This window comes from Janthinobacterium sp. 344, from assembly GCF_900112025.1.
GTDB lineage: Bacteria > Pseudomonadota > Gammaproteobacteria > Burkholderiales > Burkholderiaceae_D > Janthinobacterium.
In genome coordinates this window covers 57,672-170,108 of sequence record NZ_FOKL01000009.1, presented here as the reverse complement: position 1 = coordinate 170,108, position 112,437 = coordinate 57,672, and the positions used below count along the sequence as shown (strand labels likewise).

At 64.1% G+C, this 112,437-nt stretch carries 111 protein-coding genes (2 of these 111 running past the window's edge); 64 read left to right on the top strand and 47 right to left on the bottom strand.

The annotated features are described in order from the left end of the window. A protein-coding gene (locus tag BM193_RS22455; RefSeq protein ID WP_092801165.1) for a site-specific recombinase crosses the window boundary here: on the bottom strand, window positions 1–973 show its 5' end (the start). Its footprint begins 1,139 nt before the window's first position; the window shows 973 of its 2,112 coding nt (coding positions 1–973); it begins with the start codon at window positions 971–973; its stop codon lies beyond the left edge, outside the window. 368 nt (window positions 974–1,341) lie between these two features. Between BM193_RS22455 and BM193_RS22450 the strand changes: the two genes are divergently transcribed. Next, window positions 1,342–2,403 (top strand): porin, encoded by a 1,062-nt coding sequence (locus BM193_RS22450; protein WP_254786375.1) that lies wholly within the window; start codon window positions 1,342–1,344, stop codon window positions 2,401–2,403. On the opposite strand, the gene BM193_RS22445 is transcribed toward BM193_RS22450, so the two are convergent. The 3 genes from BM193_RS22445 to BM193_RS22435 all read right to left on the bottom strand — a co-directional run bounded on the left by BM193_RS22445 (window position 2,391) and on the right by BM193_RS22435 (window position 4,940). Next, the gene (locus BM193_RS22445; RefSeq protein ID WP_092800773.1) at window positions 2,391–2,966 is read right to left on the bottom strand and encodes a DUF3617 domain-containing protein; all 576 of its coding nucleotides are present in this window, start codon (window positions 2,964–2,966) and stop codon (window positions 2,391–2,393) included. The genes BM193_RS22450 and BM193_RS22445 overlap by 13 nt on opposite strands. Before the next feature lie 67 nt (window positions 2,967–3,033). After that, window positions 3,034–4,581: a TerC family protein gene (locus BM193_RS22440; protein ID WP_092800775.1), complete on the bottom strand. Its 1,548-nt coding sequence runs from the start codon at window positions 4,579–4,581 to the stop codon at window positions 3,034–3,036. An 83-nt stretch (window positions 4,582–4,664) separates the two neighbouring features. Beyond that, the gene (locus BM193_RS22435; protein WP_092800777.1) at window positions 4,665–4,940 is read right to left on the bottom strand and encodes a hypothetical protein; all 276 of its coding nucleotides are present in this window, start codon (window positions 4,938–4,940) and stop codon (window positions 4,665–4,667) included. Between the two features lie 291 nt (window positions 4,941–5,231). On the opposite strand from BM193_RS22435, the gene BM193_RS22430 reads away from it, so the two are divergent. Next, the gene (locus BM193_RS22430; RefSeq protein ID WP_092800779.1) at window positions 5,232–8,075 is read left to right on the top strand and encodes a M16 family metallopeptidase; all 2,844 of its coding nucleotides are present in this window, start codon (window positions 5,232–5,234) and stop codon (window positions 8,073–8,075) included. Window positions 8,076–8,282: 207 nt separating this feature from the next. Here the strand turns inward: BM193_RS22430 and BM193_RS22425 are convergent, their stop codons facing one another. The 4 genes from BM193_RS22425 to BM193_RS22415 all read right to left on the bottom strand — a co-directional run bounded on the left by BM193_RS22425 (window position 8,283) and on the right by BM193_RS22415 (window position 10,573). Then, a complete protein-coding gene (locus tag BM193_RS22425; RefSeq protein WP_092800781.1) occupies window positions 8,283–8,966 on the bottom strand; it encodes a YiaD family glycine zipper/OmpA-like lipoprotein in 684 nt (227 codons plus the stop codon). 167 nt (window positions 8,967–9,133) lie between these two features. After that, window positions 9,134–9,280 (bottom strand): lmo0937 family membrane protein, encoded by a 147-nt coding sequence (locus BM193_RS28550; protein WP_121670992.1) that lies wholly within the window; start codon window positions 9,278–9,280, stop codon window positions 9,134–9,136. A 186-nt stretch (window positions 9,281–9,466) separates the two neighbouring features. Further along, the gene (locus tag BM193_RS22420; RefSeq protein WP_092800783.1) at window positions 9,467–9,748 is read right to left on the bottom strand and encodes a hypothetical protein; all 282 of its coding nucleotides are present in this window, start codon (window positions 9,746–9,748) and stop codon (window positions 9,467–9,469) included. Between the two features lie 162 nt (window positions 9,749–9,910). Continuing rightward, window positions 9,911–10,573 carry an outer membrane lipoprotein gene (locus BM193_RS22415; protein ID WP_092800785.1) on the bottom strand — a complete coding sequence of 221 codons (663 nt, stop codon included), beginning with the start codon at window positions 10,571–10,573 and terminating at the stop codon, window positions 9,911–9,913. Between the two features lie 225 nt (window positions 10,574–10,798). Here BM193_RS22415 and BM193_RS22410 point away from each other — a divergent pair, with 225 nt between their 5' ends. After that, window positions 10,799–11,587 (top strand): Crp/Fnr family transcriptional regulator, encoded by a 789-nt coding sequence (locus BM193_RS22410; RefSeq protein WP_092800787.1) that lies wholly within the window; start codon window positions 10,799–10,801, stop codon window positions 11,585–11,587. A gap of 98 nt (window positions 11,588–11,685) precedes the next feature. On the opposite strand, the gene BM193_RS22405 is transcribed toward BM193_RS22410, so the two are convergent. Further along, entirely contained in the window at window positions 11,686–11,904 is a 219-nt protein-coding gene (locus tag BM193_RS22405) for a glycine zipper 2TM domain-containing protein (protein WP_092800789.1), read from the bottom strand. A gap of 189 nt (window positions 11,905–12,093) precedes the next feature. Continuing rightward, window positions 12,094–14,160 carry an AsmA family protein gene (locus BM193_RS22400; RefSeq protein ID WP_254786374.1) on the bottom strand — a complete coding sequence of 689 codons (2,067 nt, stop codon included), beginning with the start codon at window positions 14,158–14,160 and terminating at the stop codon, window positions 12,094–12,096. 255 nt (window positions 14,161–14,415) lie between these two features. Here BM193_RS22400 and BM193_RS22395 point away from each other — a divergent pair, with 255 nt between their 5' ends. The 7 genes from BM193_RS22395 (at window position 14,416) to BM193_RS22365 (ending at window position 18,871) form a co-directional block, all read left to right on the top strand. Further along, window positions 14,416–14,820, top strand: a complete 405-nt coding sequence (locus BM193_RS22395) for a DUF4398 domain-containing protein (RefSeq protein WP_092800793.1) — start codon at window positions 14,416–14,418, stop codon at window positions 14,818–14,820. Window positions 14,821–14,846: 26 nt separating this feature from the next. Next, complete coding sequence (locus BM193_RS22390) at window positions 14,847–15,746, top strand: OmpA family protein (RefSeq protein ID WP_092800795.1); 900 nt, start codon at window positions 14,847–14,849, stop codon at window positions 15,744–15,746. A 143-nt stretch (window positions 15,747–15,889) separates the two neighbouring features. Continuing rightward, window positions 15,890–16,426, top strand: coding sequence for a ferritin-like domain-containing protein (locus BM193_RS22385; protein WP_092800797.1), 537 nt, complete (start codon window positions 15,890–15,892; stop codon window positions 16,424–16,426). Between the two features lie 59 nt (window positions 16,427–16,485). Further along, window positions 16,486–16,788 carry an ElaB/YgaM/YqjD family protein gene (locus tag BM193_RS22380; RefSeq protein WP_035826246.1) on the top strand — a complete coding sequence of 101 codons (303 nt, stop codon included), beginning with the start codon at window positions 16,486–16,488 and terminating at the stop codon, window positions 16,786–16,788. A 16-nt stretch (window positions 16,789–16,804) separates the two neighbouring features. After that, on the top strand, window positions 16,805–17,191 hold the full coding sequence (locus BM193_RS22375; RefSeq protein WP_092800799.1) for a phage holin family protein: 387 nt from the start codon (window positions 16,805–16,807) through the stop codon (window positions 17,189–17,191). A gap of 52 nt (window positions 17,192–17,243) precedes the next feature. Continuing rightward, window positions 17,244–17,582, top strand: coding sequence for a hypothetical protein (locus BM193_RS22370; RefSeq protein ID WP_092800811.1), 339 nt, complete (start codon window positions 17,244–17,246; stop codon window positions 17,580–17,582). A gap of 131 nt (window positions 17,583–17,713) precedes the next feature. Beyond that, on the top strand, window positions 17,714–18,871 hold the full coding sequence (locus tag BM193_RS22365) for a patatin-like phospholipase family protein (protein ID WP_254786373.1): 1,158 nt from the start codon (window positions 17,714–17,716) through the stop codon (window positions 18,869–18,871). Between the two features lie 150 nt (window positions 18,872–19,021). Here BM193_RS22365 and BM193_RS22360 read toward each other — a convergent pair whose 3' ends face one another. From BM193_RS22360 to BM193_RS22350, 3 genes are all read right to left on the bottom strand, one after another. Continuing rightward, window positions 19,022–19,327 (bottom strand): hypothetical protein, encoded by a 306-nt coding sequence (locus BM193_RS22360; RefSeq protein ID WP_092800817.1) that lies wholly within the window; start codon window positions 19,325–19,327, stop codon window positions 19,022–19,024. Between the two features lie 44 nt (window positions 19,328–19,371). After that, on the bottom strand, window positions 19,372–19,524 hold the full coding sequence (locus BM193_RS22355) for a DUF3309 family protein (protein ID WP_092800820.1): 153 nt from the start codon (window positions 19,522–19,524) through the stop codon (window positions 19,372–19,374). A gap of 69 nt (window positions 19,525–19,593) precedes the next feature. Further along, window positions 19,594–20,040, bottom strand: a complete 447-nt coding sequence (locus tag BM193_RS22350) for an outer membrane lipoprotein (RefSeq protein ID WP_092800823.1) — start codon at window positions 20,038–20,040, stop codon at window positions 19,594–19,596. A 265-nt stretch (window positions 20,041–20,305) separates the two neighbouring features. Between BM193_RS22350 and BM193_RS22345 the strand changes: the two genes are divergently transcribed. The 3 genes from BM193_RS22345 (at window position 20,306) to BM193_RS22335 (ending at window position 22,535) form a co-directional block, all read left to right on the top strand. Next, window positions 20,306–20,872, top strand: a complete 567-nt coding sequence (locus BM193_RS22345; protein ID WP_254786372.1) for a hypothetical protein — start codon at window positions 20,306–20,308, stop codon at window positions 20,870–20,872. 82 nt (window positions 20,873–20,954) lie between these two features. Next, window positions 20,955–21,266: a BON domain-containing protein gene (locus BM193_RS22340; protein WP_092800826.1), complete on the top strand. Its 312-nt coding sequence runs from the start codon at window positions 20,955–20,957 to the stop codon at window positions 21,264–21,266. A gap of 177 nt (window positions 21,267–21,443) precedes the next feature. Continuing rightward, a complete protein-coding gene (locus tag BM193_RS22335) occupies window positions 21,444–22,535 on the top strand; it encodes an AI-2E family transporter (protein WP_092801170.1) in 1,092 nt (363 codons plus the stop codon). A gap of 60 nt (window positions 22,536–22,595) precedes the next feature. Here the strand turns inward: BM193_RS22335 and BM193_RS22330 are convergent, their stop codons facing one another. Next, window positions 22,596–23,543, bottom strand: a complete 948-nt coding sequence (locus BM193_RS22330; RefSeq protein WP_092800829.1) for a YihY/virulence factor BrkB family protein — start codon at window positions 23,541–23,543, stop codon at window positions 22,596–22,598. 77 nt (window positions 23,544–23,620) lie between these two features. After that, complete coding sequence (locus BM193_RS22325) at window positions 23,621–24,649, bottom strand: OmpA family protein (protein ID WP_092800832.1); 1,029 nt, start codon at window positions 24,647–24,649, stop codon at window positions 23,621–23,623. Between the two features lie 478 nt (window positions 24,650–25,127). On the opposite strand from BM193_RS22325, the gene BM193_RS22320 reads away from it, so the two are divergent. Together BM193_RS22320 and pbpC are read left to right on the top strand one after the other, a co-directional pair. Next, window positions 25,128–30,869: an alpha-2-macroglobulin family protein gene (locus tag BM193_RS22320; RefSeq protein ID WP_254786371.1), complete on the top strand. Its 5,742-nt coding sequence runs from the start codon at window positions 25,128–25,130 to the stop codon at window positions 30,867–30,869. A gap of 17 nt (window positions 30,870–30,886) precedes the next feature. Further along, a complete protein-coding gene (gene pbpC / locus BM193_RS22315) occupies window positions 30,887–32,983 on the top strand; it encodes a penicillin-binding protein 1C (protein WP_092801176.1) in 2,097 nt (698 codons plus the stop codon). Here pbpC and BM193_RS22310 read toward each other — a convergent pair whose 3' ends face one another. From BM193_RS22310 to BM193_RS22260, 11 genes are all read right to left on the bottom strand, one after another. After that, window positions 32,984–34,606 carry a type VI lipase adapter Tla3 domain-containing protein gene (locus tag BM193_RS22310; RefSeq protein ID WP_175533389.1) on the bottom strand — a complete coding sequence of 541 codons (1,623 nt, stop codon included), beginning with the start codon at window positions 34,604–34,606 and terminating at the stop codon, window positions 32,984–32,986. 110 nt (window positions 34,607–34,716) lie between these two features. Next, entirely contained in the window at window positions 34,717–37,035 is a 2,319-nt protein-coding gene (locus BM193_RS22305; protein ID WP_092800838.1) for a T6SS effector phospholipase Tle3 domain-containing protein, read from the bottom strand. A 109-nt stretch (window positions 37,036–37,144) separates the two neighbouring features. Further along, window positions 37,145–37,393 carry a hypothetical protein gene (locus BM193_RS22300; protein ID WP_070224926.1) on the bottom strand — a complete coding sequence of 83 codons (249 nt, stop codon included), beginning with the start codon at window positions 37,391–37,393 and terminating at the stop codon, window positions 37,145–37,147. 44 nt (window positions 37,394–37,437) lie between these two features. Continuing rightward, a complete protein-coding gene (locus tag BM193_RS22295) occupies window positions 37,438–38,124 on the bottom strand; it encodes a hypothetical protein (protein WP_139176279.1) in 687 nt (228 codons plus the stop codon). A 78-nt stretch (window positions 38,125–38,202) separates the two neighbouring features. Further along, complete coding sequence (locus tag BM193_RS22290) at window positions 38,203–38,532, bottom strand: hypothetical protein (protein WP_139176281.1); 330 nt, start codon at window positions 38,530–38,532, stop codon at window positions 38,203–38,205. Between the two features lie 105 nt (window positions 38,533–38,637). Further along, complete coding sequence (locus BM193_RS22285; protein WP_092800847.1) at window positions 38,638–39,984, bottom strand: sigma-54-dependent transcriptional regulator; 1,347 nt, start codon at window positions 39,982–39,984, stop codon at window positions 38,638–38,640. 19 nt (window positions 39,985–40,003) lie between these two features. After that, window positions 40,004–41,872 (bottom strand): sensor histidine kinase, encoded by a 1,869-nt coding sequence (locus BM193_RS22280; RefSeq protein WP_092800850.1) that lies wholly within the window; start codon window positions 41,870–41,872, stop codon window positions 40,004–40,006. A gap of 122 nt (window positions 41,873–41,994) precedes the next feature. Beyond that, window positions 41,995–42,786 (bottom strand): ABC transporter ATP-binding protein, encoded by a 792-nt coding sequence (locus tag BM193_RS22275; RefSeq protein WP_092800853.1) that lies wholly within the window; start codon window positions 42,784–42,786, stop codon window positions 41,995–41,997. 11 nt (window positions 42,787–42,797) lie between these two features. Further along, entirely contained in the window at window positions 42,798–43,619 is an 822-nt protein-coding gene (locus tag BM193_RS22270; RefSeq protein ID WP_092800856.1) for an ABC transporter permease, read from the bottom strand. Between the two features lie 15 nt (window positions 43,620–43,634). Beyond that, window positions 43,635–44,636 carry an ABC transporter substrate-binding protein gene (locus BM193_RS22265; RefSeq protein WP_092800859.1) on the bottom strand — a complete coding sequence of 334 codons (1,002 nt, stop codon included), beginning with the start codon at window positions 44,634–44,636 and terminating at the stop codon, window positions 43,635–43,637. Between the two features lie 401 nt (window positions 44,637–45,037). Continuing rightward, window positions 45,038–45,277 (bottom strand): hypothetical protein, encoded by a 240-nt coding sequence (locus tag BM193_RS22260; RefSeq protein ID WP_092800862.1) that lies wholly within the window; start codon window positions 45,275–45,277, stop codon window positions 45,038–45,040. Window positions 45,278–45,755: 478 nt separating this feature from the next. Between BM193_RS22260 and BM193_RS22255 the strand changes: the two genes are divergently transcribed. Both BM193_RS22255 and BM193_RS22250 read left to right on the top strand, forming a co-directional pair. Next, complete coding sequence (locus BM193_RS22255; protein WP_226938940.1) at window positions 45,756–46,256, top strand: winged helix-turn-helix domain-containing protein; 501 nt, start codon at window positions 45,756–45,758, stop codon at window positions 46,254–46,256. 263 nt (window positions 46,257–46,519) lie between these two features. Next, window positions 46,520–47,392 carry a M90 family metallopeptidase gene (locus BM193_RS22250; protein WP_092800868.1) on the top strand — a complete coding sequence of 291 codons (873 nt, stop codon included), beginning with the start codon at window positions 46,520–46,522 and terminating at the stop codon, window positions 47,390–47,392. A gap of 7 nt (window positions 47,393–47,399) precedes the next feature. Here BM193_RS22250 and BM193_RS22245 read toward each other — a convergent pair whose 3' ends face one another. After that, entirely contained in the window at window positions 47,400–48,089 is a 690-nt protein-coding gene (locus tag BM193_RS22245; RefSeq protein WP_092800871.1) for a LytR/AlgR family response regulator transcription factor, read from the bottom strand. Further along, a complete protein-coding gene (locus BM193_RS22240; RefSeq protein ID WP_175533388.1) occupies window positions 48,086–49,726 on the bottom strand; it encodes a histidine kinase in 1,641 nt (546 codons plus the stop codon). The genes BM193_RS22245 and BM193_RS22240 overlap by 4 nt, the downstream gene beginning before the upstream one ends. A 180-nt stretch (window positions 49,727–49,906) precedes the next feature. Between BM193_RS22240 and BM193_RS22235 the strand changes: the two genes are divergently transcribed. From BM193_RS22235 to BM193_RS22205, 7 genes are all read left to right on the top strand, one after another. Further along, window positions 49,907–52,012 carry a serine hydrolase domain-containing protein gene (locus BM193_RS22235; protein WP_175533387.1) on the top strand — a complete coding sequence of 702 codons (2,106 nt, stop codon included), beginning with the start codon at window positions 49,907–49,909 and terminating at the stop codon, window positions 52,010–52,012. A 96-nt stretch (window positions 52,013–52,108) separates the two neighbouring features. After that, window positions 52,109–52,939 carry a transporter substrate-binding domain-containing protein gene (locus BM193_RS22230; protein ID WP_092800881.1) on the top strand — a complete coding sequence of 277 codons (831 nt, stop codon included), beginning with the start codon at window positions 52,109–52,111 and terminating at the stop codon, window positions 52,937–52,939. A 153-nt stretch (window positions 52,940–53,092) separates the two neighbouring features. Further along, on the top strand, window positions 53,093–53,776 hold the full coding sequence (locus BM193_RS22225) for an amino acid ABC transporter permease (protein ID WP_092801179.1): 684 nt from the start codon (window positions 53,093–53,095) through the stop codon (window positions 53,774–53,776). Beyond that, window positions 53,776–54,468 carry an amino acid ABC transporter permease gene (locus tag BM193_RS22220; protein ID WP_092800884.1) on the top strand — a complete coding sequence of 231 codons (693 nt, stop codon included), beginning with the start codon at window positions 53,776–53,778 and terminating at the stop codon, window positions 54,466–54,468. The genes BM193_RS22225 and BM193_RS22220 overlap by 1 nt, the downstream gene beginning before the upstream one ends. Next, on the top strand, window positions 54,465–55,208 hold the full coding sequence (locus tag BM193_RS22215; protein ID WP_092800887.1) for an amino acid ABC transporter ATP-binding protein: 744 nt from the start codon (window positions 54,465–54,467) through the stop codon (window positions 55,206–55,208). The genes BM193_RS22220 and BM193_RS22215 overlap by 4 nt, the downstream gene beginning before the upstream one ends. A 106-nt stretch (window positions 55,209–55,314) precedes the next feature. After that, on the top strand, window positions 55,315–55,881 hold the full coding sequence (locus BM193_RS22210; RefSeq protein WP_092800890.1) for a glycine zipper domain-containing protein: 567 nt from the start codon (window positions 55,315–55,317) through the stop codon (window positions 55,879–55,881). Window positions 55,882–56,067: 186 nt separating this feature from the next. Then, window positions 56,068–56,427 carry a hypothetical protein gene (locus BM193_RS22205; protein ID WP_092800893.1) on the top strand — a complete coding sequence of 120 codons (360 nt, stop codon included), beginning with the start codon at window positions 56,068–56,070 and terminating at the stop codon, window positions 56,425–56,427. 20 nt (window positions 56,428–56,447) lie between these two features. Here BM193_RS22205 and BM193_RS22200 read toward each other — a convergent pair whose 3' ends face one another. Both BM193_RS22200 and BM193_RS22195 read right to left on the bottom strand, forming a co-directional pair. Next, complete coding sequence (locus BM193_RS22200; protein ID WP_092800896.1) at window positions 56,448–57,314, bottom strand: universal stress protein; 867 nt, start codon at window positions 57,312–57,314, stop codon at window positions 56,448–56,450. An 86-nt stretch (window positions 57,315–57,400) separates the two neighbouring features. Beyond that, window positions 57,401–57,721 (bottom strand): hypothetical protein, encoded by a 321-nt coding sequence (locus BM193_RS22195; RefSeq protein ID WP_092800898.1) that lies wholly within the window; start codon window positions 57,719–57,721, stop codon window positions 57,401–57,403. Window positions 57,722–57,953: 232 nt separating this feature from the next. Here BM193_RS22195 and phbB point away from each other — a divergent pair, with 232 nt between their 5' ends. Beyond that, the gene (gene phbB, locus BM193_RS22190; protein WP_254786370.1) at window positions 57,954–58,724 is read left to right on the top strand and encodes an acetoacetyl-CoA reductase; all 771 of its coding nucleotides are present in this window, start codon (window positions 57,954–57,956) and stop codon (window positions 58,722–58,724) included. Here the strand turns inward: phbB and BM193_RS22185 are convergent. From BM193_RS22185 to BM193_RS22155, 7 genes are all read right to left on the bottom strand, one after another. Further along, window positions 58,649–59,053: a hypothetical protein gene (locus tag BM193_RS22185; RefSeq protein WP_175533386.1), complete on the bottom strand. Its 405-nt coding sequence runs from the start codon at window positions 59,051–59,053 to the stop codon at window positions 58,649–58,651. The genes phbB and BM193_RS22185 overlap by 76 nt on opposite strands. Before the next feature lie 30 nt (window positions 59,054–59,083). Further along, entirely contained in the window at window positions 59,084–59,464 is a 381-nt protein-coding gene (locus BM193_RS22180) for a TraR/DksA family transcriptional regulator (RefSeq protein ID WP_092800904.1), read from the bottom strand. Between the two features lie 110 nt (window positions 59,465–59,574). Continuing rightward, the gene (locus BM193_RS22175; protein WP_092800908.1) at window positions 59,575–59,994 is read right to left on the bottom strand and encodes a VOC family protein; all 420 of its coding nucleotides are present in this window, start codon (window positions 59,992–59,994) and stop codon (window positions 59,575–59,577) included. 80 nt (window positions 59,995–60,074) lie between these two features. Continuing rightward, window positions 60,075–60,536 carry a hypothetical protein gene (locus BM193_RS22170; protein WP_092800911.1) on the bottom strand — a complete coding sequence of 154 codons (462 nt, stop codon included), beginning with the start codon at window positions 60,534–60,536 and terminating at the stop codon, window positions 60,075–60,077. Further along, complete coding sequence (locus BM193_RS22165; protein WP_092800914.1) at window positions 60,494–61,309, bottom strand: hypothetical protein; 816 nt, start codon at window positions 61,307–61,309, stop codon at window positions 60,494–60,496. Before BM193_RS22165 ends, BM193_RS22170 begins: the two co-directional genes overlap by 43 nt. Window positions 61,310–61,411: 102 nt before the next feature. Further along, entirely contained in the window at window positions 61,412–62,191 is a 780-nt protein-coding gene (gene otnI, locus BM193_RS22160; protein WP_092800917.1) for a 2-oxo-tetronate isomerase, read from the bottom strand. Window positions 62,192–62,434: 243 nt separating this feature from the next. Next, a complete protein-coding gene (locus BM193_RS22155) occupies window positions 62,435–63,808 on the bottom strand; it encodes a DEAD/DEAH box helicase (protein WP_092800920.1) in 1,374 nt (457 codons plus the stop codon). 290 nt (window positions 63,809–64,098) lie between these two features. Between BM193_RS22155 and BM193_RS22150 the strand changes: the two genes are divergently transcribed. The 4 genes from BM193_RS22150 (at window position 64,099) to BM193_RS22135 (ending at window position 69,935) form a co-directional block, all read left to right on the top strand. Beyond that, window positions 64,099–65,823 carry a methyl-accepting chemotaxis protein gene (locus BM193_RS22150; protein WP_092800923.1) on the top strand — a complete coding sequence of 575 codons (1,725 nt, stop codon included), beginning with the start codon at window positions 64,099–64,101 and terminating at the stop codon, window positions 65,821–65,823. Window positions 65,824–65,917: 94 nt separating this feature from the next. Next, complete coding sequence (locus BM193_RS22145; protein WP_092800926.1) at window positions 65,918–66,289, top strand: BlaI/MecI/CopY family transcriptional regulator; 372 nt, start codon at window positions 65,918–65,920, stop codon at window positions 66,287–66,289. Between the two features lie 9 nt (window positions 66,290–66,298). Continuing rightward, on the top strand, window positions 66,299–67,726 hold the full coding sequence (locus tag BM193_RS22140; RefSeq protein WP_092800929.1) for a M23/M56 family metallopeptidase: 1,428 nt from the start codon (window positions 66,299–66,301) through the stop codon (window positions 67,724–67,726). Between the two features lie 73 nt (window positions 67,727–67,799). After that, window positions 67,800–69,935 carry a TonB-dependent receptor plug domain-containing protein gene (locus BM193_RS22135; RefSeq protein ID WP_092800932.1) on the top strand — a complete coding sequence of 712 codons (2,136 nt, stop codon included), beginning with the start codon at window positions 67,800–67,802 and terminating at the stop codon, window positions 69,933–69,935. 7 nt (window positions 69,936–69,942) lie between these two features. Here the strand turns inward: BM193_RS22135 and BM193_RS22130 are convergent, their stop codons facing one another. Further along, window positions 69,943–70,191 (bottom strand): hypothetical protein, encoded by a 249-nt coding sequence (locus tag BM193_RS22130; RefSeq protein ID WP_139176285.1) that lies wholly within the window; start codon window positions 70,189–70,191, stop codon window positions 69,943–69,945. A gap of 219 nt (window positions 70,192–70,410) precedes the next feature. Between BM193_RS22130 and BM193_RS22125 the strand changes: the two genes are divergently transcribed. The 4 genes from BM193_RS22125 (at window position 70,411) to BM193_RS22110 (ending at window position 73,349) form a co-directional block, all read left to right on the top strand. Next, a complete protein-coding gene (locus BM193_RS22125) occupies window positions 70,411–71,064 on the top strand; it encodes a hydrolase (protein WP_092800938.1) in 654 nt (217 codons plus the stop codon). 69 nt (window positions 71,065–71,133) lie between these two features. After that, window positions 71,134–72,984, top strand: a complete 1,851-nt coding sequence (locus tag BM193_RS22120) for an amidohydrolase (protein ID WP_092800941.1) — start codon at window positions 71,134–71,136, stop codon at window positions 72,982–72,984. 9 nt (window positions 72,985–72,993) lie between these two features. Then, window positions 72,994–73,194 carry a DUF1427 family protein gene (locus BM193_RS22115; RefSeq protein WP_092801182.1) on the top strand — a complete coding sequence of 67 codons (201 nt, stop codon included), beginning with the start codon at window positions 72,994–72,996 and terminating at the stop codon, window positions 73,192–73,194. Next, the gene (locus tag BM193_RS22110; RefSeq protein WP_092800944.1) at window positions 73,191–73,349 is read left to right on the top strand and encodes a XapX domain-containing protein; all 159 of its coding nucleotides are present in this window, start codon (window positions 73,191–73,193) and stop codon (window positions 73,347–73,349) included. The genes BM193_RS22115 and BM193_RS22110 overlap by 4 nt, the downstream gene beginning before the upstream one ends. Before the next feature lie 3 nt (window positions 73,350–73,352). Here BM193_RS22110 and BM193_RS22105 read toward each other — a convergent pair whose 3' ends face one another. The 3 genes from BM193_RS22105 to BM193_RS22095 are packed head-to-tail and all read right to left on the bottom strand — an operon-like array spanning window position 73,353 to window position 75,834. After that, window positions 73,353–74,726 (bottom strand): TadE/TadG family type IV pilus assembly protein, encoded by a 1,374-nt coding sequence (locus tag BM193_RS22105; RefSeq protein WP_092832503.1) that lies wholly within the window; start codon window positions 74,724–74,726, stop codon window positions 73,353–73,355. Then, window positions 74,726–75,343 carry a TadE/TadG family type IV pilus assembly protein gene (locus tag BM193_RS22100; protein WP_254786369.1) on the bottom strand — a complete coding sequence of 206 codons (618 nt, stop codon included), beginning with the start codon at window positions 75,341–75,343 and terminating at the stop codon, window positions 74,726–74,728. Before BM193_RS22100 ends, BM193_RS22105 begins: the two co-directional genes overlap by 1 nt. Beyond that, window positions 75,340–75,834 (bottom strand): TadE/TadG family type IV pilus assembly protein, encoded by a 495-nt coding sequence (locus BM193_RS22095; RefSeq protein ID WP_092800950.1) that lies wholly within the window; start codon window positions 75,832–75,834, stop codon window positions 75,340–75,342. Before BM193_RS22095 ends, BM193_RS22100 begins: the two co-directional genes overlap by 4 nt. Here BM193_RS22095 and BM193_RS28545 point away from each other — a divergent pair. From BM193_RS28545 to BM193_RS22025, 15 genes are all read left to right on the top strand, one after another. Then, window positions 75,821–76,003 (top strand): hypothetical protein, encoded by a 183-nt coding sequence (locus tag BM193_RS28545; RefSeq protein ID WP_139176287.1) that lies wholly within the window; start codon window positions 75,821–75,823, stop codon window positions 76,001–76,003. The two genes, BM193_RS22095 and BM193_RS28545, sit on opposite strands and share 14 nt — an antisense overlap. A 116-nt stretch (window positions 76,004–76,119) precedes the next feature. Continuing rightward, window positions 76,120–77,829 carry a sensor histidine kinase gene (locus BM193_RS22090; protein ID WP_175533385.1) on the top strand — a complete coding sequence of 570 codons (1,710 nt, stop codon included), beginning with the start codon at window positions 76,120–76,122 and terminating at the stop codon, window positions 77,827–77,829. Window positions 77,830–77,870: 41 nt separating this feature from the next. Further along, entirely contained in the window at window positions 77,871–78,566 is a 696-nt protein-coding gene (locus tag BM193_RS22085) for a response regulator (RefSeq protein WP_254786368.1), read from the top strand. A 385-nt stretch (window positions 78,567–78,951) separates the two neighbouring features. Further along, window positions 78,952–79,119: a Flp family type IVb pilin gene (locus BM193_RS22080; RefSeq protein WP_092800960.1), complete on the top strand. Its 168-nt coding sequence runs from the start codon at window positions 78,952–78,954 to the stop codon at window positions 79,117–79,119. Between the two features lie 127 nt (window positions 79,120–79,246). Continuing rightward, a complete protein-coding gene (locus BM193_RS22075; protein ID WP_254786367.1) occupies window positions 79,247–79,840 on the top strand; it encodes an A24 family peptidase in 594 nt (197 codons plus the stop codon). 27 nt (window positions 79,841–79,867) lie between these two features. Continuing rightward, complete coding sequence (locus tag BM193_RS22070) at window positions 79,868–81,223, top strand: ATPase (protein ID WP_092800963.1); 1,356 nt, start codon at window positions 79,868–79,870, stop codon at window positions 81,221–81,223. Window positions 81,224–81,239: 16 nt separating this feature from the next. Next, complete coding sequence (cpaB, locus tag BM193_RS22065; protein WP_092800966.1) at window positions 81,240–82,079, top strand: Flp pilus assembly protein CpaB; 840 nt, start codon at window positions 81,240–81,242, stop codon at window positions 82,077–82,079. A gap of 24 nt (window positions 82,080–82,103) precedes the next feature. Then, entirely contained in the window at window positions 82,104–83,660 is a 1,557-nt protein-coding gene (locus tag BM193_RS22060; RefSeq protein ID WP_092800969.1) for a type II and III secretion system protein family protein, read from the top strand. Between the two features lie 10 nt (window positions 83,661–83,670). Beyond that, complete coding sequence (locus tag BM193_RS22055; protein WP_092800972.1) at window positions 83,671–83,949, top strand: hypothetical protein; 279 nt, start codon at window positions 83,671–83,673, stop codon at window positions 83,947–83,949. A 37-nt stretch (window positions 83,950–83,986) separates the two neighbouring features. Next, the gene (locus BM193_RS22050; protein WP_092800975.1) at window positions 83,987–85,147 is read left to right on the top strand and encodes a CpaE/TadZ family protein; all 1,161 of its coding nucleotides are present in this window, start codon (window positions 83,987–83,989) and stop codon (window positions 85,145–85,147) included. A 24-nt stretch (window positions 85,148–85,171) separates the two neighbouring features. Further along, window positions 85,172–86,542: a TadA family conjugal transfer-associated ATPase gene (locus BM193_RS22045; protein ID WP_092800979.1), complete on the top strand. Its 1,371-nt coding sequence runs from the start codon at window positions 85,172–85,174 to the stop codon at window positions 86,540–86,542. Between the two features lie 6 nt (window positions 86,543–86,548). Next, a complete protein-coding gene (locus BM193_RS22040) occupies window positions 86,549–87,523 on the top strand; it encodes a type II secretion system F family protein (RefSeq protein WP_092800982.1) in 975 nt (324 codons plus the stop codon). A 41-nt stretch (window positions 87,524–87,564) separates the two neighbouring features. Continuing rightward, window positions 87,565–88,497, top strand: coding sequence for a type II secretion system F family protein (locus BM193_RS22035; RefSeq protein ID WP_092800985.1), 933 nt, complete (start codon window positions 87,565–87,567; stop codon window positions 88,495–88,497). Then, window positions 88,494–89,342 (top strand): LytR C-terminal domain-containing protein, encoded by an 849-nt coding sequence (locus BM193_RS22030; RefSeq protein ID WP_092800988.1) that lies wholly within the window; start codon window positions 88,494–88,496, stop codon window positions 89,340–89,342. Before BM193_RS22035 ends, BM193_RS22030 begins: the two co-directional genes overlap by 4 nt. A 54-nt stretch (window positions 89,343–89,396) precedes the next feature. Further along, window positions 89,397–91,631 (top strand): Ig-like domain-containing protein, encoded by a 2,235-nt coding sequence (locus BM193_RS22025; RefSeq protein WP_092800991.1) that lies wholly within the window; start codon window positions 89,397–89,399, stop codon window positions 91,629–91,631. Window positions 91,632–91,706: 75 nt separating this feature from the next. On the opposite strand, the gene BM193_RS22020 is transcribed toward BM193_RS22025, so the two are convergent. Beyond that, entirely contained in the window at window positions 91,707–92,486 is a 780-nt protein-coding gene (locus BM193_RS22020) for an inositol monophosphatase family protein (RefSeq protein ID WP_092800994.1), read from the bottom strand. Window positions 92,487–92,681: 195 nt separating this feature from the next. Here BM193_RS22020 and BM193_RS22015 point away from each other — a divergent pair, with 195 nt between their 5' ends. From BM193_RS22015 to BM193_RS28540, 13 genes are all read left to right on the top strand, one after another. Further along, window positions 92,682–93,455, top strand: coding sequence for an RNA methyltransferase (locus tag BM193_RS22015; protein ID WP_092800997.1), 774 nt, complete (start codon window positions 92,682–92,684; stop codon window positions 93,453–93,455). Further along, complete coding sequence (locus BM193_RS22010; RefSeq protein ID WP_092801000.1) at window positions 93,452–94,354, top strand: LysR substrate-binding domain-containing protein; 903 nt, start codon at window positions 93,452–93,454, stop codon at window positions 94,352–94,354. The genes BM193_RS22015 and BM193_RS22010 overlap by 4 nt, the downstream gene beginning before the upstream one ends. 89 nt (window positions 94,355–94,443) lie before the next feature. After that, the gene (locus BM193_RS22005) at window positions 94,444–95,649 is read left to right on the top strand and encodes an MFS transporter (protein ID WP_254786366.1); all 1,206 of its coding nucleotides are present in this window, start codon (window positions 94,444–94,446) and stop codon (window positions 95,647–95,649) included. Between the two features lie 71 nt (window positions 95,650–95,720). Beyond that, window positions 95,721–96,248, top strand: coding sequence for a hypothetical protein (locus BM193_RS22000; RefSeq protein ID WP_092801002.1), 528 nt, complete (start codon window positions 95,721–95,723; stop codon window positions 96,246–96,248). Between the two features lie 7 nt (window positions 96,249–96,255). Continuing rightward, complete coding sequence (locus tag BM193_RS21995) at window positions 96,256–97,896, top strand: GMC family oxidoreductase (protein ID WP_092801005.1); 1,641 nt, start codon at window positions 96,256–96,258, stop codon at window positions 97,894–97,896. Continuing rightward, window positions 97,893–98,849: an esterase/lipase family protein gene (locus BM193_RS21990; RefSeq protein WP_092801008.1), complete on the top strand. Its 957-nt coding sequence runs from the start codon at window positions 97,893–97,895 to the stop codon at window positions 98,847–98,849. The genes BM193_RS21995 and BM193_RS21990 overlap by 4 nt, the downstream gene beginning before the upstream one ends. 303 nt (window positions 98,850–99,152) lie before the next feature. Beyond that, window positions 99,153–102,785 carry an EAL domain-containing protein gene (locus tag BM193_RS21985; protein ID WP_092801011.1) on the top strand — a complete coding sequence of 1,211 codons (3,633 nt, stop codon included), beginning with the start codon at window positions 99,153–99,155 and terminating at the stop codon, window positions 102,783–102,785. A 132-nt stretch (window positions 102,786–102,917) separates the two neighbouring features. After that, complete coding sequence (locus tag BM193_RS21980; RefSeq protein WP_092801014.1) at window positions 102,918–103,574, top strand: phasin family protein; 657 nt, start codon at window positions 102,918–102,920, stop codon at window positions 103,572–103,574. 140 nt (window positions 103,575–103,714) lie between these two features. Beyond that, window positions 103,715–104,386, top strand: coding sequence for a TetR/AcrR family transcriptional regulator (locus tag BM193_RS21975; protein WP_092801194.1), 672 nt, complete (start codon window positions 103,715–103,717; stop codon window positions 104,384–104,386). Between the two features lie 65 nt (window positions 104,387–104,451). Then, window positions 104,452–105,225, top strand: a complete 774-nt coding sequence (locus BM193_RS21970) for a tetratricopeptide repeat protein (protein ID WP_092801017.1) — start codon at window positions 104,452–104,454, stop codon at window positions 105,223–105,225. An 11-nt stretch (window positions 105,226–105,236) separates the two neighbouring features. Next, on the top strand, window positions 105,237–105,782 hold the full coding sequence (locus tag BM193_RS21965) for an LOG family protein (RefSeq protein ID WP_092801197.1): 546 nt from the start codon (window positions 105,237–105,239) through the stop codon (window positions 105,780–105,782). Window positions 105,783–106,095: 313 nt separating this feature from the next. Further along, window positions 106,096–106,692, top strand: coding sequence for a PEP-CTERM sorting domain-containing protein (locus BM193_RS21960; RefSeq protein WP_254786365.1), 597 nt, complete (start codon window positions 106,096–106,098; stop codon window positions 106,690–106,692). A 75-nt stretch (window positions 106,693–106,767) separates the two neighbouring features. Next, window positions 106,768–106,953: a hypothetical protein gene (locus BM193_RS28540; protein ID WP_139176289.1), complete on the top strand. Its 186-nt coding sequence runs from the start codon at window positions 106,768–106,770 to the stop codon at window positions 106,951–106,953. Window positions 106,954–107,048: 95 nt separating this feature from the next. On the opposite strand, the gene BM193_RS21955 is transcribed toward BM193_RS28540, so the two are convergent. From BM193_RS21955 to BM193_RS21945, 3 genes are all read right to left on the bottom strand, one after another. Continuing rightward, entirely contained in the window at window positions 107,049–107,561 is a 513-nt protein-coding gene (locus BM193_RS21955; RefSeq protein WP_092801023.1) for a YgjP-like metallopeptidase domain-containing protein, read from the bottom strand. Window positions 107,562–107,702: 141 nt separating this feature from the next. Next, complete coding sequence (locus BM193_RS21950; protein ID WP_092801026.1) at window positions 107,703–108,104, bottom strand: KGG domain-containing protein; 402 nt, start codon at window positions 108,102–108,104, stop codon at window positions 107,703–107,705. Between the two features lie 47 nt (window positions 108,105–108,151). Continuing rightward, entirely contained in the window at window positions 108,152–108,664 is a 513-nt protein-coding gene (locus BM193_RS21945) for a phasin family protein (protein ID WP_092801029.1), read from the bottom strand. A gap of 346 nt (window positions 108,665–109,010) precedes the next feature. On the opposite strand from BM193_RS21945, the gene purU reads away from it, so the two are divergent. Then, on the top strand, window positions 109,011–109,892 hold the full coding sequence (gene purU, locus BM193_RS21940) for a formyltetrahydrofolate deformylase (RefSeq protein WP_092801032.1): 882 nt from the start codon (window positions 109,011–109,013) through the stop codon (window positions 109,890–109,892). Between the two features lie 40 nt (window positions 109,893–109,932). Next, window positions 109,933–110,475, top strand: a complete 543-nt coding sequence (locus BM193_RS21935; RefSeq protein ID WP_092801035.1) for a YaeQ family protein — start codon at window positions 109,933–109,935, stop codon at window positions 110,473–110,475. Between the two features lie 198 nt (window positions 110,476–110,673). Here BM193_RS21935 and BM193_RS21930 read toward each other — a convergent pair whose 3' ends face one another. Continuing rightward, on the bottom strand, window positions 110,674–111,459 hold the full coding sequence (locus tag BM193_RS21930; RefSeq protein WP_092801038.1) for a head GIN domain-containing protein: 786 nt from the start codon (window positions 111,457–111,459) through the stop codon (window positions 110,674–110,676). Window positions 111,460–111,647: 188 nt separating this feature from the next. On the opposite strand from BM193_RS21930, the gene BM193_RS21925 reads away from it, so the two are divergent. Beyond that, window positions 111,648–112,283, top strand: coding sequence for a class I SAM-dependent rRNA methyltransferase (locus tag BM193_RS21925; RefSeq protein WP_092801041.1), 636 nt, complete (start codon window positions 111,648–111,650; stop codon window positions 112,281–112,283). A gap of 126 nt (window positions 112,284–112,409) precedes the next feature. On the opposite strand, the gene BM193_RS21920 is transcribed toward BM193_RS21925, so the two are convergent. Further along, window positions 112,410–112,437, bottom strand: partial view of a cytochrome c gene (locus tag BM193_RS21920; protein ID WP_092801044.1) — the end only. 1,247 nt of this gene lie beyond the right edge of the window; only the last 28 of its 1,275 coding nucleotides appear in the window; the start codon falls outside the window, past its right edge; its stop codon occupies window positions 112,410–112,412.

Below are 112,437 nucleotides of genomic sequence, written 5' to 3'. Positions count from 1 at the left end.
TGTACTTGTTGTTGTGTGCCTGGATCAGTTCCAGCGCCAGTCCCACGGCGCCAGCGCGGCGGCGGCTGACGGGCTGCGGATGCAGCAGGTCCTGCGTGGCATCGACCGTGATGGCGGCGATGTCCACGTTGTTCGAGGCGGGCAGCTCGCCGCTGGTGTCGACGAGGAACAGCAGCTTGCGCAGGCGCTCGATGCTTTGCGCCAGCGCCACCAGCAGATAGGTGAGGGGAATGCTGGTGCCCTGGTACAGCGCCTTCTTGCGGATCTTGGCGATGACGGCGTCGCACTGGTCGAGCATCACCAGCAGGTGGCGCGCATCTTCGATATGTTCGATATTGCCGTGCAGCAGTTGCGTGTAGGCATCCAGGTAGGCGTTCACTTCCGTGTTCTGCACCATGAACGGCGACTGGAAGACTTCGATTTCATTGTGGAAACGCGTCAGTTCCGGTTCCAGTCCCATGGCGCAGACGCGGTAGGACAGGGTGCGGATGGCGTCGAGCATGCCTGGCAGCATGATGTTGCCGTCGCCGACGGCCAGCTCGATGTCATCGCTGGTGAGTACGTCGAACAGTTCCAGCCAGTCCGTGGCGGGCACGTTGCTGATCCACAGGTAATCGGTATTCAGGTACAGCACCTGGTCGAGCGCGTCGTTCAGGTACTCGTCGCCCAGGGCGGGCGGCAGCATGCGGTAGGCGATGCGGCGTTTCAATTCGGTGAAAAAGCCACTGTTCGACAGCACGCCGATGTCCGTGTACAGGCTGGCGTGGCGGCGCGCGGCCAGCACGCGCAGCACGTATTCGTGCAAGGCGCGCGCTTGCGCGGGATTACCTTTGAGAAGCTGGCGCAGGGTGCGCACGTTGGCGATCGCGGTAGCGCTGTCGTGGGGGCGCTTGGGACGCAGTGAGTTAAACAATTCCACCAGCAAGTCAATATTGCTGGAGTTGGGATCAATGCGTTCGAGGATAGCTAGCATGCAGAAAAAACGGGCGAGCCGCTGTCGGTAAAACCAGTAGTGTACCGCCTGCGACAAATCGCGCAACGTTCGCCACCGAACATTGCTTCACTGCAGGGCCTGCTTCTGCCGCCATTGTGCGGCAAAAAGCTTGATTCGTGGTCACTATTGCGTGTTGTCAGTGCGCGACGCCCGCTGCGGGGCTAAGCTGGGGTTTCTGTTGTACACCGCACAGATTGCTTGCCAAAAAACGAGGATAAGGTAACACTTAGGTCAGACACACAGCGCATGTCCTGATCAATACCGGGTAGTTTACTTTTCACGTTACCGAGATATTTATCATGAAGACCTCGTATTTTGCGCTTGCTGTGATAGGGATGGGGCCATGGATGCTGTCCGCACCGGCCCAGGCTGCCGATGGCGCTGGCAGCGCGGCATCCAGTCATGTCGCCGTGTACGGCGTGCTTGACGCGGGCATCGTGGCCGAGCGCGGCTGTACAAGCAATTGCGCCAGCACCAAGGTGTCGGGCGGGGTGGCTTCCGGCTCGCGCCTGGGCGTGCAGGGGCGCGAAGCGCTGGGCGACGACGTCGCCGCCGTCTTCACCCTGGAAGCGGGCATCCAGAACGATACGGGCCAGTCCGAGGATGGCCGCCTGTTCGGCCGCCAGGCGTATGTGGGCCTCGACAGCCGCCTCGGCGCGCTGACCCTGGGCCGCCAGTATAATCCGCAGTACCTGACCCTGACCGACGTGGCCGATCCGTTCAAGGGCGGCATGGCGGGCAGCGCCAGCAACCTGGCCGGCTACAGCGTCAAGCGCTATGACAACACCATCAAATATGAAACCCCCGCCTTGCGCGGCGTGACGGCCAGCGCCATCTACAGCTTCGGCGAATCGCCGTACAGCAGCGCCAACAACCGCGCGTATGGCGCCACCCTGGGTTATTCGGCCGGCGCCGTGAATGTCAGCATTTCGCACCAGCGCAAGAATAGCCTGATCCTCGCTTCCGGCACCGTGCCCGCCATCGACATGTCGGCCCGCAACACCCTGGTGGCGGCGAATATCGACCTGAAAGTGGCGACCGCCTTCGCCGCCATCGGCATCAACAAGGGCTATGGCAGCTCGCCGTGGGACCCCAGTAATGACTACAGCTCGCTGGCCCTGTCGATGTCGTCCTCGGACAGCCGCGACACCTTGCTCGGCGTCTCTGTGCCCGTGGGCGGCTTCAAGCTGCTGGCGTCCTGGGTGCACAAGGATGACCGCGACCTGGCCAACCGCGATGCCAGCCAGGTGGCCCTCGGCCTCACGTATTCCTTGTCAAAACGCAGCGATTTCTATGCGTCCTACGCGAAAATCCACAACAAGAACGGCGCCCGCTACACGGTGGGCAACGCCAGCGACAGCGGCCGCGGAGACGCTGCCTTCAACCTCGGCTTTCGTCACGGTTTCTGAGCGGCAGCGGATGGCGCCGGGCACGTGGCTCCCAGCCATGTGCCATTGCTCGCCACATGCACCTGTTCCGGCGCGCCGCGCGCGCTGGTCGTCACCGCCAGCTGCATATTGAATGCCTGGTCGCCGCTGAACAGTACCTTGCCTTCGCCGCTCGATTTCGGATTCGCGCACGTGAACGACACCTTCATGCCGCCCGCGATGGGCGTGTTGTTCGACTTGCAATCTCCGGGCTGGCCCGTGGGAATCTGCCTGCGCGCCGCCATGTCCGGCGTCACGCAGGCCGTCACGCGCACGGCGCCGTCGGCCGCGACGGTGGGCATGGCCATGCCGCGGCTGGCCGCCATGGCTTCGAGCTGCTTGCGTTGATCGGGGGGAAGATTGCCCAGCTGTTGCAGCACCATCGACATGGCGTTGTCGGTGGCCGCGTCGGGCGAGGCCATCTTGCTGTCGACTTGCCACAGGCCGGGCTTGATGGCGGGGGATGGCGCGGCGGCCTGGGCGCCGGCCTGGCTGCCGAGGGCGGCGCAGGCGAGCAGAGATAGGCGTAGCAGGGATCGTTTCATCGCGGGGTCTCCGAAAAAGGCAGACCCCAGCATACGGCATGGCAAGCGGGGCACGCTTGCCATTGTGTTACAAACTGTGATCCGGCTCGATGCGGCGCACGTCCACGCAGGCGATGCGGCGCTCGTCGGCCTCGAGGATTTCATAGCGCAAGCCATCGAGTTCCAGCACTTCGCCCACGGCCGGCATGTTCTCGAAATGCGCCAGCAGGAAGCCGGCCAGCGAGTTGTACTCGCCGTCTTCGCTGACCAGCGATTCCGTCTCGAACACTTGCTCCAGGTAGTGCAAGTCCGTCGCGCCATCGATGCGCCAGTGGCCGGGCCCCAGCACTTCCACGTCCGGCTGCTCGTCCTCGTCGGGGAATTCGCCGGCGATGGCTTCCAGGATGTCGATCGGCGTCAGCACGCCTTGCACCGTGCCGAACTCGTCGACCACCAGCACCAGCTGGCCGCGCGAGCGCTTCAGGGTTTCCATGGCTTTCAGCACGCCGGCCGCTTCCGGCACGACGACGGCTTCGCGCATGCTGGCCGGGTCGATCTTGCCGTGCGAAACGAGGTCCTCGATCAAGTCCTTGCTGCGCGCGATGCCGACGACATTGTCGAGGTCATCATTACAGACAGGAATCATGCTGTGCGGCGTGTCGCGCAGCAAGGTGAGCATCTTTTCGCTGCTGTCGTTCAGATTCACCCATGACACGTCGCCGCGCGGCGTCATCACGGAACGGATCGAGCGTTCCGCCAGGGTCAGCACGCCGCTGACCATGTTGCGCTCTTCCACGCCGAAGGCGGAAACGTCGGGCAGTTCCTTGACTTCATGCTCTTCCACGGCTTCGCGGCCCTTGCGTCCGCCCAGCAGGCTCAGCACGGCCTGCGCCGTACGGTCGCGCAGCGGCGCGTTCGACTGCAGCTTGAGGAAGTTGCGGCGCGCCAATTGATTGAAGAATTCGATGACGATGGAGAAGCCGATGGCCGCATACAGATAGCCTTTCGGGATGTGGAAGCCCAGGCCTTCAGCCACCAGCGACAGGCCGATCATCAGCAAAAAGCTCAGGCACAGCACGACGACGGTGGGGTGGGCGTTGACGAAGCGCGTCAGCACTTTTGACGCCAGCATCATGACGACGATGGAAATGACCACGGCGGCCATCATCACGTACAGGTTTTCCACCATGCCGACGGCCGTGATGACGGCGTCGAGCGAGAAGACGGCGTCGAGCACGACGATCTGCGCCACCACCAGGCCGAAGCCCGCATACACCTTCGGCCCCGTCTGCGCATGCGTCACGCCTTCGAGGCGCTCGTGCAGCTCGGTGGTGGCCTTGAACAGCAGGAACAAGCCACCCACGAGCAAAATCAGGTCGCGCCCCGAGAAGGAAAACTGCCAGACAAAAAACAGCGGCGTGGTCAGTGTCACCAGCCAGGAAATCAGCGAAAGCAGGCCCAGGCGCATGACGAGGGCCAGGGTCAGGCCCAGCACCCTGGCCTTGTCGCGTTGGTGCGGCGGCAATTTTTCGGCCAGGATGGCGATGAAGATCAGGTTGTCGATGCCCAGTACGATTTCCAGTACGACCAGCGTCAGCAGGCCGACCCAGATTGTCGGGTCAAATAACCATTCCATGTGTGTAACCTTGTAAAGTCAGTAAGTATCAAGCTTGCCCGGCGGCGGCATGCCCCGGGCGTGTGCGTGTTGCTGGTGTCGCATCAGCGGCGGACGCGCGGCGGGCGTGTAGCCAGCCGCACGTCCGCTTCGGCAAGTGCGCCCGGTCCCGCTTGCCAAATGATGGCGTAAAACGGCACGGCCTGGCGCGAGGTCGGGTAGAGCGTGATGGGATCGTTGTCGCCTTCTTCGGTGCCGCAGCTGTCGCCGGGCGCGCCCGCATGCGTGCTGGCATCGTGGCAGTCCGCGACAAGGGCAGGCGTGGCGGTAGCGCCGGCCGCGACTGCATGCTGGAATGGGGAAGGGCTGGCGTAAGCCATGCTGGCGAACGCCTGGGGCAAAGCGATGAAAACAAAAAGGCAGAGCAGGACGAGAGCTCGTCTCATATACAGGCAGATAGTTCTGGAACGGTCGAGTATAACACGGCCGGATAACAGCTTGATGACAGGGACTTGCGTTACTGATAAGCATGCCGTAAATTGCGAGAGCAATAATTTCACGTGGCGGCGAAGACGCAGCGCAGGCCCCGTGAGCATTCTTGCGCTCAGTCCTTACTCGTTGGCGCCGCTGTTGCGCCGTGCCATATCATGTAGTGTTACCAGGATCCTGCCTTGAAACCAATTACCGCTCTTTTGCTCGCCGCCGGCATCCTGTCGCCGTCACTGGCCTTTGCCGCGACCCCGGTGCAAGCCACACCGACCCAGAAAACCGGCAAGGCTGCCGCCAGCCGCGCCGCCGTGAAAGTCACGTCCGTCGAAGGCATCACCGAATACCGCCTGGCCAATGGCTTGCGCGTGCTGCTGTTCCCCGATGCCAGCAAGCCTACGCTCACCACCAACATCGTCTACCTCGTCGGTTCGCGCCATGAAAACTATGGCGAGACGGGCATGGCCCACTTGCTCGAACACCTGCTGTTCAAGCCCAGCGCCAACTTCGGCATCAAGAAGGGCACGAAAACCCCCGTCGAGATCCTCAATTCGACGGGCGCCGATTTCAACGGCACCACCTGGTACGACCGCACCAATTACTATGCCACCTTCCCCGCCAACGACGACAACCTGCGCCAGATGCTGGCCATGGAAGCGGACCGCATGGTCAACGCGGCCATCGACCAGAACGACCTGTGGAACCCCGTCACGAAAAAAGGCGAGATGACGGTGGTGCGCAACGAGTTCGAGATGGGCGAGAGCGACCCGATCGGCGTGACCAGCGAACGCATCCAGGCCATCGCCTACGATTGGCACAACTATGGCAAGTCGACCATCGGCGCCCGCTCCGATATCGAACAGGTCAACATTCCCCGCCTGCGCGCGTTTTATCATAAATATTATCAGCCGGACAATGCCGTGCTGATGGTGGCGGGCCGCTTCGATGAAGCCAAGGTCCTGGCACAGATCAATGCGCTGTTCGGCAAGATCCCGAAACCCACGCGCGTGATCGAGCCCACCTACACGGCCGAACCGGTGCAGGATGGCGAGCGTGCCGTCACGGTGCGCCGCAGCGGCGGCACGCAGTTCGTCGGCGCCGGCTACCACGTGGCGCCGTCGGGCAACCCGGAATCGGTGGCCATCGAAGTGCTCGGCCACGTGCTGACCGATGCGCCGGCCGGCCGCCTGCACAAGGCGCTGGTGGAAACCAAGCTGGCCAGCAAGATCGAATACAACGCCGTGAGCAACCTGGAGCCTGGCTACAACCTGTTCGGCGCGCTGGTGCCCGTCGACGGCAACCTTGATGCGGCGCAAACGGCCATGCTGACAGTGCTGGAAGACTTGAAATCGCAGCCCATCACGGATGCGGAAGTGGCGCGCGTCAAGCAGCAGCTGAACAAGCAGGTGGAACTGATCACGGCGAACACGGCGCGCATGACGATCGCCCTGACGGAATCGCTGGCGGCCGGCGACTGGCGTTTGTTCTTCCTGCAGCGCGACCAGCTCGACAAGCTGACGACGGCGCAGGTGCAGGCGGCGGCCGAGAAGTACCTGAAGACGTCGAACCGCACCCTGGGCCGCTTCATTCCCACCGATGCGCCGGACCGCACCGTCGTGCCGGCCTACGCGGACGTGGCGCCGCAACTGGCCGGCTACACGGGCCGCGCCGTGGTGGCGCAAGGCGAAGCGTTCGACCCCAGCCCCGACAATATCGAGGCGCGCACCACGCGTTTCACCTTGCCAAGCGGCCTGAAGGGCGCCTTGCTGCCGAAGAAAACCAAGGGCGGTACCGTCAGCGTCGTGTTGAAGTTGCAGCTCGGCAGCGAAGAGAGTCTGCGCGGCAAGGCGCAGGTGGGCAGCTACACGGCCAACTTGCTGTCGCGCGGCACGGATAGCCTGTCGCGCCAGGAAGTGAAGGACAAGTTCGACCAGCTGGGCATGCAAGTGGCCATCTCGGGCGGCGCCGAGGGCGTGCGGGCCATGTTGGTGGGCAAGCGCGAGAACTTGCCGGCGGCCATGGACCTGCTGGCGCAAGTGCTGCAAAAGCCGGCCTTGAGCGAAACGGAATTCCTCGAATTGCAGCGCGAGCGCGTGGGCCGCGCCGAGCAGGAATTGCCTGAGCCGCAGCCGCTGGCCGTGAACGCCTTCCGCCGCCTGCTCGACGCCACGCCGGACGGCCACGTGCGCCACGTGGCCACCTTGCCGGCAGAGCTGGCGCAATGGAAAGCCATCAAGGTGGCCGATGTGAAAGCCTTCCACGGCGCCTATTATGGCGCCGCGAACGCCACCTTTGCCGCCGTCGGCGATTTCGATGCGGCTGCGCTGAAGGCGCAAGTGGCCAGCCTGTACGGCAACTGGAAGGCGCCGCAGCCGTACGTGCGCATTCCCGACGCCGTCAAGCCCGTCAGCGGCGAAAAAGTCACGCTGGAAACGCCGGACAAGGCCAACAGCGTGCTGTTCGCCATCCAGCCGCTGTCGCTGAAGGATGACGCCGCCGGCTATCCGGCGCTGCTGATCGCCAACCACATGCTCGGTGGCGGCGCCTTGCGCAGCCGCCTGGCCGACCGCATCCGCCAGCAGGAAGGCCTGTCGTATGGCGTCGGTTCGCAAGTGAGCGTGCCATCGCGCGAACCGGCCGGCTACTGGATGGCCTACGCCATCAGCGCGCCGCAGAACACCGTCAAGGTGGAAGCGGCCCTGCGCGAGGAAATCGCCAAGGTGCTGGCCGACGGCTTCACGGAGGCGGAACTGGTGGAAGCGAAAAAGGGCTGGCTGCAATCGGAAGAAGTGGGGCGCACGCAGGACAGCGGCCTGGCCAACAACCTGGCCGAATACCTGGCGCAGGAGCGCACCATGGCCTACGACAAGGACCTGGAAGCCAAGGTCGCCGCCCTGACCCTGGCGCAGGTGAACCAGGGCCTGCGCGACTACCTGAAGCCGGCCGCCGTCTCGATCGTGACGGCAGGCGACTTCGCCAAGGTGGCGAAGGAGGGCGACAGCGGCGCCAAGGCAACGACGTCGAAGTAAGGTGCTGTCAATAAAATAAGCCCGCTGCAAGCTAACTTGCCAGCGGGCTTATTTTTATTCTGCGACGTTGATTCTGACCTCAACGCCACGACACCGGACAAAACCTCGCGAGCGTCTGCGCATGGTGGCCGAGAAGCGCAACCGTACCAAAGGCGCGGTGAGCATCGCGGGCCGCCAGTCGCGCCGCGCGGCAGGGTTTGTCAGCTGTTATCCACGCGGCGCCATTTCGGCGACATAGATTTCCACGCGGCGATTGCGTGCGCGTCCGGCGGCATCGGCATTCGAGGCGATCGGCTCGCGCGCGCCACGGCCTTCGGTGACGATGCGGGTCGGCGAGACGCCGCGCATGGCCAGGTAGTCGCGCGTATGGGCCGCGCGTTCCACCGACAGCGGCTCGTTGATCGAATCGCTGCCCGTGCTGTCCGTATGGCCGATGATGCTGACCGTGGTGTTCGGGTTTTCATTCAGGGTGGCGGCGAAGCGGTCGAGAATCGGACGGAAGTTGCCCTTGATGTCGGCGCGGTTGGTGTCGAAGGAAATATCGCTCGGGATTTCCATTTTCAGGCGGTTATCGGCCGTCTGCGTCACTTGCACTCCGGTACCCTGGGTGGCTTGTTCCATGGCGCGCTTCTGGTTTTCCATGCGGTTCGACCAGATATTGCCCACCACGGCGCCCGCCGCCGCGCCCAGCAGGGCACCGCCCGCCGTGCGGCCGCTGCTGCCGCCGCCGGTGGTGCCGCCGATCAGCGCGCCCAGGCCCGCACCGACGCCGGCGCCCGTGGCCGTGCCGCGTTGCGTGGCGGACATATCTGCACAGCCGGTAGCGGCCATGGCGAGGACCAGCATGCCGATCAGGGATTTGGCGCCAGCGCCGTTTTTGTATGCTTTCATGGATTTTCTCCTAGTTTTGTTATTGGGACCTACCCAGAACTACCCGTACACGTTACTGCAAAATGCACCGGCTTGCCAATGGGCGCGCCCGGTGCATGAAAGGCGGTAAAAAAGCGGCGCCCGTTTGCACGTGCGCCGCTCCTGTCAGCCTGCGCTAACGACCGGGTCTAAAGCCCGCGTCCGCTAATCAGGCGCAGCAGGATCATGATGACCGCCACCACCAGCAGGATGTGAATGAAGCCGCCGATGGTATAGGAAGTGACCAGGCCCAGCAGCCAGAGAATGATGAGTACTACTGCGATTGTATAGAGCATGATATGTCCTCCGAGAGTAGTGTGTGGATGACGGCTGCCTGTCTTGCAAGGGACATCGTCATCGGTTTTTTGTCATTGCGTGGCGACCGGGTCGCTGAACGCTGATGCCATGACTTATTGTCTACTTTGTTTCTGAAATTCTCTGTACGCTGCCGTACACAACCCTTATTTAGCCTGTTGATTCGCTTATTTCGCCAGATTGCGCTCGCGCAGACGCCGTTCTTGCTGCCGCATTTTCTCGTGTCCGCCATCCATGCCCGGTATCCAGGCCAGCATGCCGGCCATGCCGACGGCGCCTGTCAGGCAGCTGAACATGCCGCCCGTCAATAACAGCATCACGCCGAACACGGGCGCGCTGGCTTGCGCCGGCGCCAGGTCCAGGGCGCAAAAGCCCAGCGCCGTGGCCAGCATGCCGCCGCCGATGAAGCCCAGCCAGATCCTGTTGCCGCCTGCCTTGTCGCTATCCATAGCATCTCCTCGAAGACTATCGTTGAACTTTCCTGAGTGCATCATCTCGCGCCATGGCGAGCGCATCTGTACGCCAACGAACATGATCAAAAAGAAAACGCCCGGACGAGCCGGGCGTGTGTTGAATCTGCAACTCATTGCGGCGGCATCGCCGCGCTACGCTTAGCCGATGGCGCGCAAGCCGCCGTTGACGACGCGCACGCGGTCGCCCTGGCGCCAGTTCGGCGCGGCGCTCTGGTGCACGGTGCGCGTCTTGCCATTGTCCAGGCGCACGACGATGTTATAGCTGCGCGTCGAGCGCACGCTGCCTTCGATCTGGTTGCCCGCCACGGCGCCGCCTACGGCACCGAGCACGGTGGCCAGCTGCTTGCCATGGCCGCCGCCTACCTGGTTGCCCAGCAAGCCGCCGACGACGGCGCCGCCGGCCGCACCCACGCCGCTGCCTTCGGCGCGCGTATTGACTTCATGGATGGCTTCGACGACGCCGCAATTGCTGCAGACCTGGGGCGCAGGGGCCGCGGCCACGTATTGGGGCTGCGGCTGGCGCACGGGTTGTGGCTGTGGTTGTTGCTGCACGGGCTGCTGCACGGGCTGCTGCACTGGCGGCGGGGGCAGCGCCACCAGCGGCTGTGCGCCGGCGGGCGGCTGGTTCGCCTGCAGGCTGGCCAGCTGCTCGGCCGAGGCGTTGGCCGACAGCGGCGGCGCTTCGCTTTGCGAGGAGGGCAGCCAGCCCATCAGGGCGGCCGTGCCGACGCCGCAGAACAGCAGGACGGCGACAGCGGCGGCAAGCACCAGCGGATGGAGGGATTTGGTGGTGGTAGTCATGGAAGGCTCCTTGGTTTTTAAAATAATGAAATCGGGATGATGCGTCTTGCGGTCTTCAGCTTCTTGATGTCTTCAGGTATTGCTTGAGCGCAGTGTGCTGCGCCGTGTCCTTCGCTTCCGTGCGTCACCGTACATACAGGACCGGTGCCGCACCGTAGGCTAAGTAAAAATTATGTCGAGTTGTAACCACGACCAGGAATGACCAGGAATGACCAGGAAAAGGCAATGCCCACAATGACCGCCAGCTTGAATTTGCCCCGCGAGGTATCCCGCGACACAGGCCGAACCGGCCTGGGTTCGCCCGTGGGCGCCTCCGCCACCGGCAACCGCTTGCTGGCCAGCCTGCCCGAATCGGACCTGCGCCACCTGGCGGCGCTGTTCCACAGCGTCACGGTCGAGGTGGGCGAGGTGCTGTACGAACCCGGCCAGCCGATCGCGCATATCTATTTCCCTGACGACTGCCTGATCTCGCTGCTGGCCGTGGCGGAAGGCCGCATGACGCTGGAAGTGGGCGCCGTCGGCCGCGAAGGCGTGCTGGGCGCCTCCGTTGCGCTGGGGCATGACCTGGCGCAAGTGCGGGCGGTGGTGCAACGTTCCGGTACGGCCAGCCGTATCGCGCGGGCCGACTTCTGCGCCGAATTCGTCCAGCTCGACTCCCTGCAGCGCCTGCTGTACCGCTACACCGACACCTTGCTGGCGCAAGCCATCCAGATCGCCGTGTGCAGCCGTTTTCACGTGCTCGAGGCGCGCCTGGCGCGTTCGCTATTGATCACGCGCGACCGCCTGCAATCGGAAAAATTCCACCTCACGCATGAATTCCTCGCCCACACCCTGGGCGTGCGCCGGGTCGGCGTGACTAAGGCGGCGAGCGCGCTGCAACAGCAAAAGCTCATCAGCTACAGCCGCGGCAATATCGAGATACTCGATTCGGCCGGCCTGGAAGCCGTTTCCTGCCGCTGCTACGAGCTGGTCAAGGATGCCGGCCCCATCGGCATGGCCAACGTCTTCGTTTAATTCCCTCGACAAAATTTTCTGGGTCCGCCGACATCAAAAAGCGGACGAAAAAAAGCGGGACGGGCGCCTGGGCACCCGTCCCGCTCTTTCGTGCATGCTTACTTGGGCTTGACCTGATTGCCGATCACGCCGCCGACAGCCGCGCCGCCGACGGCACCGACGGCGCTGCCACCCGTCAGGACGGAACCGGCAACGGCGCCGACGCCGGCGCCGATGGCCGTGTTTTTATCCTGGCCGGACATGTTGGCGCAAGCGGTCAGGCTCAGCAGAAGGGCGGCAACGGAAGTGGTAGCGGCGAGTTTTTTGATGATTTGCATGATAGTTCTCCTATGAATTCGGACCTCGTGGCGCCGGCATGGTATGGGCCGGTGGGACTTCGTGTCGCCACGTCTTGTTGTTTCAGGCACGGTTACAGAATAGGATTCTGGCAAGGCAGGGTCTGTTCGGCAACGCACATAGGTGTGTAACAATTGTAAAAGCACACTATCGCGTGCTTCCGGCCGATGTCAGCGCCGCTGGCGCACGCTCTTTCCCGGCTTCGGTGCCACCGGCTTGACCCGCGCATTGGCCAGCAGGGTGGCGCATTCGTTCTCTTCGCCGGGGCCGGCGTTGACCAGCGGCAGCAGGGCTGCCACGGGCGCCACCACGGCCAGGGCCAGGGCGCCGCCGGCGCGCAGGGCCAGCACGCCCTTGTCGACGCTCACATCGGGCTTGCTGAAGGTGCCCTTCACATACAGCGGTGAGCGCAGCGAAAAGATGCGCAAGCCCTTGCTGTCGGGCTGCAAGGTCAGGTCCAGCTGTTCGTTGCCCAGGTTCACCGTGCCGTCGATATGCAGCACGGCATCTTCCGTGTCGACGATGAACTGGCGCGTGCGCATCAAACCCTTGTTGACGACGAAATCGGCCGCCATGCAATTGAGCTTGACCTGTTTGTCGCCCACCAGCTTGGTGACGACGATGCTGCCGATATTCAAGCCCATTTCTTCCAGCAACAGTTTGCTGATGCTGCCCCGGTTGATCAGCGCCCGCACTTCGCCGTTCGAGCTGCCCAGCAAGGTGGCGACGGAGTTGCCCGTGGCCGACAGCGAGGCGTCGCCATTGATTTCGCCCACGCTGGCCTGCAGGGCGGGCAGGCGGGGAAACAGCTGCTTGATGCGCAGATGGCGGGCGCTGGCCTTGAGTTCGGCGGCGATGCCGTTGGGAATGACCTTGCCGCTGCCGTCGAGCTTGATCTGCGACGTCAGGGTGCCGCCCGCCACATTGAAATTCAGGGGCGTGAGCGACAGCACGCCGTCCGTCAGCAGCACGTGGGTGTCGAGCTTGCTGATCGGCAATTCCGCGTCGCGCGTGATCTTGTCGGCCGTGTAGCGCACGTCCGCATCCAGGCTGGTCCAGCGCTCCGTCTTGAAGGTTTCCACCGGCAGCACCCGGCCGGCCGGCTGTGTCGACGTCACGCCCCGCTCCTTCTTGCTGGCGCTGGAGTCGGCGCCCACCAGCGGCCCCAGATCGACAAATTGCAGCAGGCGCGAGTGCACTTCGCCCGTCAGGCGCTTGCGCGGCTTGCTGGCGGAAAAGGCCAGCTTGCCTTCCACGTCGCTCGATCCCACCTTGCCGCTGAACTGGTCATACACCCACTCGCCGCCGCCGGGCGCCAGGGTGCCCGTCAAATGCCCTTCCGTGCTGAAGTGCGGCGTCTCCGGCAGCAGCACGCCCGTCAATGGATACAGGCGCGCCATGCTGGGGCCCGCTATTTTCAGGCGCACGTCGAGGGCGGCCAGGTCCGTGGGACGCGTCAGCGTGCCTTCGATGGCCATGCTGCTGCCGCTGGCGCGCATCTCGGCCTGGATGGGGAAGGGCGTGCCCTGGCGCTGCAGCGACAGCACGCTGCCCGCCTTGCCGCCGCCCTGCACGGTTTCACCGCGGTATTTGCCGGACAGCGTCCAGGCGATGCCATAGCGCTTGTCGTCCGCCAGCGTATCGACGTCCGCGCGCATCGCCGTCTGCGTCACGCCATCGGTCAGGTACACGGTGCCCTTGCTGAAGACCACGCTTTGCAGCTCCAGCTGCCATGGCGACGCTTGATCCTGCTTCTCGAAGGTCCAGTTGTTGCGGCCATCCTTGCTGCGCAGCAAGCGGATCTGTGGCGTATCGAAACGCAATTCCGGGATGATGATTTTCTTCTCCAGCAGGGCCAGCGGATTGAGCGAGAACGCCAGCTGGCTGACAGTGGCCAGCTGGGCCGGCTCGCCATCCGTCTGCGCCATGGCGTCCGGATTGCCCAAGCGCACGTCCTGCGCCTGCAAATGGGGCCACGGCAGAGAGTCGCGCCAGGTCTTGCTTCCTGCGGCAGTGGCAGGCTGCTGCCACGTCAGCGACAGGTCGCCCGCGATGGCGAAGGGCCGCCCCAATGCTTCGCTGGCGCGCCCGTTGAGCCAGGGCTTGGCGCGGTTCCAGTCCATGTTCAGCAAGGTGATGGCGGCCGCGACGGGGACGGCGACCAGCACGGCGGCGCCGGCGAGGACGATTTTCTGGCGGCGGGACAGGGGCTTCAGGCGGGACATAAGGCGGGGCATGGGGAAATTCTTTCTGGACAAGTATTAGCGATGCTACAGGAATCGCCCCAAAGCCGGGTTCGTTTCTGATTTTGCAAGCGGACACGTGCGCTAGCGCACCTTGCCGGCGATAGTATTGTCGATTTCCTACCCTATGTGCGGCACCGAACGGATATGCGGGGAGCCGGGGCCTATAACGTCATACATCAAACGCAGTTCCTGATTTGTTTCACGTATCACTGACATCACTACCCTACATTCTCCAGGAGAAGAAAAATGACAAACCGAGATTCCCTCAACACCCCCTTGACCGCTTTGGCCGCCTGCATCACCGCTGTTGTCCTGATGACGGGCTGCTCCAGCCTGAAAACGCCGGCAACGGCCGACGTGGCCGTTTCGCGCGCCGCCGTCGATAACGCCGCCAGCGCCGGCGCCGCCGACCTGGCCCCCGATGAAATGCGTTCGGCCCGCGAAAAAATGCGCATGGCCAACCAGGCCTTGAAAGACCGCGACTACAAGACGGCACGCGACCTGGCCGACCAGGCGCAAGCCGATGCCAAGCTGGCGCAAAGCAAGGCCAACTCGGCCAAGGCCACCAGCGCGGCCGATGAAATCAACGAGAACATCCGCGTCATGCGCGAAGAACTCGACCGTGCCAACCAGCAAGCCCCGAAACAATAAACCAACAATAAGAACAGGATTCCATCATGAAAAAAGCCACTTACACCACCATTCCCGGCCTGCTGGCCATGGCCGCCCTCGTTGCCGCCTGCAGCTCCGCACCCACCACCACCAGCCTGCTCGACCAGACGCGCGGCGACTATATGGCGGCGCAATCGAATCCCATCGTGTCTACCTATGCGCCGCGTGAGTTCCGCGAAGCGAGCGCTGCACTGGAAGCGGCCAACGCCGCCGCCGTGCGCCAGGAAGACAGCGAAAAAGTCGACAAGCTGGCCTACCTGGCCAAGCAAAAGATAGCCACCGCGCAAGAAGTCGCCAAGCAGAAGGCGGCTGAAGCCGATATCGCCAATGCCGGCAAGCAGCGCGACCAGTTGCGCCTCGATGCGCGCACGCAGCAGGCTGACCAGGCCACGGCTCGCGCCCAGGCGGCGCAGGCGGATGCCGAAGCGGCCAAGGCCCAGGCACAAGCGGCCGAAGCATCGGCGCGCGATGCGCAAGCCCGCGCCGCCGGCCTGGAAGCGCAGCTGGCCGACCTGGCCGCCAAGAAAACCGAGCGCGGCATGGTCATCACCTTGGGCGACGTGTTGTTCGGCACGGACAAGGCAAACCTGACGGCCGATGGCATGAATACGGCGCGCAAGCTGGCCGATGTGCTGAAAAACAATCCGCAGCGCACCGTGCTGATCGAAGGCTTTACCGATAGCACGGGCGGTTCCGCGCATAACCTGGAATTGTCGCAGCGCCGCGCCGAAGCCGTGCGCAATGCACTGCTGGAACAAGGCATCAGCCGCGACCGCATCGCCACGAAAGGCTATGGCGCCGCCTATCCGGCCGCCGGCAATGACAGCGCGGCGAACCGCCAGCTGAATCGCCGGGTGGAAATCGTCTTGTCGGAAGATAACACGGCCATTCCCGCCCGCCGTTAAGTGGCCGCAACGTTGGCCCGAACGTTGGTCCAGGCGTTGACCCGAGCGCAGCCTGGCGTGCGCCGGGTTGACGTGTTGTACCAAGGCAGCACCGGCCGTTGTCTGGCCGGTGGATACCCACGCAAGTATTGAAAGGAAGCATCATGACCCAAACATCTGTTGAGACTCCCGCTGGCATCGATACGGCCGCCATCCGCGCCGCCGCCAAAAACCTCGATGACGGCGCCGTCACGGAAGGCTATCAGGGCAATCGCGAGGAATTGATTACCCTGCTGAATGGCGCGCTGGCCACGGAGCTGGTGTGCATCGCGCGCTACAAGCGCCATTACTACACCGTGAGCGGACGCGACAACGGCACCATCAAGGCGGAATTCCTGGAACATGCGCAGCAGGAACAGGAACACGCCGACTGGCTGGCCGAGCGTATCGTGCAATTGAATGGCAAGCCCGATTTTAATCCGGCAACATTGCTTGCGCGCAGCCATGCCGAGTATGATGACTCCGAGGACGTGCAAAGCATGGTGCGTGCCAACCTCATCGCCGAGCGCGTGGCGATCGAATCGTACCGCCAGATGATCGTCAAAGTGGGCGACACCGACCCGACGACTCGCCATTTGTTGATCAAGATCATGGCTGTCGAGGAAGAGCACGCCGATGATATGCGCGATCTAATGGAATAGTGTTTTTGAGTAAAGTAGGTATAGTAACTACATTCATCCACAGCTAAGGAGCTAAAACCATGTTGGAAAACAATATCACCACCGTCAATAACGATGTCAAAACCTTGGTCAAGGATGCGCAAGCCCTGTTCAGCGCCGCTGCCGCCCTGACCGGCGAAAAAGCCGACGAAGTGCGCGTCAAGGGCATGAAAACCCTGGATGCCGCCCTGGCCAAGGCGCATGAAGCGCAGGCGTCGGCCATCGTCGCCACCAAGCAGATGGCTGCTCAGGCTGACGGCTATGTGAAAGAAAACCCATGGCGCACGGTGGCGGTCGCCGCTGGCGTTGGCGTGCTGGTCGGTTTTATCCTGGGCCGCAAGTAATCCATTCAGGAGCGATATGGACAAGTCTGCTTCGTCTCACCAGGGGCCGGGATTGATCGGCTCGGTTGCCGGCCTGGCCAAAAACGCCGTCGGACTGATGTTGTCGCGGCTGGAACTGGCCACCATCGAACTGTCGGAAGTGCGCAATCACATGTTGCAGCTGATTGTCATTTTCGCGCTGGCCACCGTGGCAGGCTTGTTTGCCATCGCTTACGGCAGCGTGCTGGTGGTTTTCCTGGCCTGGGATAGCCTGGGCTGGAAAATCCTGGCGATCATGACGGTCGTGTTCGTACTACTGGCCATCGGCCTGGTCCTGTACGCGCGCGCCATGCTGCGTCAAGGCAAGCTTTCCATGCCGGCCACCATGGCCGAGTTGAAAGCCGACCGCGACATGTTGATGTAGCCGGCTGGCGGGGATTCCCCGCCATGCCCGGACTGCCTTTCGAGGAGAATTCATGTCGGATAACGACAAACAGGCGGAGCAAGCGGCCCGCAAGCGCCTGCTCATTGCCCAGGGTGAAATGTACCGCGTGGGCATCGTGCATGCGCGCGCCAACGTGGGGTATGCCTTGCGTCCCGACTCGCTGCTGCAGGGCGTGGTGGAAACGGCGGTCGGCTTTGCCGGCCATCGCGTCGAATCCCTGCTGGCACCGGGGGGCATGCGCCTGCAAGGCGCCATGCCCTACGTGCTGACGGCGCTGTCCTTTATCGGACGCAAGAAGCTCGTCAAGCCGGCCCTGGTCCTCGTGGCCGTGGCCGCCGTTGCCGCCAGCTGGCTGCGACGCAAGCGCTAAGCCCGACACCCGCCGAAACGCCGTCATCGACGGCGTTTTTTTTGTCCGCACCCTACATCCGGCGCGCGCGGGCACAATCCCTTACAATGATCCGGACGGTGCATCCACGCACGGCAGACATTGGGGCTATCTTGGCGACGAATTCCACGACACCGATCAATCAATTGAATCCATCGCGCCTGCGCATCGTGCTGGTGCTGCAGGGCGGCGGCGCGCTGGGCGCCTACCAGGCCGGCGTCTACCATGCCTTGCACGAGCATGGCCTGGCGCCCGACTGGGTGGTGGGCACCTCGATTGGCGCCATCAATGCGGCCATCCTGGCCGGCAACAAGCACGAAGACCGGCTGGTGCGCCTGAAGCAGTTCTGGCAGCGCGTCGCGCACCGCGACAGCGTCGACATGACCATGATTTCCGATCAGCAGCGGCGCTCCAATATCTGGCTGGCCACGCTCGACACGGTGCTGCGCGGCGTGCCCGGCTTCTTCAAGCCCCGTTCCTTCAGCCTGTTCCCTGCCGGCATAGCCGTGAAGCCGGAAGAAGCCAGCTTCTACGATACGAGCGAACTGGCCAGCACGCTGGAAGAACTGGTCGATTTTGATTACCTGAACCAGCCCGGCGGCATGCGCCTGACGGTCAACGCGCTGCGCGTGAAATGCGGCAGCCTCACCAGTTTTGATAGCCAGGACCAGGCGCTCACCGCCGACCACATCCGCGCCAGCGGCGCCTTGCCGCCCGGCTTCGCAGGGGTGCGCGTCGATGGCGACTTGTATTGGGATGGCGGCCTGTATTCGAATACGCCGCTGGAGACCGTGCTCGACGACACGCCCCACGTCGATACCCTGGTCTTCATGGTGGACTTATGGAGCTCGGAAGGGCCGGAACCGACCACCCTGGATGAAGTGCAGACGCGGCAAAAGGATGTCACCTTCGCCTCGCGCTCGAAGCGGCATATCGAAGACTATGTCAACACGCATACCTTGCAGCACAAATTGCGCGAGCTGTACGCCAAGCTGCCCGACAGCGCGCACAACCGCCAGCAGACGGAAGAGCTGGTGGCGCTGGGCTGCGACAGCACCATGCACATCGTGCGCCTGCCGTATGCGGGGCGCGACTGGCACATGGCGGCCAAGGACATCAATTTCTCCAAGGGCTCCATCGAGTGGCGCTGGGAGCAGGGCTACCAGGACGCCTTGCGCGCCATCAAGGCCGCCGGCTGGCTGGCCTTCGTCACGGAAGACACGCCGCTGGTGGTGCACGAATTGCCGCCCTACGAACGCGACGCGGCGTAGCGACGCCGGTCACAACCGGCTGCGCGTCGGTACCGGCGGCCTGCGATGCTCACCTGCTCGGCGCCCCCGTACCAGAATACGGTTGCGCTTCCTGGCCACCTCTCCCTGCCGCTCGCGGCGGTGTTATCCGGCGTTGCCGGAAACGGCCTATCACTGCGGATGCGCCGCTTCGCGCAGTTTTTCCGCATTCGCCATGTCTTGCCGGTAGGTGTCCTGCGCGTCCTTCAGGCAGGTGGCGCGCGTGGCGGACGGTTCCAGGCGACACGCTTTTTTGGCCTCGGCCAGGGCGGCGGCGATTTCCTTGCGCAAGGTGCGCAGCTGGGCCTGCGCCGTAGTGTCTTCCTGGTACCAGCGTTGCGGGTCGCCCGGCTGCGGCGTGGCCGTCTGGGCCATGCTCGGCGGCGCCAGGTTGCAGGCGAGCAGGGCGGCGAATGCGATGTGGCGGATGGATGTCATGATATTTCCTCCTAGAAATGAAAAAGGCGCCGTAGCGCCTCTTTTTATAACCTGCCCGTCAGTAGCAGCAGAATCAGTATCACTACGACCAGGCCGGCGACCCCGCTGGGACCGTAGCCCCAGTTACGGCTGTGCGGCCAGGTGGGCAGGACGCCGACCAGGGCCAGGATCAAGATGATCAGAATGATGGTGCCCATGGTATCTCCTTGTTTTCGTGCAGCTGATGCAATGTGCCGGCAGCCTGCTGGGAGGCGCCGTGAATGGAATTAATAACGGTAGACGCGGCCGTCAACGACGCGCACGCGGTTGCCAGGGCGCAGGTCAACGGCGCTGTCCTGTACCACGGTGCGGTATTCGCCGTTGTCCAGGCGCACGCTAATCTGGTAGTTCTGCGCCTGCTGCCTGCGGCCTTCCACCTGGTTGCCGACCACGCCGCCAGCGACGGCGCCGGCCACGGTGGCTGCCGTGCGGCCGCCGCCCGAACCGATGGTGTTGCCCAGCAATGCACCGGCGATGCCGCCGACCACGGCGCCGGCGCCGCTGGTCTGGCCGCCGCCTTGCACCATCTGGATGGAATCGATGGTGCCGTACATGGCGGATTCAGGCTGGTTGGCCGGATAGTACTGTTGTGACTGGGATGGACCGGTGGCGCAACCGCTCAGAACGGCGGTGGCGGCGAGCATCAGTGCAGCCAAGGTGGCATTGGTTTTCATTTTATTCTCCTGACGAGGTGAGGGTGTGATTCCATCTTAGTCACGCCCATGGTCCCGGTCTGTACGCTGCCGCACGTACTTATTTTCTGCCGGACCGGTCACGGCAGTGCGGGATTTTCGCCAAAACGTTGTTATTTCTCCCGTTCTGTCTCCTGGATTCAAAAATAATGGCTTGTGTACGGCAGCGTACAGAAGGGGGCCGACTATCCACGTAAAACGGTAGTCATGCCAAGCAGACATGCTTGACACCACCAGGGAGCAGCAAATGAATAAGAATATCCAGAAGAACAAGTTGTACGCCGCCATCCTCGTCAGCCTGGCATGCGCCGCATGGGGCGGCTCAGCCTTTGCGGCCACGCCGGAAGCGAAAGCGGCCTACAAGGCAGCCAATGAACAAGCGGCACTGAATTACAAGCTGGCGCACGCCGAATGCGAAAAAATCACGGGCAACCCGAAGGATGTCTGCATCGCCGAAGCGAAGGCCGTGCGCACCTACGATGAAGCCGTGGCGCAAGCGCAGTACACGAATACCCTGCGGGCCTACACCAAGGCGCGCATCAAGATTGCCGATGCCAACTACGACGTCGACCTGGCGCGCTGCAATGCGCTGACGGGCAACGACAAGGATGTCTGCGTCAAGCTGGCCAAGTCCACCAAGGTGGCGGCCCTGGCCGACGCCAAGGCGGACAAGAAAGTCATCGAAGCGCGCAGCGATGCGCGTGAAGCAAAAAGAAAAGCCGAGTACAAGGTCGCAACAGAAAAATGCGATGCATTAGCCGGCGCAGCCAAGGATGACTGCATCAAGGCTGCAAAAACCCAGTTTGGCTACTGACCGCCTCGCGGCGCGCTGTAATCAAATTGGTATAAGAAGCTCATTGTGAGCACATTGATTGACCACTCCTAAGGAAAAAACCATGAAATTCACTAAATCGATCGCTACCGGCCTCTTCGTTGCTTCCCTGTTCGCTGTTGCAGGTTGCGCCTCCACCCCGACCAAGGAAGGCACGGGCGAATACATCGACGACGCGGCCATCACGACGAAAGTCAAAGCCAGCATCTTCAACGAGCCAACCCTGAAATCGACGGAAATCAACGTTGAAACCTTCAAGGGCGTGGTTCAGCTGAGCGGCTTCGTTGCCCAGCCAGCGGACGCAGCCAAAGCAGGCGAAATCGCCCGCGGCGTCAAGGGCGTGAAATCGGTGAAAAACGATATCCGCGTCAAGTAATGGCAAGGCCTGCCGCAGCGTCCGGCCTTCGGGCCGGCGCTGTGGCCCTTCATCGAGCGTAGCGGGAATCTCATGCATATCCAGCCTTCAGATGCCCCGCCCGATCCGGCTGTGGCTGTTCCTTTCGAGCCTGTCACCCCGCCTTCGGGTACGCCGGCGGAGCCGTTGGACCCCGCCTTGCGCCTGCCGCTGCATGTCAATGCACGTGGCCTGGCGCTCGGCATCATCGCCACTGTCAGTTTCATCTATGCCTTGCAGTGGGCGCAGAAATTCCTCATTCCCGTCATCTTTGGCATCTTCATTGCCTATACCCTCAATCCCGTCGTCGCCTGGCTGGAAAAGATCCGCGTGCCGCGCGCCATCGGCGCCACCGCCGTCACGGCACTGATACTGTTCGGTTCCATCGTCATGGTCGAGCGCGTGCAGGGCGAATTTGAATCCATCGTCGAAGAATTGCCGGCCGCCACGCATAAACTGTCGCGGCTGATCGCCGCCAACACGGGCGGCAAGAACAGCACCTTCCAGAAAATGCAGGCGGTGGCCAATGAAATCGAGCAGGTGGCCGCCGGCGCCGAAGCGCGCCGCAACAACCGCCGCGCCACCGCCTCCGACGCACCCAACTTCAAGATCATGGATTGGGTCTGGGCCGGTTCGCTGGGCCTGATGGGCTTCATCAGCCAGGCCACCATGGTCATCTTCCTGGTGTTTTTCCTGCTGCTCTCGGGCGACACCTTCAAGCGCAAGCTCGTCAAGCTGACGGGGCCGTCGCTGAGCCGCAAGAAGGTCACCGTGCATATCCTGGAAGACATCAATACCTCGATCCAGAACTATATGTTCATGCTGCTCGTCACGAATGGCTTGCTGGCGCTGCTGATGTGGATCGCTCTGCGCATCATTGGCCTGGAAAACGCGGGCGCCTGGGCCATCGTGGCCGGCTTGCTGCACATCATGCCGTACTTCGGTCCGCTATTGATCACCATCGCCACGGGGCTGGTGGCCTTCCTGCAGTTCGAATCGCTGGAAATGGTCTTGCTAGTGACGGGCACGTCGATGGCCATCGCCACGCTGGTGGGCACGTTCGTGACCACCTGGATGACGGGCCGCATCGCCCGCATGAATCCCACGGCTGTCTTCATCAGCCTGCTGTTCTGGGGCTGGCTGTGGGGCGTCTGGGGCTTGCTGCTGGGCGTGCCCATCATCGTCATCGTGAAAGTCGTCGCCGAAAGAGTGCAGGGCATGGAAGTGGTGGCCGAACTGCTGGGCGAATAATGGGCGTCGCGCAAAGAAAACGGCGCCCGCGGGCGCCGTTGTTGCGTGCGGAGAATGCTGTTACGACTGGTGGCGCTTGAGGATCTTGACCTGCACGTCGCCATCTTCCGTCTTCGGCATGTCCTTCATGCTGCCCAGCTGCAAGGCGAACTGGCGCGTGAATTCCGCGCCCAGGAAGAAGATCTGCGCCGAGTAATACACCCACAGCAGCAGTGCCACCAGCGAGCCGGCCGCGCCATAGCTGCTGGCCACGCCACTATTGCCGATATACACGCCAATCGCGTATTTACCCAGTGAAAACATGAACGCCGTGCCCAGGGCGCCGATCAGCACGTCGCGCCACGACAGGCGCACGCGCGGCAGCATTTTATAGATGACGGCGAACAGGCTGGCGATGACGGCAAAGCCGATCAGGTTCGACAGGATGGTAAACAGCACGGCCGTATCTTTCCACACCCCTTCCCAGAAGTTGGCAAGGATGGCCATGGCCGCGTTGACCACCAGCGACACCATCAGCAGGAACGCCAGCACCAGCACCAGCCCGAACGAGAGCAAGCGCGTGCGGACCATGTCCCAGGCGCCCGCTTCCTTCAGCGGTGGCACTTGCCAGATTTCATCGAGGCTGGCCTTGAGTTCGGCAAACACGCTGGTGGCGCCAAACAGCAGCAGGGCGCTGGCGATGAGCGTGGCGATACGGCCCTGTTCATGATTCTTGGCGCCGGCCAGCACCAGCTGGATGGCCTCGGCGCCCTGCGTGCCCAGCAGGCCTTGCAGTTGGCCCATCAGCTCGCCGCGCGCGGCGGCCGGGCCATAGAAAAAGCCGGCGATGGCGATCACCAGCACGAGGATGGGGGCGATGGAAAACAGCGTGTAGTAGGCGAGGGCCGCGCCCTTGCTCGAGGCCCGGTGTTCCAGCCACTCGGTGACGGAGCAGACGATGACGCTGCGCATCTGTTTGCTGAACGGGGCGAGGCCAGCCAGTTTGGGGTAGCGGGTAGAGAAATTCATGGTGGCTTTCAATGAAAAAAAGGGGCCGCAGCCCCTTTTTTAACGCGTATTACCTAGTGGCGTACCACTGGTGCAGCTTACTGTACGCGGCGTTCGATGGTGATTTGCTCGACTTCAACGCGACGGTTAGGTTCCAGGCACTTGATCAGGTCAGCACGTTTCTTGTTATCGCAAGTGACGACTGGATTGGTGGAGCCCTTGCCTTCGGCCGTCAGACGGTTCGCGGCCACGCCCTTGGATACCAGGTACTCCTTGACTGCATCAGCGCGCTGCTGCGACAGTTTCAGGTTGTACTTCGGCGAACCGATTCGGTCGGCATAACCACTGATGACGACGTTGTTGACGTCCGGCGCCGCATTCAGCACGCGGGCGATTTCGTCGAGCTTGGTCTGTGTCGGGCCCAGCTTGGCACTGTCGAACGCGAACAGTTCCGTCGCCGACATCGTCACTTTTTCAAAGCGTGGTGGCGGTGGTGGCGGTGGTGGTGGCGGCACGACCACGACGACTTCTTCACGCACTGGCGGCGGTGGCGGCGGTGGAGCTGCCGGTGTTGGCGGTTTGTCGAAGGCGTAGTTCAGGCCCACGTTGACATACCAGTTGCTGGACTTGCTTTGGTCAAACGTGTTGCCACGCAGGAAACCGTGCACGTTGCGCACATCGACCTGGGTCGACCATTGATCGCTGAGCTTGCTCTGGAAGCCCAGGCCCAGGTTCACGTACGGCGAGCTCTTGCTGCGTTCGCCCAGGGGGCCGGTGTCCTTGTCGCGCTGCATGCCCGCGCCAACCACCACGAAGGGGCTGAACGAAGGATCGCGGTTGAACATGTACAAGCCATCGATGCCCAGCGTATTTTGCTGGTAGCGGCGACCGCCATCTTTGGAACGGGCATACGTGGTACCCAGTTGTACGTCCCAGTCTTGCGAAACTGGCTTACCAAAACGCAAGCCAGCGCCATAGCCCGTTTTATCGGTGGAGAAATCCGAATCCGGTTTCATAGCATTGATGCTAGGTTGAATATACCAGGATGGGTTGATTTCCTGGGCCTGTGCGCCGAGGGCGGAGCACAGGACTGCGGCGGCAACGGCGATTTTTTTTAGATTATTCACAAGTAACTCCCAACGTTGATAAGAGATTTTCTCTACTGCATCAATGCCACATCTTGCTGCGCGTGCTATTGCTAAGAAGATGGACAACAATTCCAGGTGCGTTCTTTTGTCATAAATGCACTGCTGTTGGACTAGAGAATACGGTTCCAGGTTCCAGTGGTCGGTGCGCTGGCGCACAAAGCATTGTTGTATATCAATAGTGTTGCAGATTCACGACAAATACTGCGATGTTGAAAAAAACTAATTGGCCCGAAGCTCATTTTTTGCCATCCCTTCCCGATTTCATGGAGTGGCGGCACGGGCAATCGTACGACTTGTTACCAGCTTGCCACTGTATATTAGCAACAATGATGAGCTTGATAACTAATATTACATTGATGTTGTAATCCTGCCGCGTTCTGTTGAATTGCCGGGCTTCTCCTGGGCAACTTTTACACGCCGCAGCCAGCTCCGCCACTTTTCATCAAGGAGTCACTTCGTGCCCACGACTTTCCGCCTGTTCCCTTTCACGTTCCCAACGCTGGCACTGTCGGGCGCCTGTGCGCTGCTGCTGTCGCTGGCGACGGCATTGCCCGCTTCGGCCGACAGCGGCGTCGCCCTGTTTTCGCCCAGCGGCACGGTCAAGGCCGTGCGCCAGGTGCGCGCCCAGTTCGCCACGCCGATGGTGCCCTTCGGCGACATGGCGCTGGCCGCGCCGTTCGCCATCGATTGCGGCAAGGCCGAGCCGGCCGTGGTGGCGGGCGCGGGGCGCTGGGCCGACGAGCGCAACTGGAACTACGATTTCGAGCGCGACTTGCCGGCCGGCGTGGCCTGCAGCTTCAGCTTGAAACCAGGCCTGAAGGACCTGGCGGGCCAGCCGCTGCAGGGCACGGCGGCCTACCGCTTTTCCACGGGCGGACCGGCCATCGTCGAGTCCATGCCGTATGACGGCCAGCCGTATATCGATGAGAACCAGATCTTCGTGCTGGGCCTCGATGCCGCGCCGAACGAGGCCAGCGTGGCCGCGCATGCCTATTGCCGCGCCGATGGCATCAATGAAAAAATTCCCGTGCGGCAGCTTGTGGGCAAGGAGCTGGAACAAGTCCTGGCTCTGCGCAAGAATTTTGTCGACCGCTACCTGACCGTGTATTTCAAGAAGCGTGGCGTGGTGTGGAAAGTGGGCATGCCCGTGGCCAGCAAGGGCGCGCCGCCGCTGCCTGTGACCGTGCTGCAATGCAAGCGCAGCTTTCCCGCCAACGCCAAGGTGTCGCTCGTGTGGGGCGAGGGCATCGCCAGCGCCAGCGGCATCGCCACGGACAAGGCGCAGAGCCTGCATTTCAAGACGCGGCCCGATTTCACGGCCAGGTTCAGCTGCGAGCGCAGCAATCCGAAGGAGCAGTGCATCCCGTTCCTGCCCATGCGCGTGCAGTTTTCCGCGCCCGTGAAAGCATCGCTGGTGCGCGCCATGACCCTGACGGGGGGCGGCAAGACATATGCGCCGACGATTGCGAAGGAGGAGGAAAAGGCCGAATTTTTGAACGATGCCACCTTCCATGGCCCCTTCCCCGTGCAAGCCAGTTTCGTGCTGGCGCTGCCGCCGAAGCTGACCGATGATGCGGGCCGCATCCTGCTCAACCGCGCCCGCTTTCCCATGACGGTGCGCACGGGCGAACAGCCGCCGCTGCTGAAGTTTCCGGCCCCGTTCGGCATCATCGAAGCCAAGGGCGACGGCTTGCTGCCCGTTACCGTGCGCAATATCGAGCCTGTGCTGTCGGGCAAGGAAGTGTCCCGGCCATCCGCCGCCGCCACGGGCGCCACCTTGCGCGTAGCCGACAATGACGACAAGTTCGTCATCGAGTGGATGCAGCGCCTGGCCGGCCATGGCGACGGAGGAGAGTATTGGCAGCCGTATGCCCAGTATGCGGGCAACATGAGCAAATCCGTGCTGGCCGACGCCGCCGGCACCCGCCCGATCAGCCTGCCGCGTCCCGAGGGCAGCAAGACCTTTGAAGTGATCGGCATTCCGCTGCAAAAGCCGGGCTTTTATGTGGTCGAGCTGGCCAGCCCCATCCTCGGCAAGGTGCTGCTGGGCAAGCCGACCACCGCGTATATCCGCACGGCCGCGCTGGTGACGAACCTGGCGGCCCACTTCAAGCACGGCGCGCAATCGTCGCTCGTGTGGGTGACGACGCTGGACAAGGGCGCGCCTGTCGCCAAGGCGCAGGTGGCCGTGCGCGACTGCGCCGGCAAGCTGCTGTGGCAAGGCGCCACGGGCGGCGACGGCGTGGCGCGCATTCCCGGCGAGCTGGCCGCTTCCAGCTGCAAGAACAACAACCGCTACTTCATCAGTGCGCGCAGCGGCGGCGACATGACGTTTACCCTGTCGGACTGGGTGGGCGGCATCGAAGCGTGGCGCTTCAACTTGCCCACGGACGACACGCGGGCCGACAACACCTTGCTGGCCACCGTATTCGACCGCACCTTGCTGCGCGCCGGCGAAACCGTGCACATGAAGCACTTTATTCGCAAGCACACGGCCGAAGGCTTGAGCCTGGTCGACAAGAATAACGGCCCCGGCAGCGCCACCTCCGTCGTCATCACGCACCAGGGCAGCGACCAGAATTACCAGTTGCCGCTGCGCTGGTCGGCCGGCGGCACGGCGGAAAGCGACTGGCTCATTCCCGCCGACGCCAAGCAGGGCGAATACAGCGTGACGATGGCGGGCCGGCCGTCCGGCAGTTTCCGTGTCGAAGCGTTCCGCGTGCCGACCATGAAAGCCGTGCTGCAGGGACCGAAAGCGCCCGCCGTGCAGGCGAAACAGCTGGCCCTCGACGCGCAGATCACCTACCTGGCCGGCGGCGCGGCCACGAATGCGCCTGTCAAGCTGCGCACCGTGCTGCAAGACAAGAGCGTGACGTTTGCCGATTATCCCGACTATAGCTTCAGCAATGGCGACGTGAAGGAAGGACTCGTCAAACAGGGCACGGGCTACGACGACGAGGAGGGCGAGTGGCAGGATGAAGGCAGTGGCGGTGCCGGCGCCACGGCGGCGCGCACGCAGAACCTGAATCTGGACAAGGCAGGCGGCGCGCGCATCGTCATCGACCAGTTGCCGCAGCTGTCCACGCCGCGCGACCTGGTGGCGGAAATGGCTTTCCAGGATGCAAATGGCGAGACGGCCTCGGTCGCCACGCGCGTGCCGCTGTGGCCATCGAATGTTGTGATCGGCATCAAGCCCGACGCCTGGGCCTTGAGCAAGGACGCCTTCAAGTTCACGGTGGTCGTGCTGGGCACGGATGGCAAGCCGGTGGCGAATGCGCCGGTGGCCGTGGATTTCTTCCAGCGCAACAGCTACTCGCACCGCCGGCGCCTGATCGGCGGCTTTTATGCGTATGAAAACAGCAGCGAAGTCGTCAAGCTGGGGCCGGCCTGCAATGGCAAGACGGACAACAAGGGCCTCCTGATCTGCGATGTGAAGGCGCCCGCCAGCGGCAATTTGATTTTGCGCGCGCGCACGCAGGACGGGGCCGGCAATGCGGCCGTCGCCAACCGCGAAACCTGGGTGGCCGGCAGCGGTGACTGGTGGTTCAACGTCAGCGACAACGACCGCATCGACGTGCTGCCGGAAAAGAAACGCTATGAACCGGGCCAGGAAGCGAGCTTGCAAGTGCGCATGCCGTTCCGTTCGGGCACGGCGCTGATCACGGTCGAGCGCGAAGGCATCCTTGATACCTATGTGCGCCAGCTCGATGGCCGGGAACCCGTGGTGAAAATCCCTGTCAAACCGAATTACGCGCCCAACGTGTATGTCTCCGTGTTTGTCGTGCGGGGCCGGGTGGACGGCGTGCAGCCCACGGCCCTGGTGGACCTGGGCAAGCCGGCCTACAAGATGGGCATCGCCCCGCTGAACGTGGGGTGGCAGGCGCATGAACTGAACGTGCTGGTCGTGTCCGACAAGGAAGTATATAAAACGCGTGACAGGGCGGAGGTGTCCGTGCGCGTGCGCCGCGCCGATGGCAAACCGTTGCCGGCCGGCGCCGAGGTGGCGCTGGCGGCCGTCGATACGGGGCTGCTGGAACTGATGCCCAACGAGAGCTGGAAATTGCTCGATACCATGATGGCGCAGCGCAGCCTGCAGGTGGAAACGGCGACGGCGCAAATGCAGGTGATCGGCAAGCGCCACTTCGGCCGCAAGGCCTTCCCGGCCGGCGGTGGCGGCGGCAAGGGGGCCAGCCGCGAACTGTTCGATACCTTGCTGTTCTGGAAGGCCACCGTCAAGCTCGACGCCAAGGGTGAAGCGAGCGTGCAAGTGCCGCTGAACGATTCCTTGACCGGGTTCCGCATCGTCGCCATCGCCAGCGCGGGCAAGGAATTGTTCGGCACGGGCAGCACGGATATCCGCAGCTCGCAAGACCTGATCCTGATGTCGGGCTTGCCGACTCTCGTGCGCGAAGGCGACCAGTTGCGCGCAGGATTTACTGTGCGCAACACTTCGGCGGCGGCGCTGAACGTGGAACTCAATGCCACGGCGGCGGGCAAGGCGCTGCCGCGCCAGAGCCTGACCCTGGCGGCCGGCGAAGCGCGCGAAACGGGCTGGGATTACCAGGTGCCGCTCGGCGCGGCAAGTCTTGTGTGGGAGATCGGCGCGAAGGCGGGCAGCCATACGGACAAACTGAAAATCACGCAAAAGGTGGGCCAGGCCACGCCCGTGCGCACCTATCAAGCCACCTTGCTGCAGATCGAGAAGCCGACGAACATGTCCGTGCAGATGCCGGCCGGCGCCTTGCCGGGCCGCGGCGGCATCCAGACCAGCTTTGTCGCCAAGCTGGGCGGCGAGCTGCCCGGCGTGCGTGAGTACATGGCCGCCTACCCCTACACCTGCTTCGAGCAAAACACGTCGAAAGCCATCGCCCTGCAAGACCAGGAGGCGTGGAACAAGCTGGCCGCCAGCCTGCCCGCCTACCTCGATGGCGATGGCATGCTGAAATATTTCCCCATCATGGAGCAGGGCAGCGACAGCCTGACGGCGTACGTGCTGTCGGCTACGAAGGAAGCGGGCTATGCGATTCCCGAACAGACGAAGAACCGCATGGAAGAAGCCTTGACGGCCTTCGTGCAGGGCCGCATCGTGCGCCATTCGGCCTTGCCCACGACCGACCTGGCCGTGCGCAAGCTGGCGGCGCTGGAAGCGCTGTCGCGCTCGAACAAGGTCCCGCCCGATGCGCTGGAAAGCATCAGCATCAACCCGAACCTGTGGCCCACGTCCGCCGTCATCGACTGGAGCCTGCTGCTGCAGCGCACGCCAAGCCTGGCGCGCCGCGATGCGCTGCTGGCCGAGGCGCAGCAGATCCTGCGTTCGCGCCTGAACTTCCAGGGCACGACCATGGGCTTTTCCACCGAGCGCAAGGATAACTGGTGGTGGCTGATGGTCTCGGGCGACGTCAACGCCAACCGTTTATTACTGGCCGTGATGGACGATCCGGCGTGGAAGGACGACATCGGCCGCCTGGTGCGCGGCAGCATGGGCCGGCAGAAAAAGGGCCGCTGGGATACCACGGTGGCCAACGCCTGGGGCACGCTGGCCATCGCCAAATTCTCGGCCAAATTCGAGTCGACACCCGTGACGGGCGCCAGCGCCGTCAAGCTGGGCGGCGATACGCAAGCGCTCGTGTGGAATGGCGCGGCGAAGGTGGGCCCCGTGCTGCAGGCGTGGCCGAAAGGGATCGATACCCTGGGCCTGGCGCACAGCGGCACGGGCAAGCCGTGGGCCACCGTGCAAAGCCTGGCGGCCATCCCGCTCAAAGCGCCCGTCTCCAGCGGCTACACGATCAGGAAAACCATCACGCCCGTGGAACAGAAGACGGCGGGCGCGTGGTCGCGCGGCGATGTCTATCGCGTGCGCCTGGACTTGTCGGCGCAGGCGGATATGAGCTGGGTGGTGGTCGACGACCCGATCCCCGCCAGCGCCACGGTGCTGGGCAATGGCCTGGGGCGCGATTCGCAGCTGCTGACGGCCGGCGAGAAATCCACGGGCTGGGTCTGGCCCACGTTCGAGGAGCGCGCGTTTGACGCCTTCCGCGCCTACTACGCCTTCGTGCCGAAAGGTAACTGGAGCGTGGAATACACGGTACGGCTGAACAATGCTGGGGAGTTCAGCCTGCCGGCCACGCGCATCGAGGCCATGTATTCGCCGGAAATGTTTGGCGAGTCGCCGAATGCGACTGTGAAGGTGGGGCGGTGAAGCGTGTCATCTTTGCCATGGGCTGCCTGCTGGCTGGCCACGTCCTCGCCGAGGCCGTGCTGACGCCGGCCCAGGTGCAGGCCGCCTACCGCAGTTCGGAAGCGCAATTGCTGGACCGCGGCGGCGCGCCCCTGCAATCGTTACGCGTGGACATGAAGGTGCGGCGGCTGCCGTGGGTGCCGCTGGCCGACATCTCTCCCGCCGTGCAGCAGGCCGTGCTACTGGCGGAAGACCAGCGTTTCATGCGGCACGGCGGCGTGGATGTGTCCGCGCTGGCCACGGCCGCCTGGGACAATCTGTTTGCCAAGAAACCGCGCGGCGCCTCCACCATCACCATGCAGCTGGCGGGCCAGCTGGACGCGGACTTGCAGGCGCAAGCGGGCGGGCGCAGCCTGCGCCAGAAATGGGACCAGATGCGCGCCGCGCAAGCCATCGAGGACAGCTGGAGCAAGGCGCAGATTTTCGAGGCCTATCTGAACCTGGTGTCATTCCGGGGAGAACTGCAGGGCATCGCCTCCGCCTCCTACAGCCTGTTCGGCAAGGCGCCGTCCGGCCTGAACCAGACGGACGCCATCATCCTGGCCAGCCTGGTGCGCGCGCCGAATGCACCACCGGCCGCCGTGACGCGGCGCGCCTGCGCGCTGGCCAAGGAGTGGCGCATGGACAGCAGCTGCCAGCTGATCGGCCAGCGCGTGCAGACAGCCCTGCAGAAGACCGGTGTGTATCCGGAGCTGGCGCCCGCGCCGCAGGTGGCGCAGCAACTGCTCAAGCAGCCCGGGCTGTCCGTGCGCAGCACCCTGGACGGCCCCTTGCAGCGTTTCGCGCAGGACAACCTGCGCCAGCAGCTGGCGTCCTTGCGCGAGCGCAATGTCAACGACGGCGCCATCGTCGTCTTGGATAACCGCAGCGGCGAGATCCTCGCCTATGTGGGCAATGCGGGCGGCAGCCACGTCGATGGCGTGACGGCCTTGCGCCAGGCCGGTTCCACCTTGAAACCGTTCCTGTATGAACTGGCCATCGAGCGGCGCCTGATGACGGCCGCCTCCGTCATGGACGACTCGCCGCTGGACATCGCCACGGCGTCCGGCATGTATGCGCCGCAAAACTACGACCGCAACTTCAAGGGCCATGTCAGCGCCCGCACCAGCCTGGCCAGTTCCCTCAACATTCCCGCCGTGCGCACGGTGCTGCTGACGGGGCAGGACGGTTTTTACAATCGCCTCAAGGACGTCGGCCTGTCGAGCCTGACGGAGCCGGCCGAATACTATGGCCCCTCGCTGGCCTTGGGCTCGTCGGAAGTAACCCTGCTGGAACTGGCCAACGCCTACCGCGCGCTGGCCAATGGCGGGCTGTACAGCACGGCCAGCCTGCAGCCGGGCCAGGCGGGCAAGGACAGGCGCAAGGTCATGGAGCCGGGCGCCGCCTTCATCGTCAGCGATATCCTGGCCGACCGCGCCGCGCGCAGCATGACCTTTGGCTTGCGCAACGAACTGGGGACGAATTTCTGGAGCGCCGTCAAGACGGGCACGAGCAAGGACATGCGCGACAACTGGTGCATGGGCTACTCGGAACGCTACACGGTGGGCGTGTGGGTGGGCAATTTCGATGGCAAGCCCATGTGGGACGTGTCGGGCGTGACGGGCGCCGCGCCCGTGTGGCGCGACGTCATGGATTACCTGCACAAGAACGTGCCCAGCCATGCGCCGAAGGCGCCGCCCGGCGTGCTGCAGCAGATGGTGGCGTACCAGCCTGCGCTGGAAGCGCCGCGCCGCGAATGGTTTATCGTTGGCACGGAAAGCGCCGTCATCGCCGTGGTGGGCGACACGGTACGGCCACCGGCCATCGTCTACCCGGCCGAAGACAGCATCCTCGCCATCGACCCCGACATTCCGCCCGCCTTGCAGCGCGTGTTCTTCCAGGCGCAAGGCAGCCGTGATTTGCGCTGGGTGCTCGACGGCAAGGATCTGGGCGGCGCAGCGGAGAGTATCAGCTGGCGCCCCGTGCCGGGCAAGCACGCGCTGGCCCTCGTCGATGACGCCGGAAAAACGGTGGCGCGGGTGGGGTTCCAGGTGCGGGGGAATGCCTTGGCGCAGCTGGCCGCACAGGGAAAATAATCAGTTCGATGGGTAATTTGCCGGGTCGATGGCCGGCGTGACGTAGTGCCGCAAGACGTCGCCGCCATGCGGATGTCTTTGCGTGCGGCGTTTTTCCTCGGACGGCGGGCTGACCAGCACGATGCTCGCCTCGTCAGGGTTGCGCCAATTCACCACGGCGCTGATCCCGCCATCGCGGTAGCTGCCCATCACGCCGATGGCCATCTGCACGAACAGGGTGGCCGCGCCCGTGTTGCCCAAGCGCCGGTCCGTATCGATCCACTGCGCCGTGTTGCCGCTGTCGAGCTCCGTGCCGCCATCCTCCGCATGCTTGAGCAAGGTCTTGTGCAGCGCCACCAGTTGCGCCTGGCTGCCGCCTGTGGCCGCGACCAGGCGTGCCGGCGCGGCGGGCCGTTCGGCCTCCGGCAGGCTGAGCAAGGCTTGCCGCCATCCCGTTTGCAAGGCGCGTTCGCGCTGGTCGCGCCGCGTAAGCGGCTTGCCTTGCTCATCCGTCATCTTGACGTAAGTGGGCCGGTGGATGAAGCCGAAGGTCGGCAGGCGGTCCAGCTGGGCCAGCTGTTCCTTGTTGAACGGCAGGGGAAACCATGGCGTGGGTTGCCAGTCTTTCGGCGGGTGATAGGTCTTGTGCTGGAGCCTGTCGAGCATGCTGAACGTGCCCGTGCCACGGATATCGGCGCGCCGGGCGAATTGCGCGGCGACGGGCAGCCATTCGGCGATGGTGGGCTGGCGCCGGGTGATGGCTGTGGGATCAGTTTCCAGGCGTGCCTGCGGCACTGTACCCATCAAATCATAGTAGGCCAGATACAAGCGCCGCGCCACGCCGTAGGTATTCAAATCATCGACGCTGTCCTCGGGCGGCGCATCGTCGTACGCAAACTTCCGTACGGCATCGATGCGCTCGCGCCGGGCCAGCACGAACAGGGCGGAGGCGTCGGGCATTTCGGGGATGTAGCGGCCGTCTCTTGTGAGCGGTGGCGAGTTGTCCGGGCTGTACAGGTCGCGCGTGGGCATGCTGTCTTCGGAATTGAGCACGATGTACGGTACGTCAGGGTTGGCGTCAAAAAAGGCGAACACATCTTCCAGGATGCGGTCCGGATGTTCACTGAGGCGGCGCGGACCACTGGCGAACAGATGCCAGTGCAGGCCGGATGACGCGGCGCCACCGGCCAGGCCTATGGCTGGCGAGTCGGGGCTGTCCAGCATGTGCGAATTAAAGATCGGCGGTTCGGCATTGAACACGGGGACGCCAAAATACATGGGAATGTCCCTTGCCCCATTTTCCAGCGTGTCGCCGCCGCGGCCGCCTGCTATCCCAGCTCTCTGCATGGCATCCCAGGTATATTTTTCCTTGTCCTGTTCACGGATGCTGGCATAGGCATTACCCTGTTGCAACGCTTCCCACAGTTTGCCCTGCCGGTATTTGTCCAGGGTGACGCCCAAACCGATCACTTCCAGCACATATTCACGCTTGTCCTGCTCGGTGGGCGCCGCCTGCTGTACTTGCGGCGTTGCGACGGCCACAGGCCTGGACGAATGCAGCCAGCGAGAACCGAACAATGTGGCAGCTACAATGGGTGGGATCAGCAATAGCCATTGCAGGTGGCGCCATATTTTGCTGCTCATCGTGGACTCCAGTAAATAAGAAGGACTGATTAATACAGACCCAAGCAATAACAGAGTCATCAATGCGAGGGCTACGCTGAAGGGGTAGAGCAAGTTTGGGAAAAAATTTTTCATCTTGGAATGTCATCGCTGGCTTTATGTACGAAAGGAGTGACGACCGATTCGGTACGCCTGCCATTGACTGTTTCACAAACGACGGTAGACGGCAGGCCTGCTTGCAATGCGGGCACAAAGGCCGGTAATTCTCCGGAACTGTAATAATGGGCATTACCTTCAATGATTTGCTTGCGTTGTAGAGGTTCTGCAGCCCAATAGATTTCAAATTTTTTCATGAAATCCTCCCATCTGAGGATGGATTTTCTTATAGGATTTTTTTTGTCGTTTTGCAGCCGCCAATCTGCCACCGCACACAAATACCGATAAAACTTCGGATCGCTGCTCGCCTTGCCCCCGCCAATGGCCACGTCATACGCCGTCACGTTGCGGTGGTTTTCCGCGTTGCCGATAATGGCGCCGTGGAAGGATTTGGGGCTGACCTCGTTCTGCCAGCGCTTGCGTGCCTGGTTCGGGGTTTCCAGCGGATCGATGTATAGCAGGTCACCGCCGCGCGGGTAGCGGGCCACGCGTTCCAGCTTGCGCCAGTCTCCCGGTTCTTTGCCCAGATTGAGAGCTTGCTCAACCTGTTTGAGTGCGGACGGACTGAAGGGGCCATAGTTGTATTCCGATTTCCGGTCGTGCAGGGGGCGAGGATCGTCGACGACTTCCCTCGGGAGTTTTCGCACGCCTTTTTTACTGGTAATGGCAATGGCCGCATCGATCGGATCGACCTCTTCGCACGGTCCTTGCTGGTCGCGCGGCAGCTTGGCCTGGTCGGAATCCTTGGGGAATTGCGCCGGCTTGACTTCGCCGCCGTCGAGCACGGCCGCCCTGGGCACGCGCAGCGCTTCGCCATTGATCGTGCGCAAGCCTTCGCGTCGGCCCGCTTCCGTGGAAAAGACATTCCATTTGCTGGCCTTGACGGGCGGCCACTGCGCCTCGTCGTGGTTGCCGCGATGGCCACGGTTGGCGCCGGCCACGTGGGCGTGGTCGTCCTCGCCTTCCAGGCGCAGGGCGAAGTCGTGCGGCGGCAAGCCGACCAGCACCGGCCCGCTATTCTTGCCAGCCGCATCGGGGCGTTTCTTGTTGGTAAAGACCCGCTGGTAAAATCCCGCCCCCAGTTCCGCCAGCGGCTTGCGCATTTGATACTCCTTTTCCCAAGTAGTGGGACCGGCGCCCCAGATGCCTCCCTCCTTCTTGCCCTTGCTTGTCGACAGGCCATGGCCGTTCTGATGATCGGGCACGCCCTGCCAGCCGACGCCCTGCATATTGTCCAGCGCCACCGTCATGTCTTCGGGACAAAAGTACAGGTAGACCTTGCCCCGGTTGTCGCGATCCGTTTCCGCGCGCCATGCCGCGCCGGCCATGCCGTGACACACGGCGTGATCCTTGATCTGCGCAAAAGCGGGCGTGGCGTGTTTTTTTGCCACCACGCCCTGCACGATCTGCACCAGCGTTTGCAGGCGCGCATGGAAGGTCTGGCGGTCGTTGATGGCCATGTACTGCTTGCGCATGACCGCATCCTGGCCACCGCCGAAGATGCGGCTCGATTCCGCCGCGCCGAAAAACATGGTCGTGTCTTCCACCAGGCTGTAGGGTGGGTGCGTGAGGATCAAGGTGTCGGCGGGCCGCTTGCCCTCGTCGAGCAGGAAGGCCTGCGCCAGCAGCGAGATCAAACAGCCCTGGCTGTGCGCGACGATGGAGACCACGTCGTTGCTGTCGTAATCGCGGATCATGGCGATGAGGGCCGCCAGGCGCTTGGCGGCCAGCACCATATACATGCGCCCGGGTGCCGTCATCAGGGGCCGCACGGGGTCGCCGCCCACGTCGTACGGAGAGAACAGCCCCTTGTTCCACATGTCGGGCAGGGTATTGGTGGCGTTGCCGAACGGGCCGCCGTTCTTCGACATGTCCTTGTCCAGACGGTTGCCGTAGCGGTCCGTGTTCTGGCCATTGACCATTTTGCTGGCGTTGCCTTGTTCGCGAAAGCCCCAGTAGAACGGTATCACGGGGCTGTACGTCGTATCGTCAGGCCGGCGCTTGAAAAAGATGGCGTCCGGATCGGCCAGGGCTTCCTTCTTGTCGGATGCCTGCGGCATGCGGTAGGCGGCGGGGGTGAACACGTGGCCGCCGCCATACATGCGCGCGTCGAGTCCCTGGCAGAGTCCTTTTTCCACGGCGCCGAAACTGGTGCCCACGTCGTTGACGCCATGGATGACGATCACATTGCCGGGCAGTTCGGGGCGGATGCGCACGATGGCGTCGCTGCTGCGGCCGCAATGCAGCAGGGCACTGTTGCTGCCGCTGACATAGGGAAGTTTCGGATACGCCATCGCCGCTCCTTGCTGACCAGACAGGACAGTGTAGGACGGGCGATGGGGAATTAGTTGCGCTTACGCAAACTTTGCGGGAAAGAAGGCAGCGATGCCGTAGGTGCAGGCGCTAGCGGCTGGCCGGCTTGCCCTCGGTCAGCTTGCTGTCCGCCAGCCCCGGCGCGCCCCACAACAGGCCCATCCAGATGCAGAACGACAGGCCGCGGTGCAGCGATGCGAAGCACAGGCCGAAAATCAGGCTGCGCGCGAACAGGTTCGTGTTTGGCACGTTGGCACTGTCGAGCAGAAACAGGGTGGCGACGGCGGCGACCGTCATGACGGGCAGCATGAACCACCATTTGCGTTCGATCGGCGACATGATTTCCTAGTAAGAAGTGTGTCACCGATTCTAGCGCAATGTTGTCAAGGTGAGGGCGCGCTGAGGATCTTCGTCAATGCGATGCGGTAGGCCGGCTGCACGTCGCCATCCTTGTCCAGCTTGTCCGTCATGATCACGCCGAAACCCTGCGCATACCACACGTATTCGCCGCTCTTGCCCTTGCTCTTGCCGCCCACGTCGCGCAGTTCGAATTTGCAGGCGTCGGGGAAGCGGCGGCCGCCCAGTTCCAGGCGTTCCCAGCCCAGGAAGGTGATGGAAAAATCGCGTTGATCCGTGCGCGTGGAGGTGGTGATCTTGTCGGACAGGCCCGCCAGCGGGTAGTGCGCGTCCGTTCGCGTGTCCGTGAATTGCACGCGCACTTCCTGGCCCGGGCGCATGTTGGCGGGGATGGCGGACTGCGGCGTGTAGACGTTCTTGCTGCGCACGCTGCCGTCTTCGTTGTAGTGGATCACGCCCGTCAGGTGGACCTGGCCATCGCGGATGTCCTGGTAGGAAGTGGCCAGCAGCACGCCGCCGTCGAGGATCAACTGGGTGCCCTTGAGTTTCTTGCCTTCAAACAGTTCCTCGACGTTGACTTGCGCGTCGCCATTGTTCTTGCTGAACTTGACACCCGTCGTCAGTTCCATGCACTGGCCTACCGTGGGCGATGCCTGTGCACCTGCCGCCGCCAGAACGCCCGCCGCCACCATTGCTTGCCATGCTGCTTTCATCGTCATCCTTGCTCTTTTAAAGGACGTGATGATAGCTTGCCTACAAGAAATGTGGCGCAGCGCAGGCGCCTGCCAGCATCATTTCACGGGCGCGATGGGAATGCTGGGCACGGCTGGTATCGTCGCCGGTGGCGCGCTAGGCTGGCCATTGTGCATCTTGTTTGCGGAATCGGGCGTCGGCTTGCCGCGGCGGCTGCGCTTGTCCGTGCGCGTTTTGCCGGCTTTGCCGTCGCGGATGACCTGGCCCTTGTTGTCGAGCTTGTCGGACTGGTCCGATTTCTGGCCCGGGTCGTTGGGATTGTTGGTGTGGTTGCCCGTCTGGTTGACATTCGTCGTCGACTGGGCTTGCACCCAGGCGCCACCGACGGTCATCAGGGTGGCGGCCAGCAAGAGAGCGGCGGTTTTCATGGCGGTGTCCTGTGCAGAGATATGTATGAGCTTGCATTCTCACACAGCTGTCCGCCCGCGCGAGTAGGACGCCGCCTCATGGCCGTGTCGGCCAGGTGCTCCAGATCAGCGGAATTGTTCCGTCGAGATATCGAAACGCTTGAGCTTGTCGTACAGGGTCTTCTTCGGGATATTCAACGCGGCGGCCGCATCGATGACGTTGCCGTTGTGGCGGCGCAGGGCGTCCTCGATGATGGAAATCTCGAAAGTGTCGACCTGTTCGGCCAGCGAGGCTTCGCGGCAGCCTGCCGGGCTCAGCGTGTCGTCGAGCAGGCCCAGCACGAAGCGGTCGGCCACGTTGTGCAGCTCGCGCACATTGCCGGCCCAGCGCTGCGCCATCAGCGAGGCCAGCAGTTCGCCGCTGACGAGGGTCGCCGGCTGGCCGTAGCGCAGGGCCGCCTGCAGCACGAAGAACTCGAACAGCAGCGGGATATCCTCGCGCCGGTTGCGCAGCGCGGGCAGCGTGAGGCTGGCGACGTTCAGGCGGTAATACAGGTCGGGCCGGAATTTCCCCTGTTCCGCCAGCACGTTGAGGTCTTCCTTGGCGGCGGCGATGACGCGGAAATTCACGGAAATGAGTTTGTTCGACCCCAGGCGTTCCACCTGGCGTTCCTGCAGCACGCGCAGCAGTTTCACTTGCAGGGCCAGCGGCATGCTTTCGATTTCATCGAGGAACAGGGTGCCGCCGTTGGCGTACTCGATCTTGCCGATGCGCTGGCGCTGCGCGCCCGTAAACGCGCCTTCCTCGTGGCCGAACAGTTCCGACTCGAAGATCGATTCGGGCAGCGCGCCGCAATTGATCGCCACGAACGGGTGGTCGCGCCGCTCGCTGAAGTCGTGCAGGCAGCGCGCGATCAGTTCCTTGCCCGTGCCCGTTTCGCCGAGGATGATGATGTCGGCCGACTTCGGCGCCAGGTTTAGCACCAGCTGGCGCACCTTGGCCATGGCCGCGCTGCGGCCGACGATGCGGGCATCGATGCCGGCGCGGTTTTCCAGCTGCGCCCGCAGCTTCATGTTTTCCAGCACCAGATGGCGTTTATCCAGGGCGCGGCGGCACACCTCGACCAGCAGGTCGGCGGAAAACGGTTTTTCGATGAAATCGTAGGCGCCACGGCGCATGGCGCCCACGGCCATCGACACATCGCCGTGGCCCGTGACAAGGATGACGGGCAGGCTGGCATCCTGCGCCACGGCGATATCGAGCAGTTTCAAGCCATCCATGCCGGGCAGCTTGATATCGCTCAAGAGAATGCCTGCAAACGCGGGCACCAGATACGGCAGCGCTTCCTCGGCCGTGGCCACGGCCGTCACTTGCAGCCCCGCCAATTCCAGCGATTGCCGCGCGCCCTTGCGCACGACGGCGTCGTCTTCCACCAGCAGCACTTGCATGCCATCAAAATTATTCTCGTGCATCGGGACCTCTGTCTCTGTTCTATTCCCCCGAGTCGCAGCTCAGGGTGATGGTAAATTGCGCGCCGCCCCCTTCCGCGGCGCTGCGGTTGCGCACGGCCAGCGCGCTGCCGGCCGCCCGCAGTATGCCTGCGCTGATCGACAAACCCAAGCCCAGCCCGTGTTCCTTGGTGGTATAGAAGGGGTCGAAGATCTTGTCCAGCGAGGCGAGCGGGATGCCGGGACCATTATCGGTGATGTGGATGACGGCCAGCGTGCCTTCGCGGCGCACCTGGAACCAGATCTGCACAGGCTCGCCTTCCGGCACGGCATCCATGGCGTTGGTGATCAGGTTGCTGAATACCTGCTCCAGGCCAATCGCATTGCACAGCACGATGATGTCCTCCTCGAGCCAGCTTTCATGCAGGGTCAGGCGCTGCGAATGCTTGCGCGTGCGGATCTGCAGCATGGTTTGCGCGAACGCCTGGCGCACGCTGACGGGCTTGCGCGCATCGTCGCTGCGCCGCGCAAAGCCTTTCAGCTGCGACGTCACGTAGCCGAGACGCTTGACGAGGTCGGAAATGGTCGACAGGTTGTCCAGCGCATCGTCGATGCGTCCCCGCGCCAGAAACACCTTGGCATTGTCGGAAAACGTCTGCAGGGCGGCCAGCGGCTGGTTCAGCTCGTGCGTGACGCCGGCCGCCATCTGGCCGATGGCCGCCAGCTTGCCGCTTTGCACCAGTTCCGCCTGGGCGTAGCGCAGGGTCTGCTCAGCCCGTTCGCGCTCCGCCACTTCCGCCTGCAGGCGGCCGTTCGCGTGCACGAGGTCGGCCGTGCGCTGCTCGACCTTGATTTCCAGCTGTTCATAGGCGCGGGCCAGCGTTTGCTGCGCGTTCAGGCGCTCGTCGATGCGGCGCCGGCGCTGGCGCGCGTACATCATGGCCAGCAGCAGCAGCGCCCAGCCCAGCGCGGCGGCGATGGCCGCATTGCGCGCCGCTGCGTTCACCTGGTCGAGCTCGGCCAGCACCGTGATCTGCCATTGCAGCGGCCCCAGCGCCCGGTGCACGGCCAGGTAGTCGGCGCTGCCGGACAACTCAGGCGTATCGCCCGTCTGCGGACGGGCCAGGCTCATCACGCTGGCCCCGTCGGCGAACTGGCGCTGCACCTTGTGCGGCAGGATGGGCAGGTTTTCTTGCAGGAACTGGCGCTGTTCGCTGATGTCTTTCTTGGCGGCCGGCGACAAGGGTGCCAGCGTCTTGAACTTGAAGGCTTGCGTGGTGGCCAGGATGATGACGCCATTCGCGTCCTTGACCCAGATCTGCTCGCCCGCGCCGGGCGTGCGCCATGATTGCTCGATCCAGTCCAGGTTGACCTTGGCGGCGACGATGCCGATGATGCGCCCGTCGCGCTGCACGGGCTGCGAAATGAAATAGCCGGCCTCGAACGTGGAGGCGCCGATGCCGTAGAAACGCCCGATGCCGCCCGCGATGGCATTCTTGAAATACGGCCGGAAGCCGTAATTGACGCCCACGTAGGAGCTGCGGTCTTGCCAGTTGCTCGATGCCAGGGTCGTGCCCTTGTCGTCGAGCACGTAGACGGCAAAGGCGCCCGCGCGCTGGTTGATGTCGATCAGATAGGCGTTGATCTGCGCGACCTTGTCGGCGGTGGGCTGTTCCAGCAACTGCGCCACGGCGTCGCTCTGGGCCACGGCCAGGGGCAGGAATTCGTATTTGTTGAGGGCGCCGCCGATGGACGCCGCATACAGTTCCGCGCGCGAGTCTAGCGTGCGGTGCAACTCATCGAGCTGGCGCTGCTGCACCCAGGCATACGACGCCCACGTCAGCGCGGCCAGCGAGCCCACGGCCAGCAGGGGGGCAAGCAGCTGTCTCAGGGGCCTTTTGCCGAGTGCCATGGTGCTCCGTGTGTCGGGTTAATTACGACGGTATTGTAAGGCTGAAACCCGCAAGTCGAAGACTGGGGTCGGACCTTAAGGTCCGACCCCGGCACTTGCTTTCGGGCTTGCTTGCACGACGATTAATCGGCCGTGCTGGCCATCGTTTCCGCGTTGTGATGACGCTGCTGCTCCTCCATCACCATCTCGCCCAGCATGCGTTTCAGGCGGTTGAACTCCGGGTCGCTCGGGTCGCGCGGGCGCGGCAGCTCGATGGCCACGTCGCGCTTGATGGTGCCGGGACGGTAGGTCATGACGATGGTGCGGTCGGCCAGGTAGATCGATTCCTCGATCGAGTGCGTGACGAAGACGATGGTGGTGCCGAAGACTTTCCAGATCTTCAGCAACTCATCTTGCAGGTTGCGCCGCGTCAAGGCGTCCAGCGCGCCGAATGGCTCGTCCATCAGCATGATCGGTGAATCGAGGGCCAGCACGCGGGCGATCGCCACGCGCTGGCGCATGCCGCCCGACAAGTCTTTCGGGTAGCGGGCACGGAATTCCGTCAAGCCCAGCATGCTCAGCAGCATGTCGACCCGTTCCTTGATCTCGGCCGGCGTCTTGCCGGCGATTTCCAGGCCGAAGGCGATATTGCTTTCGATCGTCATCCACGGGAACAGCGCGTATTCCTGGAACACCATGCCGCGGTCGGGACCGGGTTCGGTGATCAGCTTGCCGCCGGCCAGGATCTGGCCCGAGGTCGGCTGCGAGAAGCCGGCGATGGCGTTCAAGAGGGTCGACTTGCCGCAACCGGACGGTCCCAGCAGGCAGATGAACTCGCCGCTGGCGATTTCCAGGTTGATGTCCTTCAGGGCGATGACGTCCGCGCCGCCCGTGGTGAAGATCTTGTTGACTGCTTTGATGCTAATGGTGGTCATGGCCGTTCCTCTCAGTGTTCCAGGCCGCGGTGCCACTGCAGCAGATGATTATTCAGGGCATTCATGGCGATATCGATGGCCAGGCCGAACAGGCCGATGGTAAACATGCCGGCGATAATCTTGTCGGACCAGAAATACTCGCGCGCTTCGAGGATACGGAAGCCCAGGCCGCTGTTGACGGCGATCATTTCGGCGACGATCACGACGATGAAGGCCGTGCCCATGCCGATGCGCGCGCCGGCCAGGATGTAGGGCGTGGCGGCCGGCAGGATGACGCGGCGGAACATGGTCATCTGGCTGGCGCCCAGGTTGCGCGCGGCGCGGATATAAATGCCGTCGACCTGGCGCACGCCGGCGATGGTATTCATCAGCACGGGGAAGAAGGAACCGATGCTGATCAGGAAGAAGGCGGGCGGGTTGCCCAGGCCAAACCACAGGATCGCCAGCGGAATGTAGGCGATCGGCGGAATCGGGCGCAGCACCTGCACCAGCGGATCGAACAATTTATAGATGGTCTTGTTGGTGCCCATCAGCAAGCCCAGCGGCAAGGCCAGGCCGGCGCCGATGGCGAAGCCGCCCAGCACGCGCGACAGGCTGGCCCAGGCGTCATGCGGCAGTTCGCCGGAGAGCATCCATACCAGGTAATTGCCGGTTTCCGGCGTGTACGCTTCCATCGGGATCAGGTATTCATACCATTTCACCAGCACGGCCACGGGGGAGGGCAGGATCTGCGGATTGATCCAGCCAAACGTCGACATGGCTTGCCACAGCAACAGCACGGCAACGGGCACGGCGGCACCGTGCGCGAAGCGTTTCATCGTTTGCATATTCATCGTGATACTTTCAGATTAGCGTGGAGCGTAGGACTTCTTGGCTTTTTCCAGCAGGTCCAGCTTGACCCAATCCTTGGCGGCAGGCGGTTTGGCCATGCGGCCCACGCCGAATTTCACCATGTAGTCGGTGGTCAGCTGCACGTGGCTCTGGGTGATGTCTTCCGTGAAGATGGCGTTGTCGATGGCGTCGCGGTAATCCTCGGAGGTGATCTGGTTCTTGAACATCGATTCGCGCACGTATTTTTCCGCCAGTTTCGGGTCGGCCAAAAAGGCGCGCGTGGCGGCGACGAAGCAATCCATGAAGCGCTGCGCCACGGCCGGTTTTTCCTTGTACATCTTTTCCGTCATGACGAGGGCGCGCACGGGCTCGCCCAGCGGCGTGTCATACGGCTTGATGATGGCCGAACCGTATTTCTTGTGGATCGCCTGCGTGGAGTACGGCTCGGACTGGCTCATGGCGTCGATATCCTTGGTCAGCAGCGCCTGGTTCAGGTCCGGGTAGCCCATGTACAGGATCTGCACGTCCTTGCCCGGCTTGTCGGACCAGGTCAGCTTGGCCTTGGTCAGTTCCGCAAACAGCAGGATTTCCTGCGGGCCGCCGCGCGTGACGCCGACTTTCTTGCCTTTCAGGTCGGCGATGCCCTTGATGTTCAGGTCGGGACGGCCGACGATCTGCACGCCGCCCTTGGCAAAGCCGCCTACCAGGTAGACGGGCAAGCCGGTGGCGCGGCCCGTGATGGCCGCTTCCAGCGCGCTGGCCGACACGTCGACTTCGCCGGCGATCATGGCCGGGACGATGTCGAGGCCCTTGGCGAAGATGCGTTCCTCGATCTTCAGATCATATTTCGGCGCGATTTCCTTCATGTAGGCGACGGCGCCGTAGTGGGCGAATTTCAGGTTGCCCAGGCGGACCACGTCGGCCGCGTGGACGGCCAGCGGGAATTGCGCGGCCAGTGCCACGGCGACGGCCAGGGCTTTGGTGTTCAGGAAGGATGTGATGCGGAAGGTGCGTGCCATGCTGTTGTCTCCAAAAAAGGTAGATGGTTTTTATATTCGGTCAGGCTGCCGCTCTGTGGCGGTTATGAAAATATAAAAGCATCTTCCGTGCCAGTGGAGCGCATTTCGGCAGTTATTGCAAGTGATTGTTTATAAAGGTTTAATTTGAGTCTATTGAGATGCGGAAATTTTGCAATTCCGCTTTTCCGCACGCGGACGGGAAAGCGCGTGCGGTTTGCCGCATCGCCGCAGGGGGGGGAGGGGCGTGCCGTGGCGCCGTGGGTACGCGCCCGGGTGAACCTAAATGCGCTGGCCCACTCCAATCGTAAAAAAACGCGTTGCAAACAGGCTGGCAACGCGTAACTCCCCCGTGGAGTAAGGGCGGCGCCGCGCGGGCGCCTGAGGGTTTGCCGCTACCGGCCTTATTTTGCCGGCGTCGTGGCGGGCGGCAGCGCAGGCGCGGTGGCGGGATCGGTCAGCGGCGCCGGTGGCGTGGTATTGCCTGGGCCCGCTTCCGGCGTGGCCGGGGTGACGGGGGCCGGCATCACTTGCGGCGCGGAGCTCGGGTTGGGCGCCGTTTCGGGCAGCGGCGCCTCGGCCGGTTTTTTGCAGGCGGACAGGGTGAGCAGGGTGGCGGCGGCCAGCAGATAGGCAAGTTTCATGATGGTTCCTTTGCAAGAGTTGGTTGCAACGCGGACGGCAGACGGTGTCGGGGAGCCAGTGGCAGGCACGGACACCGCGCATGAGACTTGAATTTATTGCAATGCCGCTCGCGCTTCTGTTCGCTATTTCACCTAGCGCGGCGAATGGCGACGAGGAATCGGCAAGGCGGGGAAAAATAATTCCACGTGGAAATATTTTTCATTTTCTTGCTTCTAATGTTCGTTAACGCACAGACCAGGAGGGGGTGGCACTGGCATTCTTTGGTCAGACGCCTAGGATTTGTGGCTTTCTGGCATAAAAATTGCCAAGAATTTAACAATCCGGGCTACCGGTAATCGTTAAAAAAGGAGTATTCAAATGCATGCAATGACTCAGTCTCACGTGAAGAGCGAATTAAAGGCAGCGCACCAGGAACTTCGTAGCCCCGAAAAAGGCTCGCAAATGGTCGAACGTGCAGCACCGATTCCCCCGGAGCGCATGAATCCCATTTCCATGGCGCCGATCGAGCGCGTGCGTTCGACGTCCGCCACCCTGCGCCGTATCGAAAACATGCAAAAGCTGATCGGCGAACTGTCGCTGCACGAGATGCTGGCTGATGAAATCGCCTGGTTCCTCAAGTTTTCCCCATCGGGCGCCCGCAAATACATCCGCGACCTGCGCGAAGCGGGCGTGATCGAACTGGCCCGCTACATCGAAGGCACCGCCACCTACCTGGGCAAGGCAGTGTACCAGCTGACCCCCGATCCTGAGCGCGTGCGTGCCTTCCTGGCCGCCATCGTCCAGCCGAAACGCGAAGGCGCGCCACCGCGCAAGGACCGTCCCGGCCTGCGCGAGCAAAGCATGGCAGGCAGCGGCCGCCACTTCCACATCCTGGCCGATGACACGCATTACGCCATCCGCGTCAACCGCGGTCCCGTGACGCGCGATCCGCTGGTGGCCGCCCTGTTCGGCGCGCCGCAGCAGAAAACTGCGGAGTAATACGCACCGCGCCTGGCAGGCGTCAGGCTTGTTGTTGGTCGTATTGGAAGCATGTTGAGAGCCGGGTTGCGACCCGGCTTTTGGCGTTGCACGGTGGGTGCGCCATGCGCTTGACGTTGGCGGATTGAAAAGACTGCAAGCATCCCCATGTGGGCTGGACTGCCGCCCGCACTGCGCGGGTTCACCTGAAGGAGCTTGTCCTTGTCTGCCTACGCCGCCCCGTTCGTCTTTCCGCCTTTGCGTTGCCTGAAACGGGTAGCCGCATGAATCCGCTGCTGTGGATTGCCCTCGTGACAGTCGCCATCGTTTTTTCCCTGTGGTTCCCCCGCTGGCGCTTGAAGCGTGCCCTGGCGAAACCCCTGCCGCCGGAAGGGCTGGCCGTGCTGGAAAAGAATATTCCCGTCTACCGGCGCATGCCGGCGCCGCTGCAGGAGCAGTTGCGCCGGCTGGTGGTGCAGTTCCTGTACCAAAAGAAATTCGTCGGCTGCGGCGGCCTGGATATCACGGACGAGATGCGCTACACCATCGCCGGCCAGGCGTGTTTGCTGCTGCTCAATCGCCAGACCCAGGTGTATCCGGAACTCGATACCATCCTCGTGTATCCCACGGAATTCATTGTCAGGCGCAATGAAGTGGGGCCGGGCGGCGTCGTCACGCCGTCGGCGAATGGCTTGCTGGGCGAATCGTGGGGCGATGGCCGCGTGGTGCTGGCCTGGGACCACGTGCAGCGCGGCGCGGCGGACTGGACCGATGGCCACAACGTGGTGCTGCACGAATTCGCGCATCAGCTCGACAGTGAATCGGGCGCCGCGAATGGCGCGCCGTACCTGCCGAACGTGTCGAGCTACCGCAGCTGGGCCACGGTGCTGTCGCGCGACTTCGACAACCTGCGCCACGATGCCATCTATCAGCAGCAAAGCGTGATGGACCATTACGGCGCCACCAACCCGGCCGAATTCTTTGCCGTGGCAACGGAAACCTTCTTTGAAAAGCCCTACCAGATGGCCGAGCACCACGAAGAGCTGTACGCGCAATTCCTGCAGTATTACAAGGTCGACCCGCGCGACTGGATGGCGCCACCGGCCGAAGCGGAACACATGGCTGCGCCGTTTCCCAACTACGCGCCGCACTGGTAATGCTGTATTAACCCAGCAGGCGCTGTTTCAACTGCGGATAGCTGCTGCGTGAAACGGGAATGCCCGTGCTGGTCTGCGTGTCGAGCGCGTATTTGCCACCCGCCGCGATCTGCAACCGCTTGAAACCGAGGCTGTTGACGATGTAGGAACGGTGCACGCGCAGGAAGTGCGGCGGCAGCAGGGGCATCAGCTTGTCGATCGCCAAGTCGTGAAAGCACTGTTCGCCGCTGCGCAGGACGATGTTGCTGTAGTGGCCATCAGCCTGCACGTAGTCGATCTCGGCCACGGCGATCCATTCCAGCGTGCCCCGCTTCTTCACCGCCAGCGAGGCGGCCTGCGTATGCTGTCGGACATAGCGCTCTAAGGCCTTGTGCAGACGTTCGCGGCTGAAGGGCTTGGCGACAAAGTCGAGCACGCCAAACTCGAAGGCGGTGATCGAGCGTTCCGCGTGGGCCGAGACGATAATGGTCTGGAACGGGATGCTGCCGGCCAGGCGCAGCAATTCATAACCGTCGGCGCCGTGCAGATGCAAGTCCAGCAGCAGCAAGTCGCAGCCATCCTGCCGCACGGCGGCCAGCGCCTGTTCCACCGTGTCGTGCAGGGCCAGCGCCGTCAGGTGCGCGCCGAAATGCGCGCGCACCTCGCGCTCCAGGCCTTGCGCGATCAGCGGTTCATCTTCCAGTATCAAGATTTTCATGGTGTCACAGGCAAGGTGAAAGTGAGGCGCCAGCCCTGTTGCTGCGGCGCGCAGTCATAGCGGGCGCTATCGCCAAACACGGTATGCAGGCTGCTGCGAATGTACTGTTCCCCCACGCCGCTGCCCGCATGCTGGCGCAGCTCGCCCGATGGCAGCGAGAGGGTGAGCCGCTGCGTTTGGCCGCGTTTTTCCAGTTGCAGCAGAAAAACGGCACCATGCCGGTAGCGGTTGTGGCTGAACGCATTTTCCAGTGCCGTCAGCAGGATGGCGGGCGGCACGCTGATGCCCGCCGCGTCGCCATCGAGCTGCAGGTGGCAGGGCTGCTGTAGCCGCGTGCTCATGATGCGCAGGTAATTGTGGCACAGCGCCAGTTCCTGCGTCAGGGCGATGCTGGCTTGTTGCGCGTACTCGTTGAGCATGCGCAGCTCGGCACCCAGTGCCTCGATGAACGCATCGGCCGCCTGCGGCGACTGCGCATTGAGTTCGCTGATCAGGCTCAGGGAGTTCATCAGGAAATGCGGTTGCATGCTTTTGCGCAAGAGCTGGTTTTCCAGCTGCCGGGCGCGCGCCGCCTTGCTGCGCTCGCCCAGCAGTTGCGCCAGCAATTGGGCGCACAAGGGCGGCAGCAGGAAGCAGACGACGAGCGCGAAGCCGCCTTCGGCAAATTGGCTGCCGGTCAGCAGGAACAGGATGCACGAGGCGAGCGCGATCAGGGTGCCGGAGCGGCTTCCCGGCAGGCGGCGTCGCAGGGCCAGCAGGTTCAGCGCCAGGCTGGCCGCCAGCCCGGCGCAAAACATCCACCAGCAGCGGCTGTCGAAATGCGCGGGCAGGGCCCCGGCCAGCGCGATGAGCGCGAACAGCACGGCGGCCGCCAGCGGCCGGTGCGGCAGGCGGTAGGCTGCATGAAAATACACGGGCAGCAAGGTGGAAAACAGCCAGGTCAGGACGCTGACCAGATACAGCCGCGGCAGGTGCAGGGGATAGGCATAGCCGGCAAAGCTGCGCCAGGTTTCCGCCACCAGCAGCAGTGCCGCTACCAGACACAGCGTCGCAAAGATGGCCCAGTGCCGCTGCCGCTGGTACAGCCCCGTCAAGGCCAGGAAGAGCAGGGCGGCGGCGCCCAGTGCCCCGGCCAGCAACAGCGGCGGTAGCCGGTGCCAGGCCAGTGCCGTGCGATAGTCTTGCCGGTCCAGCAGGTACAGCGCATGAAACGGTGACGCCAGGCGCGCCGGCACGTGCTGCGTCGATAGCAGCAGGCGCAGCTGGTGCGTGCCCGGTGTCAGCTGCTGCGATGCCAAGGGGAGGGCGAAATCGATGTCGCCCGCTGTCTCCTCGCCGGGCTGCCGCGCGGGCCGGCCATTGCTGCCGATCAAAACCCCGTCCAGCCACAGCGCGCTGGCGGCCAGTGCCGACAGTACCAGCACCTGCGGCCTCGGCGGCGTGGCGGCCAGGCTCAGCTCGCGCTCCAGGCACAGCAGTTGACCCGGCTGGAGCAGCTGGTGCAGCGAGGCGCCGGGTGTCGCGGTGGCCGCGCCGCAGGCGCGCCAGCCGTCGTCCAATGATAGGCGTTGCGTGCCCATGGCGAAGCAGGGCAGGGCCAGGCAACACAGCAGCAGGCAGCGTAGGAAAGAGGGCATGGCGGGCATTGTAGCTGCTTGCGCGGCACTCTTTGTCTACTCTTTTGCAACACTTTTGTGGCTGCCGGTGCAATTCATGCCAAGCAAGTGCATTTCGTGCATGCGCCGCCAGTGGCGCGTGAAATCCCCGTAATATTGGCCAGCGCCGCGCGCCAGACGCGGCCTCAACCAGGGATGAAGATGATACAAAGCAGCAAATATCCATGTTTCGCCGGCGCACTGGCGCTCCTGTGTGGCGTGGCGCAAGCCGCCTCTGCCCCCGCCTCCCCCCTGGCTGCGCGCCTGGCTGATTTCGATGGCTGGGTGGCCCAGCGCATGACGGCGGAACGCATCCCTGGCATGACCGTGGGGTTTGCCCAAGGCGAGGTGGAATGGGTAAAAGGCTATGGTTACGCGGACCTGGAAAACCGCGTGCCGGCGACTGCGCGGTCCAGCTATCGCCTGGCGTCCGTCACCAAGCCCATGACGGCGGTGGCCATCCTGCAACTGCTGGAGCAGGGCAAGGTCGACCTCGATGCGCCCGTGCAAAGCTATGTGGCGTATTTCCCCGTGAAAGCGTTTCCCGTGACGGTGCGCCAGTTGCTGGGCCACCTGGGCGGCATTGATGCTTACCGCGATAACCGCACAGAGCAGCATTTCAAGGAACACAAGACCACGCGTCAATCCCTCGCCGTTTTCGAACAGTTCGAGCTGATCGCCGAACCAGGCACGCGCTTCCGTTATACGAGCTATGGCTACAACCTGCTGGGCGCCGTCATCGAAGGCGTCTCGGGAGAAAGCTATGGCGGCTACATGCGGCGCCACGTGTGGGGACCGCTGGGCATGGCGGCCACCCGCATGGACGACCCGGACGCCGTGATCGCCCATCGCGTGCGTGGCTACCGGCTGGACGGCCAGGAGCTGAGGAATTCGGAATTTGTCGATATCAGCAGCCGCTTTTCGGCCGGAGGCACGCGTGCCAGCGTGCCCGACATGCTGGCTTTCGGCAAGGGCATCCATGATGGCAAGATCCTCTCGGCGACCAGCGTGGCGGCCATGGTGCAGCCGATGGCCACGCGCGCGGGCCGTTTGACGGACTACGGCATGGGCTGGGAAATCCTGCCGACTGGCGGGCGCTATGCCATCGCCCATAGCGGCCAGCAGCCGGAAACGGTGACTTACCTGTTCAGCTTTCCCTCGCGCAAGCTCACCATTGCCGTCGCCGCCAATCTCGAGCGCGCCAATACGGAGGCGGTGGCGCAGCGCCTGTTCGAGGTCGTCACGGGCGAGCCGTGGCGGCTGAAAACGTATATCGCCGATGCCGGCGCGCAGCGCGCTTATCAGGTGGCGCAAGGCCTGTTCGAGGAGGGCCGGGCATATGCCGAGCGTACGCCTGAAGCGTATGCGGATGCGGCCGCCACGCGCGAAGCCTTTGCGCAAATCAACCGGCACGCGCTGGTGCCGGCTGCGGCGGCCGCGCGTCCCTTCATCGAGGCGGCGCGCCATCCCGCAGGTGGCCGCGTGTTCCTGGCGGCCGGCGCCAGCATGGCGGAACAACTGCGCCAGTCCGGTGTCAGCCTGGACCGATACGCGCATGGCGGCGCGCTGGCGTTTGCGCGCGACTATATCCTGCTATCGCAAGGGGTGAGGGCTGGCCACCTGCCGCGTTTCGACCCTGCTTTCGAGCAGGCGATCATCGCCCTGGCGGGCAGCTGGGACCGCACGGCCGCCGTCGCCTGGCCGGCGACCGCGCCTTCCATTCTCGATCTGGACGGCAAGCTGCGCACCGCCTTCCATGGCCAGCTCGCCTATCCCGATTTCGTCTCTGAGCTGCAGGACCTGGCGCAAAGCCAGGCCGCGCGTGGCGAAATGGACGCAGCGCTGGCGGCCAGCCGCCTGGCCGTGGCGCTGTATCCGCTCAGCGACCGCGCCTACGCGCTGCAGGGCTTGACCTTGCTGCGTGCCGGCAATACCGAACCGGCCATCGCCGCGCTGCGGATGGCACTGCTGCGCCATCCGCCAGGCGCCGCCAGTCCGGCGGCGCTGAACGAGGAAGCCTACCGTCTGCAAGGCAGCGGCGCCATCGCACAGGGCACGGCCGTGCTGCAGGCCGCCGTCCAGCTGCATCCGCGCGATGCGAACCTGCAAGATAGCCTGGCCGAATTGTATGCGGCACAAGGCTTGCGCGACCAGGCGGCGGCGGCTTACAGGCAAGCGTTGCTGCTCGACCCCGGCTATCCGGGCGCGGGCGGCGCGAAGGCGGCGATACGGCGCCTCGAAGGGGAAGCGAAGGCGCTTGCCCCTTAGATGATTTGCTCATAAGCAAGGGTGAAAAGATTCCTTTTTGGAAATAAGGCCGCTGCGGTCTAATGGCGGCATCATTTACGCCATCCGAGGAATCCCATGCAGACCCGTCTTCCGTTCGCCGCCCTTCTTTTTACCACTGTGGCGTTGACGCCGGTGGCGCAAGCCGACCAGCTGGCCGGCATCAAGGCGAAGGGCGAGCTGGTCTGCGGCACCCTGGGCACGGACGAACCGAACAGTTTTATCGACGCCAGGTCGCGCGAGCTGGTCGGCTATGAAGTGGACCTGTGCCGCGCCATCGCCAGGAGCCTGGGCGTCAAGGCCGTCGTGAAACAGCTGGCCGTGGCGGCCCGCATTCCCGAATTGCAACAGGGCCGCGTGGACATCCTCACGGCCTCCCTGACGCATAACAAGGAACGCGAAGCGCTGGTCGACTTTTCCTTGTCGACGTTTTACACGGGCCAGCGCGTGCTGGTGAAAAAGAGCAGCCAAATCACCAGCGTCGCGGGCCTGGCCGGCAAGAAAGTGCTGACCGTCAAGGGCGGCACGCAGGAGCCGAATATCCGCAAGGCCGTGCCCGGCGTGGACGTGGTGACGTTCGAGACGGCGGGCCAGGCTTATCTCGGCCTGCAGCAAGGCAAGGGCATCGGCTATGTCGATGATGAAGTGTCGCTGCTGAACAATTACGCCAAGCTGGGCGCCGCGCAAAAGGATTACATCGTCCTGCCGCAAAACATCAGCCAGGAAGTCTTCGCATTCGGCATCCGCAAGGGCGAGAAGGGCTTCAAGGCGGCCGTCGACAATGTGCTGCGCGGCCTGGAAAAATCGGGCGAGGCGGAGCAGCTGTTCTTCAAATGGTATGGCCCGACGAGCAATGTGAAGTTTCAAAAACGCACCTTCAAGATCGAATCGGACAAGATTGACGCCTAACAACGCCTAACCAAACCGTAGCGAGCGGATGGGCGTTGCGGCCGGCGATGCTCACGGGCTGGGCGCCCCCGTGGGGCGGCGCGGTGGCGCTTCTCGGCCACGCATCGCCGCCGCTCGCCACGGTTTTCTTCGGCGTCAATGTATTTCACCATCATGCTCCAATTTGATCTGAACTTTCTGCTGTCCGGCGACTACCGCGACTGGCTGCTGTCGGGCTTGCTGCTGTCCCTGCAACTGATGGGCATCACCTTGCTGCTCTCCCTGCCGCTGGCCTGCGGCGTGGCGATGCTGCGGCTGGCGCCGTCGCGGCTGCTGAATGCGCTGGGCGCCGCGTATGTCGAGCTGATCCGTAACGTGCCCCTGCTGGCGCATTTCCTGTTCTGGTATTTCGGCGCGCCCGAACTGCTGCCCGATGCGTGGAAGGAACGTTTGTATGCCGGCAATATCGAGGCCGCCAGCGCCATCACGGCCCTGACCTTATATACGGCCGCCTACATGGCGGAGGATATCCGCAGCGGCATCCGCGCCATTCCCGCCCAGCAATTTGAGGCGGGCCGGGCGCTCGGTTTCAGCTTTCTCGCCACCATGCGATTGTGCATCTTGCCACAGGCGCTGCGCCTGGCCGCGCCGCCGCTGCTGTCGCAAACCCTGGCCCTGTGGCAAAACACCAGCATCGCCACCGTCATCGGCGTGGCCGAGCTGATGTACCAGACGCAGCGCGTGGAAGCGGCCTCGTTCCGCAGCGTGGACGCCTTCGTCTTTGCCAGCGTGGCCTACCTGGCCGTCTCGCTGGCCCTGTCCGGCCTGGCGGCCTTGCTGCAAAAAAAGGTGGCCTGATGCTGGACCTGATCCACGATTACTGGCTCTACTTCCTGGTGGGCCGCTACCCGCAGGGACCGCTGGGCGGCCTGGCGCTGACGGTGCTATTGGCCGGCCTGGCGCTGGTGCTGAGCCTGCCGCTGGGGCTGCTGCTGGGCCTGGCCCGGCTCAGCCCGTGGCGCGCGCTGCGCTGGCCCGTCGCGGCGCTGATCCACGTGGTGCGCGGCATCCCCTTGTTGCTCGTCATCTTCTGGGCGTATTTCTTCCTGCCCGGTATCACCGGGCATGAAGGCGGGCAGTTCGGCACCATGCTGGCGGCTCTCGTGCTTTTCGACGGCATTTATCTGGCCGAGATCGTGCGTGCCGGCGTGCAAGCCGTGCCACGGGGGCAGGTGGAAGCGGCCCGTTCGCTGGGGCTCGGTTATCTGGAGAGCATGCGCGCGGTGGTGCTGCCGCAGGCGCTGCGCCACATGCTGCCATCCCTCGTCAACCAGTTCGTCTCGACCATCAAGGAAACCTCGCTCGGCACCATCATCGGCCTGGCCGAGGTGTCGTTCATCGCCTCGCAAATCAATGGCCTGGTGCTGACGAAACCCGTGCAGGTGTATTTCCTGCTGGGCATGACCTATTTTGTCCTGTGTTTCAGCCTGTCGCGCGCCGCCTTCTGGCTCGAGCGGCGCCAGGCCCGACTCTTGAAAGCGGCTGCATGATCACCTTTGACAACGTCCACAAATACTATGGCGACTATCACGCCCTGAACGGCATCGATGAGCATGTGGCCAAGGGCGAGGTGCTGGTGGTGTGCGGCCCGTCCGGCTCCGGCAAGTCGACCCTGATCCGCACCATCAACCGCCTGGAGCCGATCGCCGCGGGCCGCATCACGGTGGCGGGCCAGGATATTCACGCGCCGGGACGCGACGTGAATGCGTTCCGCTCGCACATCGGCTTTGTCTTCCAGCAATTCAACCTGTTTCCCCATTTGTCCGTGCTGGACAATTGCGCGCTGGCGCCGCAGCGCCTGCGCGGCCTCAGCCGGCGCGAGGCGCAAGAGCGGGCGCTGGCCCTGCTGGAAAGGGTGGGCCTGGCGCACAAGGCGCGCGCCATGCCGGCGGCCTTGTCCGGCGGGCAGCAGCAGCGCGTGGCCATCGCCCGCGCGCTGGCCATGCAGCCGCCGCTGATGCTGTTCGACGAACCGACCAGCGCGCTGGACCCGGAAATGGTGGGCGAGGTGCTGCAAGTGATGCGCGACCTGGCGCAGGGCGGCATGACGATGGTGTGCGTGACGCACGAGATGGGTTTTGCGCGCGAAGTGGCCGACCGCGTCTGGTTCATGGACCATGGACAGGTGCTGGAGCGGGCCACGCCAGCCGACTTTTTCACGCGGCCCCGGCATGCGCGCGCGCAGCAATTCCTGGCCGACATCCGCAGCCCGTTCGGAGTGCCGGCCTGAGGATTTTTGGACTGTGTGCGTAAGCGAACGGTGCGCCGGCGCCGGCGGGCGCACGCTGTCGCTCAGTGGCGCGCGGTGCGCCAGCAGCCGACCAGGAGGGCAGATCATGTCACGCATCATTGCAGGTCATTTTCAGTTGCAGGAGCAAATCGACGCCGCGCGCGCCGCGCTGAACCAGGCGGGGTTTCCCGACAGCCGCATCAGCGCCTTTTTCGTGAACCAGCCCGGGCAGCATGACTTGCACGCGCTCGGTGGCGACCGCGACATGTCGCCGGGGGCCAAGGAAACGCCCGAGGGCGTGGCGGAGGGCGTGGCCGTGGGCGCCGCCGTGGGGGCCGGTATCGGCGCGGCCACGACCTTGGCGACAGGACCGCTGGGCCCGGTGGTCGGCGCGCTGGTGGGCGCCCACGTGGGTTCGCTCTACAGTTTCAATAAGATGAAGGAAGCGGGCGAGCCGGAAGACAACGGCGATGGAAGGGGCGAAAATCGCCGCCAGCCGCGCCATCCGGGCATGCTGATCGCCGTGGCGCTGGGCGGGCTGGACGAACGCGAGCGGGCGCTCGACGCGCTGCACCGCCTGGGCGCCGAGCATATCGAGGAGGCGGAAGGGACGATCGCGAATGGCGACTGGCACGACTTCGACCCGCTCAGCATCCCCGTGCTGGTGGCCTGAGTTCGCCGCCGCCACTCGCACAAAGGCATAAATGCCGCGCTGCACGAAATTTAGGTATTATTCTTGTTAGTATTGGTAATCAATGCCGACAGGGATAGTTCCTCGCGCCCCATGCACGACTGGACCAAGGTGACTGCCCGTACTACTTGCCTCGCATGCTAACGAGTATGGATAGGAGGGCGCGTCATGACACAGGCATGGTTCATTCTGACACGGGCCGACGGGCGCGACATCTGCGCCCCTTCGCCATCGCAGCTGGCCGAGGCGCTGGCCGAGGTGTACCGGGGCAGCGCCGTCGCGCCGGATGGCAGCCCGGCCGCCGTCCTGTTGCGTTTTGGTTACGACGATGGCTTGATGTATCAGGTGGAAGTCGCTAGCGGAGGCGAAGTCACTTTCGAGGAATGGTCGGACCGCGATTGCGAAATCGCCCTGGCCAGTCCGCGCCGCATGTCGGCCCTGCCGCAGGACGATGCGCTGCAGCTGTGGCAATGGCTGGCGCAGCGCCAGGTGGCGAAGATCCGCAGCCAGCCTTGGCAGGGCGGCTAAGCCCGCCACCTCACGACGGTTCAGTGCGCCATCAGCACGGGAATCGTCATGCTCTGTAGTATCGTCCGCGTGACGCCGCCGAGGATGGTTTCGCGCAGGCGCGAATGGCCGTACGCCCCCATCACCAGCAAATCGGCCGACAGGTCGGCCGCCTGCGACAGCAGCGCCTCGCCGATATCGCCGCGCCGCACGCCGCCGCCGTCGAGCAGATGCACGCGCGCCTGCACGCCGTGGCGCGCCAGGTATGCCAGCAGTTCCGCGCCCGGCTGTTCACCATGTTCTGCCGCATGCACCGTGGCATCGAAGATGGCCACGTGGACGTGTTCCGCACGTTGCAGCAGGGGCAGGGCGGCGCTGACGGCGCGGCTCGCTTCCTTGCTGGCATTCCAGGAAATGAGCACGTTGCGCGCGGCCGCCGGCGGCGCCAGCAGGGGCAGCGGCGGCGCATACGGCACGATCAGCACGGGCCGCCCCGAATGCAGCAGCACGTAGGCCGGGAAATCGCGCATCACGGACGGCGATTTGTCCTTGGCATTGTATTGGCTGATGACCACCAGGTCCGCATAGCGGGCCAGCAAACTCATGCCGCCCGCCGCCTCGTCGTCGACGACGCGCTGCTCGAACGAGGCGACGCCGGCCGCGCGCACTTGCTGCTCGAAACCGTCGAGGGCGCGCGCGGCCCGTTCGCGCAGGAAATTGAGGTGCAGCGCCAGGTTCGGGTCCGCATCGAGGTCGGGCTGGTGCTGGTACAGCAGGCGCGACACGCCCGTCAGGGCCACGCCCGTCAGGTGGCCGCCGCAGGCCTGGGCGATGCTGGCGGCCGCATCGATGCGTGCGCCGCGGCTGGCGCTGTCGTCTATGTGCAGCAGCACGGTTTTATAGGTCATGGCATAGCCTCTCGCTGTGGAGTGAGGCTTATTCTGGCACAGTCCAGCGTGCCGGCCGCGCACGACTGCGGCCGGCGCCTGGCGTGTCAGCTCATGCCGATGATGATGATGTCGGCGTCGCAATTGCGGTAATGAATCACGATAATGATAATGCGCCGCAATTGCGCCGCCCGCTGCGCCACCTCCTGCATGGCGCGGTCGGCGCGGTTCTTCATGGTCACCTGCACTTGCGAGGCGTCGCTGACGGGGATGCCCATGGCCTTCAGCGCCGCCTTCGGGTTGGCCATCAGCGCCAGCGCATGATGCGGATCGAGTTCCGCCTGATGCAGCGATTCCACGTCGCTCATGCCGGGATTGATCTCGTTGAACAAGTCCCGCAATGCTTCTGTATCGTCCTGGATTTCCATCGCATTCTCCCTGTGGTTCAAGCCGTCAAGCAAGGTTTGCGTGACGTCAATGCCGAGGTGCCATCACCTCACGGATGAGTATGCTTTTGATAATTTTTCTTGCGTGGACCTGGCGCAGACGATGCTTGCCTCACGCAGGCTGAGCCTTTGATCTGGCGCAATGTCGCCTGCAAAAGTGCCCCCTACACTTGATTCCACGCAGAACAACCATAACAAGCGGGGAGAGACAAGCATGGCTGAAGCAAGCGAAGCAAGCATGGCTGGAAAACGAGTGGCCCTCGTCACGGGCGGCATGGGCGGGCTGGGCACGGCTTTGTGCCGCCGCCTGCATGCGGCCGGTTTCACGGTCGTGGCGGCGCATACGCCGGGCAACCCGCGCGTGGAAAACTGGCTCGATGAACAGCATGCGCAAGATTATTATTTTCATCCGCTGTCGCTCGACGTGACCGATTTCGCCGCCTGCAGCGTGGCCGTGGGCCGCGTGCTGACGCAGTTCGGCAGCGTCGACGTCCTGGTGAACAACGCCGGCATCACGCGCGACCAGAGCATGCGCAAGATGGAATTGCCGCACTGGTCCGAGGTCATGCGCACCAATCTCGACAGCCTGTTCAACATGAGCAAGCAGGTGCTGGAACCCATGCTGCAAAAAAAATGGGGCCGCATCATCAATATCTCGTCCGTGAATGGCCAGAAGGGTGCGTTTGGCCAGTGCAATTATGCTGCGGCGAAAGCGGGCGTGCATGGCTTCAGCAAGGCGCTGGCGCTGGAGGTGGCGCGCCACGGCATCACCGTCAACACGGTTTCGCCCGGCTATCTGCGCACGCAGATGGTGATGGATGTGCCCGCTGACATCATGGCGGGCAAGATCCTGCCGCAGATTCCGCTGGGCCGCCTGGGCGAGCCGGACGAGGTGGCGGCGCTGGTGGCCTACCTGGCGTCGGATGAAGCCGCGTTCGTGACGGGCGCGAACATCGCCATCAACGGCGGGCAGCACATGAGTTGATCGCGTCTCACTCGTGAGATTGAAACAGGGCAATGGCAGTGGAGGAGACCCGCCTGCCCAGCCGGCACGCACGATGCCGGCGGGCGGCGGATAGCGGCACGGGGGTACTGCGGTGCAGCAGCAAAGGCGATGGCACAGGCAGCAAAGAAGATGGCACAGGCAGCAAAGAAGATGGCAAAGGCAGCAAAGAAGATGGCACAGGCAGCAAAGAAGATGGCAAAAGCAGCAAAGGAGATGGCAAAAGCAGCAAAGAAGATGGCAAAAGCAGCAAAGGAGATCGCAAAAGCAGGGGGGGCAGGGCAGCGATGCTCTGCCCTTTGTTGTTTCATGCTTGTTGCATGCGCGTCAAGACTTGCGTGTCACGCCACGCCGCGCCGGGCCTTTTCCAGCTGCGTCTGGCAATCGATGCACAGCCGCGCTTCGGGACGCGCGTTCAGGCGCGACAGGCCGATGGCTTCGCCGCAGTTGTCGCACAGGCCGTAACTGCCGTCGGCTATCTTGGCCAGCGCCTGCTTGATGATGGCCAGCTGCGCCAGATTGTGTTCGGCCGCCTCGCTGACGAGGGCATTCAAGGTGCGCACGCTGGCATTGTCGGCTGGCGACGCTTCGATCTCATTGAGCAGCGAGGCGCGCGCCCCCGCTTCGGCCATCTCGCCGTCGATTTGTTCCAGCAGCGCCTGCTTGCGCTGTTCCAGCACGCCTTGCAGGCGCAGCAGCTGATCTTGCGGCAATCCATTCATGGCTGTCATCCGGTAGGAGTCTCTCCTGATATGGTAGTCCAAGATCGCCACGTCTGCTTGCGCTACTACCCGCGCCGCGTTTGAGGCGGCGCAGGCGGTCAGGGGCCATTCTATGCTGGCTCTTTCAGGCAGTTGACCATCCAGGCGACGCCGAACTGGTCTTTCAGCATGCCGAAGCGCTTGGCCCAGAAGGTCTCCTGCAATGGCATCTGGATAGTGCCGTCGCGCGCCAGCGCGTCGAAGGCCTGTTCCGCGTCTGCCGGCGTGTCGAGGGTCAGGCAGACGGAGCAGCCGCTCATGCCCTTGGCGGCATCGCCGGGGCAGCCGCCGTCCGAGCCCATCAGCATCGTGGGCCCCAGTTGCACGGAGCCGTGCATGATCTTGTCGTACCAGTCTTCCTTGACTTGCTCCTGGCCCGGCGAGCCGCGAAACGGCATCAGGCACAGGTCTGTGCCGTGCAGGTGCTGGCGGTAGTATTCCAGCGCTTGTGCGCAGTTTCCATCGAATTGCAAATACGGTTCGATACGCATATTGGTCTCCTCTGGTCGCCCCGCCGGCGTGATTGTCATGCGGGGACGTCCCAGTATAGGCGCTGGATGGCCGAATTCAATCAGTCCGACGCCATCTCTTGCAGCCGCTCACGCACCTTGCCCACGGTGCTGAGGATGCGTTCGGGATTGCCGGCGAGTACGGCACTACCCATGTGCAACAAGCTCGTGGCAAGGCTGATCCAGTGCCGCACGTCATCGTTGCGGGCGATGCTCAGGCGTACCGTGTCGAGCAGGCCGCTGAGCTGGCGCTGCGCCGTGTCCAGGCCGGCGACGGTGTGTCCGGCGGCATCGGCATACAGCTGGTTGGCTTGCTGGCGCAAGGCGACTTCCAGCGCGAACACGGCTTGTGCCTGGCTATGGCTGATGCCATTGTCTCCCTGGCTGGCGCGTCGGCGGATGGCGCGCATGACGGCGCCATGCAGGGTGACGGCCGCCTGCGACAGGCTGTCGGCCAGCTGTTCCACGCGCATGGCGCTGCTCAGGGCCGCTTCGCGGCGTTCGCTGCCAGGTGATCCGTCCATGGTGCCTCCGTGGTGGTGAGGGCGGCCGCCAGGCGCGCATGTTCGCGCCCCAGCGCCGCCAGTTGCCGGCGCGCCAGGGTGTGGCGCAAGCCAGCCAGCCGGTACTCTTCACTTTTGCTTTGTTGCAGGCTTTTCGCCAGCACCAGCAACAGGCGCTGCGGCGGCGTGTCGGCATAGGCGATGTCCATTTCCAGCAGTCCCAGCACGACGTCGCGTTCGTTGTCGCCACTCTTGTCATACAGCATCAGCAAATTGTCCAGCGCGGCCAGCAGCGCTTGCAGCGGGGCGTCGCCATCGCGCAGCAATTGCGCCAGGCGCGCCTGCTGGCTGGCCGCGCCGCCGAGGCGCGATAGTTGCTGCAACAACAGGGCATATGCGCTGACATGGCGGTCGTCGATGCCGCTGCCGGGCCAGGCGCGGATGGCGGCGCCGGCGCTGGCCAGTTCGGGTTGGAAATCATACGCATCGGTACTGGCCAGGCGGCCCAGCGCTTGCAGGTATAGCCGCACGGCCTGCGCCAGGCGCGCCACATCCGCCTGCGCCGCGCGGCGCTGGGCGTCGAGCAGGCGTTCGCGCGCATCTTGCGCGGCTGAAAGGTAGGGGCGGCTGCGCTGGTAGCTGTCGACGTGGCGCTGCGACAGTTCGCCAAAGGCGCTCAAGGCGTCGCCGCCGGCGGCCAGGGCGCGCACTTGCGCCAGCTCCGTGCGCGGGCTGGCGCAGCCGGCCAGCAGCAGGCAAACGATGGCGCCATAACGGGAAAATAGGGAAGACACGTCACCTCGCGCTACATTGGAATACTGTACGGAAAGGTATTGTGGTTCCGGCCTGCCCGGCCTGCCTTGTGCGGGCGCAAGCGCCGTGCGATCAGCCCGTCGTCAGCCGCTTAACTGTTCGCGCCAGCCCAGGCCGGCGACGGTGTCGCCGCTGGGGCGGTACTCGCAGCCGACCCAGCCCGTGTAGCCGACCTGGTCGAGCAGCCTGAAAACATGGCGATAGTTGATCTCGCCCGTGCCCGGCTCGTGGCGGCCCGGCGTGTCGGCGATCTGGATGTGGCGGATCAGGGGCAGCAGGGCGCGGATGGTGTTGCTCAGCTCGCCTTCCATGCGCTGCATGTGATAAACGTCGTATTGCAGGAAGATATTGCCGCGCTGGCAGTCGGCGATGATGTCGGCCGCCTGCCGGCTATGGTTGAGAAAGTAACCGGGCATGTCGTAATGGTTGATCGGCTCGATCAACACGTTGATGCCATGCGGCCGGCAGGCGTCGGCGGCAAATTGCAGGTTGCCGATCAGGCTTTGCCGGGCCCGTTCCAGGCTCATGCCAGCTGGCACGATGCCGGACATGCAGTGCAGCTGCTTCGCTCCCAGTGCCAGCGCGTAGTTCAGCGCCAGCTGCACATTCGTGCGGAACTCCTCGCCCCGGCGCGGATCGCAGGCGATGCCCCGTTCGCCGTGCTCCCAGTCGCCGGGCGGCAGGTTGAACACGGCCAGCTGCAGATGGTGGCGTTCCAGCCGCATGGCGATCTGGCGCGCCTCGACGGCATACGGAAACAGAAACTCGACGGCATCGAAGCCCGCTTCCCTGGCGGCGGCAAAGCGGTCCAGGAAGGGCAGTTCGGTAAACATCATGCTGAGATTGGCGGCGAAGTTCGGCATGGCGGCACGCAGGTGAGGAAGATGGCGCTATCCTAGCCCAAATCGGCAAAAGGTGGCGTGCATGAAAAAACCGTTCCAGAAGCGAGTCCTGGAACGGTTTTTGTCGTCTTTTCGAGAAAGACAAACGGGGCCTGAAAGCGTCGCGAGCGGGAGTGATATCGGTTCGGGTAGCACAGCCGTACTCAAGTACGGCGCGCAACGGAGAATCGATAGCGCCCCGCGCAGTAGCTTTCAGGCCGCGTTTTAGCGGCCGCGGCCGCCGGAGCGGTGGTTCGCGGCCGAACGCGGCGCATTGCCGGAACGGTTGCCGCCGCCGCCACCGCCGCCCGATGGGCCGGCGCTGCGCGGCTTGGCGCCGCCGCCACCCGTTTTCACGCGCACCACGGCGCCGGCTGGCGCGCGGCTGTTGTTGCGGTGGCCGCCGGTGCCGCTGCGCAATTGCACAGGCTGGGCGCGGGCGTTCAGGTCCGGTTCGAAGCCGGGGATCACTTCACGCGGCAGGGTTTGCTTGATGAGCTTTTCGATGTCTTTCAACATTTCGTGCTCATCCACGCAGACCAGCGACACGGCTTCGCCCTTGGCGCCGGCACGGCCCGTGCGGCCGATACGGTGCACATAATCTTCCGGAATGTTCGGCAAGTCGTAGTTGACGACGTGCGGCAACTGGTCGATGTCGATACCGCGCGCGGCGATGTCGGTGGCGACCAGCACTTGCAGCGTGCCGTCCTTGAATTCCGACAGGGCGCGCGTGCGCGCCGACTGGCTCTTGTTGCCGTGGATGGCCAGGGCGCCGATGCCGTCCGCGCCCAGCTGCTCGACCAGTTTATTGGCGCCATGCTTGGTGCGCGTAAACACCAGCACTTGCGTCCAGTTGTTCGACTTGATCAGGTAGGACAGCATCGGGTGCTTCTTGTCGCGGTCGACGGGATGGATCTTTTGCTTGATCACTTCCACGGTCGAGTTGCGGCGCGCCACTTCGATCATGGCCGGCTTGTTCAGCAAGCCGTCGGCCAGGGCCTTGATCTCTTCCGAGAAGGTGGCCGAGAACAGCAGGTTCTGGCGTTTCGGCGGCAGCACGGCCAGCACTTTCTTGATGTCGCGGATAAAACCCATGTCGAGCATGCGGTCGGCTTCGTCGAGGATCAGGATTTCCACTTTCGACAGGTCAACCGTGCCCTGGCCCATGTGGTCCAGCAAACGGCCCGGCGTGGCGACGAGGATGTCGACGCCATGTTTCAGCTGCTTGATTTGCGGGTTGATGCCGACGCCGCCGAAGATCACGGCGGAGTTCAATTTGGTGTACTTGCTGTAGGCGCGCACGCTTTCCTCGACCTGCGCGGCGAGTTCGCGCGTCGGTGCCAGGATCAGGGCGCGGATCGGGCGCGTCGAGGTGTTGCTGGTGATGGCCGCGCCGTTCGCGTCGGTGGACAGGCGGTGCAGCACGGGCAGGGTAAAGCCGGCCGTCTTGCCGGTACCGGTTTGTGCGCCGGCCAGCAAGTCGCCGCCAGCGAGCACGGCGGGAATCGCCTGCGACTGGATCGGGGTCGGCACGGTGTAGCCGTGTTCGGTAACGGCACGGACGATAGCGTCGGACAATCCGAGGGAGGAAAAGGACATGGTAACTTTATTGTGAGATCGGCCTGTCGCCATCGTGGGGCGCCAGTCGCAGGCAATCAGATTAGGGGTCGAAAGACAGCGGCAAGGGGACTGGTCATATGTGCCGCACACGCGAAGTATAACAGCCTGGCAAAAAAGCGCCTGCTTTGTTTCAAGTTTGCAATGTCGCAAGTAAAGAAAAATGCCGCAAAGGCGCGCTGCGCGCTGGCAATTCTGGGTAGAATTGCCGCCTGCACCCCTCGCGCGGGGGATCGCCGCGCTGCCGGGGTTCTTGTTCCTGGAGGAATACCATGCGCATTGCCGACCTTCGCATCGCCAGCCGCCTGTATGGCGGTTTCGGCATCATCGTCCTGCTGCTGGCCGTCCTGGTCGTAGTCGCCACCGTGAATTTTTCAAAACTGGGCGACGCCAGCGCCATCAATACCCATACCTATCAGGTGCTGCTGCAAAATGACGCCATCCTGGAAAGCCTGATCAATATGGAAACAGGGCAGCGCGGCTATGTGATCACGGGGCTCGACGCCGCGCTGGAACCCTACTCGGGTGGCAAGGCGGCGTTGCGCCAGCACCTCGACAAGGCGCGCGCGCTGACCGCCGACAATCCGGCCCAGCAGGAGCGCCTGGCGAAACTCGAGGCCGCCGCGCAAGCCTGGCAAGCGGGCGCGCTCGACCCCGTGATCGCCATGCGGCGCGCCGTGGCCCAGGGCACGGCCCCCATCGAACCCGTGCTGGCGCTGGAAAAGCAGGGGCGCGGCAAACAGGGCATGGATGCCATGCGCGCGCTGCTGAACGACATCGAACAGGCGGAGTCGGCACTGCTGGCGCAGCGTTCGCACGCCGTGGCCAGCCTGCAGACGCAGACGCGCTGGGTCTTGCTCGGTGGCGGGCTGGCCACGTTGGTGCTGGCCGCCCTGGTGGCGATGTGGCTGGCCAGCAATATCAGCGGACCCCTGCGCTCGGCCATCGCCGTGGCCCGGCAAGTGGCGCAAGGCGACTTGACGGTGCGCGTGGAGGTGCGCTCGCGCGACGAGACGGGCGAGCTGATGCAGGCTTTGCAGGATATGACGGCCAGCCTGCTGCGCATCGTCAGCGAGGTGCGCAGCGGCACGCAGACCATCGCCACGGCCTCGCGCCAGATCGCCTCGGGCAACCTGGACTTGTCGGCGCGCACGGAACAGCAGGCCAGTTCGCTGGAAGAGACGGCGTCGTCGATGGAAGAACTGACGGGCACGGTGCAGCAGAATGCGCAGAACGCCCACCAGGCCAACGGCTTGGCGGCCACGGCATCGACGGTGGCGGGCAAGGGCGGCGCCGTGGTGGCGCAAGTGGTGGCCACCATGGGCTCGATCAATGATTCCTCGCGCAAGATCGTCGACATCATCGGCGTCATCGACGGCATCGCCTTCCAGACGAATATCCTGGCCCTCAACGCGGCCGTGGAAGCGGCCAGGGCGGGCGAGCAGGGGCGCGGCTTTGCCGTCGTGGCGACGGAAGTGCGCAACCTGGCCCAGCGCTCCGCCGGCGCGGCGAAGGAAATCAAGGCCCTCATCAACGATTCCGTGGCGCAGGTGGAAAGCGGCGCGCGCCTGGTCGACGAGGCGGGCCACACGATGCACGAGATCGTCGACAGCGTGCACAAGGTCAGCGGCATCGTCGGGCACATCTCGGCCGCCAGCGACGAGCAGCGGGCCGGCATCGAGCAAGTCAACCAGGCCATCAGCCAGATGGACCAGGTGACGCAGCAGAATGCGTCGCTGGTGGAGGAGGCCGCCGCCGCGGCGGAATCCCTGCAGGAACAGGCGGCGCGCCTGGCCGATGCGGTGGCCGTCTTCAAGACGACGCAGGCGGCCGCCGCCACCTTGCCGCCGGTACCGCGCTCCGCCGTGCCCCGTGCTGCGCCGGCCAGGGTGGCGCGCGTCCCCGCCCGGCTGCCGGTGAAGGCGGTGGCCCGCCACGCGCCGCACATGCCCGCCGGCAAACAGCGCTCGGGAGAGGATGAGTGGGAAGAATTCTGATCGCCCGGCGCATGCGACAGATGTCGCAAGTAGTGCTTGCGCGCGTGTGACTGTTGTCGCATAATTGCGCCATTAGTCACCAGCAGGAGTTGCCATGAGCACGCCATCCGTCACCGAACTGTCCTTGTTGAAAGCCTTGTGGAAGGAGCAGCCGCTGTCCGCGCGCGAACTGCATGCCCGCGTGGAAGAGGAGCTGGGCTGGTCGTTTTCGTCCACGCGCAAGACCCTGGAGCGCATGCTGGACAAGGGCATGCTGCTGCAGCGCAGCGTGCACGGCGTGCTCGTGTATGAAGCCAACGTGGACAAGGTCGCCACCCTGGCCGCGTTTGCCCATGATTTTGGCCGGCGCGTGATGGAAATCGACAGCCCCTTGCCGGTCAGTATGTTTACAGGCAGCAAACTGGTGGACCAGCAGGAACTGGCGGCGCTGGAGCAATTGCTGCACGACTGGCCTGTCGATCACTAGGAGTAAGCGATGACCTTGTTCGCCCTGACCTTGCTGCAGGCGACCGCCGCCTGCCTGCTGAGCGGCTGGCTGCTGCAAGGCGTGCTGAGCCTGGCTCTGCGGCGCTGGCCCGCGCTGGCGGCGCAGCGCAGCGCATGGCTCGGTGCCCAGCTGGTGCTGGCCGCCGCATTTGTGCTGCCGCTGCTGCCGGATACGCACCAGCTGAGCGTGGTGCCCGGGCTGAGCGTGCCGCTTGCGCTGGCCAGTGCTGCGCCCGCCTTGCCGCTGGCCGTGGATGTGCCAGCGGCCAGCCGGCCATCCGCTGCCGCCTGGCTGGCCCTGGTGTCGGCCGCCTGGGGCTTGATCTATCTGCTGGGCGTCGCTGGCACGGCATGGCGCTGGCAGCGTGGCCGCGCCCTCTTGCGTGTGCTGCTCCAGGTGGCGCAGCGGCGCCGGCTGCATGGCATGCAGGTGCTGGAAGTGGATGCGCCGATCTCGCCGATGCTGGTGGGCGTGTGGCGGCCGCGTCTGCTGGTGCCGGCGCACCTGGCGCAATTTACGCCGGAGCAGCGGCAGCTGGTGATCGCCCATGAGCTGACCCATGCCCGCCGGCACGACCCCTTGCTCTTGCTGCTGGCCAGCATGCTGCAGGCGCTGCTATGGTTCAATCCGGCCGCACGCTGGCTGGCCGGCAAGCTGGCTTGGGCGCAAGAGCTCGGTTGCGACCGTCAAGTGCTGGCCGGCCGCTCCCCGCGCCAGCGACAGCAATATGCGGCGGCGCTGGTCAAGCAGCTGGGCCTGCAGGCGCGGCCGCTGCCAGGGCTGGCCTTTGGCGGCGGCGGCATGGCGGAGCGCCTGCTGCGCATGCGTGACGGGCAGGATCGCCTGCCTGCAGCCTCGCGGGCGCTGACGGCGCTGCTGCTGTGCCTTGTCGGCGCGGCCAGCCTGGCGCTGCAGCCGGCACTGGCGTGGGCCGTGGCGGCCACGCCGGCAAGCACGCTCCCTGCGCCGGCCACGGCGCCCACTATCTGGCGCAATCCCCTCGACACCATGCGCGTGACCGGCTTTTTCGGCGTGGTACGCCAGATCACGCCACAGGGCCATGGCGGCATCGATCTGGGCGCCAGGCGCGGCACGCCCGTGCATGCGGCGGCCGACGGCATCGCCACCGTCAGCGAAGATGCGCGCCTGGGCAAGGCCGTGCGCATCGACCATGGCGGCGGCATCGAGTCGCTGTATGCCCATCTCGACCGGGTCACGCTGACGACCGGCATGGCCGTCACGGCGGGGCAGGCCATCGGCACCGTGGGCGCCACCGGCCTGGCGACGGGGCCGCATCTGCATTTCGCGGTGACACGGGACGGGCGCTTGCAGGACCCGCAACAGTGGCTGGCCGACCTCGATGCCAACGCCACCGCGCGCGCCCTGCGCACGCGCAAGGAGCAGTTCGGCCGCTAGCGTGACCCGGCCGCGGGTCGGGTGAGCGCGCGAGCGCACAGCCGACACCACCACAACCCTTTCAGGATTTTCCATGCGATTGAGTATTGTATTGTGCAGCCTTGCGCTGCCGTTGACGGCGCACGTCCATGCCGAGGACGTCCTCCCTTCCGTGACGGTCAGCGCGGGCAAAACGGCGCTGCGCCGCGACGACACCGTCGCGGCCATCGTCGTCGGCCACGAGGAATTGATACGCCAGGGCGACCGTACCCTGGCCGACGCCCTGAAGCGCCTGCCCGGCATTACCGTCGGCGGCGCGGCTTCGGGTTCGGCTGGCGGGCAAATCCAGCTGCGCGGGCTGGGCCAGGGATATACCTTGATCATGCTCGACGGCGTGCCCGTGCCGCCCGGCTTTTCGCTCGACGCGCTGGACCCGGAACTGGTCGAGCGCGTGGAAATCATGCGTGCCGCCACGGCGCAATTTTCCACCCAGGCGATCGCCGGTTCCATCAATATTGTGCTGAAAAAATCGGGCAAGCGGCGCGAGCGCACCTTCAAGCTGGGGGCGTCCGGCAGCCACGGCATGCCCGCCGGCAGCGCCACCATGCAGTGGGCCGACAAGGATGGCCGCCTGTCTTACGCGCTGTCCGGCACCCTCAGCCACACGGGGCGCGAGGTGCTGCTCGATGAATGGAACCGCGCAGTCGATGGCGAAGGCAGGCTCACGGCCGTGCGCCACGCGCCGCTCACCGAACGCGTGACCAGCGATACGTTCGAGCTGGCGCCCCGCTTGCAATGGGCGCTGGCGGGCGAGGACAGCCTGGCCTGGCAAAGCCTGGTCAGCTTGCGCCGCCTGGACAGCCGCCGCCAGGTCGTGGAAACGGCTTATCTGGGCGCTCATACCGACTATCCGGACAACGATGCCGCCTTCAGCCAGGACAGCGGCAGCGTGCGCAGCGACCTGCACTGGCTGCGCAAGCTGGGGCAGGGAGCCAGCCTCGATATGAAACTGGGCATCGATGCCAACCACCGCGGCAGCGATTATCTGTTCCGCGGCAGCAGCGCCGCGCCCGGGCCGGCGAATGTGCGCCGGGTCGATGCGGGCGTGGACGATGTGGGCGTGCAGACCAGCGGCACCTACCGCCGCACCTTGGGAGAAGGGCACGCGCTGGCGGCGGGCTGGGACGCGGGTCGCCGGCGGCGTGCGGAGTTTCGCCGCGAGCGCCTGTTGTCGCCGGGCGGGCCGCCCGCGCTGCCGGACCAGGACTATGCGGCCACGGTGCGGCGCCTGGCCCTGTTTGCGCAGGATGAATGGGATATCTCCGCGCGCTGGTCGCTTTATCTGGGGGTGCGCTGGGAAACCTGGCGCACGGCCAGCACCACCGGTGGCGCGGACCCCGTGGATGTGCGCGCGCAGGTGTGGAGTCCCGTGCTGCACAGCTTGTGGAAGCTCGCCGGCAAGGACCAGGTGCGCCTGGCCGTCACGCGCACCTACAAGGCGCCGCAGATTTTCCAGCTGATCCCGCGCCCCTACCTCAACGACAACGACAATAGCGCCGTGAACCCCGACAACCAGGGCAACCCGGCGCTGCGTCCGGAACTGGCGTGGGGCCTGGACGGGGCCTACGAATACTATCCTGCGCAAGGCGTCATGCTGGGCGCCAGCGCCTCGCTGCGCCAGATCAGCGACGTGATGCTGGACCGGCTGTACCAGGACGGGGGGCGCTGGGTGGCCACGCCCGTCAATCAGGGCAGGGCGCAGGTGCGCGGCATCGAACTGGAAGCGAAGCTGCCGTTGGCGGCGCTGTGGGCGGGCGCCCCCGCGCTGGACGTGCGGGCGAACGTGGCGCGCAACTGGTCGACGCTGGACGCCGTCGCCGGCCCGGACAATCGCCTCGATGGCCAGCTGCCCTGGAGCGCCAACCTGGGCGCCGATTACCGGCTGGCCAGCAAGCCCTTGACCGTGGGCGGCAATCTGCATTACCAGGGCGGCGGCGCGTCGCGCGCGTCGCGCCAGCTGCTGGCCTGGCAGGGCGCCCGGCGCGAACTGGATCTGTACGCGCTGTGGACGGTCGGCGACCAGCTGCGCCTGCGCGTCTCGGGCGCCAACCTGCTGCGGCAGCCTGGCCGCGCGCGCAGCCTGTATGCGGACGGCGCCGGCAGCCTGCTGCGCACGCTCGATACGCACAGCTACCGCACGCTGCGCGTCATGCTCGAAGGCTCGCTGTAGGCGGGATTCAGTCGTCGATCTCCGCGACGGCATAGTCCACGCCCTGGGCGTCGAGCCAGGCACGCAGGCCTTCCAGGCCGTGCCACGGGTTCGGGCGCAGGTACTGGCAGACATACAGGCCCGTGTCCGTCAGCCGGATATCGTTCTCTGGCATGGCGGCGCCGGGCGCCTGCGGCGTTCCTGCTTCGAGCAGCTGCGCGAGGTGCCGGCGCTGTTCCTGCGTCAGGCTGGCCGTGATCCTGAATTCAAATCCCATGTTGTCTCCTTGATTGACAGGCCGCCGCGGCGGCCATTTTTCATTATCGAAAAAATTGCACATAGCTTGGCATTCTTTCCGTTTTTGTTTTCAAAGTATCTCGTCCATACTGCATAGCACTGGCCCGGCACACACAGCGTGATGCAAGGGCAGGAGCAGAAGCGCCGTACAAGAACCGCTCTTTTTTTATGTTCAATTATTTTCACTAAGGAAAACATCATGCCTATCGCCACCGCCCAAGCCGCCCAAAAACTGCTGACCCCGAACGACCATACCCTGATCATGATCGACCACCAGTCGCAGATGGCGTTCGCCACCCGCTCGATCGATCTGGCCCTGCTGCGCAACAACGCGGCCCTGGTGGCCAAGGCGGCCGCAGAATTCCAGGTGCCGACCATCCTGACGACGGTGGCGGCGACCTCGTTCTCCGGCCCCATCTTCGACGAAATCCAGTCCGTCTTCCCCGCACAGGCGCCGATCGACCGCACGACCATGAATACCTGGGAAGATGCGCGCATCGCCGACAAGGTGAATGGCTACGGCAAGGGCAAGATCGTGCTGGCCGGCCTGTGGACCTCCGTCTGCATCGTCGGCCCCGCGCTGTCGGCGCTGGAGCAGGGCTTTGACGTCTACGTCATCGCCGACGCCAGCGGCGATGTCTCCGACGAGGCGCATGCGATGGCCATGCAGCGCATGATACAGGCGGGCGCGCAGCCGCTGACGTCCGTGCAATACTTGCTGGAACTGCAGCGCGACTGGGCCCGCGGCGAGACCTACGATGCGACGGTGGCCACGGCGGTGGCGCACGGCGGCGGCTATGGCCTGGGCCTGATCTACGCCAAGTCCATGTTCAACGCCAGCGAAGGCCATTGATTGCATCGACATGTAGCGCCCCCGCCGCGCGCCGGCGGGGCCGTGTTTTCACCTGATTCTGGAGTTCTCATGCACGCAAACACGATCTTGCTCAATGGCCGTTTCCACACGGTCGACAGGACGCAGCCGCTGGCGTCCGCCGTCGCCATCGCCGATGGCAAATTCCTCGCCGTGGGCGACGTTGAAGACGTGATGCGCCACCGCGGCCCCGCCACGCAGGTGATCGACCTGGCTGGCCGCACCGTCATCCCCGGCCTGAACGACTCGCATCTGCACCTGATCCGCGGCGGCTTGAACTACAACCTGGAACTGCGCTGGGAAGGCGTGCCCTCGCTGGCCGACGCCTTGCGCATGCTGAAAGAACAGGCGCTGCGCACGCCGAACCCGCAATGGGTGCGCGTCGTGGGCGGCTGGACGGAATTCCAGTTCGCGGAAAAGCGCATGCCGACGCTCGATGAGATCAACGCGGCCGCGCCCGACACGCCCGTCTTCATCCTGCACCTGTACGACCGCGCCCTGCTGAACCGTGCCGCCCTGCGCGCCGTCGGCTACGACAGGAACACGCCGAACCCGCCCGGCGGCGAAATTATGCGCGACGCCGCCGGCAACCCCACCGGCCTGCTGATCGCGCGGCCGAACGCCATGATCCTGTACGCGACGCTGGCGAAAGGCCCCAAGCTGCCGCTGGAACTGCAAGTCAATTCCACGCGCCAGTTCATGCGCGAACTGAACCGCCTCGGCATCACCAGCGCCATCGACGCGGGCGGCGGCTTCCAGAATTATCCCGAAGATTACGCCGTCGTCGATGAGCTGGCGCAAAAGGAGCAGCTGACGATCCGCATCGCCTACAACCTGTTCACGCAAAACAAGGGCGCGGAACTGCAGGACTTCCAGAAGTGGACGGGCATGGTGAAACCGGGCGACGGCACGGATTACTATCGCCACAACGGCGCCGGCGAAATGCTGGTGTTTTCCGCCGCCGACTTCGAGGATTTCCTCGAACCGCGCCCCGAGCTGGCGGCCGGCATGGAAGACGAGCTGGAAAAGGTCGTGCGCCACCTGGTCGAACAGCGCTGGCCCTTCCGCCTGCACGCCACCTATGACGAATCGATCAGCCGCATGCTCGACGTGTTCGAGAAGGTCAACCGCGACACGCCGTTCGGCGGCCTGCACTGGCTGTTCGACCATGCGGAAACCATCAGCCCGAAAAATATCGACCGGGTCAAGGCGCTGGGCGGCGGCCTGGCCATCCAGCACCGCATGGCCTTCCAGGGCGAGTACTTCGTCGAGCGCTATGGTGCCCAGGCGGCCAAGGCGACGCCGCCCGTGCAGCGCATGCTCGACGCGGGCGTGCCCGTGGGCGGCGGCACGGATGCGACCAGGGTGGCCAGCTACAACCCGTGGACGGCGCTGTACTGGCTGGTATCGGGGCGCACCGTGGGCGGCCTGGCCCTGACGGATGCGGCGGGCAGGTTGTCGCGCGACACGGCGCTGGAACTGTGGACGGCGGGCAGCGCCTGGTTCTCCAGCGAGCAGGGCAAGAAGGGACGCATCCGCGAGGGCATGCTGGCTGATTTGAGCGTGCTGTCGGCCGATTATTTCACGGTGCCGGAAGAGGCGATCAAGTCGATCGAATCCGTGCTGACCATGGTGGGCGGCAAGGTCGTCTACGGCCAGGCGGAATTCACGACCCTGGCGCCGCCGCCCATTCCCGTGCTGCCCGAGTGGTCGCCCGTGCGCACGGTGCCCGGCCATTACCGGCCCGTGGCCAGGCCGGCGCAGGCGGCGCTGCCGCACCAATGCGCGGGCGCCTGCGGCGTGCATGCGCATGCGCACGACCGGGCGCGCAAGTCGGCCGTGCCCATCAGCGATTTTTCCGGTTTCTGGGGCACGCTCGGCTGCAGCTGCTTCGCTTTCTAGGAGATGGCCATGCGCTACCAGAAAATCATCCTGGGCCTGCTGCTGGCCTTTGTCGTGGGCTTCGTGTGCCAGCTGGCGCGCATTCCCGTGCCGGCGCCGCCCGTGCTGAGCGCCGCGCTGCTGGTGTTCCTGACCAGCTGCGGCTACTGGCTCACGGGCCTGTACCTTGAACGCCGGTCGCAAGCTGAGCCGCAGCGGGAGGCGCCATGAACGTCCTGCTGGCCGGAGCGGTCCTGGGCTTGCTGGTGGGCGCCGTGTGCCGCTGGTTCGACCTGCCATCGCCCACGCCGCCCACGCCCACCGGCGCGGCGATGGTGGTGGCCATGACACTGGGGTTTGTCGTGGCGGGGCAGGTGGGGGGATAGCCCTTATTTGGAAATGCGCAGGATGGCCGAGGCGAGCCGCGTGAAACAGGGGCTCAGGTCGCTGTCGGTGGCCGCATAACAGTACAGGCCCACGGGTTCTGCCGGCTTGCGGCAACGGATGGGCGCATCGACCGTGTTGGCCATGCAGCGCAGCAAGTCTTCACCCAGTTCGCTGTCCGGTCCTTCCGGCTTGGTCAGCGAGGCGCCCATGCCCAGCGTGAAGACGTAGATGCCTTCCTGGCGCGCCTTGGCCGCGACGGCTTCGGCCAGGTTGCGCGAGGCGCGGTGTACATTGATCCATCTGTTCGAATTGCCGACCAGCGAGCTGGTCACCACGCGCGGCGTGCTGGTGACGATGGGAAACTCGCGCAAGGTCGTATCGTTGGCTTGTGCGGCCACGTTGTTCGCGTTGTACCAGTCTGGCAGCGCCGTAAGGCTGTTGGCCGAGCACGAGGAACCAGGCTGCATGAGCGTGCCCGGCGTCCCCCTTGCGTACAAGCCATATAGCTGTTCCTGGCCGCTGACAAGCGGCTCCAGCGTTGCCAGTCCGCCTGCTTTCTGGCAGTTGCCTGAGGTGGCGGGAAAGAAGTAGGAGGAAAACGCGGCCGGCGAGCCATCGGAAAAAAACACGATGACGCGCAGGCTGGAGCGGTTGGTCAGGCTGATGTCCTTGAGCTGCTTGCGGGCCTGGAACATGCCTTCGGCTGAATTGGTGCCGCCGATAAAGGCGAATTGATCAATCAGCCCGTCTTTTTTAATCATGCTGGTGCGGTCAAAACCGCGGTCGGACTGCTTGATCGGGACATCGATTTGCGCTTCCGAGGCGAAATGCAGCAAGCCGACGCGGTCGACGGTGGAATTGAACTTGTTCAGGAAGGACTTGCCCGCCGCCCGCACGGCGGCGGCATTGGACGACAGTGAGGCGGACGTATCCATCACCAGCACCATGTCCAGGTCCTTGCGGATGGTTTGCGCGCTGGCGGCCACGTTCAATGTCTTGAAGCCCAGTATGCCCATCAGCGACACGGGCAGCGATGCGGTGGCCGAGACGTCGATGGTGACGGTGCCCTTGTCGAACACCACGCTGACGGGATTGAGCACGGGGGTCGAGAGCAGGAAGTTGTCCGGGTAGTTGATGTCAAAAAACTCCTTGGCCGACTGGCGCGCGCTGGCCCGCTGTTCGTCTTCCGTGCTGCCCGTGGTGACGCCGCGCGCCGCCGCCAGGCTGGCCGAGTCGACGGCGGCATTCAGCTTGGCCTTGACGAAGTAGCCGAGGGCGGAATCGATGGCCAGGCCTGCCGCGGCGATCAGGACCACGGCCGACAGCGCCACCATGATCAGCACTTGCCCGCTTTGCCGTTTGTGTGGAATGCGCATCAGAATATCGTCATCGAGGTGAGGTTGGGGCCAAGGAGCGGCGTGCTGGCGTTGCCAATTTTTAATGTGCCGAACAGCATGTCGAAATTGTAGAAAGTCTCCACCGCGTAAATCAGCTCGCCATCTGCCAGCTGGCCTGACATCAGGGCCAGCACGGGGGCGTTGCTGCCTTTGCCGATGCCGGCGCAGGTGCCATTGGTCCAGCTGCCGCATTGCCAGACCTGGCTGGCTGGCAGGTAGCCGCTGGTCTTCGCGCCGGCATCCCAGCGGTACTGTTCCAGCACGATGTTGCGCACGGGGGAGTTGGCCGAGGGCACATAACCCATGATCTTGGTGATATAGATCATGCCGCGCCCGTTCATGTTCAGCGGCGGCGTGCTGGCGGCCAGCGCATTCATGATGCCCTGGCTTGAGCCGCTCAGGTCGGACGTGGCGCGCGAAGCGAGGTTGGCCCCTTCGCGGCTGATGTTGAGCAGGATGATCTTGGCCTGGATGGCGCGCGACATGTCGACCGCCATGAACAGCAGCAGCGCCAGCAGCGGCAGCACGATGGCAAATTCCACGGCGGCGATGCCGCGCGCGGCACGCCGCCAAAGCAGGGGACGGGTGCGCATCATAAGCCGCCGAAGCTTTCATTGCGCATGGTGGCGGCCACCACGAAGCGCGACTTGCCGTCCTTGAAGAAGGCGCCGATCATCGGCGTGGCGAATGTCCAGCTGCAATCGACGGAGATAACGACGATGTCGCCGCTGTTGCCGAACATGCCGGTACTGGTGCCGCTGACGCCGTTCACCGATATGACGGGATTGACCTTGTCGTAGATGCCCATCGAACTATCTTTCATTTTTTGAATGACGGCCTGGTAGCGCTGCTGGTTGCTGCCGTTGGGGTCGAGATCCTTGTTGCCCGTCACCGCATAGCGCGCCCCTTCGCGCACCGCATGCTGCATCGTGATGTTGGCAAAATACGCCATGCTCAGTTCGATCACGCCGATCATGAGCAGCAGGAAAACCGGCGCGATGATGGCAAATTCGACGATGCTGGCACCCGATTGCAGGAGCTTGCCTGGCGGGCGGCGGGGGAGGAGGTTGGCCTTGCTGAGCATCATTTCTGGGATCCAAGTAAAGGCCCGCGCCGGCGCAGGTCTGGCAATTGAATTTAAGCAACTTGCCGGTGATCATTTTATATTGCTTTGTGCCCGCGAGGTTGGTATTAAAATGCACGAAAATCAAGTTTGTTGCATTTTATGTAGTCAATCGCTGGCTTGCCATTCCTAATTCGTATTCCTGAGAGTAATATGCGGGGCGTACAGAAATTAAAAAATAATTAACCATTGTCTGGACAGGTTTGGCATATCCTGCCGATGGCGCTCTTTTGCAAAGATGAAATCAGCATGCTGCAACAGCAACAATTGCAAGTGGAGCAGAATACCGAGGCGGCATTGCCGCTGGCCGATCATGCGGATTTGAACATGATTTTCGGCATGCGCTTATTGCTGGCGGTGACAGCATTGCTAACCTTGATTATCAATCCCGGCGGTCATGGCATGTCAGGGCAATTGGCGTGGGTAATATTGCCCTTGTATGTGCTGTACAGCGCGGTATTGCTGATTTTTCTGTATTTCAATTACTTATTCGTCCAGGGCAAACGGATTTACTGGCTCGATGTCTGGTGGTGCGGCCTGATCGTGTTTTGCACCGGCGGCGGCGAGAGTTATTTTTTCCCGTTCTTTTTCTTTGTGATCCTGGCGTCCGCGTTTCAGCGGGGAGTCGATGAAGGCGCGCGCATCACGCTCGCCTCCTGCGCCGTGCTGGTGCTGGCGTCAGCCGTTTCCGATCGCGCGCTGAACCTGTCGCACTTGCTTTTGCGCACGACATTTGTCATGGCGCTCGGCTATATGATTGCCTACTGGGGCGGCTTGAGCCTGTTGCAAAAACGCCGTCTGGCCTTGCTGCGCGAAGTCAGCCAGCAATCGAATCCCCGCTTTGGCGTCGACCATACGGTGGCGTCGATACTCGAGAAGGCCCGCGTTTTCTTTGGCGCCAGCAGTTGCATCCTGATCATGCGCGAAGGCGGCGCGGCGCATTGGCAGCTGCGCACGGCGCTCGACGACCGCCGCGGGAATGGCGGGCGCGTCAGCCAGATGAGCGAGGCGGCCGTGGCGCCGCTGATGGTATTCGATGCCAGCCAGAGCGTGTTGTACGCGCCGTCGCTGCGTTCCCGCATCGGACTCGCCCCTGCATGGCAGGTGAAGGTGCGCGGCATAGCCAGATGGCGGCGGCTGGAGATGGATGCCACCCAGAGTGCCGCCCTGGCCGAGTTGTTCGACGCCCGCTCCTTCATCAGTGTTCCCTTGCCTTTGTACAAGGGACAGGGCCGCCTGTACGTGATTTCGAGCAAAAACCGGCTGACGAAAGCCGATGCCAGGTTCCTGGCACATATCGTGACCCAGGTCTTTCCGCTGATAGAGAACATCGCGATCCTCGACAAGCTCGCCTCCGGCGCGGCGTACCGCGAACGGCAGAAAATTGCGCGCGACCTGCATGACTCGACCATCCAGCCGTATATCGGCTTGCGCCATGGCTTGAACGCCTTGCGCGCCAAGGTGGCCGCGGGCAGCCCCCTGCTGGCTGAACTGGACCAGCTGATCGACATGAGCGGCCAGGTGATCGGCGACTTGCGCCAGATGGCACAGACGGTGCGCGGTGGCGGCCCGGAGGGCCATGATGAGCCGGAATTGCTGGTGGCCCTGCGGCGGCAGGCGGAACAGTTGAAGAAATTCTTTGGCATCGATATCGAAATTATTTCGGACCGTGCGTTTGCCCTCAGCGACAGGCTGGCGGCGGAAGTGTTTCAGATTGTCAACGAAGGCATGAGCAACATCCGCCGGCATACCACCGCCCGCGAGGGCTGCGTGCGCCTTGCCTGCAATACGCATGCCGTGTCGATCTCGATCGAAAATGCGGCCGGGGCCGAGGCGCCCGGCCACCCCGCCTTCGTTCCCGCGTCGATCGCCGAACGGGCCCAGGCGCTGGGCGGCACCGTGCAGGTGGGCCAGGCCGCCGGCGGCGCGACGGCGGTGCGGATCGAAATTCCCGTGTAAGGGCCGGGCCCTGCGGGCCGCGGCACATTAAAGGTCAGCCTATGTCAATGCAACCTCCCATCCGCGTCATGCTGGTCGACGATCACAAAACCATGTTGTGGGGCCTGGAAAAACTGCTGGAAGAGGCGCACCCGCTGATGGAAGTGGTCGCCAGCGTCAGCGATATCGACACCGCCGTGGTGCTGAGCGGCAGCTTGCGGCCCGATATCGTCGTGCTCGATGTCGATCTCGATGGCGTGTGTTCCGTCGACTTCGTGCCGGCGCTGGTGGCCAATGGCGTCACGCGGGCGCTGATGTTCAGCGGCACGCGCGACCAGGAGATGCTGGGACGCGCCGTGCGCAACGGCGCGCGCGGCGTCATCGGCAAGGAAGCGGCGGCGCAGCAGCTGATCGATACCATTGCCAGGGTGCATCGCGGCGAATTGTGCCTGGACCAGGCTTTGCTGGGCAGCCTGCTGGGAGCGCTGATCAAGCCAGCGCCTGTGCCGGCGGCGCCCGATCCCGAGGCGGCGCGCATCGCCCTGCTGACGCTGAAGGAGCGCAAGATCGTGGCCATGATGGTGGACGGCAATGGCGCGCTGAATAAAACGATTGCGCAGCGCGCTTTTATTTCAGAACAGACCTTGCGTAATCATTTGACGTCGATTTACAGCAAACTGGATGTTGCCAATCGCCTGGAATTATATGTGTATGCCGTCAAGAATGGCTTGGCAACGCCGATGAATGCAGATGAGTAGTACAAATGTCCTGTTTCTGTGTGGGAAAAAAAGATGTTTTGTACTGGCAATAAAATGACTTTTGTCTGATTAATATCAATAGTTATTTTCATACAATACCTGCATCAGCAATCGGTAAATGCCGCTGAATGAGCCAGACTGATATTGCGAACAGGACAGGAGCGGGAATGGTTTTGAATAATGATGGCACGCGAGGCGTCGTGCATTTCTTGCGCGATCAACGTGGCAATTCATTTTTCGAGCATGCCTTGTTATTGTCACTGATGGCCGTGGTGTGCCTGATTGCACTCCTGGCCATATGCAAGGGTCCCTGAAATTGATCCATTTACTGGCTGCTCCCGCAGTTGCACATGACGTTGTCAAACTCACTCTGAATGGATTAATCATGAATTTCATCAAAAACTTTATCGCTGAAGAAGATGGCGTGACGGCAATCGAATACGGCCTGATCGCTGCGTTGATCGCTGCCGTGATCGTCGTGTCCGTGACCTCGATCGGCACCAACATCGCGAGCGTGTTTACCAAGATCGCCGCCAAAATTACCGCCGCCTAAGCATACGCATCAGGGCAGGCCGCACGCCAGGCGTGTACTTGCCACTGCGATGGCCCGGATCATCTTGCATGGCGCCGGGCCATTTTTGTTTGTACCCAGTCATTCCCCTTCCTGCGCCGGGTAATCCATGTACACCGATCTTTTCCTGACCTGGTCGCCGGCAGTCTTGCTGACCGGTTTGCTGCTGCTGGCCGTGTACCACGACGTGCGCAGCCGCCGCATCCCGAATCGCCTGGTGTTTTCCGGTGCGCTGGCGGGCATGGCGCTCAATACCCTGTTGCCTGCCGGTGCAGGGCTGTTGACGGCCACGCCCGGCGCGCTGGGCTTCTGGCCGGCCCTGGGCGGCCTGGCCCTGGGCCTGGCGCTGCTGATGCCGATGTACGCCATCAAGACGCTGGGCGCCGGCGACGTGAAGCTGATGGCGATGGTGGGGGCGTTTGTCGGCCCGCATGCCGTCTTCTTTTGCCTGCTGAGCAGCATGCTTGCCGGCGGCGTGCTGGCGCTGGCTGTGGCGGCGTTCCACGGCACGCTGCGCCAGGCCGCCAGCAACAGCTATCATCTGGTGTTAAATAGCCTCATGCGCGCCATCGCCGCGCAACGGCCCGATATCGATGCGCCTGCCGCACCCAGCGGCAAGCTGCCGTATGCCATCGCCATCGCCAGCGGTACCTTGCTGTATCTGCTGCTGGCCGCCAATGGCAGGCCGGGAATGTTCGCATGATGGCTGGCATTACCTGGACGCGTGCCCATGCACGCTGACCTGCACCCCGCACCGGCCTGCCTGCGCGCCCCGCGCACCGTCGAAGAGACGGGCCTGCCTTTTCTGTTTCTGGTCGAGTTACTCGTCAAGGTGCTGTTCCAGCGGGGACAGTTGCACCTGCCGGAACTGGCCGCCTACGTCAAGCTGGGCCTGGGCGTGCTCGATCCCGTGATCGGTTTCATGCGTCAGGAAAAATTGTGCGAGGTCATGCGTCGTGGCGCCAGCGGCACCGATGCCGACATTCATTACCAGTTGACGGACAGCGGTCGCCAGCGCGCGCTCGAATGCCTGGCGCGCAATGCCTATGCGGGGCCGTGCCCGGTGCCGCTGGCCGCCTACAACGCGCAGGTGTCGGCGCAAAGCGTGGCCAACATGCATGTCACGCGGGCACGGGTGGCGGCCAGTTTCGACGGCGTGGTGGTCAACCAGCGCGTGCTCGACCAGCTGGGCGCGGCCATGAACTCGGGCCGCGCCATTTTCATCTACGGTGCGGCCGGCAGCGGCAAGACCTATCTTGCCGAACGCCTGCAGGATTTGCTGCAGGGGGCCATCGCCCTGCCTTACGCCATCATGGTCGATGGCGAAGTCGTGCCTTTCTACGATCCGGTGCTGCATCTGCCGGCGGCGCAGCAGCTGGAAGCGCCGGCCGGCATCGAGCGAGCCGTGCAGCTGGACGCGCGCTGGGTGCGCGGCGTGCGCCGCCCGGCCGTGCTCACCGGCGGCGAGCTGACCCTGGAAATGCTCGACCTGCGTTTCGACAGCGTGACGCGGCTGTACCGCGCGCCGCCCCACCTGAAGGCCAACAACGGCATTTTCATCATCGATGACCTGGGGCGCCAGCGCTGTTCGCCGCTGGAACTGATGAACCGCTGGATCGTGCCGATGGACCGTGCCATCGATTACCTGTCGCTGCACAACGGCCATACCTTCCAGGTGCCGTTCGACGTGGTGGTGGTGTTTTCCTCGAATTTCCTGCCCGAGCGCTTGTCGGACGCGGCCTTTTTGCGGCGCCTGGGCTACAAGATCGAGGTGCCGGCGCTGAGCGCCGAGCACTACGAAACCGTGTTTCGCCAGACCTGCGCCCGTTACGAGGTGCCATTCGATGCGGCCGCCTTTGCCTTCCTGCTGCAGCGCCACGCGCGCGGCAAGACGCCATTGCTGGCCTGCTACCCGCGCGACCTGATACGCCAGGTGCGTGACCTGGCCCGCTACGAGGGCACGGCGGTGCGGCTCGACGAGGCCGTGCTGGACTGGGCCTGGAACAACTATTTTGCCGGCGCTGGCGACAGCCATGGCGCACAAGACAAGGCCGTGCAAGAGCGGCGCGAACAGAAACCAAGCTGAAGTCAGAGGAAAAACGATGCGAAATACCCGTGCCTTACTCATGTTGCTGCTGGCCCTGGTGCTGGCCGGCGCCGCCGTGCTGGCGGCCGCCGTCTGGATGGGCGGTCAAAGCACGCCGTCGGGCCAGAAGATTGTCGTGGCCCTGGTCGATATCGGCGTGGGCAGCAAGGTGACGCCGTTGATGTTGCGCAGCATGGACTGGCCCGCGGGGGCGCAGCCGCCCGGCGCCTTTACCGACGACAAGGTGCTCGATGGACGCATCACGCGCACGGCCATCAGCATGGGTGAACCTGTGCTGGAAAGCAAGCTGGCGCCGCCGGGGGCGACGGGGGGCCTGTCATCCATCGTCGCCGATGGCAAGCGCGCCATGACCGTGCGCGTCAATGACGTGGTGGGCGTGGCCGGCTTTGCCTTGCCCGGCAATTTCGTCGACATTCTCGTCAATACCCAGGATGACCGCGCCAAGGCCAGCGGCGGCGCCGAGCTGGCCATTTCCAAGATCGTGCTGGAACGCATCCTGGTGCTGGCCGTGGCGCAGGAATCGAACCGCGATGATAACAAGCCGAAGGTGGTCAATGCCGTGACACTGGAACTGACGCCGGACCAGGTGGAAAAGCTGGACCTGGCGCGCAGCGTGGGCACCCTGTCGCTGGTGCTGCGCAACCAGGTCGATCCGGCGCCCGTCAACACGGGGGGCGCCACCAAGGAGTCGCTGCTGGGACTGAAACCGCTGCTGCCCGTCGCCGCGCCGCGCGCCGCCGCGCCGGTGCGCCAGGCGCCGCCGCGCGTTCCCGCGCCACCGGCCGACAGCGTCAAAGTGATCACGGGCATGGACACGCGCGTCCAGCAATTTTAAAAATACCAGAACCAGGGATAGTTGATGAGCTCATTTCGTACCCGTATTGTCCGGCCGCACCTGACCTTGACGCTGGCCATGGCCTTGAGTGGCCTGGCGGCGAGCTTGCCGGCCAGCGCCGCCCCCGCCGCGCGCAAGCCGGACGCGGCCGGCAATGTGGCCGAGGCGGCGGCGCCCCTGGCGCTGGGCGCCGACATCGCCAGGCTGGGAGCGCCGATCCGTTTGTCCGTTGGCAAGTCGACGCTGCGCAGCCTGACGCGCGCCGTCTCGCAGATCGCCGTCAATGATCCGAAGGTGGCGGGCGCGAGGCTGCTGGGCAGTTCCAGCGAGCTGTATATCTGGGGCCTGGCGCCGGGCAGTACCAACCTGATCTTGTGGGACAAGGATCACCGTCCCGTGATCGTCGATATCGAAGTCGACGTTGACGCGGACGGCTTGCAGGCGCAGTTGAAGCACGTGTTCCCACGCGAAACCGATCTCAAGGCCAGTTCGGCGGGCGGCGCGATCGTGCTGACGGGCATGGTGTCGGATGCCGTCAAGGCCAGCCAGATCGTCGCCATGGCCACCGCGTTCGCGCAGCGCGGCGCCGGCGGCGACGCCGCGCCTGCCGCGCCTGCCGCGGGCGGGGGCGCGGCCATCCTTGCCGCGCCGGCAGCCGGCCCGGCTGGTGCTGGCGGCGCCGGCGCGGGCGTGAGCGTGATCAATATGCTGACCATCGCCGCGCCGCAGCAGGTGATGCTGGAAGTAAAGATCGCCGAAGTGTCGAAAACCCTCGTCGACCAGCTGGGCGCCAGCATCGGCGCGCGCGCCAGCAGTGGCAACTGGACCTACAGTTTCCTGTCGAATTTACTGAGCGGCAATCCCAGCATGATCGATGGCTTCAACGGCAAGAATGGCAACTTCCTCACGCTCGATGCGCAAAAGCGCGACGGGCTCGTGAAGGTGCTGGCCGAACCGAACATCATGGCCATCAGCGGCCAGGAAGCCAGTTTCCTGGCTGGCGGCAAGATCTACATTCCCGTCTCGCAAGACAGCAGCACCAACAAGATCACGCTGGAAGAAAAGGAATTCGGTATCGCCGTCAAGTTCACCCCCACCGTGCTCGATGGCGGGCGCATCAACCTGAAGGTGGCGCCGGAAGTCTCGGAACTCAACAAGAACGGCATCGGCATCACCACGGGCGGCACGGCCGGCAGCGCCATCCTGCCCGCGTTTACCACGCGGCGCGCCACCACCACCGTGCAATTGTTCGATGGCCAGAGCTTTGCCATCGGCGGCTTGATCAAGAATAACGTGACCACCAACATCAAGGCGCTGCCGATGCTGGGCGAGATCCCCGTGCTGGGCGCCTTGTTCCGCAGCAGCGATTTCCAGACTGACCGTACCGAACTGGTGTTCATCATCACGCCGCACCTGGTCAAGCCGCTCGCCGGCGACTATGCACTGCCGACGGACGCGTATGTGGCGCCTAGCCGTGCGGAATTCTTCCTGCAAGGGAAGATGGAAGGCATGCCCAAGGCGCCGCCAGCGGCCGACAAGCAACCGGGCGCCGCCGCGGCGACCGGCTTTGACATTCAATAGGAGAGTGAGCATGCAGCGTCCGCCAATATTTCCCCTGCTGTGCTTGCTGCTGGCCGCGTGCGCCGTCGGCGGCTGCAGCACCACGCCGCAGCTGGACCGCCAATTTGGCCGCAGCGTCGATTTGCTGCGGGCCCGGCAAGTGATCAATCCGCAGGCGGGGCTGAACCGCGATCCTGTGGCTGGCCTCGATGGCAAGTCGGCGGTGGCGGGCTACAACGCCTATCAGAAGACGTTCACGGCGCCGTTGCCGCAATCGAGCACCTTGACGATCGGCGTCGGCCGCCAATGAACAGGTCACCGTTACCACAGAACAGGCAAGGCATATTGTGAAAATCGTCATCATATCGAGGGATGAAAGAGCGCTGGCCGAACTGGGCCGGCTGGTGGGCAACCGCAACCAGGCCGACGATGTCGAAGCCACTGCCGGGCCGCTGGAGCAGCTGTATTCGGCGCAGGAATTGCCCGACGTGCTGATTTTCGACCGGCCCGGCAACGATGGCGCCGACCTGGCGGCCATCGAGCGCCTGAGCAACCAGTATCCGCGCCTGGCCGTCATCCTGCTGTGCCCGCAGCATACGCCGGATTTCCTGCTGCAGGCCATGCGCGCCGGCGTGCGCGAAGTGCTGCCGTCGCCGGCCGCCGTCAGCAGCATCCATCCCGCGCTCGAGCGCATCGAGGAAAAGCTCGAGCGGCGCGACAATGGCAATGGCAAGGTGCTGGCCTTCATTTCGTGCAAGGGCGGCAGCGGCGCCACCTTCATCGCCACCAACCTCGGCTATGCCTTGGCGGCGGGCGGGCACAAGCGCGTCGCCTTGCTGGACCTGAACCTGCACTTCGGCGACGCCTCGCTGTTTGTGTCCGAAAACAAGCCGCTGGCCACCCTGGCCGACGTGACGCGCGATATCCACCGCCTCGATCCGTCGTTCCTCGCATCGAGCATGCTCAATGTGCTGCCCAACTTCAGCGTGCTGGCCGCGCCCGAAGATCCGGCCCACGCCAGCGAGGTGCTGCCCGAGCATATCGACGCCATCATCAAGCTGGCGCGGCGCCAGTACGATTTCGTCGTGCTCGACGTGGGCCGCAACCTCGACGCCGTCAGCGTGCGCGCGCTCGACCATGCCGACCTGATTTTCCCCATCCTGCAAACCACCTTGCCCTACATCCGCGATGGCAAGCGCCTGCTGGGCATGTTCCGCTCGCTGGAATACGACAAGGACAAGGTGCGCCTGATCGTCAACCGGCATGACAAGGGCGGCGAAATCCGCCTGCAGGACCTGGAGGCGGCGTACGGCACCACCATCGACCGCACGGTGCCGAATCACTATCTGTCGGCGGCCGCCTCGGTCAACCAGGGCGTGCCGATCCTGCAGCTGGACCAGAACAGCCCCATCACGCGCTCGCTGCAGGAGTTCGCCGCCAGCCTGACGGGCGTCAGCGTCGAACCCGCGCGGCAAGGCTGGCTGAGCCGCGTGCTGAAACGCGCCTAACTCTCCCCGAACAGGAACTTTTTCATGGCAACTACTTCCGCCCCCAGCCTGTCGATCCGCGAGCGTCTCGGCAGCGGCAAGATCGCGGCCCTGACGCCGCAGCGCGCGCCGTCCATCGACAACCGCAGCTATCGCGAACTGAAGCAGCGCATCCACACGCTGCTGCTGGAACGGGTCGACCTGGAAAGCATGCAGCGCCTGACGCAGGAACAGATCCGCGATGAGCTGCGCGGCCTGGTCGAACGCCTGCTGGACGAGGAAGCGGTGGTCATCAACGATGCCGAGCGGCGCAACCTGACGCGCGACATCCGCAATGAAATGCTCGGTTTCGGCCCGCTGGAAACCCTGCTGTCCGACCCCAGCGTGTCGGATATCCTCGTCAATGGCCACCAGCAGGTGTACGTGGAGCGGCGCGGCAAGCTGGAGCTGACCGACGTCGTCTTCAATGACGATGCGCATCTGATGAAGATCATCGACAAGATCGTCTCGCGCGTGGGCCGGCGCATCGATGAATCGAGTCCCATGGTCGATGCGCGCCTGCCCGACGGCTCGCGCGTGAACGCCATCATCCCGCCGCTGGCCATCGACGGGCCCGTGATGTCGATCCGGCGCTTTTCCGTCGACCCGTTGCGCCTGGCCGATCTGGTGGCCTACACCAGCATGACGGCCGAGATGGCCGAAGTGCTGCAAGGCCTGGGCAAGGCGAAGATGAATATCCTTATTTCCGGCGGCACGGGCAGCGGCAAGACCACCATGCTCAACGTGATTTCCGGCTTTATCGGCCATACGGAACGCATCGTCACGGTGGAAGACGCGGCCGAGCTGCAATTGCAGCAACCGCACGTGGTGCGCCTGGAAACGCGGCCACCGAATATCGAAGGCAAGGGCGAAGTGTCGCAGCGCGCGCTGGTGCGCAACGCGCTGCGCATGCGCCCCGACCGCATCATCCTGGGCGAGGTGCGCGGCGCCGAAGCGCTCGACATGCTGGGCGCCATGAACACGGGCCACGAAGGCTCGATGGCGACGATCCATGCGAACACCCCGCGCGACGCCATCACGCGCCTGGAAAACATGATCAGCATGGCTGCCGCCAACCTGCCCAGCAAGGCCATCCGGCAGCAGATCAGTTCGGCCGTCTCGGTGGTGGTGCAAGTGTCGCGCCTGATCGACGGCAAGCGCAAGGTCACGTCGATCCAGGAAATCACGGGCATGGAAGGCGATGTCATCACGATGCAGGAAATCTTCAGCTTCAAGCAGACGGGCGTGGGCGAAAGCGGCGCCGTGGTGGGCTATTTCTCGGCCAGCGGCATCCGTCCCCGTTTCCTGGAGCGCCTGAAGAGTTTCGGCATCGGCATTTCCAGCACGGTGTTCGAGCCGTCCGGTCCTGGGCGTTGAGGCGGCATGGGCTACTTATCGTATCTGGTGTATCTGCTGGTCTTCCTGACGGTCATGCTGCTGGTCGGCGCCGTCTATTTCAACTGGCAATCGCGTGGCGCCGGCGCCGGCAGGGTGGCGCGCCGCTTGCGTGCCATGAATACGGCCAGCGACGACGCGCAGAAAATCGTCTCGATCACCAAGGACCGGCCGCTCAGCACGCATGCGGGAGTGCAGGGCTTGCTGGAAGTGCTGCCCGGCACGCAGTGGCTGGACCGCTTGCTATTGCAATCTGGTAAGAATTGGAACGTCGGCAAGCTGCTTGGCTATTGCCTGCTGGCCTGGCTGGCAGGCCTGCTGCTGGCAAGTCTCAGCCCGTTTCCCTGGTATGGGCGTCTGCTGCTGAGTTTGCTCTGCGCGGCGCTGCCGTTTTTTCTCGTGAGCCGCGCCAAGGCCAGCCGGCTGGTGCGCATCGAACAGCAGCTGCCCGATGCGCTGGACATGATGAGCCGTGCCATGCGCGCCGGCCACGCCTTTCCCACGGCCTTGAAGATGGTCGGCGATGAGATGACAGGTCCGCTGGCGGACGAAATGCGCGCCGTATTTGACGAGGTCAACTTTGGCGTGTCGATGGCCGATGCCTTGTCGGGCCTGGCGGCGCGCGTGCCCAGTACGGACTTGCGCTATTTCGTCATCGCCGTGCTGATCCAGCGCGAGACGGGCGGCAACCTGACGGAACTGCTGGGCAGCATCAGCGCCATCATCCGCGATCGCCTCAAGCTGCTGGGCCAGGTGCGCGTGCTGTCGGCCGAAGGGCGCATGTCCGCCTGGATACTCGGTTCGCTGCCCTTCGCTGCCGCCCTGATGATGCAGGTGATTAACCCGGATTTCCTCGCGGTGCTGTACACGGACAGCGGCGGCCGCAAGATGGTCGGCGTCGCATTTGGCATGCTGGTGGTGGGTGTTTTTGTGATTCGCAAGATTATCCGCATTCGCGTGTGAGGCCATGATATGAGGCAGTTGACTATACGGAAGGTGGCGCGATGAGCGGCATGCAGATAGGCTTGTTGGTGGTGCTGTTCCTGATCGTGTTCGGCATCGTCCTGGTGGTGGCGCGGCTGTTCGCGGGCAATGCGGTGCAATTGCGCCTCGATACCCTGGAAGTCAAGAAAATGGATGGCGGCAGGGTGCGCCGCATGAACCAGCGCTGGATGGAACACTTGATCAGCCTGACCCGCCCGCTGGCCAAGCTGTCCCTGCCCGAAGAGGGCTGGGAAGAGTCGCCCGCCCGCATCCGTTTCATCAACGCGGGCTGGCGCAAGAGCACCGCGCCGGCGCTGTTTTACGGCGCCAAGACGGGGCTGACCCTGCTGTTTCCCCTGCTGGCGTACCTGTTGCTGCGCCAGGGCGAGCACAATCTGTTCCTGTGGCTGGTGCTGGGCGCGGCAGTTGGCTACTATCTGCCCGACTTCTGGCTCAAGCATTGCCTGAAGGAGCGGCAGCGCGAGATCTTTGAAACCTTTCCCGACGCGCTGGACCTGATGACCGTGTGCGTCGAAGCGGGCCTGGCCATGGATGCCGCCCTGGCGCGCGTGGCGCAGGAAATTGGCATGAAAAGCCAGATCCTGGCCGAGGAATTGCAGCTGGTAACGCTGGAGCTGCGCGCTGGCAGCGCCAAGGACAAGGCCTTGCGCAACCTGGCCCTGCGCACCGGCGTGGAAGACGTCGACGCGCTGGTGACGCTGCTGATACAGGCGGAGCGTTTCGGCACCAGCATCGCCGCCTCCCTGCGCGTGCAATCGGACCAGCTGCGCACCAAGCGGCGCCAGCGCGCCGAGGAAACGGCCGCGAAGATCGCGCTCAAGCTGCTGTTTCCCCTGATCTTTTTCATTTTCCCTTCCTTGCTGGTGGTGCTGATGGGGCCGGCCTTGCTGCAGATCCGCCGCGCCCTGCTGCCGGCGATGGGGGCCGTATGATGCCGCCATTGCGCTGGCTGGGCCTGTCCGGCCTGTGCCTGCTGCTGTGGCTGCTGCAAGGCTGCGCGGCCACGCACGTTCCGCCGGCGTGGCAGGTGGCGGGCGTGCAGCGCATCACGAATTCCGCCGGCCAGAATGCCGCCACCTATTTTGAACTGGGCAAGTTTTATCAGGAGCGCGGCCAGCTGGACCTGGCGGCCGACGCCTTTGCCGCCTCGATGGCGCTGGCACCGCAGCAGTTGGCGGCGCGCAATGCGCAAGCCGTGCTCGACGCGCGCCGCGGCCGGCTGGCGCAAGCCGCGACGGCACTGCTGGCGCTGGTGCGCGACTACCCCGAGGCCGCCCAGCCGAAGAACAATCTCGGCTACGTGTACTACCTGCAAGGCGAGCTGACACAAGCGTCTAGCATGCTTGAACAGGCCGTGGCGCGCGATGGCGGCACGGCGCTGGCACGCAATAACCTGCAGCTGGTCGTCGAGGCGCAAGCAGGGGGGCAAGCCAAGGCACTGGCGGCGGCGCAAGCCGCGCCGCTGGCGCCGGCCGTGGCCGCCGCGCCGGCGCCGCTGGCCGAGATTGAAATCATCAATGGCAACGGCATCCGCGGCATGGCGGCGCAGCTGCGCTTGCGCGTGCAGGCGCAGGGCATGGCGGTCAGCCGGCTGGGGAATTTGCCCGGCTTTCGCCAGGCACGCAGCCAGATCCTGTATGCCCCCGGCAACGCACAGCAGGCCAGCGCCTTGCGGCACAGCCTGGCGCAGCATGGTCCGGCCATGCAGCTGGTGGCGGTGGACCGCCTGGGGCGCGGTGCCGGCATCCGCCTGGTCCTGGGCCGCGACCAGGTCTAAGCAAGAGAGAATCAAACCACACATTATCAGCAGCAAAATAACAGGGAGAAGTGCATGTCAGGATTTACGAGTAGCGGTGCGCCGGCGCGTTGGGCGCTGTATCTGGCCGCCGGCACGGCAGTGACGTTGCTGGCCGGTTGTGGCGGTGGCGGTTCCGGCGGCAGCGATTGCAGCAAGCTCGATCCGAGCCGCAATCCGAACCTGCCCGGCTGCGTGGTGCCGCCCGTCACGCCCGAGGTGCCAGTCAAGCCCGCCGCGCCGGCAACCGTGGCGCTGAGCCTGAAGGACGCCGCCGGCAATGCGACGACGTCCGTGAGCCCCGGCAATAGCGCCACCGTGCAGGCCGTCGTGAAGGATGGCGGCGGCGCCGTGTTGCCAGGCGTCTTGCTGACCCTGAACAGCAGCGACAAGAGCGCCGTCTTTACGCCGGGGGCGGCCAGCGCCCTGACGGATGCCAACGGCGTGGCCACCATCGTCCTCGCGGCTGGCAGCCAGAGCGGCGCCTTTGCGCTGACGGCCAGCGCCACGGTGAATGGCAGCGTGCTGACGACGGGGATCAATTACAGCGTGGTCTTCCCGACCCTGACGCTGGGCGGCGTGGGTGTCGTGCCGGCCACCTTGTCGGCGGGCGGCACGGCTGGCCTGAGCGTGACGGTGATGAATGGCAAGGCCGTGTATGCGCCGGTGCAGTCCGTGGTTTTCAGCTCGCCGTGCGCCAGCGCCGGCAAGGCCACCATCAGCAGCCCCGTGAATACGGTGAATGGCGTGGCCAGTACCTCGTACATCGACAAGGGCTGCGGCGCGCCTGACGTGATCACGGTCAGCACCGTTTTCAATGCCACCACCCTGAGCCAGACGGGCACGCTGACAGTGCAGACGGCCAGCGCCGGCCAGATCGGGTTCGTGTCCGCATTGCCGCAAAACATTGCCCTCAAGGGCACGGGCGGGGCGGGGCGGCAAGAGTCGTCCGTCGTCACCTTCAAGGTCCTGGACCGGAACGGCAATCCCGTCAGCGGCCAGGTGGTCAATTTCGCGCTCAACACGACGGCCGGCGGCCTGAGCCTGAACCCGGCGCAAGCGACCAGTGGCGCCGACGGCAGCGTCAGCACCACGGTGGCCTCCGGTACGGTGAATACGCCGATCCGCATCACGGCCAGCCTGCAGGGCACCAGCCTGTCGACGGTGTCGGACCAGCTGGTGGTGTCCACCGGCATACCCGAGCAGGACAGCTTTACCTTGACCACGTCCGCGTTCAATACGGAAGGCAGCGATTTTGCCGGTTGCACCGCACCGACGGGGGCCACCATCACGGCGCGCCTGGGCGACCATTTCCACAATCCCGTACCCGATGGTACGGCCGTCAGCTTCACGGCCGAAGGCGGCACCGTCGACGCCTCCTGCCTGACGGGCCTGGTCAACACCACCTTGACGGACGGCACGGTGATCACGCAGAAAGGCGTGCCGGGTTCGTGTTCCGTGCGTTTTTGCCCCGGCAATCCCCGTCCGCTTGACGGCCGCGTGACCATCCTGGCGTACGCCTTGGGCGAGGAAAGTTTTGCTGATAAGAATGGCAACAATCTGTTCGAGAACGGCGAGACCTATGTCGACCTGGGCGAGCCGTTCCGCAATGACCGCGCCATCGTCGGCCGCAATGCCAATTTCCAGGATGATGCCTACAGCACGGGCAATGCCGTGCGCGCCGACGGCGAACCGTATATCGACTCGAATGGCAGCGGCAGCTGGGATGCCGTGGGCGACAAGCAGTACAACGGCGTGCTGCGTTCGGCCTCCAGCGTCAATACCACGGCGGCCAACACCGTGCACATACGCCAGGCCCTGGTGCAGGTGTTGTCGGGCAGCACGGCGCGCATCACTTCCCTGGGCGCCGCGTCGATCGATCTGGACAAGTGCGTCGATGGCACCGTGTTCGAGAACCGGGTACGCACCTTCCCGCTCGCCATCCGCGACGGCAATGGCACCGTGTTTGCCATGAATCGTGCCGCCGTGACGGGGCTGGCGATGGATTTGCCCGGCAATCCGTTGCCGGCGGGCACGACGATCAGCTTCTCGGCGAGCAATGGCAGCATCGTCAGCGGCGCCAGCTTCGTCGTGCCCAGCATCGACAGCGCCAGTTCCGCCAACTGGATCTATCCGGTGCGGATGGTCAGCGACGTCACGCAGATTGGCACCACCTGCCAGCCGAACAGCATACGCAACGGCCTGTTGACGGTAAGGGTGCAAACGCCGAATGGCATCGTGACGACGGCGACGTACGGCGTCACCGACTGATCCGAGACAAGCGGACAAAAAAAAAGCTGCCGGAGTGTTCTCCGGCAGCTTTTTTTACATCACAGCGCCTGGCGATCAGGCGAATGGCGTCAGCAGGGTGATCATCTGGCCAAAGATCTTCGGGCTGGCGGCGATGACGTCGCCCTTGTACAGGTAGTCCGATTCGCCGGAAAATTCACCGACGATGCCGCCCGATTCCGTGATCATCAGGGCGCCGGCGGCGATGTCCCAGGGCTTCAGGCCTTTTTCGTAGAAGCCGTCCAGGCGGCCGCAGGCGACGTAGGCCAGGTCCAGCGCGGCCGAACCGGCATTGCGCACGCCCTGGCTGCGTTCGGCCATGATCTGGTACATTTTCAGATATTCATCGAGCGCGCGCGGGCCGGCGCCGTGGCCGGTGCCCAGCATGGCGTTCGAGATGCGATCGAGCTTGGTGACGCGGATGCGTTTTTCGTTCAGGTAGGCGCCGGCGCCCTTGGTGGCCGTGAACAGGTCGTTGCGGACCGGGTCGTAGATGACGGCTTGCGTGACGATGCCGCGATGCGCGAGGGCGATCGAGATGCAGTATTGCGGGAAGCCGTGGATAAAGTTGGTGGTGCCATCGATCGGGTCGATGATCCACTGATATTCATTCTCGTCGTGCGAGTTGGCGGAAGCGCCCGATTCCTCTGCCAGGAACGCGTGGTCCGGGTAGGCTTTGGACAGCACCTCGATGATGGCTTGTTCGGCCGCCTGGTCGACGTCGGTGACGAAATCGTTATGTTGTTTTTCCGTGACGACGACGCGGTCGAGGTCAAAAGAGGCGCGGTTGATGACGGCGGCGCCGCGGCGGGCGGCTTTGATCGCCGTATTGAGCATTGGGTGCATGTGAGCTTCCGTTAAAAGCACGCGACCGCCCATGGCCGCCTTGCGGCGCCGGTACGATAGAGTGCAAGAATGAATTAAAGAGCGGAGCGGTGCCGAAGTGGTTAAAATCCCGGCCTGGAGTCAGCGTTGTGTGACTCCGTTTCCCGAAATTTCCTGTATCGATACCGCGCAATAGCGCTATTTTAAATGAATCTGCCCGAAATCAACACGTCTCTTTTCACACGCCTGCGATTTATTCTTGTCGAAACTAGTCGCTCTGGCAACATTGGCGCCGTCGCGCGCGCCATGAAGACGATGGGTTTTTCCGATCTGGTGCTGGTCAACCCCCGTTTTCCCGATGCCTTGACGGACCCGGAAGCGGTGGCCTTCGCCAGCGGCGCGCAGGATATCCTGTCCGGCGCGCGCATCGTCGGCTCGATCGCCGAGGCGCTCGAAGGGTGCAACTATGCGGCGGCCGTGTCGGCCCGTCTGCGCGAATTCTCGCCGCCCGTCACCACCCCGCGCGCCATCGCCGGCCAGCTGGCGGCCGGCGACGACCTGCACGCCGCCGTCATCTTCGGCAACGAGCGCTTCGGCTTGCCCAACGAGATCGTCGAGCAGTGCAATGTGCTGATCAACATTCCTGCCAATCCCGCCTATTCTTCGCTGAACCTGTCGCAGGCGGCGCAGGTCGTCGCCTATGAGTGCCGGATGGCCGCCCTGGAGAAGGAAGGCGGAGCGCCGGCGGCCAGTCCCGTCGGCTTCCATGGCGACGCGGCCAGCCTGGCGCAGGTCGACGGCATGTACGCGCATCTGGAGCAGGCACTGGTGGCCATCGATTTCCTCGATGCCGACAACCCGAAAAAGCTCATGCCCCGCTTGAAACGCCTGTTTTCGCGCACGGGGCTGGAGACGGAAGAAGTCAATATCCTGCGCGGCATCGCGCGGCATATCCTGGCGGTCGCCAAAAAAGGCCCATGATCGAGACGCGGCTGCTGCGCCAGTTCATCGCCGTCGCCGAGGAACTCAATTTCCGCCGCGCGGCCGAACGGCTGCACATGGCGCAGCCGCCGCTGTCGCAGGCGATCCTGCGGCTGGAAGAAGCGCTGGGCTACCCTGTTTTCGAACGCACCAACCGCAAGGTCAGCCTGACGCCGGCCGGTACGGCGTTTCTCGCCACGGCGCGCCAGTTGCTGGCCAGCCTGGAAGAGGGCGTGGCCGCCGCGCGCCGGGTGGCGCAGGGCATCGAGGGGCATTTGCGCCTCAGTTTCATCCACATCACGCCGTACGCCCACGTCTTGAACGCCTTGCGCGCCTTGCGCGCCGCCTCGCCCGCCGTGCAGTTCACCTTGCGCGAAGCGTCGACGCAGCAGCAGGTCGAATGGCTGGAGCGGGGCGAGGTCGATATCGCCCTGCTGCGCGCGCCGGGGCGCGGCACGCCGGGCTTGCGTTTCGAGCGCCTGTCCGGCGAAGACATCGTGATCGCGCTGCCGTCGGGCCACCGCTGCGCGGGCCAGGCGACCGTGGACCTGGCGGACCTGGCCCACGATGATTTCGTCGCCTCGCCGCGCGAGCTGGGCCAGGGGTTCCATGACCAACTGGCCAGCCTGTGCCTGCATGCGGGCTTCGTGCCGCACGTGGCGCAGCAGGCGCGCCGCCTGCAAACGGTGCTGGGACTGGTGGCGGCCGGCTTTGGCGTGGCCCTGCTGCCGGCCAGCCTGGCGGCATCCATGCCGGCCGGCGTCGTCATGCTGCCGCTGGCAAGCAGCGCGCCCGAGTCGCTGCGCCAGCTCGACCTGTACATGGCCTGGGACCCGCGGCGCGATTCTCCCGTGCGCGATCGGCTGCTGGCACAATTGCGGCAGTCTTCCTCCGAATGAGATGTTGAACGTCTCATTCCAAGATAAATAAGATATTTTACAGATGGTGGCACAGGGGCCAGCATGGCGGTTTATCGTCAGGAACTGCCATGTCCATCGTTTCATCGCGCGCCGCGCCGGCGCCCGCCGCGCTGCCGGTCGCCATTTATCTGCTGTCGCTGTGCAGCTTTGCCTTCGGCCTGTCCGAATTCATCGCCGCCGGCCTGTTGTCGCCCATGGCGCGCGACCTGCACGCCAGCGTGGCGGCGGCCGGCGGCGCCATCGCCGCGTACGCGCTGGGGGCCGCCATCGGCGCCCCCGTATTGACGGCCCTGCTGGCGCGCTGGCCCACGCGCCAGGTGCTGGTGGCCACCATGCTGGTGCTGGCGGCCGGCAGCGCCGCCATGGCGCAAGCGCCCTCGCTGGGCGCGCTGCTGGGCGTGCGCCTCGTCGTCGGCCTGGCGCATGGCGTGTTCATGGCCATCGCCTCGCATGCGGCCACCAGCCTGGTCGAGCCAGGCCGTGCGGGCAGGGCGTTGGCCATCGTCTGGCTGGGCCTGACGCTGGCGCTGGCCGGCGGCGTGCCGCTGGGGACCTGGCTGGGCGCGCTTTCCTCGTGGCGCTGGGTGTTTGCCGCCATCGGCGCGCTGGCCCTGTGCGGCGGCGCCGGCCTGCTATGGGCCATGCCATCGCTGCGCCAGACGGCCGCGCCGGCGTCGCCGCTGGCCAGCCTGCGCGCCATCGTGCAGCCAGCCTTGCTGCTGGCGGCCTGCGTGGCGGCGCTGGTCAGCGTCGCCACCTTCAGCTTTTTCACGTATATCTCGCCCTTCCTGCTGCAGCTGGGCGGACTCGCCGCGGGCTGGCTCGGTGCCGCCATGCTGTGCTTTGGCGTATGCGCCATCGGCGGCAACCTGCTGGGCGGCTGGTGCGCCGACCGGCCCGACGCGCCGCGTTCCATCTTGCTGGCCCTGGCGGCGCTGGCGTGCAACCTGGCGGGCTTTTATCTGCTGCGCACCCAGCCCGTGGCCCTGCTGGTCCTGTGCGGCAGCCTGGGGCTGCTGTTCTTTGCCCTCGTCACCCTGTCGACCATGCGGCAGCTAGCCCTGGCGCAGCGGCACTGCCCCGGCAGCGACGCCGTGGCGGCGGGCCTCAATATCGCCGCCTTCAACGCGGGCACGGCGGCCGGCGGCGCCCTGGGCGCGGCCTTGATCGTCAGTTTCGGCCTGCCCAGCATCGCCATCGGTGGTGCGCTGGCGGCGCTGCTGGCCATGCCGCTGCTGTGGTTTTCGTCAAGAAAACTAGACGCGCCGCTCTAGTTTTCGCGCGCGGACGGCAGTGCCCTTTGGCGTACACTGGCCGGCAAAAGGCCGTAGACAACAAGGGGGACATGTCGATGCGACGCAGATCGTTTCTGAAACTGGGCGTGCTCGGCGCCTGCGCGCTGGCGGCCGGCGGCGCCGCGTACCGGCTGGTGCGCGGACCGGCGCCGCCGGGGCGTTTCGTGCTCGATGGCGGGGCGCGCGCGGCGCTGGCGGCCATCGTGCCGGCCATGCTGGGCGACGCGCTGCCGGCGCAGGCGCCCGCGCGGACCACGGCGCTGGACGGCGCCATCGCCGGCGTGGACACGGCCATTCGCGGCTTGCCATTGGCGGCGCAGCAGGAAGTGCAGGATCTGTTCGGCTTGCTGGCGCTGGCGCCCGCGCGGCGCTTCGTCGCCGGCGTGCAGGGTGGCTGGCCCGACGCCGAGCCGGCCCAGGTGGCCGCCTTTCTGCAGGCGTGGCGCACGCACCGCCTGGCCACCCTGCAGACGGCCTACCTGGCCCTGCACGATTTGATCCTCGGCGCCTGGTACGCCGATGCCGCCCACTGGGCCGCCATCGGCTATCCGGGACCGCTGCCCGAACTGAGCGCATAAGGCACCCATGAGCACATCCCCCATACCCGATCCCGTCGCCAATGGCGTGGCCAGCGGCTGGCACGTCACCGACGCCAGCACCCTGAGCACCGACCGCACGCTGGAGGCGGACGTGGTCGTCATCGGCAGCGGCGCCGGTGGCGGCGTGACGGCGGAAATCCTCGCGCTGGCCGGCCTGAAGATGCTGATCGTCGAAGAGGGCGGCCTGAAATCCTCCAAGGACTTCAAGATGCGCGAGGCCGACGCCTATCCCGCGCTGTACCAGGAATCGGCGGCGCGCAAGACGCGCGACAAGGCCATCAATATTTTGCAGGGGCGCACCGTGGGCGGTTCGACCACCGTCAACTGGACGTCGAGTTTTCGCACGCCGCCCGGCACGCTCGATTACTGGCAGCGGCATTTCGGCTTGAGCGGCTATTCGGTGGATGCCATGGCGCCGTGGTTCGCCATGATGGAGCATCGGCTGCACGTCAGCGACTGGGCCGCGCCGCCCAACGAAAACAACGACTTGTTGCGCCGTGGCGCCACCGCGCTGGGCATCCCCACGGCCGCCATCCGGCGCAATGTGAACGGCTGCTGGAACCTCGGCTACTGCGGCATGGGCTGCCCGACGAACGCCAAGCAGTCGATGCTGGTGACGACGATCCCGTCGGCGCTGGCGCTGGGCGCCGGCCTGCTCGTGCATGCGCGCGCCGAGCGCTTTACTTTCAAGGGCGAGCGCATCGACAGCCTGCAGGTGACGGCGCTGGATGCTGCCGGGCAGGCGCCGACGGGCGTGCGCCTCACCTTGCGCGCCAAACACTTCGTGCTGGCCGGCGGCGCCATCAACTCGCCGGCGCTGCTGCTGCGCTCCAGTGCGCCCGATCCGCACGGCTTGCTGGGCCGGCGCACCTTTCTGCATCCGACGGTGGTGTCGGCCGGTCTGTTCGAACAGCGCGTCGACGCCTATGCGGGCGCGCCGCAGACGGTGTATTCCGACCATTTCCTGCATGTGGCGCCCATCGATGGTCCCATCGGCTACAAGCTCGAGGCGCCACCGCTGCATCCGCTGCTGATGGCCACCACCATGGGCGGCTTCGGCGACGAGCACGCGCGCACCATGCGCGAATTCCCCCATGCGCATGCCTTGCTGGCCCTGCTGCGCGACGGTTTTCACCATGACTCGGCGGGCGGCGCGGTCTCCATCGACAGCTTCGGGGCGCCCGTGCTCGATTATCCGCTCACGCCCTACCTCTGGGATGGCGTGCGGCGCGCGCTGCTGTCGATGGCGGAGATCCAGTTCGCCGCCGGGGCGAAGAGCGTGTATCCCGTGCACGAGCTGGCCCGCCACTACACCAGCTGGGCGCAGGCGAAGCAGGCCATCGGCGAGCTGCCGCTGCAGCCGCTGCTGGCGCGCGTGGTGTCGGCCCACGTGATGGGCGGCTGCGCCATGTCGGACGATGCGCGCCTGGGCGTGACGGGGGGCGACGGCCGCTATCACGGCCTGCGCAACCTGTCCGTGCATGACGGTTCGCTGTTTCCCACCTCGATCGGCGCCAATCCGCAGCTGACGATCTATGCGCTGGCGGCGCGCCTGGCCAGCGGCCTGGCGCGGGAATTGACGGGCAAGCCGGCGCCCGTCCCGATACCCGCCTCGGCCACGACATGATCGCGCGCATCCTCAGGTGGCTGATGCTGCTGCAGGTGCTGGCCGTGCTGGCAGTTGCCTGGCTGGCCATGCATGCGTGGGGCATCGCCTCGCCAGCCGTGGCACTGCTGCTGGGACTCGCCATGCTGCTGGCCGCGCGCGCGCTGGTCGTGGCGCGCAATTTCTGGCAGAGCCGGCGTGTTGGCAGCCCCGTGCCGCCCGGGTACCGGCTCGGTGCGATGGGCGCCGCGCGCCTGTTTTTCGGCGAACTGCGCGCCACCCTGTGGGCCTCGTCGTGGGACATGCTGCGCCCGCGCCTGCATGCGGCCGACGCCGTCACCGGCCAGGGGCTGCCGGTGCTGCTGGTGCACGGCTATGTGTGCAACCGCGGCTATTGGACAAAGCTGAGCCGGCTGCTGGCGCGGGCCGGCATCGCGCACGATGCCGTCGACCTGGAGCCGATCGGCGCCAGCATCGACGATGTGGTGCCGCAGGTGGAGCAGGCGCTCGCGCGGCTGTGCTCCCGCACGGGCAGCGGGCGCGCCATCATCGTCGCGCACAGCATGGGCGGCCTGGTGGCGCGCGCCTGGCTGCGCCGGCATGGCGCCGCCCGCGTGGCGAAGATCATTACCATCGGCACGCCGCACCACGGCACGGCGCTGGCCAGCCTGGCGGCGGGGACGAATGCGCGGCAGATGAGCCGCATCGGCGATGCCCCCAGTGCCTGGCTGGCGCGGCTGGCCGCCGGCGAGACGCCTGCGGCGCGCGCCTTGATCACCTCGCTCTATTCGCATCACGACAATATCGTCGCGCCGCAGGCTTCCGCCTGCCTGCCCGGCGCGCGCAATATCGCCTTCGGCGGCATCGGCCACGTGGCGCTGGCCAGCGATGCGCGCGTACTGCGTCAGCTGCTGGCAGAAATTACTATCAAGAACGAAGTCTGCCAGCCCCCATCCGCTCCCCATTTTGTCTGAATCCTGTTGTGTTTTACCAGCATGGCAAGAGTGTCTGTTTTGACTCTGCTGTTGCCTGTGTTTAACAGGGCACGGGCCAGAAAAACCTGTTTTCCACTGGCGGACTGTATTAAGCTAACGTCAGGAAGGTGCCAAAGAGAAATTTATTCCTGAGGCCGCCTGCGCCGTCCCGCTGAAATCCGGGGGCAAGATTTTTACCGGGATCTATGGCAAGATGTTGTGGGATTGTTATGTTATGCGCGCAATTGGAAAGATGAGTACAGGCAGAAAATGGATCAATGCAGTTTTTATTGGGGGTGCTAATTGTCCGCACGAATCCTGATTATTGAAGACAACGCCACCAACATGGAATTGATGGTGTATCTGTTGCGTGCCTTCGGATACACGCCGCTGGCCGCCTATGACGGCGAAGAGGGCGTGCGCATGGCGCGCAGCGAATTGCCGGACCTGATCATCTGCGACGTGCATTTGCCCAAGCTCGATGGTTATGGCGTGGTGGCGGAACTGAAGAAAGACCCGCAGTTGCGCAAGATCCCGGCCCTGGCCGTGACGGCGCTGGCGATGGTCGGTGATCGCGAACGCCTGCTCGAAGCGGGCTTCAATGGCTATATCGGCAAGCCGATCGAACCCGACCTGTTCGTCGCGGAGCTGGAATCTTTTTTACCCGGGGCGCCGTCGACGCCAGTTAAAAACGACATAGCAACGATATTGATCGTCGATGATCATGTATTGAACCGCGAATTCCTCACCGCCTTGCTCGGCTATGGCGGCCACCGCCTGCTGGAAGCGGCGAATGGCGCCGATGCGCTGGAAATACTGCGCACCGAGCGGCCGGACCTGATCATTTCCGACATCCTCATGCCGAACATGGATGGCTACGAATTCGTCACGCGCGTGCATGAAGATGAGGCGCTGGCCGACGTGCCCATCATTTTTTATACGGCCACCTACCGCGAGCAGGAAGCGATCCTGCTGGCGCAGGCGTGCGGCGTGCGCTGGGTGCTGCCGAAGCCGTCCGACCCTGAAGTCATCGTGCGTACCGTGAACGAGGCCCTGGGACTGCTGCCGGCTGGCGTGCCGCTGCCGGCCACGCCCTCGGCCGGCGCCGGCAAGCCCGGCACGGGCCAGCTGGCCGGCATCGAACACCAGGTCAGCGGCTACCTCGATGAACTGGAATCGAGCAGCCAGCAGATTTCGCAGCTGGCCAGCCAGAGCGAAGGCCAGGTTCCCGTGCCGGAAGACCTGGCGATCATGACGGAGCGCCTGTCGCGCTCACTATCGAGCCTGCAGGCGGTCAGCCTGCGCCTGACGGCGCTGATCGAGCTGGGGATCGAGCTGGGCGCCGAACGCGATCCGCGCGCGCTGATCCAGGCTGGTTGCAAGGTGGCGCAAAATATCTGCGTCTCCAAATATGCGTGCATCGGCGTGCTGGAGCCGGGCGCCGACAAACTCAGTTATTTTTCCTCATGCGGCACCGAGAAAAACCTTGAGCGCATCGCCAGTGCGCCGCGCGTGGGCATCCTGAACCGGCTGCTGGAACAGCGCCAGCCGTATCGCGTGAACGGCTTGAAGGGCGATCCCGCCGCGCTGGGCCTGCCCGATTCTCACCCGCCCGTGCACTCCTTCCTGGGCGTGGCCATCGCCTCGCGCGAGCGCAGCCACGGCTGGCTGTACCTGGTCGATAAACTGGGCGCGAACGAATTTTCCGAAGTTGACGAGCGCGTCGCCGCCACGGTGGCCGCGCAGATCGCCGTCGCCTACGACAACCTGCAGCTGTACGACGAGATCAAGCGCCATCATGAGCAGCTGACCCTGGACATGGCGGCGCGCATCCGCCTGGACGAGGACTTGCGCCGCTTCCGCCTGGCGATGGATGCCACGGCGGACGCGATTTTCCTCGTCGACCGCGCCGGCATGTGCTTTGTCGACGTGAACCAGACGGCGTGCCGCATGCTCGGTTTCGAGCGCGAGGACTTCCTGCGCGTGGGGCCGGGCCGCGCGCAGGAGGGCGAGGCGCAGCTCGAGGAGCTGTACAACAAGCTGCTGGCCGGCGACCAGGGCGGCCCGATGACGGAATTGCAGTTGCAGCGCAAGGATGGCTCGCCGCTGTCGGTGGAAGTGCAGCGGCGCACCCTGCGCTCGGGGCAGAGCTGGATTCTGGTGGCCGTGGCGCGCGATATCACCGAGCGCAAGGATGCCGAACAGCGCCTGATGAAGCTGGCCCATTTCGACACGCTCACCGGCTTGCCGAACCGCAGCCAGTTCTACGCCTCGCTGACGCATTCGCTGGCGCAGGCAGCCGAACACCAGTGGGCCGTGGCCGTGCTGTTCATGGATATCGACCGCTTCAAGAACATCAATGACACCCTGGGCCACACCATCGGCGACGACCTGCTGCGCCAGTTTTCCAGCCGCCTGGTCGATTGCCTGCGCGTGCGCGACACCATCGGCCGCTTCGGCGGCGACGAATTTGCCGCCATCCTGGTGCTGCCCGAAGGCGCCCAGCATTCCGTCGGCGTGGTCGACAAGATCCGCGAAGCGATGCGCAAGCCCTTCGACCTGCAGGGGCATGAAGTGACGGTCACGGTCAGCATCGGCATCTCCGTGTACCCGGACGATGGCGTCGACGCCGACACCCTGATCCAATATGCCGACACGGCCATGTACCGTGCCAAGGAAGCGGGGCGCGACGCCTTCCGCTTCTTCACGGCGGAAATGAATGCGCAATCGCTGGCGCGGCTGGATATGGAAAACGCCCTGCGGCGCGCCATCGACAACGAAGAGTTCGTGCTGTTCTTCCAGCCCAAGGTGCACATCATCTCGGGGCGCATCAGCGGCGCCGAGGCGCTGATACGCTGGCGCCGTCCCGGCCACGGCATGGTCTCGCCGGCCCTCTTCATCCCGCTGCTGGAAGAAACGGGGCTGATCGTGCGCGTGGGCAACTGGGTGCTCGACGAGGCCTGCAAGAAGATCAGCGAGTGGGGCGCCAGCAGCATCGGCCCCGTGCACCTGTCCGTCAACGTGTCGGGCATCCAGTTCTTTGTCGGCGGCCTGGAAGAAGAAGTGCTCAAGGCCATCCGCAAATACGATATCGCGCCCGACCTGCTGGAACTGGAACTGACGGAAAGTTCGCTGATGTCGAACGCCGAGGAAACCATCGCCGTGCTGCGCAACCTGAAGGCGCTGGGCATCCAGATTTCCATCGACGATTTCGGCACCGGCTATTCCAGCCTGGCCTACCTGAAGCGCTTCCCCATCGACAAGCTGAAGATCGACATCGCCTTCGTGCGCGAAGTGACCAGCAATCCGGACGACGCGGCCATCGTGCTGGCCATCATCAGCATGGCGCACAGCATGAAGCTGCAGGTGATCGCCGAGGGCGTGGAAAACGATGCGCAGCTGGCGTATCTGCGGCGCCACGGCTGCGACGAGATGCAGGGCTATTATTTCAGCCGTCCCGTGCCGCAGGAGGAATTCGAGCAGATGCTGATGGGCGGCAAACTGCTGCAGGCGCCGCTCGATGCGGGCAGCGAGGAGCAGCAAACCCTGCTGATCGTCGACGACGACGTCTTCATGCTCGACGTGCTCAGCGACTTCCTGGCGCAGGATGGCTACCGCATCCTGACGGCGCAGACGGCGGCCGAAGGCTTCGATATCCTGGCGCGCCACAAGGTGCAGGTGATCCTGTGCGACCAGTGCATGCCGCTCATGAGCGGCACGGAATTCATGGAGCGCGTCAAGCACCTGTGCCCCGACACCTTCCGCATCATGCTGTCCGCCTTTGCCGACCTGACGCCGATCATGGCGGCCATCAACCGCGGCGCCGTCGACCGCTTCTATACCAAGCCATGGAAGGGCGCCGTGCTGCGCGAGAACATCCGCGAAGGCTTCCGCCTGCACAGCCTGTTGCACGGCCCCGTGAAGGCGGCCGCCTGAGTCGCCGCGTGCGTGCGCTGGCGCACCGTGCGGGCCCGATTTCCGGCGGATTAGACTCCCGTCTCTAGTTTTGCTCTCTAGAATAAAAGTATCCATGAAGTGGCATGGCCTTTCATATTACGGGAGCGGGCGATGGTGAAGAAACTGAAGGAACTGGCGGAAGACAAGGAACTGGCGAACGCCGTGCGTTCGTCGGCGCAGCAGATCTGGCAAGCCGGCCTGGGCGCATTCGCCAAGGCGCAGGAGGAGGGCGGCCGCGTGTTTTCCAAGCTGGTCAAGGAAGGCACGCAATTCCAGCAGCGCGCCGAAGACAAGGTGGCCGACGTCAGCGACAGCGTCGGCAAGCTGGCCGATGGCGTGGGCAAGCATGCCAGCGGTTCCTGGGACAAGCTGGAGCAAGTGTTCGAGGAGCGCGTGGCGCGTGCCCTGGCCACCATCGGCGTGCCCACGCAGCATGACATCGTGGCGCTGCACGCCAAGCTCGATGCCTTGAGCGCGCAGGTGGCGGCGCTGTCGCAGCCAGCGGCCAAGGCCGTGCGCACGCCGGCGCAACCCGTTGCCGCGCGTGCCGCCAAGGCGGCGCCGAAAGCGATGGCCAAGCCGACGGCCAAGGCGACCACCAAGCCGACGACCAAGGCGACGGCGCCCAAGGCCGCCGCCAAGCCGGCAGGCAAGGCCGCCGCGGCCAAGGCGCCAGCCCGGCCCGCGGCCACGGCCACGGCCGCAGCCAAGCCCGCGAGCAAGTCCGCCGCCAGGCCGGCGGCGAAGAAAAAAGCCCCGGCGCTCTGAACGGACGCCTGTTCAGCCTCAGCCTGCCCGCGCAGGCTTTTTTTTCGCCCGCCGCATTTCGCCAGGACGAGCGGGGCAGTGTTTCATTACGGCTATTGAAGGTGGTATGCTTGCGGCAGAACACAGAGAGATTGCCCGCCATGCTACAAAAAGCACCACGCCGTACCCGCGAACGCATCCTGGAACTGTCGCTACGTCTGTTCAACGAATTCGGTGAGCCGAATATCACGACCACCGTGATCGCGGAAGAGATGAATATCTCGCCGGGAAATCTGTACTACCACTTTCGCAACAAGGACGATATCGTCAATTCCATCTTCGTGCAGTTCGAGGCGGAAATCGAACGCATCCTGACGGTGCCGGACGGACGCCGCTCGAATATCGAGGACGTCTGGCTGTATTTGCACCTGATGTTCGAACTGATCTGGCGCTACCGCTTTTTCTACCGCGACCTCAATGATTTGTTGTCGCGCAACCGCAAGCTGGAATTGCACTTCAAGCTGATCCTGGCGCACAAGATCAAGGTGGCTACCCAGCTGTGCGAAGACTTGCGCAGCGAGCAGTCCTTGGCCGCGTCGGACATGGAAGTGGCTGCCATGGCGACGAATATGGTGGTCGTCGCCACCTACTGGCTGTCGTACGAATATGTGCGCAATCCGCGCAAGTACAGCGAGCAGCAATCGATGTCCGATGCGCTGGCGCGCGGCTGCTACCAGGTGCTGTCGCTGATCGGGCCGTATCTGCGCAATGAAACACATTTGTTGTTCCGCAAATTGTCGGAAGAGTATGTGACCAAACTCAAGAACGACTGACGGCCGTGCCTGGCGCGCCAGCGCTGCCGGGAGGCGGGCAAGAAGTTATTTACAGGAGACACGGTATGGCTTGGAAACAATTCCCTTATCCTGACGCTGCCTATGTCTACACGGCGCACAGCCTGGAAGCGGCCTGGCCGCGCCTGCATGCGGGCGACGTCGAGCCGTTTCCCGCGCACCCGGCGCTGCTGCAGGCGTGGCTGGCCTTTCACGCGGGCGACTTCGAACGTGCCGCGAAGCTGGGCCTGGCCGTTGGCGTACCCGGCTATGCGGTGGCGCACAAGGCCACCTGCATCTACGCCACGCATCTGGAAGTCAGTGACCGCCAAAAACTCGATATGTATGAAGAGGTGGCCGAGCGCTGCGAGCGCCAGCAGATCGAGCAGCCCGACAATCCCGCCGGTTATTACTGGCACGCCTACAGCCTGGGGCGGTATGCGCTGGGCACGTCCGTCGTCAAGGCCCTGGCGCAGGGCATGGGCGCGCGCGTGCGCAACAGCCTGGATCGTACGATGACGGTCGCGCCCATGCATGCGGAAGCCCATATCGCCTTTGGGATTTATCATACGGAAATTATCGACAAGGTCGGCGCCATGATCGGCAGCCTGACCTACGGCGCCAACAAGGAAGACGGCTATCAGCACTTCAAGACGGCGCTGGCCCTGACGCCGTATTCGGCACTGGCGCATAGCGAATATGCGCGCGCCTTGAATATGCTCGATGGAAAGAAAAAACTGGCGGAAGCGCTGGCCCTGTATGAACTGGCGGCCGAGTGCGTGGCGCTGGACGCGAAGGAGCGCCTTGAAGTCGAGGCTGCGATTGATGAACTGAAAGAATAGGGACTATTGTGATCAAGGCTTTATGTGTGTACTGCGGCGCCAACGCTGGCGTGTCGCCCGATTATGCGGTGGCGGCGCGCGCACTGGCGCAGGTGCTGGTGTCTGAAAATATTTCACTGGTGTATGGCGGCGGCAAGGTGGGCTTGATGGGCGTCATCGCGGACGAAGTGCTGCGCCTGGGCGGCGAGGTGACAGGCGTGATCCCGACCCAGCTGGTCGAGCGCGAAGTGGGGCACATGGGCTTGACGCGCCAGTTCATCGTCAAGGACATGCACGAACGCAAGGCCATGATGGCCAGCCTGTCCGACGCCTTCATCGCCATGCCCGGCGGTTACGGCACCTTGGAAGAGTTGTTCGAGATGCTGACCTGGGCCCAGCTGGGCTTGCATGCCAAGCCCATCGGCCTGCTCAACGTCGATGGCTTCTATGATGGCTTGATCGCCTTCGTGCAAAACGGCAAGGAGCAGGGCTTCATCCGCCCGCAACATGCGGCGTTCCTGAATGCCGATGCCGATCCGGCGGCGCTGGTGCAACGCTTGAAGGCGTGCGCGCCCTAAGTTTGCGCACATAACGTTGTTGAGAGCCATGCACTGCGAAGTGCATGGCTTTTTTATTTCTGCACGGGAAAACTGATCGATATCAAAGAATCAATTAATAAAAATATGTCCATAATATTTCCGTGGTGGCATGTTTTTTTGAAAATGAAGATGTTTTTTATGCATGTCTGTGGTCTACTGGAGCTGTTCAAAGTCAGGAATATCGGACACCTGCGAGCGTCATGCAGACTCCCCCCAAAAATGGTGCCGATGTATTTCAAGTTGCCACAGCCACGCTACTTCATCATCTCGAAAGGATGCTATTTTGAAACCTATGACCCTCTTGCGCGCGACCGCCGTCGCCGCCATTCTCGCTGCCGCCGGCGGCGCCCAGGCACAAACCACCACGATCGGCTTCGACGCGCTGGAACAGCCTGGCCACTTCGCTTCCCTGTTCAACTCCTACTCCGAAGGCGGCTACAATTTCGACAGCAGCTTCCTTGGACTGTTGAGCTCGGCGCACCAGGATAGCTTCGCCTATGCCGGCTCGGCCGGCCTCGGCGCGACGCCCCTGTCGACGACGACCCTGACCCGCGCCGATGGCGGCGCTTTCTCGCTGAGCTCGATCAGTCTGGCGGACTTTGTCAGCTTGCCGGGCTCCTTCGACGTGACCTTTGTCGGCCACCAGGTGGGCGGCGGCACGGTAACGCAGACGTTTACCCTCGGTGGCGGCCACACCTTTGCCGACTACACGTTTACCGGTTTCAGCAACCTGCTGTCGGCCACGTGGCGCGAAGGCGCCTTGCACACCTTCCAGGTCGACAATATCGCCGCCACCGTCAGTGCCGTGCCGGAACCGGCCACGTATGGCATGTTGCTGGGTGGACTGGGCATGCTGGCCTTCCTGGGCCGCCGCAAGAAAGCCGCCTGAGTCTGAGTATTGCGCCGGCCCAGCCGGCGTGCAAGAAAAAGCCGCCCGTGCCTGCAGAGGCACGGGCGGCTTGTCATGATTGTCATGATTGTCATGAGTCTATCGGAGCTGGTGCGTATGGAAGGCATCGAGCCCATCCGGCGTAGTGATGTGCCGGCGCCGCAGTTCGCGCAGGCGTGCCGTCACACCATGCCGTCACACCGCACCGTCACCACCATACCGTCACACCATACCGTCACCACCGTACTGTCACCACCGTAACGTCCCACCGTCCCTCCGCCCACTGCGACGCGCCCGCCATGCCTGGTTCGCGCCCGCCTTGGCTCTGCTGCCTTGCGATCTTGGTGCCTGTCGCCTCATGACCACAGGCGCTGGCCGGACAGGTCGAGCTGGGTCAGGTACAGCCGCACGTCGAATTCATACTGGTGGTATTGCGGTTCCATATACGTGCACAACTTGTAGAAGGCCTTGTCATGTTGCTTTTCCTTTACGTGCGCCAATTCGTGCACGGCGATCATGCGCAGAAATTCCAGCGGCACTTCCTTGAACATGGTGGCCACGCGGATTTCATGCTTGGCCTTCAGCTTGCCGCCCTGCACGCGCGAGATGGACGTATGTAAACCCAGCGCATGCTGGATCACGTGGATCTTGCTGTCGAACGCCACTTTGTTGATGGGTTCCGCATTGCGCAGGAATTCATTCTTCAAGTCTTGCACATACTGGTACAACGCCTTGTCGTTGCGCACGTCGTGCGCGCCGGGATAGCGCTTCAGCAGCACCTCCCCCAATTTGTCTTGCGCGATCAGTTGCTGTACTTGCGCTTGCGTCTGCTCGGAATAGGCGCTCAGGTATTTCAGGGATGGCTGCATGGAAGAAGGGCGGGGCGGATCGCGGGTGTGTCGGTGAGGCGAGAATGTACCATATTGCCCACCTCGGCGCAGTGTCCTGCCCCGCCGCCCGCTGTCCTTCGCCCGCCCCGTCGTCGTTCAGCGCAGGCGCGCCCAGTCCGTTCAGCCTTTGTCCTCCTCGTCCTTGTCGCCTTGCCGGCTGGTTTTGGACGCTTGCTCGGTGCTGCCGCTGCGTGCCGCCGTGCTGCTGCGGCTCTCATTGGCGCGTTGTGCCGACTGCCTGCTTTCGCCGCCCTTGCGGCCGATTTCCGCCATGTGTTCGCGGTTGCGGCTCACGGCTTCGCCGCCTTTCTGGCCGGCCCGGCGCGCCTCTTCCGAGTCGAACTCATGCGCCGTGCCTTTTTGGTGGGCTGCCTGGCCCCCCTTGCTGGCGATTTCGCGCTGCTGCTCTTCGTTCATGGCGGCGAAACCGCGCTTGCTCGTGCCTTTGGTGCTGCCGGGATCGCTGGCTTTCTGGCTGCTGCCAGCGCCTTTGCCTTGTTCGTTACCTTGATTGCTAGCCATGTTGGTTCTCCTTGTGGTCGAGTGGGGGCAAATGGTCCATCAGATGGTTAACGGGCCTGATCGGATTGCCTGCCGGTATCGTGACTGCGGCCTGCGCCGTCGCGTGGGCCGCCGGCGTGCATTTTCTCGATCAGTTCACGCTGGCGCTGCGTGGCTTTTTCCGTTTCCTCGGCGGTCTTGCGCACCACTTCGTCGGCGAAGGCGGCAGCTGTGCGGCTCGCTTCTGGAAGGTGCGTTTCCGCGGTGCGGTTCATCTCGACATTGGCATTGGCGACGAGATTGCCCAGCTGCTGCTGATACTGGCGCAGCTTGTCGCCGCCCGGCAGCATCCGGCCCGCTGCCAGCGACATGAGCTCACCCGTGTCGCGCGCGCACAGCAGCTGCTGGCTGGCGCTGCTCCATTCCTGGAGCAGGTCTTGCGCCAGGCGCAGATGCAGCGCGCTCATTTGCTGCGCCGTGTCGACCATCTTGCGTGACAGTTCAGTGGCGAAATTGAGCTGGGCTTCCAGGTGGGACTTCAGGGCGGGGCTGAGACTGGAATTGAAACTGTTAGGGAACATGTTCTACCTCAATGAAAATCTGGTCCGGGAAACACCCGGTGCACCGGGTGCGACGTATGTTGAAACAAGCAAAGGGATAGACGCCGGACGGCGCGCCAGGTTCCGTGGCCGATGGCCGTTTAGGGCGGGAATGGCGGCTCGCCGCTTGAAAAACGCGAGGCCTTTGCGCTAGATCAAACGAAGCGTGAATTGCACGCAGACGTTGCCTTGTCGTGGCGGCTGCATGGAAAATGCGGGTTTACGGCCCCAGCCGTGCGACAATAGCCGGCTCGCGGCAGCGCAGCCGATAGCCGGCGCGCGTGGCTGAGACGAGCATAGACTGACTTTTTGACCTTATTTCGCGACCATGACGCATCCCGAATACATCCTGACCCTGTCCTGCCTGGACCAGCGCGGCATCGTGCACCGCGTGTCCGGCTTCCTGGCCGAACGCGGCTGCAACATCCTCGATTCCGCCCAGTTCGGCGACCAGGAATCCCAGCTGTTTTTCATGCGCGTGCATTTCGCGCTGGAAGACGGCGCCGTCAGCGACGCCCAGCTGCGCAGCGACTTCGCCGCCCTGTCGCAAGCCATGCAGTTGAATGGCCCCTTCCATGGCCAGCTGCACGATGCGCGCGTCAAGCCGCGCGTGATGCTGATGGTGTCGAAGATCGGCCATTGCCTGAATGATTTGCTGTTCCGCTACAAGAGCGGTTTGCTGAACGTGGAAATTCCCGCCATCGTCTCGAACCACATGGAGTTCTACCAGCTGGCGGCCAGCTACAATATCCCCTTCCACCACCTGCCATTGGCGGCCGGCGCGCCGGAAGCGGCCAAGCTGGCGCAGGAAGCGAAGATCCTCGACCTGATGGACACGCACCAGATCGACCTGGTGGTGCTGGCCCGTTACATGCAAATCCTGTCGCCCGGCCTGTGCCAGGCGCTCGACGGCCGCGCCATCAATATCCACCACTCCTTCCTGCCCAGCTTCAAGGGCGCCAAGCCATATGCGCAGGCGCACCACCGCGGCGTCAAGCTGATCGGCGCGACGGCGCATTTCGTCACGGGCGACCTGGACGAAGGCCCGATCATCGAACAGGATGTCGAGCGCGTCGACCATGCGATGGATGCGGAAACCCTGACAGCCATCGGCCGCGACGTCGAATGCGTGGTGCTGGCGCGCGCCGTGAAATGGTTCGTCGAGCACCGCATCCTGAAAAATGGCGACAAGACGGTGGTGTTCCGCTGATACCGACTGCATTTTCACTTTTTACCGAGACAGAAACACGATGGCCCTTAAAGCAACAATTTTCAAAGCCGATCTGCAGATCGCCGACATGGACCGCAATTACTACCAGGATCACGCGCTGACCCTGGCGCGCCACCCGTCCGAGACGGACGAGCGCATGATGGTGCGCCTGCTGGCGTTCGCCATCCACGCCGACGAGGCGCTGACGTTTACGAAAGGCCTGTTTGACACGGAAGAACCGGACCTGTGGCAGAAGGACCTGACGGGCGCCATCCAGTTGTGGATCGAAGTGGGCCAGCCTGACGAAAAGCGCATCCTGAAGGCTTGCGGCCGTTCGGAGCAGGTCATCGTCTACAGCTATGGCGCAACCAGCCACATCTGGTGGAAGCAGATCGCGAACAAGCTGGAACGGGCGAAGAACCTGACCGTCATCAACCTGCCGTCGGAAGCGGCGCAAGAGATGAGCAAGCTGGCGCAGCGCACGATGCAGCTGCAATGCACGATCCAGGATGGCCAGATCTGGCTGACGGACAGCGTCAACACGGTGCTGATCGACCGCGAACCGGTGAAGCCGGCACGCTGATGTTGGCTGTCTGAAACGCAAAAAGCCCGGATCGCTCCGGGCTTTGTTTTTTTAATCAGCACGACACCTGGCAAAAACCGTAGCGAGCGGATGTGAGTTGTGGCTGAGAAGCGCAGCTGTGCGAATGTACGGGGCCGCCGAGGCAGTGCGCATGGCAGGCCGCAAATCGCGACGCGCAGCAGGTGTTGACAGCTGTCCTCAGTTAGGCGCGCTGCCCAGGCGCTTGATGCTGCTCGAGCGCTGCATGCTGCGGCTGATGCGCGGGTCGCCGTAGTAATTCACCTCGCCGGAGCCGCCGATGCTGATGGTCAAGTCATCCTTGGCCCAGACGGTGGCGGCGCCCGAGCCGCCGATGCTCACCTGCACGTCGCTGGCGGCCAGCTTGCCCGCCTGGATATTGCCTGAGCCGCCGATCGACGACGTCAATTGCTCCGTCTTGCCGCTGGCCGTGAAGTTGCCGCTGCCGCCGATGGCCACGGAGACCATGCGGCTGTCGAGGTCGCGCGCGTTGATGGAGCCGGAACCGCCCACGTCGAAGCGCAGTTTTTCCGCGCGCAGGCCGGTGGCATGGATGCTGCCCGAGCCGCCCACGCTGATGCGTTCCACCTGGCGCGCCTGGATGACGATGGTCAGGCTGGTCTGGCGAAAGTTGCTGTTGCGCTTGGCGGGGCGGATGCGCAGGGTGCCGTTTTCCACGACCGTTTCGATCAGCGGCAGGATATTGTCGTCGCCTTCGATGGTGACGCTGTCCGTGTTGCCGATGCGCAGCTCGACATTGCCGGGCACGTTCAGCGCCACGCCATGGAAGGCGCCCACCGGACGCGCCTGTTTTTGCAGCTTGCCGCTGCCCTGGATACTGTTGCCGGAAATCCAGTCCAATGGCGAGGCCAGCGCCGGCACGGCAGGCAGCGCCAGCATGCAGGCCGCCAGCAGCAGGGCGCGCGCGGCGCGGGTGGGGTAGGGGTGAAAAGTGGCGTAGGTCATGCTGGCTCCCTGTTCTGTATTGAGATGCGTGCATGGTAAGCCAGGCCGCTGTCGCCGCGCAGGGCGCTGCGACAGACTGCAAGGCCGGCGGCACAGAATGCGGGAGGATGCGACAGGATGGCATGAGGTATCATGCCGGTATTGGACATACGACGACCGGCACGCGCCGGTCCCACTACTGGAATTACATGCTGATCATCACCATCAAACAGGGCAAGGAAAAGAGCTTGCTGGGCCAATCGTGGATTTACGCCTCCGCGATTGAAAAAGTCGACGGCAAGCCGCAGGAAAAAATGAAGCCCGGCTCGACGGCCATCGTGCAAAGCTCGTCGAAGCAGTTCATCGCCCGCGCCGCCTACAATTCGAAGTCGCAGATCCGCGCGCGCATCTGGAGCTTCAAGGAAGACGAGCCCGTCGACCACGCGCTGATCAAGCGCCGCGTCAAGGCGGCCATCGAGAAAAAGCTGCCAGCCATCAAAAAGGCGGGCGAGAACCAGCTGCTGACCCTGATCAAGGGCGAAGACGAAGGCTTGCCGGGCCTGGTGGTGCAGCTGTTCGGCGGCGCGCAAGGCTACCTGATCTGCGAATTCAACGCCGGCGGCGTCGACGCGTGGAAAGTGGCCATCGTGCAATCGCTGATGGCGTCCACGGGCTGCGCCAATGTCTACGAGCGTTGCAACGACCTGATGCGCAAGGGCGAGGGCTTGCCCCTGATCGACGGCGCCCTGGCCGGCGAGGAACCGCCCGATGAAGTCATGCTGACGGACAACGGCGTGCGCTTTGCGCTGGACCTCAAGACTGGGCACAAGAGCAAGTTCCGCTGAGAGCAGCTGTTTGACATGAAAAGAACCGGCCCTGGCCGGTTTTTTTATGGGGAACCCGCAAACCACTGGGGTCGGACCCTCAGGGTCCGACCCCGGCTGTAGCCGGGCTTGCGCAGTGATTGACGGCTACTCCAGCGGCACGCTGCGGTATTTA

Excerpts from the sequence above, each read along its gene's own strand:
- BM193_RS22450 (WP_254786375.1), top strand. The coding sequence starts at position 1,342 with ATGCTGTCCGCACCGGCCCAGGCTGCCGATGGCGCTGGCAGCGCGGCA.
- BM193_RS22445 (WP_092800773.1), bottom strand. The coding sequence starts at position 2,966 with ATGAAACGATCCCTGCTACGCCTATCTCTGCTCGCCTGCGCCGCCCTC.
- BM193_RS22440 (WP_092800775.1), bottom strand. The coding sequence starts at position 4,581 with ATGGAATGGTTATTTGACCCGACAATCTGGGTCGGCCTGCTGACGCTG.
- BM193_RS22435 (WP_092800777.1), bottom strand. The coding sequence starts at position 4,940 with ATGGCTTACGCCAGCCCTTCCCCATTCCAGCATGCAGTCGCGGCCGGC.
- BM193_RS22425 (WP_092800781.1), bottom strand. The coding sequence starts at position 8,966 with ATGAAAGCATACAAAAACGGCGCTGGCGCCAAATCCCTGATCGGCATG.
- BM193_RS28550 (WP_121670992.1), bottom strand. The coding sequence starts at position 9,280 with ATGCTCTATACAATCGCAGTAGTACTCATCATTCTCTGGCTGCTGGGC.
- BM193_RS22420 (WP_092800783.1), bottom strand. The coding sequence starts at position 9,748 with ATGGATAGCGACAAGGCAGGCGGCAACAGGATCTGGCTGGGCTTCATC.
- BM193_RS22415 (WP_092800785.1), bottom strand. The coding sequence starts at position 10,573 with ATGACTACCACCACCAAATCCCTCCATCCGCTGGTGCTTGCCGCCGCT.
- BM193_RS22410 (WP_092800787.1), top strand. The coding sequence starts at position 10,799 with ATGCCCACAATGACCGCCAGCTTGAATTTGCCCCGCGAGGTATCCCGC.
- BM193_RS22405 (WP_092800789.1), bottom strand. The coding sequence starts at position 11,904 with ATGCAAATCATCAAAAAACTCGCCGCTACCACTTCCGTTGCCGCCCTT.
- BM193_RS22400 (WP_254786374.1), bottom strand. The coding sequence starts at position 14,160 with ATGCCCCGCCTTATGTCCCGCCTGAAGCCCCTGTCCCGCCGCCAGAAA.
- BM193_RS22395 (WP_092800793.1), top strand. The coding sequence starts at position 14,416 with ATGACAAACCGAGATTCCCTCAACACCCCCTTGACCGCTTTGGCCGCC.
- BM193_RS22390 (WP_092800795.1), top strand. The coding sequence starts at position 14,847 with ATGAAAAAAGCCACTTACACCACCATTCCCGGCCTGCTGGCCATGGCC.
- BM193_RS22385 (WP_092800797.1), top strand. The coding sequence starts at position 15,890 with ATGACCCAAACATCTGTTGAGACTCCCGCTGGCATCGATACGGCCGCC.
- BM193_RS22380 (WP_035826246.1), top strand. The coding sequence starts at position 16,486 with ATGTTGGAAAACAATATCACCACCGTCAATAACGATGTCAAAACCTTG.
- BM193_RS22375 (WP_092800799.1), top strand. The coding sequence starts at position 16,805 with ATGGACAAGTCTGCTTCGTCTCACCAGGGGCCGGGATTGATCGGCTCG.
- BM193_RS22370 (WP_092800811.1), top strand. The coding sequence starts at position 17,244 with ATGTCGGATAACGACAAACAGGCGGAGCAAGCGGCCCGCAAGCGCCTG.
- BM193_RS22360 (WP_092800817.1), bottom strand. The coding sequence starts at position 19,327 with ATGACATCCATCCGCCACATCGCATTCGCCGCCCTGCTCGCCTGCAAC.
- BM193_RS22355 (WP_092800820.1), bottom strand. The coding sequence starts at position 19,524 with ATGGGCACCATCATTCTGATCATCTTGATCCTGGCCCTGGTCGGCGTC.
- BM193_RS22350 (WP_092800823.1), bottom strand. The coding sequence starts at position 20,040 with ATGAAAACCAATGCCACCTTGGCTGCACTGATGCTCGCCGCCACCGCC.
- BM193_RS22345 (WP_254786372.1), top strand. The coding sequence starts at position 20,306 with ATGAATAAGAATATCCAGAAGAACAAGTTGTACGCCGCCATCCTCGTC.
- BM193_RS22340 (WP_092800826.1), top strand. The coding sequence starts at position 20,955 with ATGAAATTCACTAAATCGATCGCTACCGGCCTCTTCGTTGCTTCCCTG.
- BM193_RS22330 (WP_092800829.1), bottom strand. The coding sequence starts at position 23,543 with ATGAATTTCTCTACCCGCTACCCCAAACTGGCTGGCCTCGCCCCGTTC.
- pbpC (WP_092801176.1), top strand. The coding sequence starts at position 30,887 with ATGGGCTGCCTGCTGGCTGGCCACGTCCTCGCCGAGGCCGTGCTGACG.
- BM193_RS22310 (WP_175533389.1), bottom strand. The coding sequence starts at position 34,606 with ATGAGCAGCAAAATATGGCGCCACCTGCAATGGCTATTGCTGATCCCA.
- BM193_RS22305 (WP_092800838.1), bottom strand. The coding sequence starts at position 37,035 with ATGGCGTATCCGAAACTTCCCTATGTCAGCGGCAGCAACAGTGCCCTG.
- BM193_RS22300 (WP_070224926.1), bottom strand. The coding sequence starts at position 37,393 with ATGTCGCCGATCGAACGCAAATGGTGGTTCATGCTGCCCGTCATGACG.
- BM193_RS22295 (WP_139176279.1), bottom strand. The coding sequence starts at position 38,124 with ATGAAAGCAGCATGGCAAGCAATGGTGGCGGCGGGCGTTCTGGCGGCG.
- BM193_RS22290 (WP_139176281.1), bottom strand. The coding sequence starts at position 38,532 with ATGAAAACCGCCGCTCTCTTGCTGGCCGCCACCCTGATGACCGTCGGT.
- BM193_RS22285 (WP_092800847.1), bottom strand. The coding sequence starts at position 39,984 with ATGCACGAGAATAATTTTGATGGCATGCAAGTGCTGCTGGTGGAAGAC.
- BM193_RS22280 (WP_092800850.1), bottom strand. The coding sequence starts at position 41,872 with ATGGCACTCGGCAAAAGGCCCCTGAGACAGCTGCTTGCCCCCCTGCTG.
- BM193_RS22275 (WP_092800853.1), bottom strand. The coding sequence starts at position 42,786 with ATGACCACCATTAGCATCAAAGCAGTCAACAAGATCTTCACCACGGGC.
- BM193_RS22270 (WP_092800856.1), bottom strand. The coding sequence starts at position 43,619 with ATGAATATGCAAACGATGAAACGCTTCGCGCACGGTGCCGCCGTGCCC.
- BM193_RS22265 (WP_092800859.1), bottom strand. The coding sequence starts at position 44,636 with ATGGCACGCACCTTCCGCATCACATCCTTCCTGAACACCAAAGCCCTG.
- BM193_RS22260 (WP_092800862.1), bottom strand. The coding sequence starts at position 45,277 with ATGAAACTTGCCTATCTGCTGGCCGCCGCCACCCTGCTCACCCTGTCC.
- BM193_RS22255 (WP_226938940.1), top strand. The coding sequence starts at position 45,756 with ATGAATCCCATTTCCATGGCGCCGATCGAGCGCGTGCGTTCGACGTCC.
- BM193_RS22250 (WP_092800868.1), top strand. The coding sequence starts at position 46,520 with ATGAATCCGCTGCTGTGGATTGCCCTCGTGACAGTCGCCATCGTTTTT.
- BM193_RS22245 (WP_092800871.1), bottom strand. The coding sequence starts at position 48,089 with ATGAAAATCTTGATACTGGAAGATGAACCGCTGATCGCGCAAGGCCTG.
- BM193_RS22240 (WP_175533388.1), bottom strand. The coding sequence starts at position 49,726 with ATGCCCTCTTTCCTACGCTGCCTGCTGCTGTGTTGCCTGGCCCTGCCC.
- BM193_RS22235 (WP_175533387.1), top strand. The coding sequence starts at position 49,907 with ATGATACAAAGCAGCAAATATCCATGTTTCGCCGGCGCACTGGCGCTC.
- BM193_RS22230 (WP_092800881.1), top strand. The coding sequence starts at position 52,109 with ATGCAGACCCGTCTTCCGTTCGCCGCCCTTCTTTTTACCACTGTGGCG.
- BM193_RS22225 (WP_092801179.1), top strand. The coding sequence starts at position 53,093 with ATGCTCCAATTTGATCTGAACTTTCTGCTGTCCGGCGACTACCGCGAC.
- BM193_RS22220 (WP_092800884.1), top strand. The coding sequence starts at position 53,776 with ATGCTGGACCTGATCCACGATTACTGGCTCTACTTCCTGGTGGGCCGC.
- BM193_RS22215 (WP_092800887.1), top strand. The coding sequence starts at position 54,465 with ATGATCACCTTTGACAACGTCCACAAATACTATGGCGACTATCACGCC.
- BM193_RS22210 (WP_092800890.1), top strand. The coding sequence starts at position 55,315 with ATGTCACGCATCATTGCAGGTCATTTTCAGTTGCAGGAGCAAATCGAC.
- BM193_RS22205 (WP_092800893.1), top strand. The coding sequence starts at position 56,068 with ATGACACAGGCATGGTTCATTCTGACACGGGCCGACGGGCGCGACATC.
- BM193_RS22200 (WP_092800896.1), bottom strand. The coding sequence starts at position 57,314 with ATGACCTATAAAACCGTGCTGCTGCACATAGACGACAGCGCCAGCCGC.
- BM193_RS22195 (WP_092800898.1), bottom strand. The coding sequence starts at position 57,721 with ATGGAAATCCAGGACGATACAGAAGCATTGCGGGACTTGTTCAACGAG.
- phbB (WP_254786370.1), top strand. The coding sequence starts at position 57,954 with ATGGCTGAAGCAAGCGAAGCAAGCATGGCTGGAAAACGAGTGGCCCTC.
- BM193_RS22185 (WP_175533386.1), bottom strand. The coding sequence starts at position 59,053 with ATGAAACAACAAAGGGCAGAGCATCGCTGCCCTGCCCCCCCTGCTTTT.
- BM193_RS22180 (WP_092800904.1), bottom strand. The coding sequence starts at position 59,464 with ATGAATGGATTGCCGCAAGATCAGCTGCTGCGCCTGCAAGGCGTGCTG.
- BM193_RS22175 (WP_092800908.1), bottom strand. The coding sequence starts at position 59,994 with ATGCGTATCGAACCGTATTTGCAATTCGATGGAAACTGCGCACAAGCG.
- BM193_RS22170 (WP_092800911.1), bottom strand. The coding sequence starts at position 60,536 with ATGGACGGATCACCTGGCAGCGAACGCCGCGAAGCGGCCCTGAGCAGC.
- otnI (WP_092800917.1), bottom strand. The coding sequence starts at position 62,191 with ATGCCGAACTTCGCCGCCAATCTCAGCATGATGTTTACCGAACTGCCC.
- BM193_RS22155 (WP_092800920.1), bottom strand. The coding sequence starts at position 63,808 with ATGTCCTTTTCCTCCCTCGGATTGTCCGACGCTATCGTCCGTGCCGTT.
- BM193_RS22150 (WP_092800923.1), top strand. The coding sequence starts at position 64,099 with ATGCGCATTGCCGACCTTCGCATCGCCAGCCGCCTGTATGGCGGTTTC.
- BM193_RS22145 (WP_092800926.1), top strand. The coding sequence starts at position 65,918 with ATGAGCACGCCATCCGTCACCGAACTGTCCTTGTTGAAAGCCTTGTGG.
- BM193_RS22140 (WP_092800929.1), top strand. The coding sequence starts at position 66,299 with ATGACCTTGTTCGCCCTGACCTTGCTGCAGGCGACCGCCGCCTGCCTG.
- BM193_RS22135 (WP_092800932.1), top strand. The coding sequence starts at position 67,800 with ATGCGATTGAGTATTGTATTGTGCAGCCTTGCGCTGCCGTTGACGGCG.
- BM193_RS22130 (WP_139176285.1), bottom strand. The coding sequence starts at position 70,191 with ATGGGATTTGAATTCAGGATCACGGCCAGCCTGACGCAGGAACAGCGC.
- BM193_RS22125 (WP_092800938.1), top strand. The coding sequence starts at position 70,411 with ATGCCTATCGCCACCGCCCAAGCCGCCCAAAAACTGCTGACCCCGAAC.
- BM193_RS22120 (WP_092800941.1), top strand. The coding sequence starts at position 71,134 with ATGCACGCAAACACGATCTTGCTCAATGGCCGTTTCCACACGGTCGAC.
- BM193_RS22115 (WP_092801182.1), top strand. The coding sequence starts at position 72,994 with ATGCGCTACCAGAAAATCATCCTGGGCCTGCTGCTGGCCTTTGTCGTG.
- BM193_RS22110 (WP_092800944.1), top strand. The coding sequence starts at position 73,191 with ATGAACGTCCTGCTGGCCGGAGCGGTCCTGGGCTTGCTGGTGGGCGCC.
- BM193_RS22105 (WP_092832503.1), bottom strand. The coding sequence starts at position 74,726 with ATGCGCATTCCACACAAACGGCAAAGCGGGCAAGTGCTGATCATGGTG.
- BM193_RS22100 (WP_254786369.1), bottom strand. The coding sequence starts at position 75,343 with ATGATGCGCACCCGTCCCCTGCTTTGGCGGCGTGCCGCGCGCGGCATC.
- BM193_RS22095 (WP_092800950.1), bottom strand. The coding sequence starts at position 75,834 with ATGATGCTCAGCAAGGCCAACCTCCTCCCCCGCCGCCCGCCAGGCAAG.
- BM193_RS22090 (WP_175533385.1), top strand. The coding sequence starts at position 76,120 with ATGCTGCAACAGCAACAATTGCAAGTGGAGCAGAATACCGAGGCGGCA.
- BM193_RS22085 (WP_254786368.1), top strand. The coding sequence starts at position 77,871 with ATGTCAATGCAACCTCCCATCCGCGTCATGCTGGTCGACGATCACAAA.
- BM193_RS22080 (WP_092800960.1), top strand. The coding sequence starts at position 78,952 with ATGAATTTCATCAAAAACTTTATCGCTGAAGAAGATGGCGTGACGGCA.
- BM193_RS22075 (WP_254786367.1), top strand. The coding sequence starts at position 79,247 with ATGTACACCGATCTTTTCCTGACCTGGTCGCCGGCAGTCTTGCTGACC.
- BM193_RS22070 (WP_092800963.1), top strand. The coding sequence starts at position 79,868 with ATGCACGCTGACCTGCACCCCGCACCGGCCTGCCTGCGCGCCCCGCGC.
- cpaB (WP_092800966.1), top strand. The coding sequence starts at position 81,240 with ATGCGAAATACCCGTGCCTTACTCATGTTGCTGCTGGCCCTGGTGCTG.
- BM193_RS22060 (WP_092800969.1), top strand. The coding sequence starts at position 82,104 with ATGAGCTCATTTCGTACCCGTATTGTCCGGCCGCACCTGACCTTGACG.
- BM193_RS22055 (WP_092800972.1), top strand. The coding sequence starts at position 83,671 with ATGCAGCGTCCGCCAATATTTCCCCTGCTGTGCTTGCTGCTGGCCGCG.
- BM193_RS22045 (WP_092800979.1), top strand. The coding sequence starts at position 85,172 with ATGGCAACTACTTCCGCCCCCAGCCTGTCGATCCGCGAGCGTCTCGGC.
- BM193_RS22040 (WP_092800982.1), top strand. The coding sequence starts at position 86,549 with ATGGGCTACTTATCGTATCTGGTGTATCTGCTGGTCTTCCTGACGGTC.
- BM193_RS22035 (WP_092800985.1), top strand. The coding sequence starts at position 87,565 with ATGAGCGGCATGCAGATAGGCTTGTTGGTGGTGCTGTTCCTGATCGTG.
- BM193_RS22030 (WP_092800988.1), top strand. The coding sequence starts at position 88,494 with ATGATGCCGCCATTGCGCTGGCTGGGCCTGTCCGGCCTGTGCCTGCTG.
- BM193_RS22025 (WP_092800991.1), top strand. The coding sequence starts at position 89,397 with ATGTCAGGATTTACGAGTAGCGGTGCGCCGGCGCGTTGGGCGCTGTAT.
- BM193_RS22020 (WP_092800994.1), bottom strand. The coding sequence starts at position 92,486 with ATGCTCAATACGGCGATCAAAGCCGCCCGCCGCGGCGCCGCCGTCATC.
- BM193_RS22015 (WP_092800997.1), top strand. The coding sequence starts at position 92,682 with ATGAATCTGCCCGAAATCAACACGTCTCTTTTCACACGCCTGCGATTT.
- BM193_RS22010 (WP_092801000.1), top strand. The coding sequence starts at position 93,452 with ATGATCGAGACGCGGCTGCTGCGCCAGTTCATCGCCGTCGCCGAGGAA.
- BM193_RS22005 (WP_254786366.1), top strand. The coding sequence starts at position 94,444 with ATGTCCATCGTTTCATCGCGCGCCGCGCCGGCGCCCGCCGCGCTGCCG.
- BM193_RS22000 (WP_092801002.1), top strand. The coding sequence starts at position 95,721 with ATGTCGATGCGACGCAGATCGTTTCTGAAACTGGGCGTGCTCGGCGCC.
- BM193_RS21995 (WP_092801005.1), top strand. The coding sequence starts at position 96,256 with ATGAGCACATCCCCCATACCCGATCCCGTCGCCAATGGCGTGGCCAGC.
- BM193_RS21990 (WP_092801008.1), top strand. The coding sequence starts at position 97,893 with ATGATCGCGCGCATCCTCAGGTGGCTGATGCTGCTGCAGGTGCTGGCC.
- BM193_RS21980 (WP_092801014.1), top strand. The coding sequence starts at position 102,918 with ATGGTGAAGAAACTGAAGGAACTGGCGGAAGACAAGGAACTGGCGAAC.
- BM193_RS21975 (WP_092801194.1), top strand. The coding sequence starts at position 103,715 with ATGCTACAAAAAGCACCACGCCGTACCCGCGAACGCATCCTGGAACTG.
- BM193_RS21970 (WP_092801017.1), top strand. The coding sequence starts at position 104,452 with ATGGCTTGGAAACAATTCCCTTATCCTGACGCTGCCTATGTCTACACG.
- BM193_RS21960 (WP_254786365.1), top strand. The coding sequence starts at position 106,096 with ATGACCCTCTTGCGCGCGACCGCCGTCGCCGCCATTCTCGCTGCCGCC.
- BM193_RS28540 (WP_139176289.1), top strand. The coding sequence starts at position 106,768 with ATGATTGTCATGATTGTCATGAGTCTATCGGAGCTGGTGCGTATGGAA.
- BM193_RS21955 (WP_092801023.1), bottom strand. The coding sequence starts at position 107,561 with ATGCAGCCATCCCTGAAATACCTGAGCGCCTATTCCGAGCAGACGCAA.
- BM193_RS21950 (WP_092801026.1), bottom strand. The coding sequence starts at position 108,104 with ATGGCTAGCAATCAAGGTAACGAACAAGGCAAAGGCGCTGGCAGCAGC.
- BM193_RS21945 (WP_092801029.1), bottom strand. The coding sequence starts at position 108,664 with ATGTTCCCTAACAGTTTCAATTCCAGTCTCAGCCCCGCCCTGAAGTCC.
- purU (WP_092801032.1), top strand. The coding sequence starts at position 109,011 with ATGACGCATCCCGAATACATCCTGACCCTGTCCTGCCTGGACCAGCGC.
- BM193_RS21935 (WP_092801035.1), top strand. The coding sequence starts at position 109,933 with ATGGCCCTTAAAGCAACAATTTTCAAAGCCGATCTGCAGATCGCCGAC.
- BM193_RS21930 (WP_092801038.1), bottom strand. The coding sequence starts at position 111,459 with ATGACCTACGCCACTTTTCACCCCTACCCCACCCGCGCCGCGCGCGCC.
- BM193_RS21925 (WP_092801041.1), top strand. The coding sequence starts at position 111,648 with ATGCTGATCATCACCATCAAACAGGGCAAGGAAAAGAGCTTGCTGGGC.